110 protein-coding genes and 1 tRNA gene (1 of these 111 running past the window's edge) are annotated in these 113,526 nt (G+C 70.5%); 64 read left to right on the forward strand and 47 right to left on the reverse strand.

The genetic code is table 11. From position 1 onward, the window contains the following. A protein-coding gene (locus JOF40_RS10290) for a dTDP-4-dehydrorhamnose 3,5-epimerase family protein (RefSeq protein WP_129185330.1) crosses the window boundary here: on the reverse strand, positions 1-91 show its start. Its footprint begins 473 nt before the window's first position; the window shows 91 of its 564 coding nt (coding positions 1-91); its start codon is at positions 89-91; its stop codon lies off the left edge, out of view. Between the two features lie 14 nt (positions 92-105). On the opposite strand from JOF40_RS10290, the gene JOF40_RS10295 reads away from it, so the two are divergent. Next, on the forward strand, positions 106-1,212 hold the full coding sequence (locus JOF40_RS10295; RefSeq protein WP_129185329.1) for a class I SAM-dependent methyltransferase: 1,107 nt from the start codon (positions 106-108) through the stop codon (positions 1,210-1,212). Here JOF40_RS10295 and JOF40_RS10300 read toward each other — a convergent pair. Continuing rightward, the gene (locus tag JOF40_RS10300) at positions 1,187-2,164 is read right to left on the reverse strand and encodes a glycoside hydrolase family 6 protein (RefSeq protein ID WP_188111929.1); all 978 of its coding nucleotides are present in this window, start codon (positions 2,162-2,164) and stop codon (positions 1,187-1,189) included. The genes JOF40_RS10295 and JOF40_RS10300 overlap by 26 nt on opposite strands. Further along, positions 2,161-2,565 (reverse strand): hypothetical protein, encoded by a 405-nt coding sequence (locus tag JOF40_RS10305; RefSeq protein WP_188111930.1) that lies wholly within the window; start codon positions 2,563-2,565, stop codon positions 2,161-2,163. Before JOF40_RS10305 ends, JOF40_RS10300 begins: the two co-directional genes overlap by 4 nt. A gap of 41 nt (positions 2,566-2,606) precedes the next feature. On the opposite strand from JOF40_RS10305, the gene JOF40_RS10310 reads away from it, so the two are divergent. Then, the gene (locus JOF40_RS10310) at positions 2,607-3,722 is read left to right on the forward strand and encodes a glycosyltransferase family 4 protein (RefSeq protein WP_129185327.1); all 1,116 of its coding nucleotides are present in this window, start codon (positions 2,607-2,609) and stop codon (positions 3,720-3,722) included. On the opposite strand, the gene JOF40_RS10315 is transcribed toward JOF40_RS10310, so the two are convergent. The 3 genes from JOF40_RS10315 to JOF40_RS10325 are packed head-to-tail and all read right to left on the reverse strand — an operon-like array spanning position 3,667 to position 8,068. Beyond that, a complete protein-coding gene (locus JOF40_RS10315) occupies positions 3,667-4,710 on the reverse strand; it encodes a glycosyltransferase family 4 protein (RefSeq protein ID WP_209674507.1) in 1,044 nt (347 codons plus the stop codon). The two genes, JOF40_RS10310 and JOF40_RS10315, sit on opposite strands and share 56 nt — an antisense overlap. Beyond that, positions 4,707-6,614 carry a glycosyltransferase gene (locus JOF40_RS10320; protein ID WP_129185326.1) on the reverse strand — a complete coding sequence of 636 codons (1,908 nt, stop codon included), beginning with the start codon at positions 6,612-6,614 and terminating at the stop codon, positions 4,707-4,709. Before JOF40_RS10320 ends, JOF40_RS10315 begins: the two co-directional genes overlap by 4 nt. Continuing rightward, the gene (locus JOF40_RS10325) at positions 6,611-8,068 is read right to left on the reverse strand and encodes an oligosaccharide flippase family protein (protein ID WP_209674510.1); all 1,458 of its coding nucleotides are present in this window, start codon (positions 8,066-8,068) and stop codon (positions 6,611-6,613) included. Before JOF40_RS10325 ends, JOF40_RS10320 begins: the two co-directional genes overlap by 4 nt. 62 nt (positions 8,069-8,130) lie before the next feature. On the opposite strand from JOF40_RS10325, the gene JOF40_RS10330 reads away from it, so the two are divergent. Then, a complete protein-coding gene (locus tag JOF40_RS10330; protein WP_129185324.1) occupies positions 8,131-9,198 on the forward strand; it encodes a glycosyltransferase family 4 protein in 1,068 nt (355 codons plus the stop codon). 43 nt (positions 9,199-9,241) lie between these two features. Here the strand turns inward: JOF40_RS10330 and JOF40_RS10335 are convergent, their stop codons facing one another. Then, positions 9,242-9,880, reverse strand: a complete 639-nt coding sequence (locus tag JOF40_RS10335) for a GNAT family N-acetyltransferase (protein ID WP_129185323.1) — start codon at positions 9,878-9,880, stop codon at positions 9,242-9,244. A gap of 69 nt (positions 9,881-9,949) precedes the next feature. On the opposite strand from JOF40_RS10335, the gene JOF40_RS10340 reads away from it, so the two are divergent. From JOF40_RS10340 to JOF40_RS10350, 3 genes are read left to right on the forward strand one after another with little or no spacing between them, the layout of a single operon-like run. Further along, the gene (locus JOF40_RS10340; RefSeq protein WP_129185322.1) at positions 9,950-10,780 is read left to right on the forward strand and encodes a hypothetical protein; all 831 of its coding nucleotides are present in this window, start codon (positions 9,950-9,952) and stop codon (positions 10,778-10,780) included. Between the two features lie 10 nt (positions 10,781-10,790). Continuing rightward, on the forward strand, positions 10,791-12,143 hold the full coding sequence (locus JOF40_RS10345) for an O-antigen ligase family protein (protein WP_129185321.1): 1,353 nt from the start codon (positions 10,791-10,793) through the stop codon (positions 12,141-12,143). Next, entirely contained in the window at positions 12,136-13,464 is a 1,329-nt protein-coding gene (locus JOF40_RS10350; RefSeq protein WP_129185320.1) for a glutamate-1-semialdehyde 2,1-aminomutase, read from the forward strand. The genes JOF40_RS10345 and JOF40_RS10350 overlap by 8 nt, the downstream gene beginning before the upstream one ends. Positions 13,465-13,491: 27 nt before the next feature. Here JOF40_RS10350 and JOF40_RS10355 read toward each other — a convergent pair whose 3' ends face one another. The 5 genes from JOF40_RS10355 to JOF40_RS10375 form a co-directional block, all read right to left on the reverse strand. After that, on the reverse strand, positions 13,492-13,713 hold the full coding sequence (locus tag JOF40_RS10355) for a hypothetical protein (RefSeq protein ID WP_129185319.1): 222 nt from the start codon (positions 13,711-13,713) through the stop codon (positions 13,492-13,494). Positions 13,714-13,761: 48 nt separating this feature from the next. Then, entirely contained in the window at positions 13,762-14,352 is a 591-nt protein-coding gene (locus JOF40_RS10360; protein ID WP_129185318.1) for a Maf family protein, read from the reverse strand. A gap of 13 nt (positions 14,353-14,365) precedes the next feature. Next, positions 14,366-15,031: a hypothetical protein gene (locus JOF40_RS10365; RefSeq protein WP_129185317.1), complete on the reverse strand. Its 666-nt coding sequence runs from the start codon at positions 15,029-15,031 to the stop codon at positions 14,366-14,368. 85 nt (positions 15,032-15,116) lie between these two features. Beyond that, the gene (locus JOF40_RS10370; protein WP_129185316.1) at positions 15,117-15,389 is read right to left on the reverse strand and encodes an acyl-CoA carboxylase epsilon subunit; all 273 of its coding nucleotides are present in this window, start codon (positions 15,387-15,389) and stop codon (positions 15,117-15,119) included. Next, positions 15,386-16,978, reverse strand: a complete 1,593-nt coding sequence (locus JOF40_RS10375; RefSeq protein ID WP_246153001.1) for an acyl-CoA carboxylase subunit beta — start codon at positions 16,976-16,978, stop codon at positions 15,386-15,388. Before JOF40_RS10375 ends, JOF40_RS10370 begins: the two co-directional genes overlap by 4 nt. Before the next feature lie 51 nt (positions 16,979-17,029). Between JOF40_RS10375 and JOF40_RS10380 the strand changes: the two genes are divergently transcribed. The 5 genes from JOF40_RS10380 to purE all read left to right on the forward strand — a co-directional run bounded on the left by JOF40_RS10380 (position 17,030) and on the right by purE (position 21,181). Continuing rightward, a complete protein-coding gene (locus JOF40_RS10380) occupies positions 17,030-17,839 on the forward strand; it encodes a biotin--[acetyl-CoA-carboxylase] ligase (RefSeq protein ID WP_129185315.1) in 810 nt (269 codons plus the stop codon). 54 nt (positions 17,840-17,893) lie between these two features. Then, positions 17,894-18,406 carry a PH domain-containing protein gene (locus JOF40_RS10385; protein ID WP_129185314.1) on the forward strand — a complete coding sequence of 171 codons (513 nt, stop codon included), beginning with the start codon at positions 17,894-17,896 and terminating at the stop codon, positions 18,404-18,406. Next, positions 18,393-19,397: an adenylate/guanylate cyclase domain-containing protein gene (locus JOF40_RS10390; protein ID WP_129185313.1), complete on the forward strand. Its 1,005-nt coding sequence runs from the start codon at positions 18,393-18,395 to the stop codon at positions 19,395-19,397. The genes JOF40_RS10385 and JOF40_RS10390 overlap by 14 nt, the downstream gene beginning before the upstream one ends. Before the next feature lie 10 nt (positions 19,398-19,407). After that, entirely contained in the window at positions 19,408-20,523 is a 1,116-nt protein-coding gene (locus JOF40_RS10395; protein ID WP_129185312.1) for a 5-(carboxyamino)imidazole ribonucleotide synthase, read from the forward strand. Positions 20,524-20,662: 139 nt separating this feature from the next. Next, positions 20,663-21,181, forward strand: a complete 519-nt coding sequence (gene purE, locus JOF40_RS10400) for a 5-(carboxyamino)imidazole ribonucleotide mutase (protein ID WP_129185311.1) — start codon at positions 20,663-20,665, stop codon at positions 21,179-21,181. Between the two features lie 180 nt (positions 21,182-21,361). Here purE and mqo read toward each other — a convergent pair whose 3' ends face one another. The 4 genes from mqo to JOF40_RS10420 form a co-directional block, all read right to left on the reverse strand. Then, positions 21,362-22,894, reverse strand: a complete 1,533-nt coding sequence (gene mqo / locus JOF40_RS10405) for a malate dehydrogenase (quinone) (protein WP_209674519.1) — start codon at positions 22,892-22,894, stop codon at positions 21,362-21,364. A gap of 213 nt (positions 22,895-23,107) precedes the next feature. Next, positions 23,108-23,719 (reverse strand): hypothetical protein, encoded by a 612-nt coding sequence (locus tag JOF40_RS10410; RefSeq protein WP_129185310.1) that lies wholly within the window; start codon positions 23,717-23,719, stop codon positions 23,108-23,110. A 43-nt stretch (positions 23,720-23,762) separates the two neighbouring features. Next, a complete protein-coding gene (locus tag JOF40_RS10415) occupies positions 23,763-25,187 on the reverse strand; it encodes a flotillin family protein (protein ID WP_129185309.1) in 1,425 nt (474 codons plus the stop codon). 28 nt (positions 25,188-25,215) lie between these two features. Further along, positions 25,216-25,695, reverse strand: coding sequence for an NfeD C-terminal domain-containing protein (locus tag JOF40_RS10420; protein ID WP_129185308.1), 480 nt, complete (start codon positions 25,693-25,695; stop codon positions 25,216-25,218). Between the two features lie 116 nt (positions 25,696-25,811). On the opposite strand from JOF40_RS10420, the gene JOF40_RS10425 reads away from it, so the two are divergent. The 6 genes from JOF40_RS10425 (at position 25,812) to JOF40_RS10450 (ending at position 30,496) form a co-directional block, all read left to right on the forward strand. Continuing rightward, a complete protein-coding gene (locus JOF40_RS10425) occupies positions 25,812-26,711 on the forward strand; it encodes an aminoglycoside phosphotransferase family protein (RefSeq protein WP_246153003.1) in 900 nt (299 codons plus the stop codon). Between the two features lie 69 nt (positions 26,712-26,780). Next, positions 26,781-27,452, forward strand: coding sequence for a VOC family protein (locus JOF40_RS10430; protein WP_129185307.1), 672 nt, complete (start codon positions 26,781-26,783; stop codon positions 27,450-27,452). A 52-nt stretch (positions 27,453-27,504) separates the two neighbouring features. Continuing rightward, positions 27,505-28,566, forward strand: a complete 1,062-nt coding sequence (gene dapE, locus JOF40_RS10435) for a succinyl-diaminopimelate desuccinylase (RefSeq protein ID WP_129185306.1) — start codon at positions 27,505-27,507, stop codon at positions 28,564-28,566. After that, entirely contained in the window at positions 28,563-29,294 is a 732-nt protein-coding gene (locus JOF40_RS10440) for an LOG family protein (protein WP_129185305.1), read from the forward strand. Before dapE ends, JOF40_RS10440 begins: the two co-directional genes overlap by 4 nt. Positions 29,295-29,308: 14 nt before the next feature. Further along, positions 29,309-29,857, forward strand: coding sequence for a DNA-3-methyladenine glycosylase I (locus tag JOF40_RS10445; RefSeq protein WP_425458211.1), 549 nt, complete (start codon positions 29,309-29,311; stop codon positions 29,855-29,857). Positions 29,858-29,902: 45 nt separating this feature from the next. Continuing rightward, positions 29,903-30,496, forward strand: coding sequence for a hypothetical protein (locus tag JOF40_RS10450; RefSeq protein ID WP_129185303.1), 594 nt, complete (start codon positions 29,903-29,905; stop codon positions 30,494-30,496). Between the two features lie 85 nt (positions 30,497-30,581). Here JOF40_RS10450 and JOF40_RS10455 read toward each other — a convergent pair whose 3' ends face one another. Continuing rightward, the gene (locus JOF40_RS10455; RefSeq protein WP_129185302.1) at positions 30,582-31,376 is read right to left on the reverse strand and encodes an enoyl-CoA hydratase-related protein; all 795 of its coding nucleotides are present in this window, start codon (positions 31,374-31,376) and stop codon (positions 30,582-30,584) included. A 103-nt stretch (positions 31,377-31,479) separates the two neighbouring features. Between JOF40_RS10455 and JOF40_RS10460 the strand changes: the two genes are divergently transcribed. Then, positions 31,480-31,641 (forward strand): DUF3117 domain-containing protein, encoded by a 162-nt coding sequence (locus tag JOF40_RS10460; protein ID WP_019145023.1) that lies wholly within the window; start codon positions 31,480-31,482, stop codon positions 31,639-31,641. A 30-nt stretch (positions 31,642-31,671) separates the two neighbouring features. Then, the gene (locus tag JOF40_RS10465; RefSeq protein ID WP_246153004.1) at positions 31,672-32,001 is read left to right on the forward strand and encodes a hypothetical protein; all 330 of its coding nucleotides are present in this window, start codon (positions 31,672-31,674) and stop codon (positions 31,999-32,001) included. Here JOF40_RS10465 and JOF40_RS10470 read toward each other — a convergent pair. Next, positions 31,998-32,531 carry an O-methyltransferase gene (locus JOF40_RS10470; protein ID WP_307800766.1) on the reverse strand — a complete coding sequence of 178 codons (534 nt, stop codon included), beginning with the start codon at positions 32,529-32,531 and terminating at the stop codon, positions 31,998-32,000. The genes JOF40_RS10465 and JOF40_RS10470 overlap by 4 nt on opposite strands. A gap of 232 nt (positions 32,532-32,763) precedes the next feature. Between JOF40_RS10470 and sigE the strand changes: the two genes are divergently transcribed. Beyond that, on the forward strand, positions 32,764-33,345 hold the full coding sequence (sigE, locus tag JOF40_RS10475; protein ID WP_129185298.1) for an RNA polymerase sigma factor SigE: 582 nt from the start codon (positions 32,764-32,766) through the stop codon (positions 33,343-33,345). Then, positions 33,345-34,196, forward strand: a complete 852-nt coding sequence (locus JOF40_RS10480) for an anti-sigma factor family protein (RefSeq protein WP_129185297.1) — start codon at positions 33,345-33,347, stop codon at positions 34,194-34,196. The genes sigE and JOF40_RS10480 overlap by 1 nt, the downstream gene beginning before the upstream one ends. 18 nt (positions 34,197-34,214) lie before the next feature. Here JOF40_RS10480 and JOF40_RS10485 read toward each other — a convergent pair whose 3' ends face one another. Continuing rightward, positions 34,215-34,526, reverse strand: a complete 312-nt coding sequence (locus JOF40_RS10485) for a sec-independent translocase (RefSeq protein ID WP_245343569.1) — start codon at positions 34,524-34,526, stop codon at positions 34,215-34,217. 18 nt (positions 34,527-34,544) lie between these two features. Continuing rightward, positions 34,545-35,684 (reverse strand): Mrp/NBP35 family ATP-binding protein, encoded by a 1,140-nt coding sequence (locus JOF40_RS10490; protein WP_129185295.1) that lies wholly within the window; start codon positions 35,682-35,684, stop codon positions 34,545-34,547. A gap of 96 nt (positions 35,685-35,780) precedes the next feature. Here JOF40_RS10490 and JOF40_RS10495 point away from each other — a divergent pair, with 96 nt between their 5' ends. From JOF40_RS10495 to JOF40_RS10535, 9 genes are all read left to right on the forward strand, one after another. After that, positions 35,781-37,466 (forward strand): ABC-F family ATP-binding cassette domain-containing protein, encoded by a 1,686-nt coding sequence (locus JOF40_RS10495; protein WP_129185294.1) that lies wholly within the window; start codon positions 35,781-35,783, stop codon positions 37,464-37,466. Beyond that, positions 37,463-38,092 (forward strand): SAM-dependent methyltransferase, encoded by a 630-nt coding sequence (locus JOF40_RS10500; RefSeq protein WP_129185293.1) that lies wholly within the window; start codon positions 37,463-37,465, stop codon positions 38,090-38,092. Before JOF40_RS10495 ends, JOF40_RS10500 begins: the two co-directional genes overlap by 4 nt. A 119-nt stretch (positions 38,093-38,211) precedes the next feature. Next, on the forward strand, positions 38,212-38,508 hold the full coding sequence (locus JOF40_RS10505; protein ID WP_129182934.1) for a WXG100 family type VII secretion target: 297 nt from the start codon (positions 38,212-38,214) through the stop codon (positions 38,506-38,508). Positions 38,509-38,616: 108 nt separating this feature from the next. Continuing rightward, a complete protein-coding gene (locus JOF40_RS10510) occupies positions 38,617-38,919 on the forward strand; it encodes a hypothetical protein (RefSeq protein ID WP_129185292.1) in 303 nt (100 codons plus the stop codon). Next, positions 38,916-40,238 carry a putative T7SS-secreted protein gene (locus JOF40_RS10515; RefSeq protein ID WP_129185291.1) on the forward strand — a complete coding sequence of 441 codons (1,323 nt, stop codon included), beginning with the start codon at positions 38,916-38,918 and terminating at the stop codon, positions 40,236-40,238. Before JOF40_RS10510 ends, JOF40_RS10515 begins: the two co-directional genes overlap by 4 nt. A gap of 89 nt (positions 40,239-40,327) precedes the next feature. Next, positions 40,328-41,485, forward strand: a complete 1,158-nt coding sequence (locus JOF40_RS10520) for a hypothetical protein (RefSeq protein WP_129186001.1) — start codon at positions 40,328-40,330, stop codon at positions 41,483-41,485. 2 nt (positions 41,486-41,487) lie between these two features. After that, positions 41,488-42,072, forward strand: coding sequence for a hypothetical protein (locus tag JOF40_RS10525; RefSeq protein WP_129185289.1), 585 nt, complete (start codon positions 41,488-41,490; stop codon positions 42,070-42,072). Continuing rightward, positions 42,069-42,725: a hypothetical protein gene (locus tag JOF40_RS10530; protein WP_129185288.1), complete on the forward strand. Its 657-nt coding sequence runs from the start codon at positions 42,069-42,071 to the stop codon at positions 42,723-42,725. The genes JOF40_RS10525 and JOF40_RS10530 overlap by 4 nt, the downstream gene beginning before the upstream one ends. A 26-nt stretch (positions 42,726-42,751) precedes the next feature. After that, on the forward strand, positions 42,752-43,339 hold the full coding sequence (locus JOF40_RS10535; RefSeq protein WP_129185287.1) for a hypothetical protein: 588 nt from the start codon (positions 42,752-42,754) through the stop codon (positions 43,337-43,339). A gap of 41 nt (positions 43,340-43,380) precedes the next feature. Here JOF40_RS10535 and JOF40_RS10540 read toward each other — a convergent pair whose 3' ends face one another. The 6 genes from JOF40_RS10540 to JOF40_RS10565 form a co-directional block, all read right to left on the reverse strand. Continuing rightward, the gene (locus tag JOF40_RS10540) at positions 43,381-47,694 is read right to left on the reverse strand and encodes a type VII secretion EssC family protein (RefSeq protein WP_129185286.1); all 4,314 of its coding nucleotides are present in this window, start codon (positions 47,692-47,694) and stop codon (positions 43,381-43,383) included. Positions 47,695-47,706: 12 nt separating this feature from the next. Next, on the reverse strand, positions 47,707-49,734 hold the full coding sequence (locus JOF40_RS10545) for a serine/threonine-protein kinase (RefSeq protein WP_129185285.1): 2,028 nt from the start codon (positions 49,732-49,734) through the stop codon (positions 47,707-47,709). Positions 49,735-49,744: 10 nt separating this feature from the next. Continuing rightward, entirely contained in the window at positions 49,745-51,016 is a 1,272-nt protein-coding gene (locus JOF40_RS10550) for an ABC transporter substrate-binding protein (RefSeq protein WP_129185284.1), read from the reverse strand. Between the two features lie 5 nt (positions 51,017-51,021). Continuing rightward, a complete protein-coding gene (locus JOF40_RS10555; protein WP_129185283.1) occupies positions 51,022-53,817 on the reverse strand; it encodes a hypothetical protein in 2,796 nt (931 codons plus the stop codon). A gap of 170 nt (positions 53,818-53,987) precedes the next feature. Further along, positions 53,988-54,491, reverse strand: a complete 504-nt coding sequence (locus tag JOF40_RS10560; protein WP_129185282.1) for a DUF1003 domain-containing protein — start codon at positions 54,489-54,491, stop codon at positions 53,988-53,990. Further along, complete coding sequence (locus JOF40_RS10565; RefSeq protein ID WP_188111932.1) at positions 54,484-55,746, reverse strand: magnesium transporter MgtE N-terminal domain-containing protein; 1,263 nt, start codon at positions 55,744-55,746, stop codon at positions 54,484-54,486. Before JOF40_RS10565 ends, JOF40_RS10560 begins: the two co-directional genes overlap by 8 nt. Before the next feature lie 85 nt (positions 55,747-55,831). On the opposite strand from JOF40_RS10565, the gene JOF40_RS10570 reads away from it, so the two are divergent. After that, a complete protein-coding gene (locus JOF40_RS10570) occupies positions 55,832-57,349 on the forward strand; it encodes an OFA family MFS transporter (RefSeq protein WP_129185280.1) in 1,518 nt (505 codons plus the stop codon). A gap of 1,063 nt (positions 57,350-58,412) precedes the next feature. Here the strand turns inward: JOF40_RS10570 and JOF40_RS10575 are convergent. The 4 genes from JOF40_RS10575 to JOF40_RS10590 form a co-directional block, all read right to left on the reverse strand. Continuing rightward, complete coding sequence (locus JOF40_RS10575) at positions 58,413-58,835, reverse strand: DUF1810 domain-containing protein (protein ID WP_129185279.1); 423 nt, start codon at positions 58,833-58,835, stop codon at positions 58,413-58,415. Further along, positions 58,832-61,222: an FdhF/YdeP family oxidoreductase gene (locus tag JOF40_RS10580; protein WP_129185278.1), complete on the reverse strand. Its 2,391-nt coding sequence runs from the start codon at positions 61,220-61,222 to the stop codon at positions 58,832-58,834. Before JOF40_RS10580 ends, JOF40_RS10575 begins: the two co-directional genes overlap by 4 nt. 68 nt (positions 61,223-61,290) lie before the next feature. Beyond that, on the reverse strand, positions 61,291-61,728 hold the full coding sequence (locus tag JOF40_RS10585) for a hypothetical protein (protein WP_129185277.1): 438 nt from the start codon (positions 61,726-61,728) through the stop codon (positions 61,291-61,293). 19 nt (positions 61,729-61,747) lie between these two features. Further along, positions 61,748-62,809, reverse strand: a complete 1,062-nt coding sequence (locus JOF40_RS10590; protein WP_129185276.1) for an alpha/beta hydrolase — start codon at positions 62,807-62,809, stop codon at positions 61,748-61,750. A gap of 136 nt (positions 62,810-62,945) precedes the next feature. On the opposite strand from JOF40_RS10590, the gene JOF40_RS10595 reads away from it, so the two are divergent. Next, positions 62,946-64,322, forward strand: coding sequence for a WS/DGAT/MGAT family O-acyltransferase (locus tag JOF40_RS10595; protein WP_129185275.1), 1,377 nt, complete (start codon positions 62,946-62,948; stop codon positions 64,320-64,322). Positions 64,323-64,527: 205 nt separating this feature from the next. Here JOF40_RS10595 and JOF40_RS10600 read toward each other — a convergent pair whose 3' ends face one another. Further along, positions 64,528-64,899 carry a DUF3592 domain-containing protein gene (locus JOF40_RS10600; RefSeq protein WP_129185274.1) on the reverse strand — a complete coding sequence of 124 codons (372 nt, stop codon included), beginning with the start codon at positions 64,897-64,899 and terminating at the stop codon, positions 64,528-64,530. 117 nt (positions 64,900-65,016) lie between these two features. On the opposite strand from JOF40_RS10600, the gene JOF40_RS10605 reads away from it, so the two are divergent. The 8 genes from JOF40_RS10605 to JOF40_RS10640 all read left to right on the forward strand — a co-directional run bounded on the left by JOF40_RS10605 (position 65,017) and on the right by JOF40_RS10640 (position 71,720). Further along, positions 65,017-65,448 (forward strand): hypothetical protein, encoded by a 432-nt coding sequence (locus tag JOF40_RS10605; protein ID WP_188111933.1) that lies wholly within the window; start codon positions 65,017-65,019, stop codon positions 65,446-65,448. Beyond that, positions 65,445-66,371, forward strand: a complete 927-nt coding sequence (locus JOF40_RS10610) for a TIGR01777 family oxidoreductase (protein ID WP_129185273.1) — start codon at positions 65,445-65,447, stop codon at positions 66,369-66,371. Before JOF40_RS10605 ends, JOF40_RS10610 begins: the two co-directional genes overlap by 4 nt. Before the next feature lie 42 nt (positions 66,372-66,413). Further along, a complete protein-coding gene (locus JOF40_RS10615; RefSeq protein WP_129185272.1) occupies positions 66,414-67,286 on the forward strand; it encodes a DMT family transporter in 873 nt (290 codons plus the stop codon). 138 nt (positions 67,287-67,424) lie between these two features. After that, entirely contained in the window at positions 67,425-68,633 is a 1,209-nt protein-coding gene (locus JOF40_RS10620) for an acyl-CoA dehydrogenase family protein (RefSeq protein WP_129185271.1), read from the forward strand. 113 nt (positions 68,634-68,746) lie between these two features. Then, positions 68,747-69,250: a YflT domain-containing protein gene (locus JOF40_RS10625; protein ID WP_129185270.1), complete on the forward strand. Its 504-nt coding sequence runs from the start codon at positions 68,747-68,749 to the stop codon at positions 69,248-69,250. Continuing rightward, a complete protein-coding gene (locus JOF40_RS10630; RefSeq protein WP_129185269.1) occupies positions 69,247-70,299 on the forward strand; it encodes a MaoC family dehydratase in 1,053 nt (350 codons plus the stop codon). Before JOF40_RS10625 ends, JOF40_RS10630 begins: the two co-directional genes overlap by 4 nt. Next, complete coding sequence (locus tag JOF40_RS10635) at positions 70,296-70,883, forward strand: histidine phosphatase family protein (protein ID WP_129185268.1); 588 nt, start codon at positions 70,296-70,298, stop codon at positions 70,881-70,883. Before JOF40_RS10630 ends, JOF40_RS10635 begins: the two co-directional genes overlap by 4 nt. Before the next feature lie 9 nt (positions 70,884-70,892). Then, positions 70,893-71,720, forward strand: a complete 828-nt coding sequence (locus JOF40_RS10640; protein WP_129185267.1) for a PHP domain-containing protein — start codon at positions 70,893-70,895, stop codon at positions 71,718-71,720. A gap of 15 nt (positions 71,721-71,735) precedes the next feature. Here the strand turns inward: JOF40_RS10640 and JOF40_RS10645 are convergent, their stop codons facing one another. Genes JOF40_RS10645 through JOF40_RS10660 form a run of 4 tightly spaced genes read right to left on the reverse strand, consistent with a single transcriptional unit; the run spans position 71,736 to position 74,739 of the window. Next, positions 71,736-72,473 (reverse strand): FAD-binding oxidoreductase, encoded by a 738-nt coding sequence (locus tag JOF40_RS10645; RefSeq protein WP_129185266.1) that lies wholly within the window; start codon positions 72,471-72,473, stop codon positions 71,736-71,738. Beyond that, entirely contained in the window at positions 72,470-73,081 is a 612-nt protein-coding gene (locus JOF40_RS10650; RefSeq protein ID WP_188111934.1) for a sulfite oxidase-like oxidoreductase, read from the reverse strand. Before JOF40_RS10650 ends, JOF40_RS10645 begins: the two co-directional genes overlap by 4 nt. Further along, a complete protein-coding gene (locus JOF40_RS10655; RefSeq protein ID WP_129185265.1) occupies positions 73,081-73,956 on the reverse strand; it encodes an alpha/beta fold hydrolase in 876 nt (291 codons plus the stop codon). The genes JOF40_RS10650 and JOF40_RS10655 overlap by 1 nt, the downstream gene beginning before the upstream one ends. A 24-nt stretch (positions 73,957-73,980) precedes the next feature. Further along, positions 73,981-74,739, reverse strand: coding sequence for an SDR family NAD(P)-dependent oxidoreductase (locus JOF40_RS10660; protein WP_129185264.1), 759 nt, complete (start codon positions 74,737-74,739; stop codon positions 73,981-73,983). A 59-nt stretch (positions 74,740-74,798) separates the two neighbouring features. Here JOF40_RS10660 and JOF40_RS10665 point away from each other — a divergent pair, with 59 nt between their 5' ends. Both JOF40_RS10665 and JOF40_RS10670 read left to right on the forward strand, forming a co-directional pair. Then, positions 74,799-75,590, forward strand: coding sequence for a ParA family protein (locus JOF40_RS10665; protein WP_129185263.1), 792 nt, complete (start codon positions 74,799-74,801; stop codon positions 75,588-75,590). Between the two features lie 31 nt (positions 75,591-75,621). Beyond that, a complete protein-coding gene (locus JOF40_RS10670) occupies positions 75,622-76,347 on the forward strand; it encodes a L,D-transpeptidase (protein WP_188111935.1) in 726 nt (241 codons plus the stop codon). A 111-nt stretch (positions 76,348-76,458) separates the two neighbouring features. On the opposite strand, the gene JOF40_RS10675 is transcribed toward JOF40_RS10670, so the two are convergent. Continuing rightward, positions 76,459-77,892, reverse strand: coding sequence for a DEAD/DEAH box helicase (locus tag JOF40_RS10675; RefSeq protein WP_245343122.1), 1,434 nt, complete (start codon positions 77,890-77,892; stop codon positions 76,459-76,461). A gap of 198 nt (positions 77,893-78,090) precedes the next feature. Here JOF40_RS10675 and JOF40_RS10680 point away from each other — a divergent pair, with 198 nt between their 5' ends. Then, the gene (locus tag JOF40_RS10680) at positions 78,091-78,789 is read left to right on the forward strand and encodes a ferritin-like fold-containing protein (RefSeq protein ID WP_129185260.1); all 699 of its coding nucleotides are present in this window, start codon (positions 78,091-78,093) and stop codon (positions 78,787-78,789) included. A gap of 1 nt (position 78,790) precedes the next feature. Here the strand turns inward: JOF40_RS10680 and JOF40_RS10685 are convergent, their stop codons facing one another. Continuing rightward, a complete protein-coding gene (locus JOF40_RS10685) occupies positions 78,791-79,042 on the reverse strand; it encodes a DUF3107 domain-containing protein (protein ID WP_129185384.1) in 252 nt (83 codons plus the stop codon). Positions 79,043-79,044: 2 nt separating this feature from the next. After that, complete coding sequence (locus tag JOF40_RS10690) at positions 79,045-79,704, reverse strand: TetR/AcrR family transcriptional regulator (protein ID WP_246153017.1); 660 nt, start codon at positions 79,702-79,704, stop codon at positions 79,045-79,047. Positions 79,705-79,793: 89 nt separating this feature from the next. Here JOF40_RS10690 and moeZ point away from each other — a divergent pair, with 89 nt between their 5' ends. The 5 genes from moeZ to nudC all read left to right on the forward strand — a co-directional run bounded on the left by moeZ (position 79,794) and on the right by nudC (position 88,715). Next, positions 79,794-81,005 carry an adenylyltransferase/sulfurtransferase MoeZ gene (gene moeZ / locus JOF40_RS10695; protein WP_129185259.1) on the forward strand — a complete coding sequence of 404 codons (1,212 nt, stop codon included), beginning with the start codon at positions 79,794-79,796 and terminating at the stop codon, positions 81,003-81,005. A gap of 82 nt (positions 81,006-81,087) precedes the next feature. Then, a complete protein-coding gene (locus tag JOF40_RS10700) occupies positions 81,088-81,387 on the forward strand; it encodes an MGMT family protein (RefSeq protein ID WP_307800767.1) in 300 nt (99 codons plus the stop codon). A 29-nt stretch (positions 81,388-81,416) separates the two neighbouring features. Next, on the forward strand, positions 81,417-84,659 hold the full coding sequence (locus tag JOF40_RS10705) for an ATP-dependent helicase (protein WP_129185257.1): 3,243 nt from the start codon (positions 81,417-81,419) through the stop codon (positions 84,657-84,659). After that, positions 84,656-87,835 (forward strand): ATP-dependent helicase, encoded by a 3,180-nt coding sequence (locus JOF40_RS10710; protein WP_245343123.1) that lies wholly within the window; start codon positions 84,656-84,658, stop codon positions 87,833-87,835. The genes JOF40_RS10705 and JOF40_RS10710 overlap by 4 nt, the downstream gene beginning before the upstream one ends. A gap of 4 nt (positions 87,836-87,839) precedes the next feature. Then, entirely contained in the window at positions 87,840-88,715 is an 876-nt protein-coding gene (gene nudC, locus JOF40_RS10715; RefSeq protein WP_129185256.1) for an NAD(+) diphosphatase, read from the forward strand. 10 nt (positions 88,716-88,725) lie between these two features. Here nudC and JOF40_RS10720 read toward each other — a convergent pair whose 3' ends face one another. After that, entirely contained in the window at positions 88,726-88,968 is a 243-nt protein-coding gene (locus JOF40_RS10720) for a mycoredoxin (RefSeq protein ID WP_129185255.1), read from the reverse strand. Between the two features lie 132 nt (positions 88,969-89,100). Here JOF40_RS10720 and JOF40_RS10725 point away from each other — a divergent pair, with 132 nt between their 5' ends. Together JOF40_RS10725 and JOF40_RS10730 are read left to right on the forward strand one after the other, a co-directional pair. Then, positions 89,101-89,676 (forward strand): thermonuclease family protein, encoded by a 576-nt coding sequence (locus JOF40_RS10725; protein ID WP_129185254.1) that lies wholly within the window; start codon positions 89,101-89,103, stop codon positions 89,674-89,676. A gap of 93 nt (positions 89,677-89,769) precedes the next feature. Further along, a complete protein-coding gene (locus JOF40_RS10730; protein ID WP_129185253.1) occupies positions 89,770-91,824 on the forward strand; it encodes an ATP-dependent DNA helicase UvrD2 in 2,055 nt (684 codons plus the stop codon). A gap of 9 nt (positions 91,825-91,833) precedes the next feature. On the opposite strand, the gene JOF40_RS19725 is transcribed toward JOF40_RS10730, so the two are convergent. Beyond that, entirely contained in the window at positions 91,834-93,183 is a 1,350-nt protein-coding gene (locus JOF40_RS19725; RefSeq protein ID WP_129185252.1) for an ABC1 kinase family protein, read from the reverse strand. Positions 93,184-93,209: 26 nt separating this feature from the next. Then, the gene (locus JOF40_RS19730) at positions 93,210-94,028 is read right to left on the reverse strand and encodes a hypothetical protein (RefSeq protein ID WP_129185251.1); all 819 of its coding nucleotides are present in this window, start codon (positions 94,026-94,028) and stop codon (positions 93,210-93,212) included. Positions 94,029-94,209: 181 nt separating this feature from the next. Here JOF40_RS19730 and JOF40_RS10740 point away from each other — a divergent pair, with 181 nt between their 5' ends. Then, entirely contained in the window at positions 94,210-94,368 is a 159-nt protein-coding gene (locus JOF40_RS10740; RefSeq protein ID WP_188111937.1) for a DUF5679 domain-containing protein, read from the forward strand. A 304-nt stretch (positions 94,369-94,672) separates the two neighbouring features. Next, positions 94,673-95,164 carry a M48 family metallopeptidase gene (locus tag JOF40_RS10745; RefSeq protein WP_246153019.1) on the forward strand — a complete coding sequence of 164 codons (492 nt, stop codon included), beginning with the start codon at positions 94,673-94,675 and terminating at the stop codon, positions 95,162-95,164. Here the strand turns inward: JOF40_RS10745 and JOF40_RS10750 are convergent. Together JOF40_RS10750 and JOF40_RS10755 are read right to left on the reverse strand one after the other, a co-directional pair. Continuing rightward, positions 95,124-95,678: an NUDIX hydrolase gene (locus tag JOF40_RS10750; RefSeq protein ID WP_129185250.1), complete on the reverse strand. Its 555-nt coding sequence runs from the start codon at positions 95,676-95,678 to the stop codon at positions 95,124-95,126. The genes JOF40_RS10745 and JOF40_RS10750 overlap by 41 nt on opposite strands. Next, entirely contained in the window at positions 95,675-96,982 is a 1,308-nt protein-coding gene (locus JOF40_RS10755; protein ID WP_129185249.1) for a zinc-dependent metalloprotease, read from the reverse strand. The genes JOF40_RS10750 and JOF40_RS10755 overlap by 4 nt, the downstream gene beginning before the upstream one ends. 66 nt (positions 96,983-97,048) lie before the next feature. Between JOF40_RS10755 and JOF40_RS10760 the strand changes: the two genes are divergently transcribed. Genes JOF40_RS10760 through JOF40_RS10775 form a run of 4 tightly spaced genes read left to right on the forward strand, consistent with a single transcriptional unit; the run spans position 97,049 to position 102,055 of the window. Further along, positions 97,049-97,480 carry a molybdenum cofactor biosynthesis protein MoaE gene (locus JOF40_RS10760; RefSeq protein ID WP_129185248.1) on the forward strand — a complete coding sequence of 144 codons (432 nt, stop codon included), beginning with the start codon at positions 97,049-97,051 and terminating at the stop codon, positions 97,478-97,480. 34 nt (positions 97,481-97,514) lie between these two features. Then, a complete protein-coding gene (locus JOF40_RS10765; RefSeq protein WP_129185247.1) occupies positions 97,515-98,585 on the forward strand; it encodes a YlbL family protein in 1,071 nt (356 codons plus the stop codon). Next, complete coding sequence (locus JOF40_RS10770; protein ID WP_209674525.1) at positions 98,576-99,085, forward strand: PPA1309 family protein; 510 nt, start codon at positions 98,576-98,578, stop codon at positions 99,083-99,085. The genes JOF40_RS10765 and JOF40_RS10770 overlap by 10 nt, the downstream gene beginning before the upstream one ends. 30 nt (positions 99,086-99,115) lie before the next feature. After that, positions 99,116-102,055 carry a UPF0182 family membrane protein gene (locus JOF40_RS10775; RefSeq protein WP_129185246.1) on the forward strand — a complete coding sequence of 980 codons (2,940 nt, stop codon included), beginning with the start codon at positions 99,116-99,118 and terminating at the stop codon, positions 102,053-102,055. 80 nt (positions 102,056-102,135) lie between these two features. Here JOF40_RS10775 and ilvA read toward each other — a convergent pair whose 3' ends face one another. Then, positions 102,136-103,395 carry a threonine ammonia-lyase IlvA gene (ilvA, locus tag JOF40_RS10780; protein ID WP_246153021.1) on the reverse strand — a complete coding sequence of 420 codons (1,260 nt, stop codon included), beginning with the start codon at positions 103,393-103,395 and terminating at the stop codon, positions 102,136-102,138. A 91-nt stretch (positions 103,396-103,486) separates the two neighbouring features. On the opposite strand from ilvA, the gene JOF40_RS10785 reads away from it, so the two are divergent. Continuing rightward, positions 103,487-103,563, forward strand: a tRNA-Met gene (locus JOF40_RS10785). Between the two features lie 169 nt (positions 103,564-103,732). On the opposite strand, the gene JOF40_RS10790 is transcribed toward JOF40_RS10785, so the two are convergent. Both JOF40_RS10790 and JOF40_RS10795 read right to left on the reverse strand, forming a co-directional pair. Next, the gene (locus tag JOF40_RS10790; protein ID WP_129185245.1) at positions 103,733-104,389 is read right to left on the reverse strand and encodes a hypothetical protein; all 657 of its coding nucleotides are present in this window, start codon (positions 104,387-104,389) and stop codon (positions 103,733-103,735) included. After that, a complete protein-coding gene (locus tag JOF40_RS10795; RefSeq protein ID WP_149712880.1) occupies positions 104,389-104,976 on the reverse strand; it encodes a zinc metalloprotease in 588 nt (195 codons plus the stop codon). Before JOF40_RS10795 ends, JOF40_RS10790 begins: the two co-directional genes overlap by 1 nt. 512 nt (positions 104,977-105,488) lie before the next feature. Between JOF40_RS10795 and JOF40_RS10800 the strand changes: the two genes are divergently transcribed. Continuing rightward, on the forward strand, positions 105,489-106,946 hold the full coding sequence (locus JOF40_RS10800) for an MFS transporter (protein WP_245343124.1): 1,458 nt from the start codon (positions 105,489-105,491) through the stop codon (positions 106,944-106,946). Between the two features lie 10 nt (positions 106,947-106,956). Next, positions 106,957-107,514 (forward strand): TetR/AcrR family transcriptional regulator, encoded by a 558-nt coding sequence (locus tag JOF40_RS10805; protein WP_129185242.1) that lies wholly within the window; start codon positions 106,957-106,959, stop codon positions 107,512-107,514. A 6-nt stretch (positions 107,515-107,520) separates the two neighbouring features. Here JOF40_RS10805 and JOF40_RS10810 read toward each other — a convergent pair whose 3' ends face one another. Then, entirely contained in the window at positions 107,521-107,997 is a 477-nt protein-coding gene (locus tag JOF40_RS10810; RefSeq protein ID WP_129185241.1) for an Lrp/AsnC family transcriptional regulator, read from the reverse strand. Positions 107,998-108,158: 161 nt separating this feature from the next. Here JOF40_RS10810 and pdhA point away from each other — a divergent pair, with 161 nt between their 5' ends. Genes pdhA through hisC form a run of 5 tightly spaced genes read left to right on the forward strand, consistent with a single transcriptional unit; the run spans position 108,159 to position 113,509 of the window. Continuing rightward, positions 108,159-109,241: a pyruvate dehydrogenase (acetyl-transferring) E1 component subunit alpha gene (gene pdhA, locus JOF40_RS10815; RefSeq protein ID WP_129185240.1), complete on the forward strand. Its 1,083-nt coding sequence runs from the start codon at positions 108,159-108,161 to the stop codon at positions 109,239-109,241. Continuing rightward, positions 109,241-110,245 carry an alpha-ketoacid dehydrogenase subunit beta gene (locus tag JOF40_RS10820; protein ID WP_129185239.1) on the forward strand — a complete coding sequence of 335 codons (1,005 nt, stop codon included), beginning with the start codon at positions 109,241-109,243 and terminating at the stop codon, positions 110,243-110,245. The genes pdhA and JOF40_RS10820 overlap by 1 nt, the downstream gene beginning before the upstream one ends. After that, complete coding sequence (locus tag JOF40_RS10825; RefSeq protein WP_129185238.1) at positions 110,242-111,573, forward strand: dihydrolipoamide acetyltransferase family protein; 1,332 nt, start codon at positions 110,242-110,244, stop codon at positions 111,571-111,573. Before JOF40_RS10820 ends, JOF40_RS10825 begins: the two co-directional genes overlap by 4 nt. 15 nt (positions 111,574-111,588) lie before the next feature. After that, positions 111,589-112,377, forward strand: a complete 789-nt coding sequence (locus JOF40_RS10830; protein ID WP_129185237.1) for an enoyl-CoA hydratase/isomerase family protein — start codon at positions 111,589-111,591, stop codon at positions 112,375-112,377. Then, a complete protein-coding gene (gene hisC / locus JOF40_RS10835; RefSeq protein ID WP_246153024.1) occupies positions 112,325-113,509 on the forward strand; it encodes a histidinol-phosphate transaminase in 1,185 nt (394 codons plus the stop codon). Before JOF40_RS10830 ends, hisC begins: the two co-directional genes overlap by 53 nt. Positions 113,510-113,526: the final 17 nt, after the last annotated feature.

Genomic DNA, 113,526 nt, shown 5'->3' on the forward strand with positions numbered 1-113,526 from the left:
CGAACGTGCGGGTGAACCAGCCGCGGTCGTCGCGGAACGCCTCGGGCACCAGCAGCAGGACATCGGCCAGGGACGTGCTCTCGACGCGCATGGGCTCATGCTGCCATGACGACGCCTCCTGAGTGCTGCGCCTGCGGCTCGCACGACACGACGACGGTCCTCGACCTCGGTGACGTCCCGATCGCCGATGCGTTCCCGCCTGTCACCAGCGCACCCGAGGGAGATCCGGCGGGCGACGTGCGACACCCGTTGGCGATGGCGCTGTGCCGGCAGTGCGGGCTGGCGCAGATCGCGCAGGACGACACCGAGCCCGAGCAGCCTCTGGGCGTCGAGCCGCGGGCCCTGGTCGAGCAGGCCGAGCGCGCCGTCGCGATCGCGGACGCTCGCGGCTGGCTGCCCGGCCGCACCGTGCGGGAGTTCCCCAGCCCGCACGGCGGCACGTGGCTGCCGCTCGTCGTGCGTCGAGGGCACGTCGTGACCGACGGCCCGGCGTCCGTCGTGCTCGACAGCTTCGGCGTGATGCACGAGGCCGACCAGCGTGGCGCGTGGCGGGCGCGCGCCGATGCCACGGCACCCGACGGCGTCCTGCTGGTGCAGTTCCACTCGCTGGCCGCGATCCTGCGCCACGGCCAGTGGTCGTCGCTGCGGCACGGCCATGCCGCGTACTACTCCTTCACGTCGCTGAGTGGCCTGCTCGCGGCCGTCGGCATGTCGGTCGTCGGGGTCGAGACGTTCGACCTGTACGGAGGGACCGTGCTGGTCGCGGCCCGTCACGGTCGGTACCGGCCCGATGCGGCCGCCCGGGCGATGCTCGCCGAGGAGGCCGATCTCGGGGTCACCGACCCCGTCCGGCTCGGCCGGCTGCAGGCCGCGGTCGACGCCGACGTGGCGGGCCTGCGCGCCTGGCTCGATGCGCGCGCGGACGAGGACGTGCGCGTCATGGGCTACGGCGCGGCCTCCGTCGCCGTCGCGCGCCTGGGCCTGGCCGGCATCGACAGCCACGTGCTCGAGGCCGTCGCCGACGTGTCGCCGGCCAAGCAGGGACGACGGATGCCGGGCACCGACATCCCCATCATCTCGCCCGCCGCCCTGGTCGAGGCGTCACCCGACCGCGTGCTGCTGATGCTGCCCGACCTGCTGCCCGAGCTCGAGCAGGCGTACCCCGAGCTCGCGGGTCGCTGGATCGTCAGGACCGACCGTGACTCATCCTGATCGCCTCGTCGGGCATGAACTCGCCGCCGTAGGTGCCGCGTCCGACACCGCAGTCGCCGTCGGACGTCGCGGGAGCCTTGATCCACAGGTTGAGGTCGAGGCCGGCGTCGTCCCCGACCGGACCGGGCTCGTGCCCCAGCTGGCGCCCCGACGGGTTGCACCACTCGAAGTCCCAGTCGGGGTTGCCGTTGCGACCCGTGTCGACGACGTAGCGCGGGTCGCGCAGGCCGTGGGCGGCGACGAGACGCGCGCGGATCTCCTGCGCGTAGGCGTTGATCTCGGCGTCGGGCGCGTACGAGCTGACGTTGACCGCGAAGCCGACATCGTCGGACACTCCCACCTCGGCCAGCAGGTCGGCCATGCGATCGGTCTCGACCGAGCCGGACGACGTGCCCGCCTCGACGTAGACGCGGGTGCGCGGATTGCGCTCGCCCAGCGTGCGGACGGCGTAGCGCAGCGACTCGATGCGCTCCGTGCGCGCGGCCCCGTCGGGGGTCTGGCGGTCGACGAACCACAGCGCGTCGGGCTCGACCACCACGACGGCCCGAGTGTCGCCGATCGCCGCCGAGACCTGGTCGACCCAGGCCGCGTAGGCCTCGAGGTCGGCGGCGCCCTGCGCGCCCGACAGCCCGTCGTCCCGTCGCGGGACGTCGTAGAGCACGAGCTGCACGGTGCGGTCCTGCTGACGTGCGAGATCGATCAGCTCGAGCGCGCCGGCATCGCCGTCCGACCCCACGAGCCAGAAGGCGTCGGGCTGCTCGGCGATGCGACGGACGACGGCCGGGTCGGTGCCGCCGCCCTGCCGGTCGACCCACGCCTTGGCCTCGCTGGGCCCGCTCAGCAGGCCGTTGCCGAGAGCGACGTCACGCACCTGCGTCGTCTGCTGCCAGCCGTCGTGGGTCAGGCCGACGAGTCCCAGGACGACGACAGCCGTCGCGAGCGCGCGCCTCATGCATCGTCCGTCAACAGGGCCCACTGGCGGTGCTGGCGCGTGTCTCCGACAGGCGGGGCGGCCCATCCCTCGCAGACGAATCCGGCCGCGGTCAGCGCGCTCTCGAGCGCGACGTCGTCGACCGGAACGAACCAGGCGATGCGCCGCAGGTCGCGACCCACCGACGACACGACGTCGGCCACGAGCTGTGCCGCGCGCTCGTCGGGCACCGTGGACGAGCACTCGGCGGTCGACGTCCCTGCGTCGATGCGGCACGTCAGCCCGGGTGCGGTGGGGGCCGCCGACGCGGCGACGGCAGGCTGCCCGGTCCTCGCGCGCCGCGCTCTCCGCACGCCGATGCGGGCCACGGCCGGCAGCATCTCGACGGTGCGCCCCACCCGTCGTACAGCTGCCCGATGCATGTCCTCCATGGTAGGTCGGCAGGCGGAGAGGTGCCGTGTCGATGAGTGACGCCCGACCCCTGAGGGTCCTGACGATCGGGCCGGCACCGCTGTCGGCCGACAGCCGTGGCGGCATGGCCACGGTGCTGACCCTGATGGCGGCCCATCCCGATCCGCGGGTCAGCATCCGCGTGGTCCCGACCTACGCCGATCACGGCGTCGTGCGGCGCACGCTGCTGGGCGTGCGGGGCATGCTGCTGGCCTCGGCGCTGGTCATGGCCGGACGCGCCGACGTCCTGCACGTGCACCTCGCCCACGGCGGCAGCGTCGTCCGCAAGGCGCTGCCGCTGGCCGCGGCAAGGCTGCGCGGCGTCCCGACGGTCGTCCACGAGCACAGCTACGACTTCGCCGGCTGGTTCGACGGCCTGCCGCCGCGCGTGCAGACGCTGGTGCGCCGTGCCGTGGCCGCCGACGTGTGGCTCGTGCTCGCCGACCACCACGTCGCCGACTTCGGCGGACGCCTGGGCATGGACGAGCGTCGCGTCCACGTGCTCCACAACCCCGTCGAGCTCGCGCGAGGCGTCGAGGCACCGCGGGCACGTCCGCCCGGCCGGGTCGTGCAGGCCGTGTCGCTCGGCCGTCTGGGGCACCGCAAGGGCAGCTATGACGTCGTGGCGGCGGTCGCGTTGCTGCCGGCGGACATGCGCGCCCGGCTACGCGTGGTGCTGGCCGGTGACGGGGAGATCGACGAGGTGCGCCGCGCGGTCGACGACGCCGGCGTGGGCGACGTCGTGGAGGTGCGGGGCTGGCAGGATCCGGCCGAGCGCGACGCCCTGACCCGTGCGTCCCAGGTCTTCCTGCTGCCGTCGTACGAGGAGGGCTTGCCGATGGCGATGCTCGAGGCGATGGCACAGGGGCTGGCCCCCGTGGTCTCCCCGGTCGGCGGCATCCCCGACGTCGTCCGCGACGAGGTCGAGGGCCTGCTGGTCGAACCCGGCGACGTGACCGCGCTCAGCACCGCGATCCGCCGGCTCGTCGAGGACGACGAGCTGCGCGTGCGCGTCGCGTCGGCGGCCCTGTCGCGGTCGAAGCACTTCGACGTCGACGGCTGGTACGACGACCTCACCGACCTGTGGATCCGCCTCGTCGACCGGCGGCGCGACCGACCGCGACGCTGAGCGCCTCGGCGACCCGCGGCCGGCTGTGCCGCTCGACGTAGGCCTCGCGCGCCCGGCATCCCGCGCGGACGGCCTCGGCCGGGTCGGCCAGCACGTCGAGCGCGTCGGCCAGCCCGCGGACGTCGTCGACGCCCACGACGGGGCCGCCCGGCGGCTGCAGCTCGGGCAGGGCGCCCTCGGGCGACACGACCGGCATGACGCCGAGCTGCATCGCCAGCACCTGCACCCCGCTCTGCGTCGCGCGGCGGTAGTGCACCAACGACGCCTTCGCCCGGGCGAGGGTGTCGAGCTGGTCGGCGTAGCGGAACGGTCCGCGCTGCCACCGCACCCCGTCGGGCAGCTCGCCGGGTGCCTCGCCGTCGCCGATCAGCACGAGCTGGTCGCCGCGGTAGCGCGGACCGGAGCGATGGAGGGTCCACGCCTCGAGCGCCACGGGGATGTTCTTGTAGCCGTTGAGCCGGCCGCTGAGCACGAAGTCGCGGCGGTCCTCGGCCTCGACGAACCGTGGCACGGCCGCGTCGGCGACGTCGCTGCTGAGCGGCACGAGCGCCTGCGGCGTCCGGTCGACCCGCCCGGCGACGAACTCGCTGAAGAACAGCGTGAGGTCTGCTCCTGCGCCCCAGCGGTCGAACAGCGACCGTTCCCACCGCGGGCGCTGCTCGCCGGAGTCGTGGGGGCGGTCGTCGTGCACGACGTCGATGCGGGGCACCCCGCCGCCGAGGGTGAGCCAGCGAGGGTCGCGCACGAGCTCGGTCACGACGACGTCGGCGCCGAAGGCGAGCGCCTCGCGGCGCACGCGCAGGAACGGGCGGTACGTCGACGGCTGCTTGGGACGAGGGTCGAGCACCCACTCGTCGTCGCGCGCGGGGCCCGACTCGGGGTGCTGGTCGGACGTCACGAGCCGGACCTCGTGGCCCACCGAGCGCAGCGCGTCGGCGTGGATACGGGCGAGTGGTCGCATCCACGGCGAGAGCCACAGGACCTTCACGACAGCACCTCCGCGATCGCGTGCTCGTAGGCATCGGCCAACGACTCGATCGTGTAGTGGTCACGCATGCGCTCCAGACCGCGGTCGGCGATCCCGGGCAGGGGGCTCCGGTCGTCCAGCACCCCGGCCAGCGCCGCGCGCCATCCTGCGACCGTCACGTCGTCGACGACGATGCCGGCCCGCCCGTGGTCGAGCATGTCGGGCACCGCGCACGTCGCCGATGCCATGACGGGCAACCGGCGAGCCATGGCCTCGAGGATCGTCAGCGGGAACGCCTCGGACCGGCTGGGCAGGCACACGACGTCGGCCTCGGCGAAGGCGTGGTCCGGCCCGGGCGACCAGCCTCGCCAGCGGACGCGGTCGCGCAGGTCGTCGGGCGTCAGCGCCTCGAGCCGCTCGCGGTCGGGACCGTCACCGAAGATGTCGAGCGTCCAGGCGCGGTCGCGCAGGCCGTCGAGCGCCTCGACCAGCAGGTGCGGGTTCTTGAGCTCGACGATGCGCGACATCATGACGAGCCGCAGCGGGCCGTCGTGGTCCTCACGGGGCGGCACCTCGGCCAGCCCGTCACGGTGGGCGACGCCGTTGGGTGCGATGAACCACCGGCGGGCGACGTCCTGGTGGGCCGAGACCTCATCGCGGTGGCGAGGCGACAGGGCGATGAACCCGTCGGCGCGGCGCATGGCCCGGCCGAGCCCCGTCGAGTAGGTCGCCGCGTCGGGATCGGGTGGCACGTGCGCTCCCACGAGCCACCGACGGTCGGCGCGGTGTCGTCGCCACAGGGTGCCGAAGCCGGTCTCGGTGTTGGTGTCGCCGGTGACGACGACGGCCGGCCCGGGTGGGAGGTCGACGGCAGGCGCCCACCACGGCTGGCGGACGACTCGCACGGTGTGGGGGATCTCGGCGACCAGCGGGCCGAAGCGCTGCATCGCGACGATCGTGACGTCGTAGCCGCGGCGCACCAGCTCGGTCGCCAGCACGACGTGGTGCCGCTCGGCCCCGCCGTAGACCAGCTGGTTGATCGTGAGGACGACTGCCGGCCGGCCGCTGGCAGCGAGGCCGGCCCGCTGGCGCCGCTTCGAGCGCTGCACCCGGTCGAGCGCCGAGGTGCCCGCGAGGTAGAGGTCGCCGCGCAGCGACCCGCCGGTGCCGGCGTGCTCGATCTGCAGCGCGATGTTGGTGCGTAGCAGGTCGTGCGACCGCCGTGAAGCCACGGCGTCGGACGCCACGGTGCCGTTGGCCTCGTGCAGCACCCCGGTCTCGTCGGCGAGCACGAGCCGCCAGCCGGCCGAGCGGGCGCGCTGCTGCCACTGGGCCTCCTCGCCGTAGAGGAAGTACTCCTCGTCGAACGGGCCGATCTCGTCCCACGCCTGGCGCGAGACGGCCAGGCAGGCCCCGGTCAGGTAGCCGTCGACGTCATCCGGACGCTCGGCGTAGAGCTCGGACAGGGGCGTGCGCCGCAGCTGCTCGGCGTAGCCCGCGGCCGACACGAGGGCGCGGACGACGCCGCGGCGTCGGTGGGCGACGTCCCACGGTCGTCCGCCCGGACCCGTCGCGGGAGTGAGGGGTGCGGCAGCCGCCACCCCCGGAGTGCGGACGGCCGCGAGCGTCGCGGTGAGCGGTCCCTGCACCACGGCATCGGGGTTGACCAGCAGCAGGTCGTGACCCGGCACGGTCGCCGCGAGCGCGTTGACCGCCGCGGCGAAGCCGATGTTGGGGCCGCCACGGTGCCAGTGCACGTGCGGGTGGTCGGCGACGACCGTGTCGAGCTCGGCGGCATGCTCCGCCGAGTTGTCGTGCACGTGGACGGGGACGCCGGGCAGGTGCTGCGCGAGCGCCGCGAGACAGGTGCGCAGCAGGTCGGGCGTGCGGTACGCGACGCAGCAGATCGCGAGGGGACGGGTCATGGCACGGACACCTCGCGGTCGTCGGCCGCCCCAGCGTCGAGCATCGTCCTGACCGTGGCGATCTTCACCGGCCCGACGACGAGGTTGGCCAGGAGATAGGCGACGCCGGCACCCGCCAGGGCGAGCAGCACGGGTGCCCCGTGCAGCAGCAGGGCGGTGGCGGCGGCCGCTGCCAGCGAGACCGTCAGGCGTATCGCGAAGGCCCACGGGGTGCGGTAGGCGCAGCGCCGCGACAGCCTCCAGGACGCGACGACCTGGCCGATGAGCTCGGTCACGAGCAGCGCCAGCGCGGCCCCTGCGGCGCCCCAGAGGGGGATCAGCACCAGGTTGAGCACGATGTTGATGCCCAGGTTGACGACGTTGAGCCGCACCAGGAATGCCTGCTCGTGGGCGGCGAACAGGGCCTGGCTGACCGTGCCGTTGAGGAACGTGACGCCGACGGCCACGAACAGCAGCGCCAGCGTCGGCGTGCCGTCGCCCACGAACTCGTCCGAGCCGATGAGCCGCATGACCGGTCCGGCCAGCACGAGCCCCACGACGGCGATGGGGGCGCCGATGAACAACATGGTCTCGACGCTGCGGGACGTGAAGTGCGAGAACCGGTCGCGGTCGCTGCTCCACAGACCCGTCATCGACGACAGCGTCGACGTGGCGAAGAAGGTCGGGATGACCGAGAGCGTGAACGCCAGGGTCGAGGCCAGGTAGTAGGTGCCGACCTGCAGCGGGGAGTCGAGCAGGCTCAGCAGGACGCCGTCGATGCGCCAGTAGAGGACGCCGATGACCAGCACCGCTGTCTGGGGCAGGCTCTCGCGCAGGAGCTCCCAGCTCTCGCGGACGGCGAACACCGGCCGCCAGCTCAGGATGCGCGAGGCGGCCACGCCCTGCACGACCAGCACGACGAGCGGCGGGACGACCTGCACCACCGCGAACCACATCAGGCCGGCGTCGGTCTGCAGCAGCGCCAGCGTCAGGGCCAGCGACAGGGCGCGGCTCGCGAAGTCCGACCACGCGACGGCCGCGAACCGCACCGTCGCGAGGAACACGGGCTGGACGCACGTGCTGACGGTCGTCATGGCCAGGCCCGCCGCGACGATCGGCAGGACGGCGGTGACCTCGTCCTGGCCCGAATAGACCACCAGGCCGCTGACCGTCGTGATGATCGTGAGCGGGATGCCGTAGACCAGCGACAGGCCCGTGTTGACGCGCACGAGACGCTCGAGATCGCCCTGTCCTGACGTCACGCGGCGCACGACGACGGCGCCGATGCCGAGCTCGGTGAAGCTGGTCCACAGGCTCACGAAGACGATCGCCGTCGTGAGGTGGCCGTACGACTCGCCGCCCAGGTGTCGGACCGTCAGCGCCACCGTGACGATCGACGCGATCATGCCGAAGACGCGGAACACCAGCTGGTAGCCGAAGGCCGCCGCCATCCGCCGCACGGTGGGCGGAGACACCGACGGCGCGGCGCTGGAGCCGGTAGGGTCGGCTCCTGACGGCGACGAGGGGAGGTCTGGCGATGCGGTGCTTCGTGCCCCTTCCGGACGGGACGGTCGCTGCCGACTGGGCTCGTCGCTCGGAGCGTGGGGAGGTTCCGGACTCGTCGCCATACGGGCTCCACCACCTCCAGGATCACGGTCTCGACGTCACCTTCGGTGATCGTGCGCTGACGGGCCCCTGGGCCCGGGTCGCGCGGTCGCTGCGCTATCGGACGTCGGGGCTCGAACCGGTCGAGGCGTTGCGGGACCTCCGCCGGATGTCACGAAGTGAGAGTGACGTCGTGCTGGCTTATGACGAGAGAACCGGGGTTCCTGCGGCGTTGGCTGCGCCACACTCGCGCTTCGCCCCCGTCGTGACCGGGATCGGCTGGCTGACGACCCGCGACGAGACCGAGCCGCTGCAGCGTCGCCTCGCCTCGCGGGCCCTGCCGCGCGCCGCCGCCGTCTGGACCCAGTGCAGCGCGATGGTGCCGGTGCTGGCCCGGGAGTGGCGGCTCGACCCCCGCCGCGTCCACTACGTGCCGCTGGGCATCGACACCGACTTCTACGCCGAGCAGCCGTGGGAGCTCGCCACGCCGACCGTGTCGAGCGCGGGGGAGGACCGCTACCGCGACCACGACCTGCTGGTGCAGGCGGTTGCACGGGTGCGAGACGACCTCGGCTCGGTGCGACTCGAGCTCGCGACGGGCCTGCCGGTCGACCTGCCGGACGATCTCGGGACGCTCTACACGGGGCGCATGGGAGGTCGAATGCGCGATCTCTACGGACGCTCGACCGTCGTGGCGATCGCCCTCAAGCCCACCAGCACCGGATCGGGGCTGACGGTCGTCCTGGAGGCGATGGCCAGCGGCAGGCCGCTCGTGGTGACCGACAACCCCGGGGTCTCCGACTACGTCGAGCACGGCGTCACGGGCCTGCTCGTGCCGCCGGGCGACGTCGATGCCTTCGCGAGTGCGCTCCGTCAGGTGCTCGCCGACCCCGAACGGGCCCGCGCAATGGGCCGTGCCGCGGCCGAGCGAGCCCGCAGCGACTTCACCTCGGCGGGCATGAGCGCGGTCCTCGCCCGCATCCTGCGCGCCGCGGCCTGACCGGCGCTCCTTGAGCCCCTGGTGGGCTCGAGGGGCGAGGCGGTCACCCCGCGGCGAGGACGCGCAACCGTTCCCGCACGGCGGGCGTGTTCTCGAGCCGCCAGATGTCGTGATCCGTGGGCACCCCGTCGTAGAGCCTGAGCTGTCGGGCCATGGCCGCCTGTTCGAAGCCGCTGGCGGTGAGCATGCGCGCAGGGCCGGGATTGCTGACCGCGACGGGGGCGACGATCCATGGGATGGTCGGCCGACGCTCGAGCAACCACAGGGCTGCGCTGACGATGATCCACGTGGTCTGCCCGGGTGTGGTCGCGCTGACCGTCCACATCGAGCACTCGGCCAGTCCCGACCGGCGGTCCAACGAGAACGTGCACTCGCCGAGCACGTGCCCCTCGTCGTCGACGGCCAGCAGCGGCTCGAGCATGCCCTGTCCGGTCGCCTCGCGATCCTCCAGGACGTGCTCGACCCAGGCCGTCAGCGTGACGTCGTCGCCGAAGGCAGGCCGCAGCCGGTCGGCATCGCGCAGCCGGGCGGCACGCCAGGCCGGGCCGTCGGAGATCCTGGCGCGCCGCAGCAGGATCGTGGTGCCGTCGACCCGCTGGGGGCCGACCGTGTCGAGCGCCACACGACGAACCAGACGACTGCGGACGTCCCGGCCGTCATGGTTGCGCCCGACGATGCTCATGCAACTGGAGAGTAGTTGCCGGTGCCGAAACGTGCCGGACCAATCGGACGACGACGTGGAGGACGAGCTGTGAGGGTTGACGAGCTGGTGCGGTCGCTCACGAGGAGGCCCATCGCCCTGCTGCTCGTCGTGCTGATCGGCGCCCTCGGTGCCGCCTACGGATACAAGACCGCGTCGAGCACGTACGAGAGCCGGGCCGTCGTGCTGATCATCCCGCCCACGGCCACCGACGGCGGTCCGGGCACCAACCCCCTGGTCAACCTCGACTACAGCATCAGCCAGCTCGCGCTGACCGTCAGCACCCAGCTCGAGGGCGACGCGGTGCGCGACGCCGTCGTGGCGGCCGGCGGAGACGGCGTCTACTCCGCCGACACCCTGAGCAGCGACAACGCGGCCGTCGCGCAGCTGACGCCGCTGGTGTCGCTGACAGCCTCGGGTGGCAGCGCCGATGGTGCGCAGGCAGCCGCGACGGCCCTCGTCGAGCAGGCGTCGGTGCAGCTCGCCGCGATCCAGACCGCCGCGGGGGTGCCGGCCTCGTCACAGGCCAAGGCCGTCGTGTCGGCCGAGCCCACCACCGGCGTCACCGCCGGCAACGCCCAGCTGCGGGCCGCAGGCATGACCGGTCTGGCGGCCGGGTTCGCTGCGCTGGTGGCGCTCGTCGCCCTCACGCCGCTGCTCGGCGGACGTCAGGGGGGCGGCACCGGCTCGGGCGTCCCGCGGGCCGAGGTACGGGCACTGCTCCAGGACGAGTGGCAGCGCAGCGGGCGCAACGTCCCCTTGACCCGGGCGGAGGCCAAGCAGGCGTGGCGCAGCGCCGAGGGACGGCTCGCGGCGGCGCGGCGGTCGGGCACGGCGCAGATCGACGCGCCACGTCCGGTGGGCCGCGCGGGTCGTGGCTGACCCAGGGGCCGTGCGCGCCCCCCACACGTTGACGTCCCCCGTGGTCGTCGACGACCGCGTCGGGGCGGGCGCGACCGTCGTGGCCGTCATCTGCGGCTGGCTCCTCGCGACGCGTCAGTCGATCGTCGTCCCGTTCACGCTGGGCCTGACACCGGTCTCGATCGCCTGGTACGCCGGAGGTGTCCTGCTGCTGCTGTGCTGGCTCGGACGGCAGCCGGTCCGGCAGCTCCACCGGCCCGCGGCCCTGATCGCGATGGCGATGCTGCTCGCGACCCTCGTGTCGAGCGCGTCGCTGATGCTGCGCGGCCCCGTCGGCGACCAGGCCTCCCAGTCGACGCTGCTGGTGACCCGCGAGGTCGGCATGGTCGCGGCCGTCCTGCTCGTCATGGTCGCGATCGGCAGCCTCGCCGACCTCGCACGCGTCGTGCAGGGCATCGTGGTGGGTGCCGCGATCAGCGCGGCCCTGGCGCTCGTCCAGGCGGGCACGGGCATCGACCTCGCGGGATCGCTGGTCCTGCCGGGGCTGATCGACCAGGGCAGCACCGCGACGGTCGGCGAGCTGCTGCGGGCCGGGGCCGTGCGTCCCGCGGGCAGCGCAGGCCACCCGCTCGAGCTCAGCGCCGTCCTCACCGCGGTCTTCCCGCTCGCGCTCGGCCTCACGCTGTCGCGCCGTGCCCGCGACGACATCAGCTGGCCGTGGGCGGCGGCGTCGACCGTCATCGCGCTGGGTGCCGTGTCGACGATCTCGCGGTCCGCGTTCGTCGGCATCGCCGCGGCCCTGCTCGTGATGGCGTGGCGGTGGCCCGTCCGCCGGGTCGTCGTCGGCGGCTCCGCCCTCGCGCTCGCGGTGCTAGCAGCGGTCGTCGCCGGCGTGCCCCTCGTGTCACGGCTGGCCGACGTGCTCGTGAGCGGGACGTCCGACAACTCGGTCGGCTCGCGCTCGTCGGGCCTGTCGTACGCGCTGCAGCGATTGCCCCAGCACTGGCTCCTCGGGCAGGGGTCCGGCACGTACGACGTGTCCGAGCAGCCCGTCCTCGACAACTACTACCTGACCCGGCTCGTGGAGTCGGGCATCGTGGGCCTGCTCGCGCTGGTGCTGCTGCTCGGGGGTGCCCTCTGCATCGCCTTCCGGGCGTCGCGACGCGGTCTGGCGTCGCCCGATCCGGGCGCGTTCGAGCTGGTCAACGGCATCGTCGGCTCCATCACGGCGGTCGCGGTCGTGGCGTTGATCCTCGACATCGGCGGCTTCGCGCAGATCTCGACGCTCGTGTACGTCCTCGTGGGGCTCGCCGGGGCAGCCGCGCTCGCCACCTCGCCCGTCAGCACCGACATCACCTCGACCGCCGGGAGCATCCATGACTGAGCCCTTCCTGCCCGTCTCGACCGCCCGTCAGGCGCGGCTGCACGAGCTCGTCCCCGGCGGGGCGCACACGTACGCGCGTGGGTCCGACCAGTACCCCGACGGCATGGCGCCCGTGCTGACCCACGGCGCTGGGGCGCGGGTGTGGGACGTCGACGGGCGCGAGTACGTCGAGTACGGCATGGGGCTGCGGTCGGTGACGCTCGGCCACGGCTACGCGCCGGTCGTCGACGCCGTCACCGCGGCGATCGCCCGCGGCACGAGCTTCAGCCGTCCCTCCGAGCTCGAGCTCGTGGCTGCCGAGCGGTTCCTGGAGCTCGTCCCCACCGCCGACATGGTCAAGTTCGCCAAGAACGGCTCCGACGCCACGACCGCAGCCGTGCGGCTCGCACGAGCTGCCACGGGGCGCTCCAAGGTCGCGATCAGCGACCAGCCCTTCTTCTCGGTCGACGACTGGTTCATCGGCACGACCGACATGTCGGCCGGCACCGACCGCCAGGCGCGTGCGCTCACGGTGCGCTTCGCGTACAACGACCTCGACTCCCTCGAGCACGCGCTCGCCGGCGACGACGTCGCGTGCGTGTTCCTGGAGGCGGCCACCGGATCGGCCGAGCCCGATCCGGGCTTCCTGGAGGGCGTGCGCGCCGCCTGCGACCGGCACGGCACCCTGATGGTGCTCGACGAGATGATCACGGGGTTCCGGTGGTCGGCGCACGGTGCGCAGCACGTCTACGGCGTCACGCCCGACCTGTCGTGCTGGGGCAAGGCGATGGGCAACGGGTTCGCCGTCGCGGCGCTCGCCGGCCGGCGCGAGGTCATGGAGCTCGGCGGTCTCAACACCGACGCCGACCGGGTCTTCCTGCTGTCGACGACCCATGGCCCCGAGACGACAGGTCTCGCGGCGTTCCTGGCGGTCGCGGACGCCTACACGTCCGGTGATCCGGTCGGGCTGATGGAGCAGGCCGGCCGTGATCTGGCCGCTGGTGTTCGTGCCGCGGCGGAGGCCGCCGGTGTGGCCGAGCACGTGACGGTCTCGGGTCGGCCGTCGTGCCTCGTGTTCGGCACGCGCGGCCCCGACGGCGTCCCCAGCCAGGCGTGGCGCACGCTGTTCCTGCAGGAGCTGCTGCGGCGGGGCGTGCTGGGCCAGTCGTTCGTGACCTCGGCGGCCCACAGCGCGGACGACGTCGCCCACACCGTGTCGGCCGTGGCCGCGGCGTGCGCGGTCTACCGGCAGGCGCTCGACACGGGCTCGGTCGACGGATTCCTCGTCGGCCGACCCGTGGCCCCGGCCCTGCGTCGCTCCGCGGCTCCGCGGCGGCTCTGACGCCGGCGCGGGGCTACCCGGGCTGGCTCAGAGGGCGCTCATCTTGGAGCAGGGGAGCGGGATGTGCTTGGCACCCTCGCCGAAGTCGACCTGGGCCGACGTCGTGCCCTGCAGGCTGATGATGCGGCCCATGCCGTAGGTGTCGTGCGAGACGCGTGCACCGACCTCGTAGACCTCGTGCACCACCTCCGGTCCGGCCTGGAAGGGACTGGATGCGTGGTAGCGGCGCTTGCGGGGTGTGGTTGCCATCGTTCGTCCATCCTTGCACCTTCGGGCGGCACAGACCAAACAATCGGGTCAGTTGGTCTGCTCCCACAGGTCGGTCCAGGCGATGTCGAGGTCGGCGACGAGCACGCGCAGGAGCGGCAGCGACAGGCCGACGACATTGTGGTGGTCGCCCTCGATGCGCGTGACGAACGCCCCGCCCAGGCCGTCGATCGTGAACGCACCGGCGACGTGGAGCGGCTCGCCCGTCGCGACGTAGGCGTCGATCTCGGCATCGGTGAGCTCGGCGAAGTGCACGACCGTCGCCGCGGTCTCGACGACCTCCTCGTCGCCGCGCCGCACGCAGTGACCCGTGTGGAGCACCCCCGTGCGTCCCCGCATGCGTCGCCAGCGGTTCCGCGCCTCGGCGGCGTCGTGGGGTTTGCCGAAGATCTCGCCGCCGAAGGCCAGCACGGAGTCGCAGCCGATCACCAGGGCGTCGTCGTCGACCCGGGCGGCGACGGCACGGCACTTGAGCTGTGCCAGCGCGGCGGCGAGGTTGCCGGCGTCGGTCGAGGTGATGACGGTCTCGTCGACCCCCGACACGATGACCTCCGGCTCGATGCCGGCCGAGCGCAGCGTCGCGAGCCGTGCGGGCGACTGGGACGCGAGAACGATTCTCATGGCAGCACCAGTCTCATCGCAGCGCCCCCTCGTCGTAGCGCTGGCGGACGACCTCGAGCCGGTCGTCGGCCAGCAACGTCGCGATCAGCGCGGCCGAGCCGCCGACACCCGTCCAGGTGCCCTCGACGCTGGTCGTCACGAACCACGCGTGATCGGCCGGCCACATCAGGTTGGGGCTGTTGATGTCGCGGGGCACGCCGCCGCCGTAGCCCGCGGCACCCCACTGGCCCGCCTCGGCCACGGGACCCTCGAACAGCAGGTGCTCCTCGCCGTTGACGGTCAGCAGGGGCCCGGCCATGACGTGCGGCGGGAACGCCGGAGGCGGGGGAGCGACGGGCTTCTCGCGGGTGAAGATGCGACCGGGCCACTTCGGCGGCCCCGAGAACGCCGTCAGGAAGCCGGCGGCCTCGCCGCCGTGGATGTCGCCGTAGCCCTCCCAGAGCGCGAAGAAGCAGCGGCCCGGCGTCGTGGTGTGCGGGGCGAGGTCCGACACCAGCGCGGCGAGCAGGACGTCGTCGAGGTGGCCCTCGAAGCGCTCCCCGTCACCCGTCGTGGTGTGCAGCACGCGGACGTAGGCCTCGAACCCCGACGGCCCGACACGAGCCCGCAGGGACGTAGGAGCAGGGTCGTGCACGAACCAGTCGGCGACCGACAGATCAGGACGAGGGCGCAGGGTCACGGGTGCCCCCCGCTCGCGCGAGATGTCGGCACTTCTGGACGTGTTGTCACGCCAGAAGGGTCGATAAGTGCCGACATCTCGGGGGTCAGCGACCGAAGGACGAGCGACGCCACTGGTCGGGACCGAAGACGTGCGGGGGACGCACCTGGCGTGCGGGGTGGCCCCACTCCGAGCGGAGTGACGGCTTGGTGCCCGATGCGGCGTGCGCGGCGGCGGCGTTGCGGGCCGCGACGACCGCGACCAGCGCAGCGAGCTCCTCGGCCGTCAGGTCGCCCTTGACGACCCGCAGGACGGGCTTGTGGGACGCCTCGTCCGTCTCGCCCGTTGAGCCCGTCGAAACGTCCGATGACTCGCTCACAGCGGGATGTTCCCGTGCTTCTTGGGCGGCAGCGTCTCGCGCTTGGTGCGCAGCAGGCGCAGGCCCTTGACGATCTCGGCGCGGGTCTGCGACGGCTCGATGACCGCGTCGACGTAGCCACGCTCAGCCGCGAGGTACGGGTTGCACAGCGTGTCCTCGTACTCGGTCATGAGCTGCGCGCGCAGGGCATCCGGATCGTCGGAGGCCTTGAGCTCCTTGCGGTACAGGATGCCGACGGCACCCGAGGCACCCACGACCGCGATCTGGGCCGACGGCCACGCGATGTTGAGGTCGGCACCGAGGTGCTTGGAGCCCATGACGTCGTACGCACCGCCGTACGCCTTGCGCGTGATGACCGTGATGAGCGGGACAGTGGCCTCGGCGTAGGCGTAGATCAGCTTGGCACCGCGGCGGATGATGCCGTTCCACTCCTGGTCGGTGCCGGGCAGGAAGCCGGGCACGTCGACGAACGTCAGGACGGGGATGTTGAAGGCGTCGCAGGTGCGCACGAAGCGGGCGGCCTTCTCGGACGCGTCGATGTCGAGGCACCCGGCCAGCTGCATGGGCTGGTTGGCGACGATGCCGACGCTGCGGCCCTCGACCCGTCCGTAGCCGATCACCAGGTTCGGCGCGAACAGCGGCATGACCTCGAGGAAGTCGCCGTCGTCCAGCACCGACTCGATGACGGTCTTGATGTCGTACGGCTGGTTGGCCGAGTCGGGGATCAAGGTGTCGAGCGCATAGTCGACATCGTTGCGCTCCAGGTCCGCGACCTCGTCATAGGGGGCGGGCTCTTCCATGTTGTTCTGCGGGAGGAACGAGATGAGCGCCTTGGTGTACTCGATCGCATCTTCCTCGTCGGCACCCATGTAGTGGGCGTTGCCCGACTTGGTGTTGTGGGTGCGGGCGCCGCCGAGGTCCTCCATCGAGACCTCCTCGCCCGTGACGGTCTTGATGATGTCGGGGCCAGTGATGAACATGTTGGACGTCTTGTCGACCATGATCACGAAGTCGGTCACGGCGGGGGAGTAGACGTGGCCGCCGGCGTTGGCACCCATGATCAGCGAGATCTGGGGGATGACGCCCGAGGCGTGCACGTTGCGCTTGAAGATCTCGCCGTACAGGCCGAGCGAGACGACGCCCTCCTGGATGCGCGCGCCGGAGCCCTCGTTGATGCCGATGATGGGGCAGCCCGACTTGATCGCGAGATCCATGACCTTGGTGATCTTCTCGCCGTACACCTGACCGAGTGATCCGCCGAAGACGCTGAAGTCCTGGCTGAAGACGCACACCTGGCGGCCGTCGATCGTGCCGTAGCCGGTGATGACGCCGTCGCCGAGGGGACGGTTCTTGTCGAGGCCGAAGTCGGTCGCGCGGTGTCGGGCCAGCGCGTCGAGCTCGACGAACGAGCCCTCGTCGAGCAGCTGGTCGATGCGGTCGCGGGCGCTCTGGCGGCCTCGCGCGGACTGCTTCTCGTGCGCGCGGGCGGCCATCTCGACCAGCGCCGTGTCACGCCGCTCGATGAAGTCCGCGAGCTTGCCGGCGGTCGTGTGGAGCTCGGGCTTCTCGACGATCTCTTGTTCGGTCACGGGGGTCAGCGTAACGATCGTCACGCGGGATGGATATGTGAGTCTGTTCTCATGTCCTTCCGCGACCTCGACCGTCCGCCTCTCGACGCGGGGGCGCTGCGTGCCGCCCTGACGGGTCCGGGCCGGTTCTGGACCGAGGTCGTCGTGACGGCCGAGACAGGCAGCACGAATGCAGACGTCGCAGCCGCGGCGCGCCGGGGAGCACCCGAGGGGACGGTCCACACGGCGGACGTGCAGACGGCCGGCCGCGGGCGGCTCGACCGATCGTGGAGCTCGCCGCCCGGTTCCGGGGTCATCGTGTCGGTGCTGCTGCGCCCCGACGCCGTACCGGCGGCCCGCTGGGTCTGGCTGCCCCTGCTCGTGGGCCTGGCCGTCGACGCCACGGTGCACGAGTGCGGGGTCGAGTCCGGCCTCAAGTGGCCCAATGACGTCCTGGTCGACGGACGCAAGATCGCCGGCATCCTGCTGGAGCGGGTCGAGACCGATCTCGGGCCCGCCGCCGTCATCGGCGTGGGGTTGAACGTGTCGCTGCGTCGCGACGAGCTGCCGGTCGAGACCGCGACGTCGCTCGTGCTCGAGGGGGCCACCGAGACCGACCGCACGATCGTCCTGCGAGCGTTCCTGCGCAACCTCGAGGCGCTCTACCGGGCGTGGTCGGCCTCGGGCGGCGACCCTGCCGCCGGCATCCGCGACTCCTACGTCCGCCGGTGCGTGACGATCGGCGCGACCGTGCGAGTCACGCTGTCCGCCGACGAGGTCGTCGAGGGTCTGGCCACCGGGCTCGACGAGCACGGGCGCATCCTGGTCGACGGGCGGGCCATCAGCGCGGGAGATATCACCCACCTGCGTCTCGCAAGGTGACAGAATCATCAGCATGGGTGCCGAGCGGTGCCCACTTTCAACGGAGAAGATGACGTGAGCCTGCCCCGCAAGCTGATGATCGACGGCGAGCAGACCGTCGAGACGACCCGCACCCACGTCAAGAGGCTGTTCCTGCCCTTCCTGGTCCTGCTGGTGGTCTGCGTGGCCGCCGGGTTCCTGATCGCCCAGATCGGCGACAAGAGCGACGACAAGGTCGGCTGGGTCATCGTCGGCATCGCGGTCGTGCTGGTCGTGTGGGGATCGCTCATCCCGTTCCTGAGCTGGTACCTCTGGACCTACACGCTGACCAACAAGCGCATCGTCGAGCAGAAGGGCATCCTGACCCGCACGGGCCGGGTCATCCCGCTCAGCCGCATCAACGACGTCGCGTACGAGAAGAACCTCAACGACCGCATCCTCGGCTGCGGCACGCTGATCATCCACGACGCCAGCGAGCAGGCCGGGCTCGAGCTCGACGACATCCCGCGCGTCGAGGCGTTCCACCGCACCGTGACCAACCTGGTGTTCGAGCGACACGAGTCGCAGAAGAACGATGAGTCGGTCTGACGCCGACCGCGCCGACCTGCGCGACACCCTGGCGAGCCTGATCCTCGGGCACGAGCTCACGCTGACGAGCTCCGAGGTCACCGAGAAGGGCGGCATGGACCACTCGCGCGGGCTGCGCCTGTGGCGTGCCCTGGGGTTCCCCGAGACGGGGGACGGTCTGGCGTACGGGGAGCCCGACGTCAAGGCGCTGGTCGCCGTCGCCACGGCGCTCGACGGCGAGATGCTCGACGAGGCGACGGTGCTGCGCATGACGCGCGGGCTGGGGGCCACGATGGCCCGGCTCGCCGACTGGCAGGTCTCGGCGTTGATCGACCAGATCGAGCACGACGTCGAGGACGGCAAGTCGGTCACGCGCCTGCACGCCGCGGCCGAGCTGGCCCGTTCGGCGGCACCGGGCTTCGAGTACCTCATGATCTATGCCTGGCGGCGTCACCTGGCGGCCGCGGTCGCCAGGGTCGAGGCGCTGGGTGCCGCCGACGCCGAGCTGCTGTCGACGACCATGACGGTCGGATTCGCCGACCTGTCGCGGTTCACGTCGCTGTCCAACGGGCTCGACGACAACAGCCTGGGCGACCTGGTTGAGAACTTCGAGACCCGCTGCGCCGACATCATCACGGCCCACGGTGGCCGGGTCATCAAGACCCTCGGAGACGCCGTGCTGTTCGTGACGGAAGATCCTCGGCAGGGCACGCGGACGGCGCTCGACCTGGTCCGGCAGATCGCGTCGCGCACCGAGCTGCCCAACGTCTGCGTCGGCCTGGCCACCGGATCGGTCATCAACCGCCTCGGCGACGTCTACGGCCCGCCGGTCAACCTCGCGGCGCGGCTGTCGCACGTGGCCCGCAGCAACCGGGTGCTGGTCGACGCCGCGACGGCCGAGGCGCTCGGCGACGAGTTCGACACCCGCACCCTGCCGCCTCGACCGTTGCGTGGCTTCGGCAACCTGTCGCCGATCACGGTGAGCGAACGGCGCGGTTTCCGGTCCCGATAGGCTGCGTGCCGTGACGACCCCAGATCTCGCCGTCATCGGCGGTGGACAGCTCGCCCGCATGATGCAGCCACCAGCCATCGCCCTGGGCCTGCGCATCCGGCTCCTGGCCGAGGGTCCCGACGTGTCGGCGGCGCAGGTGATCCCCGACCACGTCGTCGGCGACCACACCGTGCTGGCCGACCTGCGCGCGGTCGTCGCCGACGCGCCCGTCGTGACGTTCGACCACGAGCACGTGCCGCCCGAGCACCTCCGGACGCTCGACGCCGAGGGGCACGCCTGCCGCCCGGGGCCGCACGCCCTGCTCTACGCGCAGGACAAGGCGGCCATGCGGTCGCGCCTCACCGAGCTCGGCGTGCCGTGCCCCCGCCACGCGCCGATCGCCACGCCCGCCGACCTCGAGGAGTTCGGCTACCCGGCCGTGCTCAAGACGACCCGCGGCGGCTACGACGGCAAGGGCGTCTGGGTCGTGCGCTCGGCCTCGGACGCCGACGAGGCGTTCGCCGCCGACCGGCCGCTGCTGGCCGAGGAGCTCGTCGACTTCCGCCGTGAGCTGTCGGCGCTCGTCGCCCGCAACCCGTCGGGCGAGGTGCGCTCGTACGCAGTCGTCGAGTCGCGGCAGGTCGACGGCGTGTGCGCCGAGGTCGTCGCCCCGGCCCCCGACCTCGATCCGTCTCTGGCGGCCGAGGCGCGCTCCCTCGCTGAGCGGATCGCGACCGAGCTCGACGTCACGGGCATCCTGGCCGTCGAGCTGTTCGAGACAGCCGACGGACGCCTACTCGTCAACGAGCTGGCGATGCGTCCGCACAACACGGGTCACTGGTCGATCGACGGGGCCGAGACCAGCCAGTTCGAGAACCACCTGCGCTCGGTCCTCGACCTGCCGCTCGGCTGCACCCACGCCCGCGCGCCCTGGACCGTCATGGTCAACGTGTTGGGCGGCAGGGTCACCGACCTCGAGGCGCAGCGGACGGTCGTGCTGGCTGCCGAGCCCGACGTCAAGGTGCACCTCTACGGCAAGTCGGTCAAGGCCGGTCGCAAGGTCGGGCACGTCACGGCCTTCGGCGACGACCTCGACGACGTCCTCGCACGGGCCCGCCACGCGGCCGAGCTGTTCACCACCGGCTGAGGCGCGCTGCTCGTTCCTCGCAGCTCCGACGACTCGTTCCTCGCCGTCGCCAGGCTTCGCCTGGGCGCCTGCCTTCTCTCGCTGCGCTCGCTCGGCCCGTGGTTGGGTTGGGGCCCTGGTCGCTCGGTAGGGTTTGGGCATGACTGATCAGCCGCGTGTCGGCATCGTGATGGGGTCCGACTCCGACTGGCCGACGATGGAGGCCGCCGCGACGGCCCTCGCGGAGTTCGGCATCGCGTACGAGGCCGATGTCGTCTCGGCCCACCGCATGCCCGACGAGATGCTGGCCTACGGTCGTGAGGCGCACGGCCGCGGCATCGAGGTCATCATCGCCGGCGCCGGGGGTGCAGCCCACCTGCCGGGCATGCTGGCCGCCGTGACGCCGCTGCCCGTCATCGGCGTCCCGGTGCCGCTGAAGTACCTCGACGGGATGGACTCGCTGCTGTCGATCGTCCAGATGCCGGCTGGGGTGCCCGTCGCGACGGTGTCGATCGGCAACGCGCGCAACGCCGGCCTGCTCGCGGTGCGCATCCTCGCGACCGGCGATGCCGAGCTCACCGACAAGATCGTGGCGTTCCAGGCCGACCTCGCCGACGTCGCCCGGGCGAAGGGCGAGAAGGTCCGCAACCCTGCCACGGGCGGTGCCGGCTTCCGCTGACCCGCACGCAGATTCCCAGGTTCACCTGGGTTTCTGCACCGTCCCGGAGCAGGATTCGGGGTGACGCCGGAAACTGTCACCTCACCTCGGTCGCAACCGGGGTCAGGCGACAGAAAACCAGGTGCACCCCGACAACTTCCGGGGTGCACCTGGGAAACCGCGGACGGGGGCGGGACGACGTCAGGCGTCGGTGTGGTCGTCGGGGACGAGGCGCAGCGTCTTGTCGGACCAGCGACGCAGATCGGCCAGCAGCGAGGTGTCCTGCATCAGGTCGGTGCCGTACGACGGCATCATGTCGACGAGGCGCGGTCGCCAGGCAGCCAGCCGGTCGGGGAAGCACGTCTCGAGCACGTCGACCATCGCGGCGACGGCGGTCGACGCGCCGGGCGATGCTCCCAGCAGCCCGGCGATCGTGCCGTCGCGGTGTCTGACCGCGCACGTCCCGAACTCGAGGGTGCCCGAGATGCCGTTGCGGCGGATCGTCTGCACGCGCTGGCCGGCGGTGATGAGCTCGAAGTCGTCGCCGTCGATGCTGGGGGCGAACTCGAGCAGGCCCTCGACCCGCTGGTCGCGCGACTTCAGCAGCTCCTTGACCAGGTAGACCGTCAGCGGCATCGAGTTGAGGCCGACGCCCAGCATCGAGAACAGGTTGTTGGGCTTGACCGATCGCACCAGGTCGGTGAGGTGGCCCTCTTTCAGGAACCGCGGCGAGAAGCCGGCGTAGGGGCCGAACATCAGGCTCGCCTGTCCGTCGACGACGCGGGTGTCGAGGTGGGGGACCGACATCGGCGGGGCCCCGACGGGCGGCTTGCCGTAGACCTTGGCGTGGTGGCCGGCAGCGAGGTCGGCGTTGGTCGTGCGGAGGAACTGTCCGCTGACCGGGAAGCCGCCGAAGCCGCGGATCTCGGGGATGCCCGACTTCTGCAGCAGGTGCAGGGCGCCGCCGCCGGCACCGACGAAGACGAAGCGCGCGTTGACGCGGGTCTTCTGACCGGTGCGGGTGTCCTTGACCGTGACGGTCCAGGTCGAGTCGGCGTTCTGCTTGAGGTTGCGCACCTCGTGCTCGTAGTTCAGCTCGGCACCGCCGTCGGCGAGGTGGCCGAGCAGCTGGCGGGTCAGCGAGCCGAAGTCGACGTCGGTGCCGCCGTCGCTCCAGTTGAGCGCGAGCGTCTCGTCGTCCGAGCGACCGGCCGACATCAGCGGCAGGCGGCGGGCGATCTCGTCGCGGTCGTCGAGGTACTCGATGCCCGCGAACAGTGGGTTGTCGACGAGCGCCTCGTGACGTGCCTTGAGGTACGCCGCATCGGCGTCGCCGCGCACGAAGCTCACGTGGGGGACGGCGTTGATGAACGACGCTGGATCGCCGAGGAAGCCCTGCGTGACCCCGTGGGCCCAGAACTGCCGGGAGAGCTGGAACTGCTGGTTGACCGTGATCGCCTTGGAGACGTCGACCGAGCCGTCGGTACGCTGCGGCGTGTAGTTGAGCTCGCAGAGCGCCGAGTGCCCGGTGCCGGCGTTGTTCCACGGGTCGGAGCTCTCGCGCGCGGGTCCGCTGAGCCGCTCGAACAGGCTGATGCTCCAGTCGGGCTCGAGGCTCTTGACGAGTGCACCGAGCGTGGCGCTCATGATGCCCGCCCCGACGAGGAGCACGTCGGTGTGGACGACCGCCGGGGTGCGGCGGTCAGTGGGGACGAGGGGGGAGCGTTCGGTCACGCGACGATCACCGTGATTCAGGTCGTAGGTCTGGTGCGAGGGGCTCTTGTGAAGCCATGCACAAGCCTCGCGCGCGAACCGGGGCGATGCCGCATCCAACGGGTGTGATCTTGTCCGATGAGCGTGTGACAAGCGTCTCGCGGCCCGCGGTGGCGCGGGTTCAGGACCGTCCGAGCAGGTCGCGCAGCTGCTGCTCGGTCGTGATCTCCGACGTCATGCCGAGGAGGCTACGCCGTCGAGGACGTAGGACGTGAGAGCCGTGAGCGTGGGCTGAGCGGGTGACGAGGCGAAGCCGAAGCGGACGGCGGGGGTGACGGGTGCCAGGTCGCCCAGCTCGGTGCCCTCCCACGTGGCCCGCGCGCACGTCAGCCGGCGGACGTGCCGGGCGGCGTACCACTCCGTGCGGCCGCCGCCTGCCGTGCCGTAGGTCTGCACGCCGGGCATGATCCGCCGCGCGAAGGGATTGCAGAAGCGGGCCCATGCCGGGGTGCGGCGCAGTGCGGCCGGCACGAGACCCAGCACGGGGGAGACCCACAACGATCTGCCGGGGGTGAAGCGCACCTGCAGCGAGCGGGTGTGCACCGACCACTCGTCGCCCCGGGTCACCGACACGGGCTCGATGCGCACCTCGTCGAAGGAGTACGTCGACGCCACGAAGTCGGCGACGTCCTGCCGGGGCGCGATGAGCGTGCGGTGACCCGACGGCTGCTCGATCATCGTGTCGGCGAACGCGCCGAACGGGCTGACGTCCCACACGCCGACCACGATCCGGGTGCCGGACGTCGTGCCGAGGCCGGCGATGTGACCCTCGAACGAGCTCGTCATGTCGGCCAGTCTGTCCGACCTCTCCAATCGGGCTGGCCGCTCGTCACGGTGCCGGTTCGGACCTCGACGACGCGGACTCGGCCATCATGGCCGCGAGGTCGAAGCCGGTCGTGCTCCTCACGAGCTCGACGACCTGCGCCATGTTGGTGGCCAGCGCCTTGGGCAACGCCGACGCGCCGTCGGTCGAGACGACCGTCAGCTGGTCGATGTTGCCCATGGGCGCCGCCAGCTCGCGGGCGACCTCGGGCAGGATCTTGACCAGCATCTCCAGGATGGCCGCCTCGCCGTACTCCTTGTACGCGTCGGAGCGAGCCTGCATCGCCTTGGCCTCGGCCTCGCCGACGGCCTGCTTGGCGGCAGCCTCGGCCTCGCCCTCGAGCCTGACGGCGTCGGCGATGAGCCCGCGGCGGGACTTCTCGGCCGATCCGAGTCGCTCGCCCTCGATCGCGGACGCCTCGGCGGCGGCGATGCGGGCGGCCTTCTCGGCCTCGGCGTTGGCGACCTTCGCGCTACGGGCACCCTCGGCCTGCGACACCGTGGCGTTGCGCTGGGCCTCGGCCTCCTGCTCGATGCGGTAGCGCTGGGCGTCGGCAGGCTTGCGGACATCGACCTCGAGCTGCTTCTCGGTGACGGCTGCGCGACGCTCGGCGACCTTGGCCTCCTCGGCCAGCACCTCCTGGTCGCGGGCCGCCTTGGCGAGCGGTCCGGCGGCGGTGGCCTGCGCGAGGGCGGTGTCGGTCTCGACCTTGATCTCGGCCCGCTTGAGGGCGAGGGTGCGCTCGGCGATCGCGACCTGCTCGTCGGCGGCCAGGCGGCTCTGCTCGCTGATCTTGTGCGACTCGGCCTCGGCGATGTCGGCGAGCTGCTTGATCTTGGCGGCCTCGGGACGGCCGAGGTCGCGCAGGTAGGTGCCCTCGGCGTCCGACACGTCCTTGATCGAGAACGAGTCGAGCGTCAGCCCCTGCACCGACAGCGACGCCTCGGCGGCCTCGGCGACCTTGGACGCGAACGCCCCGCGGTCCTGGATGATCTGCTCGACGGTCAGGGTGCCGACGATGGCCCGCAGCTCGCCCTCCAGGACCTCGGTCGTGAACACGTGGATGGACTCGGTCTGGCCCAGGAAGCGCTGTGCGGCGGACCGGATGTGCTCCTCGTCGCCGCCGATCTTGACGACCGCGACGGCCTGGACGTTGAGGCTGATGCCCTGGCTCGAGGGTGCCTTGTGCACCTGGAGCGTGATCTGCAGCGACGACAGCGGGATGCGCGCCATCGACTGCACGAAGGGGATGACGAACGTGCCACCGCCGACCACGACCTTCTGGCCGGTCATGTCGACGGCCCGCTTGTCGCGGCGGCCGGTGATGATGAACGCCTCGTTGGGGCCGGCCACCTTGTAGCGGGTGACGATCGTGCCGATGAGCAGGACGGCCAGGACGGCGAATCCGGAGATGGCGATGATGGTGGTCATCGAAGAACCCTTCTGGGTGGTGGTCGGTTCAGACGAGCGGGGCGACCTTGACGGCCGAGGGTGACAGCGACTGCACGACGGCGACCGACGAGCCGAGCGGCAGGTCGGTGTCGGCGAGCGCGTTGTACTTCATGCGGTGGCCGGCGACCGTCACGGCGACCTCGCCGTAGGCACCGACGCGGATGGGGCTGACGACGGTGCCGGTCGTCCCGACTACGTTCCACGCGGTCACGTTGGCGTCGGTCTGGGTGTTCTGCATCGCGCGCATGCCGAGACCGGCACCGCCGCCGACGACCAGCCCGGCCACCGCGGCCGCGGCCAGGACGCCGGGCGTGCCCCACTCGTCGGGGAGCAGCAGGCCCGTCAGGCCGAACGCCGACAGGAAGGCCGCGACGGCCGTGCCCGACAGGAACGGCGTGTCGAGGTCGAACACGTCGAGCAGACCGTCGAAGACGACCGACACCAGCAGCATGACCAGTCCGATGGCGGCCAGAACGAGAAACAGCATGGGGGAGTCCTTGCGGTGGGCCGGCGGCGATGGGGACATCAGTGCGGTGTGGAAGATCAATGTAGTGCGACAGGGCGTCAGCTCGCAGCCGACGGGGCGGATGGCACGCTGGAGGCGTGGCCCTCCTGCCGTTCGACCTGCCCGCGGGCCTCCTCGCGCCGAATGGTCGCGGCGACGACTGGGTCGCGTGGGTCGAGCGTCTTCCCCGCATCGTCGGCGGGCTGCTCGACGAGTGGGCGCTCACGGTCGACGGGATTCCCCTGCACGGGCGGACGGCGCTCGTCGTGCCGGTAGTCGCCGACGGCGTCCCCGCGATGCTCAAGGTCACCTGGCCGCATGACGAGGACCGGCACGAGATCCTGGCGCTCCAGACCTGGCACGGACGCGGCGCCGTGCGCCTCCTGCGAGCCGATCCGCGCCGCGACGCGATGCTGCTGGAGCGACTGCACCCGCGCGACCTCACGACCCTGCCGGTGCTGAGCGCGTGCGAGGTCGTCGCCGGCACGTACGCGACGCTCCACGTGCCGGCCCCGCCGCAGCTGGTGCCGTTGTCCCGTCACGTTCAGGCCTGGGTCGACGAGCTGGGCCGTCTGCCGCGTCACGCCCCCGTGCCTCGCCGCCTGGTCGAGCAGGCCGTCCACCTGGGGCGCTCTTTCGTCGACGACCCGCAGACCGTCGGCCGGCTCGTGCACACCGAGCTGCACTACGCCAACGTCCTGGCGGCCGACCGGGAGCCGTGGCTCGTGATCGGCCCGTCGCCGGTCTCGGGAGATCCGCACGCAGAGGTCGCTCCGCTGCTGTCCAACCGCTGGGACGAGGTCGTCGCGACCGGTGACGTGCGCACGGCCGTCCGCCGCAGGTTCCACACCGTCGTCGACACGGCCGAGCTCGACGAGCAGCGAGCGCGCGACTGGGTCGTGCTCCGCGAGGCGGTTCACGCGGCGTGGGCCGTCGACGAGCACGACCACGACCGGATCACAGCGGCGGTCGCGATCGCCAAGGCCGTGCAGGACTGAGCCGGCACCAAGCTCGACGGATGCGCCGGACGGATGCGCCTGTCGGTGAGCCCGGTTAGCGTGGCGGTCATGGCTCTCGTGACCTTCAAGAACCTCTGCCTCGACGCCAACGACGTCTCCTCGATGTCGGGCTTCTGGTCCCGGGCACTGCGCCTGCCCGTCGAACCGTTGGAGGGCGGCGAGGCCGTCCTGCGTGGCGACGTCGAGGCGCGGTCGGTGTGGATCAACCTCGTGCCGGAGGCGCGCGAGGTCAAGAACCGCGTCCACCTCGACCTCGTGGCCGAGTCGCTCGACGAGTTCGCCGGGCTCGACCAGCTGACCGAGCCGGGAGAGTTCGCCTGGGAGACGTACACCGACCCCGAGGGCAACCTGTTCTGCGTCTTCACGGGCTCCGAACGGGACCCCGGGCTCAAGGACGTCGTGGTCGACTCGGTCGACCCGCGGTCGATCGCGTCGTGGTGGGCCGATGTGCTCGGCGGGTCGATCGGGCACCCCGAGGGCTACAGCCACGTCGACGACATCCCGGGCGCGCCGGTCGAGTCGTTCGACTTCGTGCCGGTGCTCGAGCCCAAGACCGTCAAGAATCGCCTGCACTGGGACGTGACCCTCCTGCCGGGCGCGACCGTCGACGACCTGATCTCCCGCGGCGCGACGGTGCTCGCCCTGCCCGGCGACGGACACGCGTGGACCGTCATGTCCGATCCCGAGGGCAACGAGTTCTGCGTCTTCGAGCCACGGTGATGCCAGCGGGTGGCATCCGCAGCACGTGGCACCCGCATGACAGAGTGAGCCCGTGGCCACCATCGACCTGACCTCTGACGTCGTGACGCTCACCGCGGCCCTCGTCGACATCGCCTCCGAGAGCCTGTCCGAGCAGGAGATCGCCGACGCCGTCGAGGAGGCACTGGGGCGTCTCCACCACCTCGAGCTGGTGCGCGACGGTCACACGATCGTCGCGCGCACGTCACTCGGTCGCGGTGAACGGGTCGTGATCGCCGGGCATCTTGACACCGTGCCGGCCAACGCCAACTTCCCGTCGCGGCTCGAGGACGGGGTGCTCCACGGGCTCGGCTCCTGCGACATGAAGGGCGGTGTCGCGGTCGCGCTGCTGCTCGCCGCGACCGTGGCCGATCCCGTCCGCGACGTCACCTACGTCTTCTACGAGGCCGAGGAGATCGCCGCCGAGTTCAACGGCCTGGGCCGCCTGGCACGGGAGCGTCCCGAGCTGCTCGACGGCGACTTCGCGATCCTGATGGAGCCGTCTGACGCCGGTGTCGAGGCCGGCTGCCAGGGCACCATGCGCGTCGACGTCCGCACGACCGGCGAGCGCGCCCACGCCGCGCGCTCCTGGGCGGGGAGCAACGCGATCCACGCCCTGGCACCCGTGCTCGCCAGGCTCGACTCCTACGCGCCTCGCCAGGTCGAGATCGACGGCCTGACCTACCGCGAGGGGCTCAACGCCGTCGGCATCCGCGGCGGCGTCGCCGGCAACGTCGTGCCCGACGAGGCCGTCGTCACGGTCAACTACCGGTTCGCCCCCGACCGCTCCGAGGCAGAGGCGCACCAGCACCTGCAGGAGGTGTTCGAGGGCTTCGGCCTGACGATCACCGACTCGGCCCCCGGCGCGTTGCCGGGCCTGTCCCGACCGGCCGCCGCGGAGTTCGTGGCCGCCGTCGGCGCCGAGCCGCGACCCAAGTTCGGCTGGACGGACGTCGCCCAGTTCACCCAGCTCGGCATCCCGGCGGTCAACTACGGCCCCGGCGACCCCGTCTACGCCCACAAGGCCGACGAGCAGGTTCCCGTCGAGCACCTGCACCGCGTGCTCTCCACCCTCCAGAAATGGCTCACCACATGACCGGTCGTCCCACCCACCAGAAGGGTCCGGTGCGTCTCAAGGGCGGCCAGCTGCCCGACACCACCACCGACCAGCGGCTGCTCGACTCACGAGGCGACGCGGGCTGGGTGCACACCGACCCGTGGCGGGTGCTGCGCATCCAGGCCGAGTTCGTCGAGGGCTTCGGGGCGCTCGCCGAGCTGGGGCCGGCCGTGAGCGTGTTCGGCTCGGCCCGCACCCAGCCCGACGACCCCATGTACGCCGCGGGTGAGCAGATCGCCGCGCGCCTGTGCGAGGCGGGCTACGCCGTCATCACCGGAGGCGGACCCGGCGCGATGGAGGCCGCCAACAAGGGCGCGCACGAGTGCGGCGGCGTGTCGGTCGGGCTCGGCATCGAGCTGCCCCACGAGCAGGGCATGAACGAGTGGGTCGACCTCGGTGTCAACTTCCGCTACTTCTTCGTCCGCAAGACGATGTTCGTCAAGTACGCACAGGGCTTCATCGTGCTGCCCGGCGGCTTCGGCACGATGGACGAGCTGTTCGAGGCGCTGACGCTCGCCCAGACCGGCAAGGTCACGTCGTTCCCGATCGTCCTGTTCGGCAGCGCCTACTGGGGCGGCCTGGTCGACTGGCTGCGCGAGACGATGCTTGCTGACGGCAAGGTCGGCGCGGCCGACATCGACATGCTGCACGTCACCGACGACGTCGACGAGGCGGTCTCCTACTTCGTGGCCCGGGACGACACCTGACCGCCGTGCCAGCCGTGGTCCGTTGCCCGTGGGGCGACGACCCGGCGATGACCGACTACCACGACCTCGAGTGGGGCCGCGTGCTGCGCGGCGACCGCGAGCTGTTCGAGCGGATGTCGCTCGAGGCCTTCCAGTCGGGACTCTCGTGGCTCATCATCCTGCGCAAGCGCGACCGCTTCCGCGAGGCCTTCGCGGGCTTCGACCCCGAGGTCGTGGCGCGGTTCGGCGACGCCGAGGTGGCCGAGCTGCTCGACGACGCCGGCATCGTCCGCAACCGGCTCAAGATCGAGGCCACGATCAACAACGCCCGCACGCTGATCGGCCTCGAGGAGTCGTTCAGTGACCTGCTGTGGTCGTTCTCGCCCGGTCCGCGGCCGGCGCCGCAGACGTTCGCCGACGTCCCAGCCACGACGCCCGAGTCGATCGCGATGGCCAAGGCGCTCAAGAAGAAGGGCTTCCGCTTCGTCGGTCCGACCACGGCGTACGCCCTGATGCAGGCCACCGGCATGGTCAACGACCACCTCGCCGACTGCGTCGCCCGTGAGGACGTCCGCGGCCTCTAGGCGTGGCTCCGCAGGATCGGCTACGTCCCGTCCTACGATCCGATCATGTCGAACCGGAGAATTCCCCGCTCCCGCCGTGCCATGGGTGCCGTTGCGCTGCTGCTCACCGCCGTCGTCGTGGCCGTCGTGGGCATCGTCGTCGCCACCGTGCCCGTGCTGATCGCCGCCACGCTCTACGCCGTCGTGGCGGGCGTCGTCGCGGCCCGACTGCTCTCCGACGAGGTCGCCCAGCTGCGCCGCGACTGGGCCCGTGACCGCGCCGAGCTGGCCGACGGCAACCGCACCGCCGCCGTCGCCCGCTCGCGCGAGCACATCGCCTTCGCCGAGCAGATGGGCCAGCGCGTGAGCCTGCGCGACGCCCAGATCGCGACCCTGCGCGACGCCATCGTGACGGCGGAGATCGAGCTGGCGCAGGCGCGCGAGCGGGTCTCGGCCGAGCGTGCCCGCAGCGCGGCCCTCGAGTCCGATGCCAGCGCCGCCCAGTCCGATCTCGAGTCGGCGCGCGTCGACCTGCGCCGCGCGAGCGACGCCCTCGCGGCCAGCGAGAGCGCCGAGCTGCAGGTGCGGGCCGAGCTGCTCGCGTGGGAGGAAGCCGCGTCCGAGGAGGCGCGCCGCCAGCACGACCGCAAGCTCGCCTGACCTCCCATTGCGCTGGGCCTGACGTTCCTGCGGACACGCCGACGGCGTGTCGGTGAGAACGTCAGGCCCACCGGTGTGTCTGGGGTCAGCGGCCCGTGAAGACCGGCTCCTGCTTGGCCAGGAAGGCCTCGACGGCGACCTGGTGGTCGGACGACGCGCCGGTGATCGCCATCTTCTGGCCCTCGTGCTCCAGCGACGACGGCAGGTCGTGGGTCGCCGAGAACGCCACGGCCCGCTTGATCGCGCCGTAGGCCAGGGTCGGGCCCTGTGCCAGCTCGGAGGCCAGTGTCGCGACCGCGGCGTCGAACTCGTCATCGTCGACCACCGACGTCGCGAGACCCATCGCGAGCGCCTCGTCGGCCGACACCGTGCGCGGGCGCAGGAGCAGGTCCATGGCGCGTCCCTGTCCGACCAGGCGGGGGAGCGTCCACGAGGCGCCCGTGTCGCACGAGAAGGCGATGCCGGCGAACGCCGTGTTGAAGCCGGCCGAGCGCTTCAGCACGCGGAAGTCGGATGCGAAGGCGATCGAGGCACCGGCTCCGGCGGCGATGCCGTTGACCGCGGCGACGACGGGTTTGGGCATCGTCGCGATGGCCGTGGCGATGGGGTTGTAGTGCTCGACGACAGTCGTCGACCCGCCGAGGTCCTGCTCGCCGGTGAGGCCCGAGACGTGCTCCCTGAGGTCCTGACCCACGCAGAACGCCCGGCCCGTTCCCGTCAGGACGACGGCGCGCACGGCACCGTCGGCGGCCGCCTCGTGCAGCGAGTCGCGCAGGGCGACCTTCGTCGCGAGCGTCAGGCTGTTCATGCCGTCAGGCCTCTGGAGGGTGATCGTGGCGACCCCATCGGCGACGTCGTACGTGAGGGGAGCGGTGCTCATGGGGGTCTCCTGCGGGACTGAGGTCGAATCCGATCGAGGCATAGGCGATAATGGTAGACACGCTTGCACCGTCGGTCTGAGCGCCATGACGAGAGGGGAACTGATGGCCGCCATGAAGCCACGGACCGGAGACGGACCGATGGAGGTCACCAAGGAGGGTCGCTGCATCGTCATGCGCGTCCCGCTCGAGGGCGGAGGACGTCTCGTCGTCGAGCTGAACAACGAGGAAGCTGCCACGCTCGGCGACGCGCTCAAAGCGGTCTAGGTGTACGGGCTGACGGTCCGCTGGTCTCTGGTGGACGCGCCCAAGGGCACGCTCAAGGCCCTGCGGGCGTACGTCGAGGACGAGTCGCACGCGAAGTTCGCCGGACTCGACGGCCTGCGGTTCAAGACGTGGCGCGCCGTCAAGGGGCAGTGGTTCGAGGGCAGCTATGTGTTCGTGTCCGACGAGGCGCGTGCGGCGTTCCAGCACTCCTTCGAGAAGACCGCGAAGGAGTCAGCGGGGTCGAAGATCATCGGCTCCAAGCCGATCCTGATCGAGGCCTGCGAGATCGTCGCGGTCGTGCGTGGGCCTGCGGGCTTCCGCTCGTCGAGCCATTTCGAGCACGAGCGCAAGGACGACTAGGACTGCAGCTGGGCGACCAGCAGTCCGTCGCCGAGCGGCACCAGCACGCTACGCAGGCGGTCGTCGGTCGCGACGCGCCGGATGACGTCGCGGATCGCGGCGGTCTCGGGGTCGCGCTGCGACGGGTCTGCGACGCGGTCGTGCCACAGGGCGTTGTCGAACACGATGAGCCCGCCGGGGCGGACGAGACGCAGGGCCTGCTCGAGGTACTCGCCGTACTCGACCTTGTCGCCGTCGAGGAAGACGAGGTCGTAGCCGTCGTCGGTCAGCCGGGGCATGACGTCGAGGCCGGCTCCCGCGATGAGCCGGAAGCGCTGCGGGGCCTGCTCGGCGGCCGTGAACGTCTCGCGGGCCAGGCGCTGGTGCTCGGCCTCGAGGTCGACCGACGTCAGCACGCCACCGGGTTGCATGCCGCGCAGCAGCCAGAGTCCTGAGACACCCGTGCCGGTGCCGATCTCGGCGACCGCCTTGGCACCGATCGCCGATGCCAGGAACGAGAGTGCCGATCCGGCACCGGGGGAGACGGGCACGACGCCGACCTCGTCGGCGCGACGTCGCGCAGCGGCGAGGTGGTCGTCCTCGACCTGGTGGTCCTCGGCAAATGCCAGGCTTGCTGCGGTGGTGATGACGTTCTCCTCGGTCGGTGGTGTGGTCCCAGCCTATCGGCGGCAGGCCGCCAGACCCGGGAGGCCGCGACGAAACATCGGGGAACAGTCAGCCGGTTCTGTGCGTTCTCTCAGGTGAAGACACAACGATCGACCCATGAAGGCAGATGACGTGGCCACGACGACGCTCGATCCGGCTCCGGCCGACTGGGAGGCTGTCGTCGCCGAGCACTCCGCCCGGGTCTACCGCCTGGCCTACCGGCTGACGGGCAACCGACCCGATGCCGAGGACCTCACGCAGGACGTGTTCATCCGGGTGTTCCGCTCGCTCGACACCTACGAGCCGGGCAACTTCCCGGGCTGGCTGCACCGCATCACGACCAACCTGTTCCTCGACCGGGTGCGCCGCAAGTCGCGCCTGCGCATGGACGGCTTCGGGGAGGGCGCCGAGGAGCGTCTGCTGAGCCACGAGGTGCTGCCGGAGTCGGCCGTCCACGACGCCAACTTCGATCCCGACATCGAGGCCGCGCTCGCCTCGCTGTCCGACGAGTTCCGTGTCGCGGTCGTGCTGTGCGACATCGAGGGCCTGTCGTACGAGGAGATCTCCGACGTGCTGGGCATCAAGCTCGGCACGGTGCGCTCGCGCATCCACCGCGGTCGCACGCAGCTGCGCGAGACGCTGGCCCACCGCGCGCCCACCGAGGGACGCACCAGGTTCGTGGGTCCGGTCGGCGCCTGATGCCTCACCTGGGTGCCGACGTCGCTGCGTACGTGGACGGACAGCTGTCCGGGTCCGCTGCGCGCGAGGCGGTCGCCCACCTGGAGACGTGCGACGCGTGCGAGAAGGCGGTCCGGCAGCAGCGCCTGCTGAAGTCGCGCATGTCGACGGTCGCCACGCCCGAGCCCCCCGCGGCCCTGCTCGCGTCGCTGGCGGGGCTGGCCGCCGATCCTCCGGCCCGCGAGAGCTGGTGGGTTCGCCTGGGCCGTTCGCTGCCGCTGCGGGCCGGCGTGGTCGTGGTGACCGCGTCACTCGCGGTCGTCGCGACGGCCTACGCCGTGGGCGGCTCCGGTCGACCGGGTGATGAGGTGCAGCCCCCGTTCAACCAGTACACGGCCGACTTCGACGCCCCGGTGGCCTCGTTCGACACCGCGTCGGGCGACACCGTGATCACCGCTGCCGCGATGGACGACCTGTCCGAGTACGGCTGGGCCTGTCACGACACCCTGGCGGGCGACCTGCACCGGGTCTCGGGCGCCTACACGGGTGCCGACGAGGTCATCTCGCTGGTCTACACCGACGGCTCGTCCCGGCTCAACCTGTACGAGCAGACCGGGGTCCTCGCTCCGTCGACGCTCGACGGGTTCCGCTCCGAGACGATGGCCGGCTCGCGGGTGTGGGTGCGTCCGGGCTCTCCCATGGTCGTCACGTGGGACGACGACGGCACGGTGTTCACGATCGTCACAGACGTCGACCACCAGCGCGTCGAGCGGGCCGTCGCAGAGCTGCCGACCGACTCCGACGAGCAGGGACTCGGCGAGCGCGTCGGCGACGGCCTCACCCGCATGTCGTCATGGGTCGGAGCCGCCTGAGCGGCATCCGCCGAGGAGTCAGGTCGCCTCGGAGTCGAAGGGCGGCTTCTCGCCGGGCCGCAGGATGCGGGTCTCCTTCGTGGCGGCGGGCGTCGTGTCGTCCTCGTCCAGGAAGTTGCGGCGCACGATCTCGCGGGGGTCGAGGTCGCGCAGGTTGATGCCCGAGAAGTCCTCGCCCATCTCGCGGCCGAGATCGTTCTTGGCGTTGTCGGCCATGCGGCGCACCGTCCGCACGAAGCCACCGGCCTGCTTGGCCAGCTCGGGCAGCTTCTCAGGTCCGAACAGCAGCAGGGCGACCACGAGTATCAGGCCGATCTCGGGCCAACCCATGCCGAACACGGTGTGACCCTACAGGCGTCCGGCGGGTGCCAGTCCGAGCTGCATGCCCACGAGACCGCGCGAGCGTCCGCTGAGCTGGTCGGCGACGCCCTGCAGGATCTTGGCCGACTCGGAGTCGGGATCGGACTCGACGATCGGGTCGCCGGCGTCGCCGCCCTCGCGCAGCTTCTGGTCGAGGGGGATCTGGCCCAGCATCGGGACGTCGTAGCCGAAGCGGCCGCTGAGGGTCTCCGCGACCTTGGCGGCACCGCCGGAGCCGAAGATCTCCATGCGCTCACCACCGGGGACCTGCAGGTACGACATGTTCTCGATGACGCCCGCGACGCGCTGGTGCATCATCGAGGCCATCGTGCCGGCGCGCTCGGCGACGTCGGCGGCAGCGGGCTGAGGTGTCGTGACGACGACGATCTCGGCGTTGGGCAGGTGCTGGCCGAGGCTGATGGCCATGTCGCCCGTGCCCGGGGGCAGGTCGAGCAGCAGGGCGTCGAGATCGCCCCAGTAGACGTCGCTGAGCATCTGCACGAGGGCACGGTCGAGCATGGGGCCGCGCCACGCGACGACCTGGTCCTTGCGCGGCTTGAGCATGCCGATGCTGATGACCTTGAGGCCCTTGATCGGGACCGGCATGATCATGTCCTCGACCTGGGTCGGGCGGATGTCGCCGACGCCCAGCATGTCGGGGATCGAGTGGCCGTAGATGTCGGCGTCGACGATGCCGACCTTGAGGCCGCGCTTGACCATCGCGAGCGCGAGGTTGACCGTGACGGTCGACTTGCCGACTCCGCCCTTGCCCGACGCGATCGCGAAGACCTTGGTGAGCGAGCCCGGCTGGGCGAAGGGCACCTCGCGGTCGGCGCGTCCGCCGCGCAGCATCGTCTGCATGTCCTTGCGCTGCTCGTCGGACATGACGCCCATGTCGACGAGGACGGCGGCCGCCGGGGCGACGGTGCCGACCGCGGCGGTGACGTCGCGGGTCAGCGTGTCCTTGAGCGGGCAGCCGGAGACCGTCAGGAGGATGCGCACCGTGATCTGGTGGTCCTCGATCGTGATGGTGTCGACCATGCCGAGCTCGGTGATGGGCCGCTTGATCTCGGGGTCGTTGACGCCTTCGAGGGCCGTGCGGATCTGCTCTTCGGTCACTGCTGCCATGCGCCCATCGTACGTGGGGGCCCGTCACGACGGGCCTGAGTGTGACCTAACCCCGCACAGGGCGGCAGGGGAGTCGGTGGCTGAGAGGATGGACGAGTGGGCCACCTCGACCTGAACTCCGTCAGCTACACCCTCTCCGACGGACGTCCCCTGCTCGACGACGTCAGCCTGCGCGTCGGCGAGGGCGCGAAGGTCGCGCTCATCGGACCGAATGGCACGGGCAAGACCACCCTGACCCGCATCGCGACCGGCGACCTCGCCCCGCATGCGGGTGCCGTCACGGTCACCGGCGGGCTGGGCGTCATGCGCCAGTTCGTCGGGTCGGTGCGCGACGAGACGTCGGTGCGTGACCTGCTGGTCTCGGTGGCGCCCGCCGCGGTGCGCGATGCCGCGCTCGAGGTCGACCGCACCGAGCTGCTGATGATCGAGCGTGACGAGCAGGACGACCAGATGGCCTACGCCCAGGCGATCGCCGACTGGGGCGACGCCGGCGGCTACGAGCACGAGACCCTCTGGGACGTCTGCAGCATGGCGGCGCTCGGTGTCCCGTTCCAGCAGGCCCAGCACCGCCGGGTGTCGAGCCTGTCGGGCGGTGAGCAGAAGCGGCTCGTGCTCGAGGCGCTGCTGCGCGGCCCCGAGCAGGTGCTGCTGCTCGACGAGCCCGACAACTACCTCGACGTGCCCGCCAAGCGGTGGCTGGAGCAGCAGCTGGTCGAGTCGCCCAAGACCGTGCTGTTCGTCAGCCACGACCGCGAGCTGATCGAGCGCGTCGCCGAGCGCATCGCGACGCTCGAGCCGGGTCCCGACGGCAGCACGCTCTGGGTGCATCCGGGGCGCTTCTCGACATACCTCCAGGCGCGCATCGACCGCAACGCCAGGCTGGAGGAACGGCGGCTCCGGTGGGACGAGGAGCGGGCCAAGCTCAAGGCACTGGTCATCATGTACCGGCAGAAGTCGGCCTTCAACTCCGACATGGCCTCGCGTCTTCAGGCCGCCGAGACGCGGCTCGAACGGTTCGAGCGGCAGGGGCCGCCCGAGGCCGTCCCGATCGCGCAGAGCCTGCGGATGCGGCTCGAGGGCGGACGGACGGCCAAGCGTGCCGTCGTCGCCGAGCAGGTTGAGCTGACCGGGCTGATGAAGCCCTTCGACCTCGAGATCTGGTTCGGCGAGCGGGTCGCGGTGCTCGGCAGCAACGGATCGGGCAAATCGCACTTCCTGCGACTGCTGGCCGCCGGCGGCTCGCGGCCCGACATCGAGCACGAGCCGGTCGGCGACGTCGTCCCGCCGCCGGTCGAGCACACCGGCATGGCCCGGCTGGGCTCGCGGGTGCGTCCCGGCTGGTTCGCCCAGACGCACGAGCATCCCTCGCTGATGGGACGCACGCTGCTCGAGGTGCTGCACCACGGCGACGGCCACCGCAGGGGCATGGGCCACGAGGGATCGGCCAAGGCGCTCGACCGGTACGGCTTGGCCAAGGCCGGCGACCAGGTCTTCGAGCAGCTGTCGGGCGGCCAGCAGGCGCGCTTCCAGATTCTTCTGCTCGAGCTCGCGCACGCCACCGTGCTGCTGCTCGACGAGCCCACCGACAACCTCGACCTGGAGTCGGCCGAGGCGCTCGAGGCGGCACTGTCGACGTTCGAGGGCACGGTCGTGGCCGTGACCCACGACCGCTGGTTCGCCCGCGGGTTCGACCGGTTCGTGGTGTTCGGGTCGGACGGCAGGCTGTACGAGACGGACGAGCCGGTGTGGGACGAAGGACGAGTGGAGAGGGAGCGTTCATGAGCCAGGACGTGTTCAGCGAGGGTTTCTGGGACGAGCGTTACGGTGCGGACGAACGGGTGTGGAGCGGGCAGGTCAACCCGCAGCTCGTCGACCGGGTCACCGGGATGCGTCCCGGCCGTGCCCTCGAGGTCGGTGCCGGTGAAGGAGCCGACGCCATCTGGCTGGCGCGTCAGGGCTGGCAGGTCACGGCCTTCGACGTCTCGCAGGTCGCCCTCGACAAGGCCGCCGCCCATGCCGTCGAGGCGGGGGTCGCCGACCGCATCACGTGGCAGCGGGTCGACCTCAGCACGTGGACCGGCGAGCCGCCCACGTACGACCTGGTGTCGGCCCAGTTCATGTACCTCGACCAGCCGGCGCTGTCACGGCTCTACCGTCAGCTCGGCGCGGCTGTCGCTCCGGGCGGCACGTTGCTGCTGGTCGGGCACCACCCCGTCGACGAGCGACACGGTTCGCACGACTTCCCCGACGTCCGCTGGACGCCCGAGGAGGCGGCCGGGTGGCTCGATCCCGCCGACTGGACGACCATCGACGTCGCGACGGTCCAACGGCAGGGCCGCGCGGGCAGCTCTCACAGCAGCACGGTGCACGACGGCATCGTGCAGGCCGTCAAAGCCGCCGCGAAGTGAACGAAAAATTCATCTCGCCCCGACATGACGGCGTCGGAGTTGTCGGTTAAAGTCATGCTGTCATTCCGATTGTCATCCCGCCGTGGTTCGTCCGTGGCGCTGTAGAAGGGGTATGCAGCATGGCCAACGTTTCAGTTTCCTACCAGGAGATGCAGGACCAGGCGACCAAGCTCAACAACGGTCGCGTGGACATCGAGTCGCAGCTGTCGGCTCTCAAGACGCAGATCGAGGGCCTGGTCACGGGTGGCTTCGTCACCGACTCGGCATCCGACCAGTTCCGCACGTCGTACGAGGAGTTCAACTCCGGTGTCTCCAAGGCGCTCGAGGGTCTCGACGGCATGGCGACGTACCTCAACAAGGCCGCCGAGACGTTCGCCGACGTCGACACGCAGCTCGCGAGCGCCCTCAAGGGCTGATCGACCAGCATCACCGACTCGGCAAGGGGTGGCCGGGCCAACGTCCGGCCACCTCGTGCTGTGTCGACTCTTTCTGTTGACCACTCCCACGCGAGAGAGCACTGAACCATGGCTGCTGACCTGACCTACAACAGCGGTGACCTGGAGACCCTGGGCGACCAGCTCGGCGATCTCCACGGAAAGCTCAAGGACGACGGGCGTCTGAAAGAGCTCAACAAGGAAGAAGTCGGCCACAACAAGGTCGCCGAGGCGATCGACGACTTCGTCAACGACTGGGACGACAAGCGCAACAAGCTCAACGACAAGGTCGAGGCCCTCGCCAAGATGGCCAGCAAGTCGAGCGAAGAGTTCACCAAGGCCGATCTCGAGCTGGCCGAGGCCCTCAAGCAGAAGCCCGAGGACGAGTCGTGAGCGCGCGCAACTACCTGCAGTGGGAGCTCGTGGGCGAGGGCAAGGACCCGGTGCCGGCCTCCGAGTACGACGTCGAGCAGTCGGCCAAGATCTTCTCCGACCAGGGCAAGCAGATGAACGACGCAGCCTCGCTGCTGCGCCAGATCAGCGACATGACCGGTTGGACCGGCGAGGCCGCCAAGGAGCTCGCCGACAAGGCTGACGACGCCTACAGCGATCTCGACAAGGCCGCCGAGAAGTACGTCGACGCGGGCAAGGCGCTCTCGACCTTCGCGATCGCTGTCGGCACCGCGCGCGACGAGACCGCCGGTGCGGTCGCCGACGCCGTCGAGGCCGAGGCCCAGCGCAAGGCCAATGCCACGAGTGACCTCGAGGGTGTCGCCGAGCCGACCGAGGCGCAGAAGAGCGACGAGGAGCAGCGCGGCAAGGACCTCGAGAAGGCCAACTCGGCACTCAGCGCTGCCCGTACCCGTCTCGTCAACGCCCTCGAAGACCTCGACACCGCCGCCAACAAGGCGGCCAGCGACATCAAGAACGCGTCCGAGCAGTTCAAGGACAGCAAGATGGACGACATCAAGGGTGCTGTCAGCTCGGCTCTGGCGGTGATCGTCGACGCGCTGCAGGTGCTGGCCGTGATCCTGGCCATCGTGATCATCGTGCTGCTCATCATCGGCACCGGTGGTGCCTTTGCGGGCGTGCTCGCAGTCCTCGGCACCATCGCGTTCTACTTGGGGGCCACGATTCTTGCCCTGACGGTGGTGCAGTTCCTGATGGGCGACGCCACCTGGCAGGACGTCGCCTGGGCGACGCTCGGCGTGATCGGCGGCGGCGCTGTGCTCAAGGGTGCCAAGGGTGCCACCAAGGCGCTCGGTGCCGTGCGTGCCATGCAAGAGGCGAAGATCACGACCCAGGTCATCAAGAATCTGTCGCCCATGGTGAAGTTCGCCAAGATCGTCCCCATCAAGTTCATCCGCAACTGGGGGCTCGGCAAGCAGGCTGCTGCGGTTGACGACGCCCTGGGCTCGTTCCGCGGACAGCTGGACTCGTTGGTGATCGACAAGACGCTGCTGAGGGTCACAGGCTTCGACGGTGTCGTGTCGAACATCCGTCAGATCAATGCGCTGAAGGCGATGTCCCCGTCGCTCGACATGGTCAATTCGCTCAACACCGCCCTGCGCAACGTTGTCTACGAGGGCACGGGTGCCGTGCTGTCGATCCCTGCCACGGCCCACGACATCTTCACTGCCGACGGACCCCTGTTCAACACGATCGACAACATCGGTGATCTCGGCACGCACATCTCGAGCGCTGGTCGGTGACGCGACTCTCGCTGCGTCCTGGTCCTCTGAGTGGCTTGGAGATTGCGGACGCTCGTGGGTGGCGCATCGACGCAGACAGCGCAGGCGGGGTGGTTCTTCGACGTCCCGGTGCCGCCGACTCGGTGGTCGCCTCGCCTGGCCAGGTGGCGCGGGTCGTGCTGCTGCGCGGCGACCTGATCCCGCGCGGTCTGCGGACGCGGGCCCGGCGGGGCTATTTCGACGACTACGATCAGGTGCTCGCGCTGCTGTCCGACGATGCGGCGCTGCTGGTCGTCCCCCTGCGCCTGCTGTCGCACGGGCAGGTCTCGAGCGCGAGCGAGATGCGCGAGGTGTCGGGGGCCGACGAGTTCGCGCAGGCGTGCGGACTGGCGCTCGAGCCCGGCACGGCCAATGATGCAGCCATGGCCTCCGCGCCCGATTCTGCCCTGGTCCACCAGCCGGTGCGGGCGGAGCTGCGCACCGCCTTGTGGCGGCACATCGTGCTGCTGACCGTCACGGTGCTGTCTGTGCTCGCGATGCTGAGCACAGACGGTGTGGTCGGCCAGATCGCGTCGGTCCTGGGCACCGTTGCCGTCGCGGTGCTCGCCGCCGACCAGTGGCGATACCGTGCACGCTTTCTCGACCTGGTCCGGGGACGCCCGTCGAGTCCCGACCGCACCGATGTGCTGAACCTCCTCGATGAGCGTGTGCCGAGGCAACTGCGCGAGGCACGGCTCCAGATCGGTGCCGATGACGTGGTGCACGTGGTCGGGGCCACCGAGACCTGGGTGGCGGGCCCGCACCTCGGTGGCGCACAACGGTGCATCATCGGACCGGACGTCATCGCGTTCGTCGACCGTCGCGGCGTCCACCTCATGCTCCTCGAGGCGTCGTCCTGGACCACCGACTCCGACCGGTCGGCGCTGACCGACGCCTGCCGTCGCCATGGCATCGAGGTCACGACCGTGCGGGCGGCGCTGGCCTCACCCGAGTATCTGGTGTCGCACCGGTTGCAGGCGAGCGCCGGCACCTTGGACTCGCCGGCCTCGTCGGCTGCAGCCGACGGGGAGATCGTCCCCATGGGACCATTCGCGACGGCCCTCGTAGCGATGCTCATCGCGCTCGGGCACATCGCCCCGTTCGACGACCTCGACGCGTTCAGGGCCTCGGTCGCGCTCGTCGCCGGCCTCGCGGCGGCCGTTGCCGCCTCGGCACAGCTCAGACATCGACGGTGGAATCGCGAGCAGATCCGCTCGGAAGGGGAATGACCGTGGAACCAGCTCTTAGTGTCGGAGGCTTTCGCGAGTGGTTCCCGCTCGCGCTCGACACGGACCCCGACGAGTACGCAGACATGGTCGTCGAGCACTTCGCAGATGATCCGACGCCGCCGGAGACCTTGAGGATGGTGGCGGCCGGGCTGACCGGGCTGACCGAGCAGCTCACGGAGGCACTCGGCGACACGACGCTCCTGCTAGGGGCCTGGGTGCTGCTGCCGCCCGGCGGCAGGACGCTCGACATTCGCACCGTGGCCCGGCTCGAGGCGGTCCGGGTGAGGCCTGGGACGACGCCAGCGGAGATGGTCGCCGACCTCGTCTCGGAGTCCCAGCTCCACCAGCCTCCGAACGTCGAGCAGATCGAGACGGCTTCGGGGGTCGCGACGCTCCTGCGCAACCGCACCTACTCCACGACCGACCACGGCACGGAGCTGCAGGAGGTGGTGTGCATATTCTGGCTGCCCGCCGACGAGAACTACGCGATCGCGCTGACCAGCATCCCCATGACGGACCTGGTCATGGCGGCCGACGTCTCGGACGCCATGATCGAGCTGGCTCGATCGGTGAAGGGAGCACGATGACGTCCGAGACCCGCACCGTCAACGGGCCGGAGGGAGCCTGGCGATTGCTGGTCCCGTCGGGATGGGCCACGCTGTCGACGGATCCTGGCCTGCGCAACGGCCAGATCAAACGCCTGCTGGACCGCCAGTTCGAGGGCACGGCCCGTGACGAGCTGATCCAGGTGCGGATCGAGGCCGATCGCCGTCTCAAGGCCGATCTCGCCCGGGCCGCCGAGAACGGCGTGACTCAGCTCCACGCGTTGATGGAGCCGATCGCGGGCCTGCCGGTGTCGGCGACGCTGCTGGTAGCCCAGCTGTACATCGGGTCTGACCGCGAGGTCGCCAAGGACCTGAGGAGGCTGCTCGGAGACGCCACCGGGGTGCTGGAGGTCGATGAGCTGGTGCTCGCCGGCGTTCCCGCGACCCGCCGCCGTCGCAGAGTTCTCGAGCCCCTCGGTGAGGAGCCCGGCTCGCCTGAGATGTGGCACACCCACATCGACTACATGGTGCAGATCAGCCTCGACGACCTGCTGGTCCTGAGCTTCGTGACGTCGACGGACCCTCTGGCCGACGAGCTCACCTTCGTCTTCGACTCGATCGCCGCCACACTGCATCAGGGGGACGGCGACCTGCAGTGGCAGCCGAGCGTCTATCCGCCGTCCGAGGCAGACTAGGCGGGTCCCACAACCAGGAGGATCTCGTGACGGACGTGCACCTTCGCACCTTTGCGGCGAGGTCTGGTGCCGGCCCGCGGCCGTGGCGTCTCCTGCTGATCGCCATCCCGGCGCTGGTCGTGGCGATCTACCTGTTGGGATATCTCATCGTGGGGATCGTCGCGGTCATCACGACCGTCATCGCGGTCCCTCTGGCGATACGGCACCGACGCATCGAGTCGACCAGCGAGGTCGATGTCGGACCCGACGTGGTCGTGCACCGCCGCGGGGGTGTCGAGCTGACGCGGGTCCGACGTCGTGCCCCGGGCTACGAGGTCGTGGTCTTCGCGGACCAGTACGGCATCACACCGCAGATGTTGGTGACCGACGGCACCCACCACATCCGGCTGGTGCGCGGTCAGTGGCGCGGCGAGACGCTCGACGAGCTGGGGCGTGCCGCCGCCACCGGTGTGCCGCGTGTCAGCACCTGGAAACAGGTCAAGCAGTCGCACGCACCAGCCCTGACGTTCTGGGAACGTCACCAGACGCCGATCATCGTCGGCACCGTCATCGGCATCCCGTTGCTCGTCATCGTCGGTGGCGTGCTCGCGGTGCTGCTGTTCGACGTCGGCTGACGACCCGTAGGTCGCCGCCGACGTCAGTCAGCCAGAGCTGATCAGCGTGGGGGAGCGATCGTGGCGACCTGCACCGGCGTGCCGTCGCCGAGGTGCAACCAGCCTCGACCCACGGCGACCGGCAGACCGAGGACGTTGCGCGGCATTCGCGCGCCGATGAGCTCGCCGTCGGAGATGCCCTGAGGCGACAGCAGCAGGCCTTGGCGGGCCTTCTTCATCTCCGGCTGCCAGCCGCTGAGCCCCGCACCGACGCCGTCGGCGTGGCCGCCCAGCACGACGAACGTGTCGGCGACCTGGCCGCGGGCGACCCGCAGGAAGAAGTCGCCGCCCGCCGCGTCGCGCAGGCCCTCGCCGTCGTCGATCAGCACGAGCACGGGACGACCGGCGCCCTCGACGAGTTCGTCGAACGTGGCTGCAGGTGTCGTCGGGTCGGTGAAGACCGAGAGGACGCCCGGCCCCGTGAGGTCGCGCAGGGGGCTGGGGCGCGGGGCCATCGCGATGACGGCACCGCCGGTCGCCATGAACGTCTGCGCCATGCCGACCAGCACCGAGCTGCGCCCGGAGCGGCCGGGTCCGGCGACGATGAACGCGTTGCTGCGGGTCGTGTCGATCGCGAAGGCCTGCAGCTCGTCGCCGCCGATGCCCGCGACGATGTGCGGCGCGGGAGCACCGGCTGGCACCAGCTGCAGGGCGGCGTCGACCTCGATGCGGGGAGGCAGGGCGTCGACGCGGAAGGGAGGTATCGCCACCTCGCCGACGCGCTCAGCGGCACGGGCACCTATCTCGCGCAGGGCCGCGGCCTGGGCCTGACCGCCCAGGTCGCCGTCGAGCAGGTAGATCTGGGTCTCGTTGCCGTTGCGGGTGAAGCCGCGCCCCGGCAGCACGGTGTCGGGCATGTCCTTGGGGCGCAGGCCGACCAGCCCGTAGTCGTCGCGCTCGGCCAACCGCAGGGTCAGCTTGCTCTCGGTCATCGACGACACGCGCGAGTTGTAGGCCAACGAGCGGTCGCCCGTGATGATGGCGTGCACGCCGAGGCTGGCACCCTCGCGCAGCACCCGCATCACGACGTCGTTGAGGGCGTCGACCGCACCGAGCGTGGCCGTGAAGCCCTCCCAGCGGTCGAGCATGATGACGAGGTGGGGCAGCGGCTGCTCGCTGACGCGACGCTGCTCGGAGATGTCACCGAAGCCCTCGCTGGACAGGATCTGCTGGCGGCGGTCGAGCTCCTCGCCGATGCGGGCGAGCAGGCGACTGGCGCGCTGACCCTCGCTGCGGCTCACGACGGTGCCGGTGTGCGGCAGGCTCGTGAAGACGTTGAGCGCGCCGTTGCCGCAGTCGATGCCGTACAGGTGCACGTCAGATGGATCGGCGAGGCGGGTGATCGAGGCGGCGATGGTGCGCAGCAGCTGCGAGCGGCCGCTGCCGGCCGATCCCGTGACGAGCAGGTGCCCGTCGCGCTCGAGATCGAGGTCGGCGACGACCTGGCGCTGCTGGTCGGGCACGTCGCGGCGACCGTACGGGAATGCCGGGACGTGGCCGCGACGGGCCTCGCCCTGCACCTCGTCGGCCCACTGCATCTCGGTGGGGAGAGCCGGCAGCCACGGGCTGCGCTGCTCCTGGATCTGCTCGTCGCGGGCGGCCTCGACGATCGCCGACACCAGCTCGGACAGGTCGGTGCCGGCGACCTCGGTCTCCTTGCGGCGCGGCGGCTTGGCGGCCGCGTAGCCGAGGGTGCGCCACGACACGCGGGTCACGAACGGCGGCGGGACGTCGGCCGCGACGGTGCCCGGTCGGCGTCCGCCCACACGTCCCGACTGGAACGCCTGGAGAGCCCCGGCACCGAGTCGGGCGTAGGCGCGACCGGGCGTCGACTTGGCGATGCGGGAGGCGTCGGGCGTGTCGAGCACGTCGGTGCTGTCGGCGGCGTCGGCCACGCGCAGGGCGATGCGCATGTTGGTGTTGGCGCGGATCTCGGCCGACACGACGCCGCTGGGGCGCTGCGTCGCGAGCAGCAGGTGGATGCCGAGGCTTCGACCGAGCTGGGCGATGCTGACCAGCCCCGTCACGAAGTCGGGGAGGTCCTTGCTGAGCTGGGCGAACTCGTCGATCACGAGCAGCAGGCGCGGCAGGGGGGTGCGGTCGGGCTCCTTGGCCTGCAGGGCCTGGTAGTCCTCGATGTCCTTGGTGCCGGCCTCGGCCAGGAAGTGCTCGCGGTACTTGAGCTCGGCCTTGAGCGACTCGAGCGCCCGGACGACGAGGTGCGGGTCGAGGTCGTTGACCTTGCCGACGGTGTGCGGCAGCTTGACGCAGTCCTTGAACGCGCTGTCGCCCTTGTAGTCGACCAGCACGAAGTTGATGGCGTCGGGACGGTTGGCCACCGCGAGGGAGGCGATCATGGTCTGCAGCAGCTCGGTCTTGCCCGAGCCGGTCATGCCGGCGATGAGTCCGTGGGGGCCGTCGCTGCGCAGGTCGAGCGAGAACGGTCCGTCGAGGCCGGCACCCAGCACCATCTCGGTGCTCATGGGGCGCATGATCCATCCGGATCGCACCTTGTCGGCCGTCGGCGGGTCGAGCTCGAGGACGTCGAGCAGGCGGGCGCTGTCGGGCAGGCTCTCACCGTCCTCGGGGCCGCCGATGTCGCGCAGGCTGGCCAGCGACCGGGCGAGGTCGTCGGTCCAGGGCACCGAGACGCCGTCGAGCAGCAGGTCGGGCACGGCTCGGTGACCGCTGCGGCGCAGCGCGGCGCGGTTCTTGTCGACGGGATCGACCTGCACCGTGGCGTCGCAGCGCTCGGGCAAGGACCGCTGGTGGTCGTCGACGCACAGCGCGTAGACGCCGACCGCGGGACCGTCCTCGAGCACCTGGTTGAGGCCCGGGACGGCGCGCAGGCCGCGGTAGCCGTGCAGCACCACGACGTGCGCCGGGAAGCTCTCGGCACTGGCTCGGGACGCCTTGCCGGCGTCGACGCGCGCCTTGATCGTGGCGTTGAGCCACGTGACCTGGGCCGAGAGGGTGTCGGCGTCGTTGCCGACCATCGCGATGGGGCCCTCGGGGTCGTCGGAGCGGGCGTGCGGCAGCCAGCTGATCCACGACCACTCGTCGCCACCACGCGACGTCAGGAACGACAGCGAGAGGTCACGGGGTGCGTGGTAGGTGGCCATCTGCGCGATCGTCCAGCGCAGCACGGCGTCGGCCTGCTCGTCGGGTCCCGCGATGCCGACGATGCCGGACTCGGTGACCGAGAACCCCACGGGGACGGCGTGCAGCACCGGCATCGTCTCGGGCACCTCGCCGGTGATCGAGATCGTGGTGGGCTCGTCGCTGGTGCCGAGGCGCAGGCTCAGGAAGTCGTCGTCGTGGCGTCGACGCTCCCACAGCCGGTTGCCGGGCAGCACCGCCGTCACGAAGGTCTCGGCGGCGTCGGGCATCTCGGAGCGCAGCCGCGCCTGCTCGGACGTCGTCGACTCCGACAGGCGGGTCTGCGCGCTCTCGAGCTTCTGGTGGTACTCCTCGAGCTTCTCCTTGTAGTTACGGGCACCTCCGCGCCGTTCGGAGAAGAAGTTGGCCAGCAGCATGACCGGCGACATGAGGCAGAAGATCAGGAACGTCTTGCTGCCGGTGACGGCGACCATGACCATGCCGAGCACGAGGGGCGCGAGTGCCGCGATGATCGGGAAGCTGCGGCGGCTCTGCTCCGACGGTGCCTTGGGCACCTCGACCGAGGGCGTCAGGTGGTACGGCTTGATGCGGGGCGGACGCAGGAACGTGCGCCACCCCGGCTCGGCCGCCTCGACGACCGTCTCGTCGTGCCGGGCGGGGCGGACCATGATCGTCGAGTCGCCGACCTCGATCACCTGGCCGAGCGGCCACGGCGTCTCGACCTCGGGATCGAGCTTGACGCCCTCGAGGTACGTGCCGTTGGTCGAGCCGAGATCGGTGACCGTGATCTCGTCGGGCGTCACGGTGATGCGGGTGTTGCGGCGCGACAGCGAGCGGTCGTCCCACGCGATGGCGGCACCGCGCCCCAGCTCGTGCGTGCCCTGTGGGAGGGCCATGACGGTGCCGGCGTGGAGTCCGCCGACGACGTGCAGCTGCAGACCCGAGGGGGGCAGCTCGGTGGCGACGGCGTCGACCCCGAACCCGATGCGGGCACCGTGGCGCAGGCCCTCGGGTGCCGCGGTGACCACGGTGCCGTCGCCCGTGTCGGTGTCGACGCGCCGCAGGCTCCAGCCCCGGTCGCTGCCGATCTCCTGGGCGAGTGCTCGCTCGATCTCCTCGGCAGGCGTGGCGTCGTCGCAGTCGATGACGACATCGGTCTCGTCGGTGGGCTGTGCCAGGGTCACCGTGATCCGCATGCGCGTGATCTCCTATCCGTTGGGGCCGACGACGAGCAGACCGTTGCTCTCGACGTCGTCGAAGTTGCCGACGCGTCCCGTGAGCGTGCACCCACTGACCTTGCCGCGCACGACGATGGTGCCGTCGCTGTCGGCGATGACCGCCCCGTCGCAGCTCGACGACGGGGTGAAGGTCAGGGGGTCGGGACCTGCGAACGAGGTGAGCAGGGACGACGGTCGGCCGTTCGACTCGCTGTCGTAGAGCGGCTGGAGCTCGTCGGGCTTGCCGTCGGCGAACACCGGGAAGAGCCGTACGCGGACCGCGTCGTCCTTGCCCAGGGTGAGGGTGCTCGGGATGCGCAGGTCGAGCCCGACCAGGCGCTGCAGGGGGTACGACGCGACGCCCGCGACCTTGGGGTCGGTGACGGCGTCGCGGGTGATCTCCTGCTGGCGGTCGAGCCACGACTGCAGCGCTTCCTGCGGCTCGCTGCCCAGGTCGATGTCGGAGACGATCGCCTCGACCGTGCTGCCGCTGCCCGTCGCGAGCGACACGTCGATCGAGTAGCCGCCGCACTGCGGCAGGATGCCGGTGCTGCGGCCGATGTTGGGCGTCACGGGTCCGCCCCACTCCACGGCGGGACATCCGTCGGCCTCGCGGACGGGAGGGATGACGGCCAGGACCGCGCCGGCCAGCGGGGTGCGGGCGGCCGAGTACTTCATGCTGAGGTCGATCGTGCCCTGGTCGGCGTCGTACTCGGCGCTCGACTCGATCGTCAGGCCGGTCGGATAGACGTCCTCGTCGGTGACGGCCGTGATGGCCTCCGTGCCGCTCGAGCTGCTCTTGCCGCCCCCGGGCAGCCCCTTCGCGACGAGCAGGAACACCAGGCCGATGATGACCGCGGCCCCCAGCACGCCGCCGATCCACCACCAGCGGGTGCGGCGCTTGTCGGCCTCGGGTGTCGGCGCCGCGGGCTCCAGCATGGGCGGCGCGTACGTGGGCAGGTGGCGCCCGATGTTGGTCGCGTCGGTGCCGACCCCCTCGCCGGGGGACAGGGCCACGACGTCGCCCTGCTCGGCGACAGGCGCCGTCGGGGCGGAGAGACCTCGGATGTTGGTCGCGCCGACGTCGAGCTGCTCCTCCTGGCGCACCTGGACGACGTTGGACGACGGTGCTCCTGCTCCGAGCGTCGTCCAGGTCTCCGGATCGGCCTGGGGCAGCAGCGCGGTGCCGGACAGTGCCTCGTCGTCGAGGCCACGGAGCATCGCCGCGGCACCGGCCGCGGTGGGACGGGCTGTGGGGTCCTTCGCGAGCATCGACCGCACGACGTTCCAGAGCGCGGCGGGGACGGGCAGGGTCGGCGGGTCGGCCGTGACGTGCCGGAAGCCGATCGTGTGCGCGGTGCCGGGACCGGCGAAGGGCGTCCGTCCGGCCAGCAGCTCGTAGAGCATGATGCCGGCGGCGTAGACGTCGGACGCGCCGCTGAAGCGTCCCTCCGAGAACAGCTCGGGCGGCATGTAGCCCGGTGTGCCGAGCAGTCCCGTGGCCTGGACGGTCGACTCCTGCGCCAGGCGGGCGATGCCGAAGTCGGACAGCCTCACCCGATCGGCGAGGGGGGTCTCGCCGTCATCGACGAGCACGTTGTCGGGCTTGATGTCGCGGTGCAGGCACCCGCGCTCGTGGGCGGCGGCGATGGCGTCGAGCACCGAGCCCATCGCAGGGACGGCCTCAGCGGGGGCGCACGTGCCGACGCGGCGCAGGTGGGCCCGCAGGTCCTGGCCCGTCACGAGGTCCATCACGATGGCCAGGTCATCGCCCTCGACGACCAGGTCGCGCACACGGACGATGTGCGGGTGGTCGAGGCTCAGCAGGATCGCGCGCTCCTGGATGAAGCGCCCGACGATCTCGGGATCCTGCGTCAGGTCGCTGCGCAGCAGCTTGGCCGCCACGAACTCGTCGGCGACCCGGTCGTGGGTGCGCCAGACCTCGCCCATCGCTCCCGAGCCGAGCCGGTCGACCAGCTCGTAGCGGCTACCGAGCGCGCGGCGGCTGCCGACGTCCATGGTGCACTCCCTAAGCGTCGTCGTCGGTGAGCTCGAACCAGGTCAGCACGGGGGAGTCGCCGGCGGGCCGCACTCCCGGGTCCTGGGTCGTGGCGTAGAGCGGTGCCACGCTGTCGGCGGGCAGCGCGTACGACGACGTGAAGTCGAGGGCCGGGCCGGCCAGCGCGTCCTTGACGCCGAGCGTGAGCGTCGCGAGCGCCGAGGCGACCTTGGCGGGCTCGCCCGACCTGGCCTTCGCGGCGGCATGCACCAGCGCGAGGACCGCGTCGTGGCTCGGGAGGTCGGCATCGGCGGCGACGGTCGAGAACGGCGTCTCGTCGAGCGCCGAGGTGAACGACGTGTCACCGGCGGCCAGCCGGAGCGCGGCGAAGTAGGCGGCGGCGGAGTCGGCCGCCGTCGTCGAGCCGAGCGTCGTGGAGTCGGACGCCGGGGCCCCGACCGACACGAAGCGTCCCGACGTCGTGCCGGAGTTGTTGTCGAGCGCCGACGCGAAGGACGGGGTCAGCGCCTCGGGGGTCAGATAGATCGGGACGTCGGGCACAGCGCCCTGGAGCGCGGCGACGACGGCTCCCTCGCTGGCGGCCGACGCGCTGACCACGACGCTGTCGAGGGTCTTCTTCTCGACGCCCTTCGTCACGGTGTCGACGAGGTCGTCGAGGCCTGATCCCGTGAACGGCAGGGGCGCGCCGCCACCGACAGCCGGCACGGGGACGTCGTCCGCCGTGATGACAGCCGGCGCGGAGACCTCGTCGGTCTGCATGGCCCGCTTGATCGAGGCGGTGATCGCGTCCTCGCTCGGTCCCGTGACGTACACGCCGTCGGGCAGGGGCTGCTCGGTGCGCAGGTACGGGGCCACGACGGCCACCCCGGCCGCGGAGGCGGTCTCGAGGGCAGGCAGGACGTGCTCGCCGGACGTGGCCACGACGATGCCCGAGACGCCCTCGTCGATCAACGTCTGCACATCGGTCGTCGCCTCGTCGGCATCGCCCTGGTCGTCGGCGATCTTGATCTGCACCTTGGTGTCGCCGAGGCCAAGCCGGTACGTCGCCAGCTCGGCACCCGCGGAGGGGCCCGTGTAGTCGGAGCCCTCGCCGGCCGACGACGCCGACGAGACGAGCAGGCCGATCGAGATGTCCTTGACGCCCTTGACCGTCAGACCGACCTCGGCCGGCTCGCGGGGAGGCGGCGCGTCGTCACTGCCCGTGCAGGCGGACAGCGCCGTCGTCGCGACGAGGGCCAGACCGAGGACCGACAGAGTCGTGGTGCGGGTCGTGCGTGCCATCGCGATCAGTCCTGTCCGATGTGGAACGAGAACACCGTGCGGGTCGTCGACCCGGCCGGCACCGTGATGTCGAAGACCGGGAACGCGGCCTCCTTCTCGAGCGAAGCCGTGACCTGCGCCTGCTGGAGGTAGAGATCGTCGAGCGAGGCCCCCCGCACCTGGCTGAAGGCGTCGGCCAGCTTGGCGGCGTCGACCAGCTCGCCGTTGGAGGCACCCGTGCGACGTGCTCCGGTGTAGATGGCACCCAGCAACCCGCTGCCGTTCTGCTGCGGCTTGCCGATGTTGACCAAGATGGCCTGCAGGTCGCCGGTCAGCTCCTTCTCGGACGAGCTCAGGTCGCGGTTGGCCGCGTTGACCTGCGAGCCGATCGCCCGGATCGACTTGGCGACCGTGCCGTCGAGGCCGCGCGCGAACGTGCTGGCCTCGGCGTCGAGCTGGGCCCGCTGCTGGCGGACCGCCTGTGCGCCGTCCTGGACGATCGACGAGCCGACGCTGGCCAGCGACTTGCTGAACTCGGTGAACAGTCCGCTCGAGCCGGTCTCGGCCTTCTGGCGCGCCGCGTCGACGACGGTCTTGCTGCCGGCGATCTTGGAATCGGTGTCGGTGAGGGACTCGCCAGCGTCCGTGAAGGCGTCGCTCAGGACGCTGGACACGTCCTGCTGGTTCTTCTCGAAGTCGTCGAAGGCCGTCGTGAGCTGGGTGATCAGGGCGGGCTTGTCGGGCTGGGGCACGTCGTCGATCGGGTCGACCGGAATGGGCTGGTACAGCTGCTCGATGGTGTCGACGAGGGTCTGGACCCGCGTGGCGAAGTTGCCGCCCGCGCCACTGGTGATCGCGTTGAGCGTCTGCAGGAGGCCGCCGACGGTGTCGAGCAAGCCTTCGACGATGCCGCCCAGTGCGGGCGTGTCGGGACCAGTCGTTGTGACGGCCGATCGCGCCTGGATCTCCTGAGCCGCCTCGATCGACGCGTTGATCTTGCCTGTCAGCGACGTGGTCTCCTCGTCCGTCGAGTCTGTGTCGCACGTCGAACCGGCACCCTGAAGGAGCTCGATCGCCTCGGTGAGCGCGGTGGGGTCGGTGATCTGGGCGCACACGAGGTCAGCCAACCGGTCGGTGTCAGCCAGCGCGGCCGTGAGGCTCTCGATCTGGTCGCCAGCGCGCTGGTTGATCGTGCCGAGATCGAGCTTGACACCCTCGAGCTCGGTCTGCACGTCCTCGAGATCGTCCTTCAGCTCTTCGAGGTCATCGCCCACTGCTCCGGAGTTGAGCTCGCTCGCGCGGGAGCGGATCTCGGCGAGCCCGCCCTCGCGGGAAGGGATGCCGTTCCTGCCCGGAGTGCCGAGCAGGACGTTGTCGAGCGCGGTGCGGGCGTCGACGAGCAGCTGCTCGTCGAACGTCGCGTTGACATCGGCCTGGACCGCCGTCAGGTCTTCGGTGGCCGTGCCGATGGCGTCGGAGGCGCAGGTGAGCGAGCCGAGGGCCGTCGGGGTGGAGCCGGGCCGTGGTGCCTGGCACGTGTCTTCGAGGGTGCCGATCGTGGCCTTGAGGCCGACGGCGATCTCGTCCTTGCAGCCGGCGGTGGCACCGGAGAGCTGGTTGAGCTGGGCCTCGATGACCCGCAGCTGGCCGAGGACCGTCGAGGAGTCCTTCTCGGTGAGGGTCGGGACGACGCAGCCCGTCGCGGTGGGAGCGGGCAGCACCGGCACGATCTGGTCGGGGTCGCCGAGGACCTTGTCCTTGACCTGCTTGAAGCTGTTGGCGAGCTGCTGCACGGCCTTGTCGCGCGAGGTCTTGAGCTGGCTGTCCATCGATGTCTCGAGGCTGTCGAGGTCGCCCGAGAGCCCGCTGAGCGCCGAGGTGACGTACGACGAGCTCGACTGCAGGTCGGAGATCGTCTTGCTGCCGAGGTCGCTGGCCGATCCGTCGAGCTGCTCCTCGACCTTGGCGAGCACCGTCGTGGCGTCGGTGAGCACCGTGCCGACCGAGCCGAGCAGGGCGATCGTGCGGCTCGTCAGCTTCTGCGTGCCGTTGTCGTCGGTGAAGACCGAGTCGATCAGGCGGGAGACCGAGGTGTCGGTCACGAGTCCGGGCTGGACGCTGATGTCGAACGACGGCGGATCGAAGTCGTCGACGTCCTGCACGAGCGTGAACGTCGCGCTGGTGGCCAGGCGCGGCGGCGCGAGCATCGTGGCCCACTGCACCTGCGCGTCGCCACCCGAACCGCGGCTCACGACGCCGTTGGTGCCGGCGGTCTCGCCGTCGTTGGAGGCGGGGACGATCTGCGACAGGGGAGTGTCGCCGAGGTCGGCGGAGGCGACGACCGTCAGGGGCGTGCCGACGAGCGCGGGCGAGGTCTTGCTCTGCGCCTCGGAGTCGTAGGAGAGCAGCGTCGGACGGACCGTCGTGTTCTGGACGGTGACCTCGATGTGGACCCGGCCCTTGGCGCCCTTGAGGTCGTCGAGGTCGGTGCCCGTCTTCTTGCCGAGGCGGTAGGACGTCAGCACGCGGATGGGCAGGTCGCCGGCGACCTTGGACGGGTCGTGCGTCTTCTCGTCGTCGGACGGGTCGCTCTCGCCGTCGCTGCGGATCGCGGTGCTGGAGATCGACGAGACGGCACCGTCGGTGCCCAGGGTGACGTCGACGGACTGCAGCACCTTCTCGGGTGCGGCCTGGGCGGCGCTCTGCAGGCCGTAGGCGACGAGTCCTGCGGTGACGACGCCGACCCCCGCGATGCGCAGGCCTCCGGTCACGCGGCTGCGGCCCCGCTCGGTGGCCCTGGTTCCCCTGGAAGAGCTCTGCACGATTCCCCTGTCCGACCCGCGTCGCTCGTCGCGCGGGCAATCATCTCGTGTACCTGCTGTACAACAGCCGAGACGCGACAAAGTCACGTCTCGGTGCGCAGTCATCGTACCTGCAAATCGGCGACAAGACTGCCTGACGCGGATCGGGGCCGCGGGGCCCCCGGCAGCGGTCAGTCGCGGTCGTCGTCCTCGTCGTCGCGGCGCTCGAGGTCGCTGACGAGGTTGCGCAGCTCACCGCGGATGAAGTCACGCGTGGCGACCTCGCCGATGCCCATGCGCAGGCTCGCGACCTCGCGGGCGAGGAACTCCATGTCGGCGGTGGTCTGGGCCGCGGCGGCACGGTCCTGCTCCTGCGTGACACGGTCGCGGGCCTCCTGGCGATTCTGTGCCAGCAGGATCAGCGGAGCGGCGTACGACGCCTGGAGCGACAGGATCAGCGTCAGGAAGATGTAGGGGTACTCGTCCCAGCGGGGACGGTCGGGGCCGTACGGCATGTTCCAGCCGATCCACACCGCGACGAACACCGTCATCCACGCTATGAAGGTCGCCGTGCCGAGGAAGCGTGCCGTCGACTCGGCGAAGCGCCCGAACCGCTCGGGATCGGACTCTCCGCGGCGCGGCCGGAAGCTGCGGCGGACCTCGCGGGGCTGGTCGAGGCGGGCGCGCTCAGCCATGGGCGACCACCTCCGCCTGGTCGGGGTCGCTCTCGCGCCACCCCTCGGGCAGCAGGTGGTCGAGGACGTCGTCGATGGTCACCGCCCCGAGCAGGTGGGCGTTGTCGTCGACGACCGGCAGGGCGACCATGTTGTAGGCGGCCAGCAGGTTGGCGACGTGCTGCAGAGACGCCGTGGGGCGCGGCCAGTCGATGTCGTTGTCGACGATCGTGCCGACGAGGGTCGACGGCGGCTCCCGCAGCAGGGCCTGGAAGTGCACGATGCCGAGGAACTTGCCGGTGGGGGTCTCGAGCGGCGAGCGGCAGATGTAGACCATCGAGGCGAGTGCCGGGATGAGGTCGGAGTTGCGGATGCGCGCCAGCGCCTCGGCGATCGTCGCGTCGGCGGGCAGCACGACCGGCTCGGTCGTCATCATGCCGCCGGCCGTGCGCTCCTCGTACGACAGGAGGCGGCGGACGTCGTCGGCGTCGTCGGGCTCCATCTGCGCCAGCAGGCCCTCGGCCGTGGCCGGCGGCAGCTCGCCGAGCAGGTCGGCGGCGTCGTCGGGATCCATCTCGGTGAGGACGTCGACGGCGCGGTCGGGGTCGAGGACGCCCAGGATCTCGACCTGGTACTTCTCGGGCAGCTCCTCGAGCACGTCGGCGAGACGCTCGTCGTCGAGCTCAGAGACGACCTCCATGCGGCGCTTCGGTGGCAGGTCGCGCAGCGCGTTGGCGACGTCGGCGGCGCGCATCTCGTCCATCGTGGCGAGCAGGTGGGTGGCGCCCTGCGTGCTCTCGGCACCCGTGAGGCCCTTGACCTCGTCCCACTCCAGCACCTGGTGGGGCCCGCGGCGGCCGAAGCGCTTGCCGGCGGCCTGCACCGCGAGGGTCGAGATGTACCAGTCGCGTCGGGGGTCCTGCTCCATCGCGAGGTCGTAGACCGTGCCGGGCGTGCCGTCGGGCAGGGTCACGGTGCGGTCGAGCAGCTGGTGGATCGCGAGGGTCTCGGTGCTGCGCTGCTCGAAGCGGCGCACGTTGAGCACGCCCGTCGTGATGATCTGGCCGGAGCCCAGCGACGTGACCCGCGTGATGGGCAGGAAGACCCGGCGCCGTCCCAACACCTCGACGACGATGCCGAGCACGCGGGGACGCTGCGTGGCCGACCGCACCGCGACGACGATGTCGCGCAGCTTGCCCACCTGGTCGCCCGCGGGGTCGAAGACGGCCTGCCCGACGATGCGGGACAGGAAGATCCGTCCGGGGGTTGCGCTCACCCTGCGAACCCTACCGGGGCCGCCGACGTGCGCGGCCGGGGCGACCGGCATAGCGTGAGACGCGATTCACACCCTGGGGGGAACCATGCCACTCGCCATCCTCGATCGTCAGCGCACCGTCGCCGCACCCGGCTTCAACCGCTGGCTCATCCCGCCGGCCGCGCTGGCCGTCCACCTCTGCATCGGTCAGGCGTACGCCACGAGCGTCTACAAGGCGTCGCTGGTCCAGAACTTCGACGTGAGCCTGACGCAGATCGGCATCGTCTTCTCGATCGCGATCGTCATGCTGGGCGTCTCGGCGGCGGTGTTCGGCACCTGGGTCGACACCGGCGGGCCGCGGCGCGCGATGTTCACGGCAGCGCTGTTCTGGTCGGGCGGCTTCCTGATCGGCTCGGCGGGCATCGCGACCGACCAGTTGTGGCTGCTCTACCTGGGCTACGGGTTCATCGGCGGCATCGGGCTCGGCATCGGCTACATCTCGCCGGTGTCGACGCTGATCAAGTGGTTCCCCGACCGTCCGGGCCTGGCCACCGGCATGGCCATCATGGGCTTCGGCGGTGGCGCGATGATCGCGAGCCCGCTGTCGGCCAAGCTGCTTGGCATCTACGACGACTCGTTCGACACCGCGACCGGCATCGCATCGGGGTCGGCCGTGGCCAAGCTGTTCGTGACCCTCGGCGTCGTCTACCTCGTGCTGATGATGTTCGGTGCGTGGCTCATCCGCGTGCCGGCCGACGACTGGAAGCCCGCGGGCTTCGATCCGTCGACCGTCAAGAGCAAGGCGCTCGTGACGACCGACAACGTCTCGGCGGCCAACGCGATCCGCACGCCGCAGTTCTGGCTGCTGTGGATCGTGCTGTTCTGCAACGTGACGGCCGGCATCGGCATCCTCGAGCAGGCCGCGCCGATGATCCAGGACTTCTTCCGCGACGGCGAGACGTCGAGCGTCGCCGCCGCCTCGGCCGCGGGGTTCGTCGGCCTGCTGTCGTTGTTCAACCTGACGGGTCGCTTCGTGTGGTCGTCGACCTCGGACGTCGTGGGCCGCAAGAACATCTACGTCGGCTACCTCGGCATCGGCATCCTGCTCTACGCCTTCCTGGCCTTCCAGGGCTCGACCTCGACGATCCTGTTCGCACTGGTGGCAGGCGTCATCATCAGCTTCTACGGCGGCGGCTTCGCAACCGCCCCGGCCTACCTGCGCGACCTGTTCGGCACCTACCAGGTCGGCGCGATCCACGGCCGGCTGCTGACGGCGTGGGCCGCGGCCGGCGTCGTCGGCCCGCTCATCGTCAACGGGTTCCTCGACGCCAAGGGGGAGCCGGGCCAGCTCAACGCCGGCGACTACCGACCCGCGCTGCTCACGATGGTCGGCGTGCTGGCCGTCGGGTTCGTCGCCAACCTGCTGATCCGTCCGGTGGCCGCGAGGTTCCACGAGGAGAAGAAGGCCGTGACCGAGGCCGCCGCGCAGACATCCACGGGTGCGGGCCACGACGTCGCGATCGACAAGGCCGGCCCGTTGCTGGTCGTCGCGTGGGTCGTCGTGCTGGTGCCGCTGGCCTACGGCATCTACGAGACCGTCGTGAAAGCGGCCGACCTGTTCTGACCCGGTCGTGGCCCGGGAGGTGGATCCACCCGGTGAGAAGGTTGCGGATCCACCGTCTCGCGCCGATCCGGGGTGCATGCGGTGGAGCATCCATCTCTGCGACGGCGGCCACGGTCGCGAGCATCGTCCGACGCCGGTCGGACGTCGGGGCATCCCGCCTTTGACGCCACGCGGTCGCCGCCGTGCACACCGACGTGATGACCATGGTGCCCGCGACTGCCGACAGGACGAGGTGGTAGATCCGCACCTCGTGCACGAGGCGCTGCACCGGCGGGGACCAGCCGGCTGTACCCGCTCCCGCCGTCACCTGACGGTGCAGCTCGGCGAGCGCCGTGCCGAGCGCCCCGTCGGCATGGCCGGGCAGCAGCTGCAGGAGGGCGACCGAGGGGGGCTGCCGTCGACTGGATGTTGGCTGCCAGGGCGACCGCCGCCAACGGGACGAGGATCGTCACGCCGGTGGCGGCCCACCGCAGGGACGTCGTCGCAGCGGCACGCTCGTGCTGCCTCCATAGGTCGCGGGCGAGTGCCACGAGCACCAGGAGGGCGAGAGCGCAGATGACGACCTTGGTCGCGTGCCAGGCTCGCCAGTATCCCACCAGGTCGCCCAGGTCGTCGCCGAATGACGAGCGACCGGCGCGGATGTACGTGACCAGGTCGTCGCTGAGCGCCGTCGTCAGGGATCCGACGTCCCGCGAGCCGTGGAGAGCTCCCGCGACGAGGGCGGGAAGGGTCGTGAACGCGAGCACCAGGCCCACGAGAACCGCCACGAGCACCACGGGCCGCCGTCGAGGGATCGGGTCGACAGGTCGTGGGCTGCCGTGACTGGCCACGGGTGACGTCCTTCCTTCGGGCCGGCCACGGTGTCGGGCGCACGGAAGATCGTCGCGTGTCCGGCCGGTGCGCGTCATCGGGGGGATCACCCTTCCGACCCCGACCCCGATCCCACCTCAGCCGGCTGGCCACGTGAGCGCGACGCGCGACGAGCCGGCGGCCGAGCACGAACGCCGTCGCGCCTTCGTGCGATCCACGGTCGAACGCGCCTTCACGCCCCGCGGGCTGAGTCTCAGATCAGGGCTGTCGTCGCCTGGTCGGGCTCGCCGTCGAAGTGTCGGGCGAGCAGCAGCTCGAACGTCGCCGTGGCGGGAGCGGCGGTGCTGAACAGGGTCAGCGACGAGTGCAGCTTCTGGGCGTCGACGGCACCCAGCACCTCGGACATCGGGACGTCGCCGAGGTCGACCAGCGCGCGGCAGCACTCCTCGTAACGGGGGCCGAGCACGTCGTGCGCCCAGTAGGCCGCCGCCTCGTCGACGCTCGAGAGCGCGTAGCGCACCGACATCTCGCTGCGTCCGAGTCCTGCGACCTGTGGGAACACGAACCACATCCAGTGGCTGCGCTTGGCCCCGACCGTCAGCTCGCCGAGCGCCTGCTCGTACGTGCCACCGTCCTGGGCCTCGACGAACCGGTCGAGGTCCCACGCGTCGGTCACGACAGGTGCACGGGCTGTGGGTGGTGCTTGTGCCCGTCGTCCGAGCCCGTGGCGTCCTGCCCGCGCTTCCAGGCCTCCGGCTGCTCCGAGTCGTACGACCCGTGACGCGTGCGGTGCGCATCGGCCGGGGTGAGGCTGATGATGACGGCCTTCGACGTCGGCGTGTTGCTGTGCTCGGCGGTCGAGTCGAGGGGCACCAGCGGATTGGTCTCGGGGTAGTACGCCGCCGCCGTGCCGCGGGGCGTGTCGTACGAGACGATGCGGAAGTCGGGAGCCACGCGGTCGATGTCGTCGTCGTCCCAGCGGGCCGTGAGGTCGACGAGGTCGCCGTCGGCGAAGCCCAGGTGCGCGATGTCGTCGGGGTGGATGAACACGACCCGTCGGCCGCCCTCGATGCCGCGGTAGCGGTCGCTCATGCCGTAGATCGTGGTGTTGTACTGGTCGTGGCTGCGCAGCGTCTGCAGCAGCAGGTGCCCCTCGGGCACCTCGAGCACGTTGATCGGCGATGCGACGAACTCCGCGAGGCCCGACGTCGTCTGGAACGTGCGGTTGTCACGGGGCGGGTGGGGGAGCACGAACCCGCCGGGGCGGTCGACCTTGGCCGTGTAGTCCTCGCAGCCGACGACGACCCTCGAGATGTGGTCGCGGATGACGTCGTAGTCGTCGCGCATCGCGGCCCAGCGGATGCCGTGGCGGTCGCCCAGCGTCGCCTCGGCGAAGCCGCAGATGATCGCGGTCTCCGAGCGCAGGTGCGGGCTGGCCGGGTCGAGCACCCCGCGCGACGCGTGGACGGAGCACACCGAATCCTCGACGCTGACGAACTGCTCCTTGCCGCCGCGGACGTCCTTCTCGGTGCGGCCGAGGGTCGGCAGGATCAGGGCCGTGTCGCCGCAGCGCAGGTGCGAGCGGTTGAGCTTGGTCGAGATCTGCACCGTCAGCCGGGTCTTGGTCATCGCCTCGGCCGTGACGGCGGTGTCGGGGGAGGCGTGCACGAAGTTGCCTCCCAGGCCGATGAAGACGTGGGCCTTGCCGTCGCGCATCGCGCGGATCGAGTCGACGGTGTCGAGCCCGTGCTCGCGCGGCGGGTCGAAGCCGAACTCGGCCTGCATTGCGTCGAGGAACGACTGGGGCGGACGCTCCCAGATGCCCATCGTGCGGTCGCCCTGCACGTTGGAGTGACCGCGGACGGGGAACAGCCCGGCACCGGGCTTGCCGATGTCGCCGCGGGCGAACGCGACGTTGCAGACCTCCTTGATCGTGGCGACGGCGTTGCGGTGCTGCGTGAGACCCATGGCCCAGCAGTAGATCGTCTTGTCGGAGCCGCGGATCATCTCGGCGGCCTGCGTGATCTGCTGCCGCGAGAGTCCCGTGGCGTGCTCGACCGTCGTCCAGTCGACCGCCCGCACGTGCTCGGCCCACTGCTTGAAGCCCGTCGTGTGGCGCTCGATGAAGTCGTGGTCGAGGGCGTCCCACTCGACGAGCAGCGAGCCGATCGCCTGGAACAGGGCCAGATCACCGTTGATCCTGATCGGCAGGTGCAGATCGGCGATGTCGGTGCCCTTGCCGACGATGCCGCGCGGCACCTGCGGGTTGCGGAAGTTGTGCAGACCGGCCTCGCGCAGGGGGTTGACCGCGATGATCTTGGCACCGCGGCGTTTGGCGATCTCGAGTGCCGACAGCATGCGCGGGTGGTTGGTGCCCGGGTTCTGACCCGCGATGAGGATGACGTCGGCCTGGTAGACGTCGTTCATCGAGACGCTGGCCTTGCCGATGCCGATCGACTCGGCCAGCGCGATGCTGGTCGACTCGTGGCACATGTTCGAGCAGTCGGGCATGTTGTTGGTGCCCAGCGCCCGGGCGAACAGCTGGTAGGCGAACGCGGCCTCGTTGGACGCGCGACCGGACGTGTAGAAGATCGCCTCGTCGGGGGAGTCGAGCGCCGAGATCTCGCGCGCGATGATCGCGTTGGCCTCGTCCCACTCGATGGGCTCGTAGTGCGTGCCACCGGGGCGCTTGACCATGGGGTGCGTGATGCGGCCCTGCTGGCCGAGCCAGTACTCGTCGTGCGAGTCGAGCTCGGCGATGCTGTGCCGGGCGAAGAAGGCTGGCGTCGCGCGGTCCTTGGTCGCCTCCTCGGCGACGGCCTTGGCACCGTTCTCGCAGAACTCGGCGGCGTGACGGTTCTCGGGGTCAGGATCGGGCCACGCGCAGCTCATGCAGTCGAAGCCGTCGGCCTGGTTGAGCTTGAGCAGGGTCTTGGCGGTGTTCTTGACCCCCATGTGCCCCACGGCGCGCTTCATCGAGACGGCCACCGCCTTGACGCCGGCGGCGTGGTCCTCCGGTCCGTGAACCCTGAGGTTCGCCTCGTCGATGCTGTCCTTGCCCATGCCAGCCTCCAGATCGCGGTCGTCCCCCCATTGTCGCGCGCGACCGCGACGCCTGCACGGCGCCCTGCTCAGGGCGACAGGCGCGGAGAGGTGTGGCCGATGTCGACCGACATGGCCCCCGGTACGACGGCCTCGCCCGTCGGCACGAGGCGGACGACGACCGACTCCGCCGCCCACCGCTCGATCGCGCCGTCGCTGTCGGCGAGGTTGAGGCGCCCGGTCTTGAGGGCCGTCGTGACGGCGTCCCAGTGCTCCGAGCCCGGGACGACGACGTCGACCTGCGCCTCGACCCTGGCGGCGAGGGCGCGGGTCGACTTGCTGCGCAGGCTCACCGTGACGACGTCCTGGTCGGCGATGCCCGGCAGGCGCTGCTCGGTGCCGCCGGAGACGACGCAGATGGCGTCACCGACCCACTCGTGCCACACGGCGTGGTCGCGGCCGCCGTACGAGACCCAGACGAGTCCGGACTTCTTGGCCAGCTCGGCGACCAGATCAGCGGTGCTCACCGGGCCAGCACATCACAGGTCAGAGCTGCGCCACACGTGCGGTGGGGCGCTCGACGTCTGCAGCGACGGGTGGGGTGGCGGGGGTCGAGAAGGTCTCGACGACCTCGCGCTCGGCGAGCCCGCGCACGAACGCCCCGATCTCGTCGATCGCGACCCGCGCCTCCGGCACCCAGGACGCGGCGGCCTGGAACACGTGCACCTGCTTCTCCCAGACCTGCAGGTCGCACGGGACTCCCGCCGAGACGAGTCGGTTGGCCATCAGCTCGGCATCGGCCATCAGCACCTCGCGCGAGCCGACGTGGATCAGCGCGGGCGGCATGTCGGCGAGCGGCATGTTGACGGGATCGACACGCCTGCTGGTGACGCCCCGTCGGGTGTCGAGGCGCAGCGTGACGTCGGTGAGTCGCGCGACCGCCGCGAGGGGGAACGTCTGGCAGCGGTGGGCGTTGCGGTGTGCCTTCTTGCCGGTGGGGTCGAAGTCGAGCAGCGGCGACAGGGCGACGACGCCGGCGGGCCGTCCCCATCCCCGGTCGAGCACCTGCCGGGCGACGCTGAAGGCCAGGTAGCCGCCGGCGGAGTCTCCGGCGATCGTGATGTCCTCGGCCCGGTAGCCCTGGTCGAGCAGCCACCGGAACCCGTCGACGCCGTCGGCCACCGACTCGTTGATCGGTTCGTACGGCATCTGCCGGTAGCCCACGTTGAGCACGGGCTGCTTCGCGGCGTACGAGATGCGCGAGACGAGCCGGCGGTGGGTGTTGAGCCCGCAGGTCAGGAACGCCCCGCCGTGGAAGTACAGGATCGCGCGCCCGTTGCCGCCGCTGATGTCGGTGACGCCCTTGGCCTGGAGCCACTCGCTACGGGTCGTGGGCAGGTCTACCTGGCGCCACATCGTGCCCTCGTGCACCGGCAGCAGCTTGGCCGCGTGCTCCACGAGATTGGGCGGGAAGATGTCGAACGGCAGGTGCGTCCACAGTCCGAGGACGGGCCGGACCGTGTGGCGCAACGTGAGGCCGAGGGCCCGGGAGCGCAGGCTCGCACCGGGGAAGTACTGCGGCTCGGCGGCGAGTGCCAGGTGCGCCATGGTGTTCCCCCGTCTGAGGCCGTGACCGCACGGCGTGCTCGATCGTTCGTTCATCAATATGTCACATAGAGTGACCTGCGCCACATGTGGTCGCCAGCGTACGGCCGGTACGTCACTCCTGCAGAAAGACCGCTGAATGTCCTTCATGCCTCCCACCGACTCGATGTTCCTGCTGGCCGAGTCGCGAGAGCACCCCATGCACGTCGGCGGCCTGCAACTGTTCACGCCACCCGACGGCGCGGGGCCCGACTTCGTCCGCGAGGTGCTCGACTCGTTCAGGAGCCACGATGTCTCGCCGCTGTTCCGCAAGCGTCCGGCCGAGCCCGTGGGGTCGCTGGGCAACACGTGGTGGAAGGTCGACGACGCGATCGACCTGGAGTACCACGTGCGTCACTCCGCGGTGCCGCAGCCGGGACGCATCCGCGAGTTGCTGCAGCTGACGTCGCGCTGGCACGGCTCGCTGCTCGACCGTCACCGTCCGCTCTGGGAGGCGCACGTCGTCGAGGGTCTGGCTGACGGGCGCTTCGCGGTCTACAGCAAGGTTCACCACTCGATGGTCGACGGTGTCGGGGCGCTGGGTCTCATGAAGCGGTCGCTGAGCGTCGATCCCGAGGCCCGCGACTGCGTCCCGCCGTGGTCGCTGCCGAGCCGCGGCGGACCGGGGCCGCGCGAGCGCAAGGGGTTCGACCCGATGGGCCTGCTGCGCGCGGGGGCCGACGTGGCCGGCGACGTCGCAGGGCTCCTGCCGGCCACGCTGCGCATCGCCAACCAGGTCATCCGCGACGGCGACGTGACGCTGCCGCGGGCGCCCAAGACGATCCTCAACGGTCCGGTGGGCGGCGCTCGTCGATTCGCGGCGCAGTCGTGGGAGATCGAGCGCATCCAGCGGGTCGCCAAGTCGTCCGCGACGACATTGAACGACGTCGTGCTGGCGATGGTGTCGGGCGCGCTGCGTCAGTACCTGCTCGACCAGCACGCACTGCCCGACGACCCGATGACGGCGATGGTGCCGATCTCGCTGGCGATGCGAGCCGACTCCGCCGGTGGGGCGGACGGAGGCAACGCGGTCGGCGCGATCGTCGTGAACCTGGCGACCGATCGCGAGCAGGGGGCGACCAGGCTGGAGGAGATCGCCTACTCGTCGCGTCAGGCCAAGAAGATCATGGGCGATCTCACCCCGACGCAGATCCTGGCCTTCTCGGCGATCCAGATGCTGCCGCTCGCGATGACGCCGGTGCCGGGATTCGTGCGCTACACCCACCCGCCGTTCAACGTCATCATCTCCAACGTTCCCGGACCGAAGGAGCCGCGCTACTTCAACGGCGCGCGCCTCGAGGGGATGTATCCCGTGTCGATCGTGCTCGACGGCCAGGCACTCAACATCACGCTGACGAGTCGCGACAAGTACCTCGACTTCGGCCTGATCGGCTGTCGCCGCAGCGTCCCTCACCTGCAGCGACTGCTCACGCACCTCGAGTCGTCACTGGCGGAGCTGGAGGAGAGCTGGGGCTGAATCGCTGCAGCTCGCTGCAGCGACTGCTCACGCACCTCGAGTCGTCACTGGCGGAGCTGGAGGAGAGCTGGGGCTGACGCAGGGACGTCATCACTGCTGTACCTGAGTCAGCACGATCGTGATGACGTCCGTGATGAAACGCAGGGACGTCATCACTTCAGTACCTGGAACAGCACGATCGTGATGACGTCCGCGCTGGAGTTCCTCAGAGGACGAGCAGGAGGATGCCGACGACCGCGATGGCGTCTGCGGCGGCGATCAGGACGAAGACCTGTGCCAGCGGCGTCGCTGCTCGCGCATGGGCGGGCGCGTCGGCGTCGTAGCGCACCTGCACCGTGCCGCCGACGCCCTGACCGGCCGTCGTCGCGTCGGGTGCCCACACGGTGTGCTCGGTGCCGTCGCCCGACGTGAACCTGAACGACGCTCCGCGGTGCGGGGCCCACGACGGCGCGGCGGGCGACAGGCCGATGATCTCGCCCGTCGTGCGGGCCCACCCCATCGGCCGGACGATCAGGGACGTCGCGAACAGGCTGAGCGCTGCACCGATGACGATGAGGGCGATGGCTACGAGGGTCATGCCCTCATCGTTCCACGCCCCTTCGACGATCGAGCACGGCGAACACCCCTCGTGTATTGAACATGTTCAAGTCTTTCTCTACCTTGAAGATGAACACGTTCAAAAAAAGGAGGAAGCATGACATCCAGCCAGCTGGCCAGGGCTCTCGTGTCGACGGCCTGGGGCGGCGTCCTGTGCGGTTTCGTTGCAGGAGCGCTGTACATGACCCAAGGCACCGAGGACACGTTCGACGCTGACACGATCCTGGGGCTGATGGTCGCCGGCACCGTCGGCTCTGTCGTGGGAGCCGTCGCGGGCATGGTGCTCGGACTGCCCGTGGTGGTGTCCGTGGCGGTCCTGCGGCAGCGACAGGAGGAGTGGCGGACGATCGGCACCATCGCGGCCGTGACGGTCGGCGTGGTCGCGCTGCTCGGCACCGTGGGCGGCTCGCTGCTGGTCGCGGCGGGGTTCACCTCCTGCCTGGCGTGGCGGGCGTGGTGCGGGCTGGGCTGGATCTTCGAGGAGCCGTCGCCCGTGCCGTCCGCCGCGGTCGACGGGTCGTCGTCATGAGCATCCCGTTGGCCGTCGTCGCCGGCGCGAGCGGCTTCGTCGGACAGCACGTCGTCGAGGCCCTGCGGAGGCAGGGCAGCGAGGTGCGCACGATCGGCCGCGGATCGGTTGCCGATGCCACCTGGGACGACCCGGGCGCCATCGAGCAGGTGCTGGCCGGCGCCGACCTGCTGGTCAACCTGGCCGGACGCTCCGTCAGCTGCCGCTACGGCAGGCGCAACGCCGACGAGATCCTGCGGTCGCGGATCGGGACGACGGCCGCGCTGGGGCGGGCCCTGGCGAACGTCGGGTCGCCGGACCTCCTCTGGATCAACGCCAGCACCGGCACGATCTACCGCGACGCGCGCGACCGTCCGATGGGCGAGGTCGACGGCGACATCGGATCGGGGTTCTCGGTCGAGGTGGCTCGCGCGTGGGAGCGCGAGCTCTGGGACGCCCCGGCCGACGTCCGCAGGATCGCGCTGCGGATGACCATCGTGCTGGGCGCGGGCGGTGGGGCGATGAGCCCCCTGATCAACCTGGCCCGGATCGGATTCGGTGGCGCCATGGGAGACGGAGGTCAGAAGGTCAGCTGGGTGCACGTGGACGACGTCGTCGGAGCGATCCTCCACCTGCACCGGCACCCCGAGATCTCGGGACCGGTCAACGTCGTGGCACCCGACGTCGTGACCAACGCCGAGCTCATGGCCCAGGTGCGCGGGTCGATGGGACGCCGGGTCGGTCTCCCGGAGCCGCGGTGGCTGCTCGAGGCGGGGGCCAGGATCATCCGCACGGAGGCGGAGCTCGTGCTCAAGAGCAGGTGGGTCGCCGCGGACGTCCTGCACGAATCCGGGTACGAGTTCTCGCACCCGACGCTGGCGTCCGCGCTGGCCGAGATCGCCGGTCGGGCGCCGCGCGGGCTGCTCCCCGTGGCGCTCGGCTGACGCTCCTCGAGCGGCCCGCCGGGCAGGCGGCAGACTGTCCTCGTGAACGCCCTGCTCGTCGTCGTCGCGATCCTCGGCGTCTCCGCCTCCGGCCCGCTGATGGCGGGGGCGTCCGCTCCTGCGCTGGCGATCGCGTTCTGGCGCAACGCGCTCGGCACCGTGGCGATCGCGCCCGTCGTCGCTCCCCGCGCACGGCGAGAGCTGGCGACGCTCGGTCGCGACGGCTGGCGACTGACGGTCTTCGCGGCCGTCATGCTGGCGCTGCACTTCGGCACGTGGGTCACGGCGCTCAAGATGACGTCGGTCGCGGCTGCCACCGCGATGGTCAGCATGCAGGTCGTGTTCGTCGTCGTCATCGACCACCTCAGGGGTGAGCGCGCGACGAGAGTCGTCGTCGCGGGCATCGCGCTGGCGATTGCCGGGGTGCTGGTGATCACGGGCGTCGACTTCTCCCTGAGGCCGCGGGCCATGATCGGCGATCTGCTGGCGCTGGTCGGCGGCCTGACGGCTGCTCTCTACATGATCGCCGGCAGCCAGGTGCGCGAGCGCGTCTCGACCGGGGCCTACACCGTCGCGTGCTACGGCATCTGCGCCGCGACGCTCCTGCTGGCGTGCGTCGTCGCCCAGGTCGAGATGGTCGACTTCAGCGGACGCACGTGGCTCGCGATCATCGGCGTCACGATCTGCGCCCAGCTGCTGGGGCACTCGGTGCTCAACCACCTGCTCGCGGTCATGAGCCCCGGACTGATCTCGCTGCTCCTGCTGCTGGAGGTGCCCGGTGCGGCGATCCTGGCCGGCATCTTCCTCGACCAGGTGCCGCCGGTCGGCGTCTACGTGGGGCTCGGCCTGATCCTCGCCGGGCTGGTCGTGGTGGTCGCGCGCCGTCCGCCTCCCGCGCCCGCTCTCGCAGACTGAGGACGCTCGCAGGTTAACGGCTTGTAACGCAGGTCACCTCGGCGTCGAGGGGACGGGGTCGTTACTTGTCGGTATGGTCGGCAGGTCGTCGAAGGCCAGTGTCGAGGGCCAGTAGGTCAACCGTTGGAGGAGCACACGATGGGTCGTCTTGTCAGCACTGAAGGTCTCACCGAGGATCAGGTCGAGATCCTGAAGTTGGTGCGCCAGTTCGTCGAGAAGGAGATCATCCCGGTCGCGACCGAGCTGGAGCACAAGGACGAGTACCCGACCGACATCGTCGAGGGCCTGAAAGAGCTCGGCATCTTCGGCCTGATGATCCCCGAGGAGTTCGGCGGTCTGGGCGAGTCCCTGCTGACGTACGCGCTGGTCGTCGAGGAGATCGCCCGCGGCTGGATGAGCGTGTCGGGCGTCATCAACACGCACTTCATCGTGGCCTACCTGCTGATGCACCACGGCACCGACGAGCAGAAGGCCAAGTACCTGCCGAAGATGGCCACGGGCGAGGTCCGTGGCGCGTTCAGCATGTCCGAGCCCAGCCTGGGTTCGGACGTCGCGGCCATCAGCACCAAGGCCACACGGATCTCATCTGATGGGGCAGACGACGGCGGTTACGAGATCACGGGCCAGAAGATGTGGCTGACCAACGGCGGCTCGTCCACGCTGGTCGCGGTGCTGGTCAAGACCGACGAGGGCGCCGAGAGCGTCTACAAGAACATGACGACGTTCTTGGTCGAGAAGGAGCCCGGCTTCGGCGAGACGGCCCAGGGCGTCACGGTGCCCGGCAAGATCGACAAGATGGGCTACAAGGGCATCGACACGACCGAGATGATCTTCGAGAAGCACCAGATCTCGGCCGACCAGATCCTCGGCGGCGAGCCCGGCAAGGGCTTCTACCAGATGATGGACGGCGTCGAGGTCGGCCGCGTCAACGTCGGCGCCCGTGCCGTCGGCATCGCCAACCGTGCCTTCGAGCTCGGCATCGCCTACGCGCAGCAGCGCGAGACGTTCGGCAAGCCCATCGCCCAGCACCAGGCGATCTTGTTCCGCCTGGCCGAGATGGCCACCAAGGTCGAGACCGCGCACGCCCTGGTCGTCAAGGCCGCCCGCCTCAAGGATGCCGGCAAGCGCAACGACGTCGAGGCCGGCATGGCCAAGTACGTCGCCAGTGAGTACTGCAACGAGGTCGTGCAGGACTCCTTCCGCATCCACGGAGGCTACGGCTACTCCAAGGAGTACGAGATCGAGCGCCTCTACCGCGAGGCCGCGTTCATGCTCATCGGCGAGGGAACCTCCGACATCCAGAAGATGATCATCGGACGCGCCCTGCTCAAGGAATACAAGCTCTGACCGAGCCTCACACCCCGGTCGCACCCAAGCACGACGACGGCTCCGGACGCCCGCGTCCGGGGCCGTCGTCGTTCTCCGACCCCGAACCAGGCTCTTCTCACCCGAACTAGGATATGACCATGCCTCCAGTCCAGAACGGCCTCTTCGAGCTCGACTTCCCCCAGTCGCTCGGCGTGTACGACAAGTACGCCGACGCCCAGAAGGCCGTCGACTTCCTGTCCGACCACGAGTTCCCGGTGCAGAACGTCCTCATCGTGGGCACCGACCTCAAGCAGGTCGAGCGGGTGACCGGCCGGCTCACGTGGGGCAAGGTCATCTCGGCCGGTGCCGCGTCGGGAGCGTGGCTCGGTCTGCTGATCGGCGCGGTCCTCAGCATCTTCTCGGAGGGCAGCTCCGCGATCGTCACGATCCTCGGCGGTATCGCGCTCGGCATCGCGTTCGGCGTCATCTCCGGAGCGCTCGGCTACGGGGCGACGCGCGGACAGCGCGACTTCAGCTCGGTGCAGAGGGTCGTCGCGACGAAGTACGAGGTGCTGGTCGAGCACAAGTTCCTGGCCGACGGCACCGCCCTGCTCGCGACGATGCCCGGCAGCGCCGCCGCCAACCCGTTCGCATGAGCGCCACCACTGCGGGCTCGAAGACCAACAGCGGCAACTTCTTCGAGGACTTCTCGATCGGCCAGGTGCTCGAGCACGCGACGCCGCGCACCGTCACCGAGGGCGACCGAGCCCTCTACAACGCGCTCTACCCGACCCGGTTCGCGGTGCCGTCGTCGGCGGAGTTCGCCGCCTCGGTGGGCCTGTCGCCGGCACCTGTCGAAGAGCTCGTCGCATTCCACATCGCCTTCGGCAAGACCGTCCCCGATGTCTCGCTCAACGCCGTCGCCAACCTCGGCTACGCCGAGTGCCGGTTCCACCGGCCGGTCGTGCCCGGCGACACGCTGCGGACGACGTCGGAGGTCATCGGCCTCAAGCAGAACTCCAACGGCAGGACGGGCGTCGTCTACGTCCGGTCGACCGCGACCAACCAGCGCGGCGAGATCGCGATCGACTGGGCGCGCTGGGTCATGGTCCACAAGCGCGATGCGGATGCGCCCGCCCCCGAGACGGTGGTCCCCGACCTGGCCGATGCGGTCGCCGCGGACCAGCTGGTGCTGCCCGAGGGTCTCGACTTCACGGGCTACGACTTCGCCGCCGCCGGCGAGCCGCACCGCCTCGACGACTACGAGGTCGGCGAGACGATCGACCACGTCGACGGCGTCACGCTGACCGATCCCGAGCACATGCTCGCGACCCGGCTGTGGCAGAACACCGCCAAGGTGCACTTCAACACCGAGGCCCGTCCCGACGGCACCCGGCTGATCTACGGCGGGCACGTCATCTCGATGGCCCGCGCGCTGTCGTTCAACGGCCTCGCCAATGCGCAGCTGATCGCGGCGATCAACGCCGGTGCCCACGTGGCTCCGGCCTTCGCCGGCGACACCGTCTACGCGTGGTCGGAGGTGCTCGACAAGGCTGAGACGTCCGCGCCCGGCGTGGGTGCCCTGCGGCTGCGGCTCGTGGCGACCAAGGGCCGCGACGAGACGACGACCCTGCGCGGTGACGACGGGAAGTACCGCGACGGCGTGCTGCTCGACCTCGACTACTGGGCGTTCGTGCCTCGATGAGCTCGGCAGATGGTGTGCCGACGGAGCTCTGGCTCGTGCGGCACGGCGAGACCGAGTGGAGCCGCACGGGCCAGCACACGTCCGTCACGGACCTCGAGCTGACGGCCGACGGCGAGGCGATCGCCGCACGATTGCAGCACCCGCTGGCCGACCAGCCGTTCGCTCGGGTATTGGCGAGCCCGCGTCGGCGTGCGCGCCGCACGGCCGAGCTCGCCGGCTTCGCCGCAGCGGACGTCGACGACGACCTCGCCGAGTGGGCCTACGGCGACTACGAGGGCCTGACGACGCCGCAGATCCACGAGTCCGACCCGGCGTGGTCGGTCTGGACGGGCGTGACCCCGGGTGGCGAGACGGCGCAGCAGGTCGCCGCGCGCCTCGACCGGGTCGTCGCCGCTGCCCGTGACATCGAGGGACGCACCCTGGTCTTCGCCCACGGTCACTCGCTGCGGGCGCTGGCGGCCCGGTGGCTGGGCCTCGACGTGGCGCAGGGACGCATCTTCGACCTCGACACCGCGACGATCTCGGTGCTGGGCGACGACCGCGGCATCCCGGTCGTCCGCCGCTGGAACGTCGCTCCTCGATAGCCTGATGCCGTGCGCATCGACCTCCACACCCACTCGAACCGCTCCGACGGCACCGACACGCCCACCGAGCTGATCGACCACGCCGCTGCGGCAGGTCTCGACGTCGTCGCGATCACCGACCACGACTCGACCGCCGGGTGGGACGAGGCGCAGGTCGCGGCCGACCGGGCGGGCATCCGGCTGGTCCGCGGCATCGAGATCTCCACGATGCTCGACGGTGTCAGCGTCCACCTGCTCGGCTACGGCTTCGACCCGGCCGACGAGCCGCTGCTCGCCGAGCTGCGGCGCATCCTCGACGGACGCGACGACCGCCTGCCGACGCTGCTGGCGCAGCTCGCCGAGCACGACATGCCGCTGACGGTCGACGACGTCGTGGCGCAGTCGGGCGCGGCGGCGGCGTCGGGACGACCTCATGTGGCCGATGCCATGATCGCCGCCGGATACGTCGCCGACCGCGACGAGGCCTTCCGTGACTGGCTCTACGACGACGGCCCGGCCTACGTGGCCCGCTACGGAGCGCCGCTGTTCGAGGCGGTCGACCTCGTGGCGGCGGCCGGCGGCGTCACGGTCGTGGCCCACCCGTGGGCCCGCAAGGGTCGTCGGGTGCTGACGCCCGAGGTGCTCGGCGATCTCGCGGCCCGCGGACTGAGCGGCATCGAGGTCGACCACGTCAACCACGCGCCCGAGGTGCGGGACGAGCTGCGGGCGCTGGCCACCGACCTCGACCTCGTCGTGACGGGCTCGAGCGACTACCACGGCACCGGCAAGGGGCCGGAGTTCCACCTCGGGGCCAACACGACGGCCCCCGACCAGCTCGAACGACTGCTGCGACGCTGATCCGCTCGAGGAGCGTCAGCCGGTGGGCCCGAACTGCTCGACCCTGACGGCGTCGCTGCGGACGCCTGCCTCACCGAGGATGCGTCCGACGAAGCTGACGAAGCCGACCGATCCGCACACGTAGGCCCGCTCGATGCCGTCGGCCAGCGGCACGAGCTCGTCGGGGTAGAGGTGCGCTGCCACGCGCTCCGAGCCGTCGGCCAGCGGCTGGTTCTCGCGGGTCAGCGCGATGAACGCGCCGTACTCCTCCAGCTCGTCGGCGTAGGGCAGTCGGTCGCGGGTCTGCGCCGACGCCGCGATGCGCATCAGGGGCTCGGTGCCCGTGCGGCGGGCGTAGCGAGCCATCGAGACGAACGGGACGACGCCCGAGCCGCCGGCCACGCACAGCGACGGCGTGGTGCCGCCCCAGACGAACCAGCGTCCGATGGGGCCGCGCACCTCGAGCTCGTCGCCGACCTCGACGACGTCGTGCAGGAAGCCCGAGACCTCACCGCGGGGCAGGCACTCGATCATGACCTCGACGAGCGGGTCGGTCGGGTCGGACGCGATCGAGTACGAGCGCTGCGCGGTGTAGCCGTCGGGTGCCCGCAGCCGGATGACGTAGTGCTGGCCCGGCACGTGGTCGTGACGGTCGGCGACCTCCATGCGCAGCTTCACGAAGGTCGCGCCGACGTGCTCGACCTCGCGCACCGTCGCGGTCGTCCACGAGCTCGCGACGGGCTCGGGCAGCACCTCGCCCGGAGCGTCCGTCATGCGTCGCCCTGGTAGCGCTGCTCGAGCCACGGGTCGCCGCGGTCGTGGTAGCCGTTGCGCTCCCAGAAGCCCTGCTCGTCGTGGTCGCGCAGCTCGAGGCGCGTGATCCACTTGGCCGACTTCCAGAAGTACAGGTGCGGCACGAGCAGCCGGACGGGGCCGCCGTGCTCGGGCGTCAGCGGCTTGCCATCGAACTCCCACACGATCCAGGCCTTGCCGTCCGTGATGTCGGCCAGTGGCAGATTGGTCGTGTAGCCCGTCGTGGACGTCGCGAAGACGTGGGTCGCCTCGGGCTTGACGCCGGTGATCTCGAGCAGGGTGTCGACGCTGACGCCCGTGAACGTCGTGTCGAACTTGGTCCACGTCGTGACGCAGTGGATGTCGCCGAAGTAGGTCGAGCCGGGCAGCGCGTGGACGCCGCGCCAGTCCCACGTCGTCGGGGTGTCGACCAGCCCGTCGACCGTCATGGTCCACGTGTCGACGTCGACCTGCGGCGTCAGCTCGGCCGTGAGCGTCGGCCAGCCGGCACCGGTGTCGTACTGGCCGGGTGGCAGCCGGTCGTCGCCGCCGCGGCGGTCGCGACCGGTGAATCCTCGGGTGATGGCCATCAGTCGGTCTCCTGGTCCTTGTCGACGACGGTGGGGCTGGGTTCGGGCAGGTGCTCGCGCAGGAAGGGCAGCCAGTCGGCCACGAGCGCCGTGGGGTTCTCGACGGCGGGGGAGTGCGCCGAGTCGGGGACGACGTGCACCTCGGTGCCCAGGCGCTCGGCCATGAGCTGCTGCACGTCGTGCGGCCACGCGTCGTCGTCGACCCCGCGCCCGACCCACACCGGCACGCCGAGGCGGGCGACGTCGTCGACGATGTCGGGGGCGTCGATCAGCAGCTGGGTCATGGCGCGCAGCGACCTGGGGTCGTTGGACGTGAACCGCCTGGCCAGGAACGCCGTGATCTGCGCGGGCCGGCGCACGCCCTGCTCGCGCAGCTCGTGCACCTGCAGCAGCGGCACCTTGCCGATCGCGCTCGCCAGGCGGCGCAGCGGTCGGGTGGGCGAGTCGCCGAGGGCACCCGGACCGGTGCAGAGCAGGCTGAGGCCCAGCCACGGCGACGGATCGGCGACGACCGCGTGCTGCGACACGAGCCCGCCGAAGGAGTGGCCCAGCAGGTGGGATCGCTCGTGCCCCGAGGTGGCCCGCACGGCGGCGGCATCGGCGGCGAAGGCCTCGAGGGTGAACTCGTCGTCGGGCCCGGCCGACGTCTCGAACTGGCCGCGCTGGTCGTACGTCGTGGCGTCGAGACCGGCCGCAGCCAGCAGCGGCAGGACGGGGGTGAGGTCTTCCTTGCTCCCCGTCCAGCCGGGCACCAGGAGGACGTGTCCCCGTGGCTGCTCGACCCTGATGACGTGGGCCGCGAACCGGCCACGGGACGTCTCGATCGTGATGGCCTCGACGCCCGGAGGCAGCTCGAGCGTGCGCGGGACGCTCATGCGTCCCGCCCGGGCAGACGGGACTCAGCGCCCACGCTTGGCCATCCGGGTCACGAACGATGCCGGCAGGTGCCGGGCGAGCGAGGCGAGCACCTTGTAGCGCAGCGACGGGACGGACAGCGGCTTGTCGCGGGCGAGGTCGGCCAGCGATGCCGCGACGACCTTGTCGGCCTTGAGCCACATCCAGCGCGGCACCCCGCTGACGTCCATCTCCCCGCGCTGGTGGAACTCCGTGCGGACGAAGCCCGGGCACAGCGCCTGCACCGAGATGTTGACGTCGTCGTAGTGGACGTCGGCCCAGCGCGACAGGTTGACCAGCCACGCCTTGTGCGCGGAGTAGACGCCGCGAGGGGTGAAGGCCGCGACGCTCGCGACGTTGATGATCTGGCCGCCCCCGCGACCGGCCATCGACTTGATCGCCGCGTCCATCAGGTGCATCGGCGCGCGCACCAGCAGGTCGAGCTGCCGATCCTCGTCGGCGATGTCGGTCGTGCCGAACCAACCCGCCAGCGACGCGCCCGCGTTGTTGACCAGCAGGTCGACCGGACTGGTCGAGTCGGTCAGCGCGTTGGCGGCCAGCTGCATGCCGGCGTCGGTCGACAGATCGGCCGTGACGACGTCGACCTCCACCCCGCTGGCGGTGCGGATCTCAGCTGCGACGGCCTCGAGCCGGTCGGTCGTGCGGGCCACGATGACGAGGTCGTGACCCCGCCGGGCGAGCTCGTCGGCGAAGGCCCGGCCGATGCCAGATGTCGCCCCGGTCACCAGCGCACGACGTGTCATGGACCAAGCATGCCAAATGATCGCGCGTGCGGCCGCCCGCGGTGGTCATCGGTGACACAATGACGATCGTGACGACGACGATCGCAGTGGCCAACCAGAAGGGCGGGGTCGCCAAGACGACCACCGTGGTGTCCCTCGGGGCAGCGCTCGCCGAGCTCGGGCAGCGCGTCCTGCTGGTCGACATCGACCCGCAGGGCAGCCTGACGTTCTCGCTCGGCATCGACCCCGAAGACCTCGAGGTCACGGTCGCCGAGGTGCTGCTGGGCACGCGCCAGGCCGATGACGCGATCGTCATCACCGACGACGGCATGCACCTGCTGCCCGCCAACATCACCCTGACCCAGGCCGAGGAGAGCCTCGTCGGGCGCACGGGCCGCGAGCAACGGCTGCGGGTCGCCCTCGACAAGGTCGCCGACGACTACGACTGGATCCTGATCGACTGCCCGCCGACGCTCGGCGTGCTGACGGTCGGTGCGCTGTCGGCGGCGCAGCGGGTGCTGATCCCGCTGCAGGCCGAGACGCTCTCGCACCGCGGCGTCGGCCAGCTGCTCGACACGATCCACGACGTCCGGCAGTTCATCAACCCCAAGCTCGAGATCATGGGCGTCCTGCCGACGATGTACGACGGACGCACGACGCACGCGCGCAACGTCCTGCAGGCGATCGAGGAGACGTACGACCTTCCGGTCGTGCTGCCGCCGATCCCCAAGACGATCCGGTTCGCCGAGGCACCTGCGATCGGACGCAGCGTGCTGTCGACCGCCAAGAACCACAAGGGGGCCGACGCCTACCGTGCCGTCGCGGCGTCGATGCTCGCGGCCGACAAGAAGCCGTCCCGCAAGAAGAAGTGACGCCCGCGGGCCCGCGGCTACGATGGGACGCGTGTCGAAGCATCGCGCCAGTCGCCGAGAGGTCCGCCCGCCCCGCCGGATGAGCATCCTCGCGCTGGCGCTGGGCGTCACGATCGTCGTCGGCGGCACCGCGGTGGGCGTGCTGCCCCAGCTGCGCAGCGACACCGCGGCCGCGGGGCAGTCGTCCTTGAGTGACGCCGCCCGTGTCGCGTCCTCCGAGACGTCGTCGTTCGTGCAGGTCGACCCGCCCGCGCCCGACCCGGCGTCCGACACCGATCTCGACGCAGACGCGGTCGACGTCGAGGCGCTCCAGGACGAGGTCGATCGGGCCGCCGATCCCGCTGTCGACCCGGGGCTGCCGGCCGACTCCGGTGACGGGCGGCGCATCGTGTTCTCCGAGAGCGACCAGCGGGTGTGGCTCGTCGGCGACGACGGCTCCGTCGAGCGCAGCTACCTCGTGTCGGGCAGCCGGTTCGACAACCTCGACCCCGGCACGTACGCGGTGCAGTCGAAGACGCGTCAGGCCACGGCCTTCGACTACAGCGGGACGATGGAGTACTTCGTGCGGTTCGCGACGGGCTTCAGCGAGCCGATCGGGTTCCACTCGGTCCCGCGCGACAACAGCGGCGTCCTCGAGCAGACCAAGGCCCAGCTCGGCACGCCCCTGTCGGCCGGCTGCGTGCGGCAGTGGGAGCCCGACGCGATAGCCCTGTGGGAGTTCGCGCCGGTCGGCACCACGGTCGTCGTCACCGCCTGACCCGTCCGACCGGACAGACCGATCTCTCGACGTTCGCGTCGTCCCTGCGCCCTGAACGCCGAAGGATCCGTCCCCGGGGAGACGGATCCTTCGGCGTTGCGGGTCTGGCCGCTACTCGGGGGTGGTGCCGGACTGGTTGGTGCGCGTACGGGTGCGGGTGCGCCTGCGGATGCGGGGCGCGTCCTCGCCGGTCGGCAGAGGTGCCGGAGCGTCCTGCGCCGCCGGAGCCTTCTCGCGGGCGGGACGATCGCCGCCGCGCCCGCCGCCGTTGCCGCCACCGCGGTTGCTCGCGCCCCGGTTGCCGCCGCCCTCGCCGCCGCGTCCGCCCTCACGCTTGCCGCCGTCACGTCCGCCGCGGCTGCCACCGTCACGCCCGCCACGTCCACCGCGGTCATCGTCCTTCTTGGGCTCGCGCGGTGACGCGGCCTTGAGGCGACCCTTGACGTTGGGGTCGATGCCGAGGTCGTGGAACAGGTGCTCGGACGTCGAGTAGGTCTCCTGCGGCTCGTCGAACGGCAGGCCCAAGGCCTTGTTGATGAGCTTCCAGCGCACGAGGTCGGCCCAGTCGACGAACGTCACCGCGATGCCCGAGGCTCCCGCGCGACCCGTGCGGCCGATGCGGTGCACGTAGGTCTTGTCGTCCTCGGGGCAGTTGTAGTTGATGACGTGCGTGATGCCGGCGACGTCGATGCCACGGGCCGCGACGTCGGTGGCCACGAGGATGTCGATCTTGCCCTCGCGGAACCGGGTCAGCGCCTTCTCGCGGGCGGGCTGCGCCATGTCGCCGTGCAGGGGCGAGGCGGGGAAGCCCCGGTCGATCAGCTCGTCGGCGACCCGCTGGGCCGTGCGCTTGGTGCGCGTGAAGATGATGACGCGTCCGACGTCCTCGGCCTGCAGGATGCGCCCGACGATCTCAGGCTTGTCCATGTCGTGGGCCTGCCAGACGAACTGCGCCGTCGCCGGCACCATCTGGCTGTCGTCGTCACCGGACTCGGCGCGGATGTTCATGGGGTGGCGCATGTGCTTGCGCGCCAGGCCCACGATCGCGCCCGGCATGGTCGCCGAGAACAGCATCGTCTGGCGCGACTCGGGCGTCTTGGCCAGCAGCGACTCGACATCGGGCAGGAAGCCCAGGTCGAGCATCTCGTCGGCCTCGTCGAGCACCAGCGTGCGGATGTGCGACAGGTCGAGCGCACCACGGTTGGCCAGGTCGAGCAGGCGTCCGGGCGTGCCGACCACGATGTCGACGCCGGCGGTCAGCGCATCGAGCTGCGACTCGTAGGGGACGCCGCCGTAGATCGTCAGGTTGCGGGTGCCGCGTCCCTTCGAGGCGACGGCCACGTCGCTGGCGACCTGGATCGCGAGCTCGCGGGTCGGCGCGACGATGAGGGCCTGCGGCTTGCCGGCGAGCTCCTCGTCGTAGTCGGCGTCGGCGGGCAGCGAGATGCGCTGGATGACCGGGATGCTGAACGCCAGCGTCTTGCCGGTGCCGGTGCGCGCCTGGCCGATGAGATCGGTGCCCTGGAGAGCGACGCCGAGCGTCATCTCCTGGATCGGGAAAGCTTCTTCGATGCCGACGGCGATGAGCGCATCGGCGATCTCGGGCGTGACGCCCAGATCTTTGAACGTAGTCAGGGTCTTCTCGAATTCTTCAGATTCGTGGGATTTCCGCTGCCAGTCTAACGTCTTGGAGCCCCGTGGTCGTCGAGCCCGCCGCCGGGGCGCACGCTACGCTCCACAGTCATGGCCACCCAGGACGCCCCGCCCCCCTCGACGACCGACGACCCGGTCTACCGCACGGGGGTGCTGGAGCTGCTCGGGCTGCTCGCGTACGGCGAGATCAGCGCGTGCGAACGGCTCGCCGAGGACGCCAAGATGGCCCCCGACCTGCGCAACAAGGTCGAGATCGCCGCGATGGCCACCGCGGAGTTCGGGCACTTCGAGAAGCTGCGCGACCACCTCGTCGCGATGGGGGAGGACCCCTTCGAGGTCATGATGCCGTTCGCGGACACGTTCGAGCGCTTCCACCGCCAGACCAAGCCCTCCGACTGGCTCGAGGGCCTGGTGAAGGCCTATGTCGGCGACGGGCTCGCGGCCGACTTCTACCGCGAGATCGCGGCCTATCTCGACCCCGAGACGCGCGAGCTCGTCCTCGACACGCTCAGTGGGACGGGGCACTCCGACTTCGTGATCGACGCGATCCGCGGCGCGATCGAGCAGGACCACCGCGTCGGCGGTCGCCTGGCCCTGTGGGGTCGGCGGCTCATGGGCGAGGCGCTCAGCCAAGCCCAGATGGTCGTGGCCGAGCGCGACGCCCTCAGCACCGTGCTCGTCGGCGGCGTCGACCACCCGGGCATGGACCTCGCGGGCATCGGCCGGATGTTCACCCGTCTCACCGAGGCCCACGCCGCCCGCATGGAGAAGCTGGGGCTGGCTGCCTGACTCAGGCCTGGGTCGTGACGGCTTCGCTCGCGGCGAGGCCGAAACCGACCTTGCGGCCGACGTCCGACGTGAAGTCGAGGTAGGCCACCTTCGCGGCGGGCACCGCGACGGTGCGTCCCTTGTCGTCGGTCAGGGTGAAGACCGAGTCGTTCTTGAGGGCCTCGTCGAGGGCCGCGAGCACGGCCTTCGGCTCGTCCTCGGTCGACACGGACAGCTCACGAGGCGCGTACTGCACGCCGATCTTGACCTCCACGGTCACTCAACTCCTTGGATCGGTTTATCTTGGACGGTGTCGTCCTCGTTGCGGGGAAAGCCGCCGATGCCGCGCCAGGCGAGGCTCGACACGAGCTGGACGGCCTCGGAGCGGCTCAGGCTCGAGTCGTGCGAGAGCCAGTTGCGGGCACCGACGTGGCCCATGCCCACCAGGCTCACGGCGAGCAGGTGCGACGCCGCCGGCGGCAGACCCGTGTCCTCGCTGATGACCTCGGCGACCAGCGCCGCCGACTCCTCGACGACGCGGTCGACCTGCTCGCGCACGGCGGGGTCGCTCGTGAGGTCGGACTCGAACACGAGCCGGAAGGCCGCACCCTGGTCGGCGACGTAGTCGTACCAGAGCCCCATCGTCGCCTCGACGCGCTTGCGGTTGTCGTGGGTCGAGGCGAGGGCGTCCTTGACCCCCTCGATGACGGTGTCGCACGACGTCTCGAGCAGGGCGAGGTAGAGATCGAGCTTGCCGGGGAAGTGCTGGTAGAGCACGGGCTTGGACACACCGGCGCGGTCGGCGATCTCGTCCATCGACGCCGAGTGGTACCCCTGCTCGACGAAGACCTCGAGCGCGACCTCGAGCAGCTGCGCCCGGCGCGCGGTGCGCGGCAGGCGGCTGGTGCGCTGACGCACGGGGCTGGCTTCGGTCACCGGCCCAGCCTACTGGGGTCGCCCACGATCCGGACGGGCGGAGCAGGGGTCCGGTCCGCTCGGGAACAATGGACGACGGACGTGGCGTTATGCCTGTCAACCTCGCACGTGCATCGAAGGAGAACCCCGTGGTCGCCCCACTCGTGGAACCCGCAGACGAGCTCACGATCGACGAGGTGCGCCGCTACAGCCGCCACCTCATCATCCCCGACGTCGGCATGACCGGTCAGAAGCGCCTCAAGAACGCCAAGGTGCTCGTCATCGGCGCCGGCGGTCTCGGCAGCCCCGCGCTGCTCTACCTGGCGGCGGCGGGCGTCGGCACGCTCGGCATCATCGACGACGATGTCGTCGACGAGTCCAACCTGCAGCGCCAGATCATCCACGGCCAGTCCGACATCGACAAGCCGAAGGCCGAGTCGGCCGCGGCGTCGGTCGCCGAGACCAACCCGTACGTCAAGACCATCGTGCACAACGAGCGTCTCGACAACGACAACGTCCTGGAGATCTTCAGCCAGTACGACCTGATCGTGGACGGCACCGACAACTTCGCGACCCGCTACCTCGTCAACGACGCCGCGGTCATCCTCGGCAAGCCGTACGTGTGGGGCTCGATCTACCGCTTCGAGGGCCAGGTCAGCGTGTTCTGGGCCCAGGAGGGTCCGCAGTACCGCGACCTCTACCCCGAGCCGCCGCCGCCGGGCATGGTCCCGTCGTGCGCCGAGGGCGGCGTGCTCGGCGTCCTGTGCGCGTCGATCGGCTCGATCATGGTCACCGAGGCGATCAAGCTCATCACCGGCATCGGCGATCCGCTGATCGGCCGCCTGATGGTCTACGACGCGCTCGAGATGCGCTACTCGACCCTCAACATCCGACGTGACCCCAACGGCGTCCTGCCGACCGAGCTCATGAGCGACTACGAGGCGTTCTGCGGTGCGATCAGCGAGGAGGCCGCCGATGCGGCCGCCGACTCGACGATCTCGGTCGCGACGCTCGACGGCTGGCTCAAGGAGCGCGCCGACGGTGGCCGTGACTTCGTGCTGGTCGACGTGCGGGAGCCGAACGAGTACGAGATCAACAAGATCCCGGGCTCGATCCTGATCCCCAAGGGCGAGTTCCTCAACGGCAAGGCCCTCGAGCAGCTGCCCGGCGACAAGCAGATCGTCCTGCACTGCAAGTCGGGCGTGCGCTCGGCCGAGGCGCTGGCCGTCCTCAAGGGTGCCGGCTACGACAACTCGGTGCACGTGGGCGGCGGCGTCGTGGCATGGGTCAACCAGATCGACCCCAGCCAGCCGACGTACTGAGCCGCTCGACGATGGGCCTGACGTTTTCGCAGACACGCCGACGGCGTGTTCGCAGAAACGTCAGGCCCATGGGGGAGTGGGAGTGAGCCCTGACTACACCGATCGCGTCCTGGACCTGGTCGAGCGGATCCCGCCCGGCCAGGTCCTGTCGTACGGTGCCGTCGCAGAGATCCTGGGCGAGGGCGGCCCGCGGCAGGTGGGCCGGGTCATGGCGATGGACGGCGGTGCTGTCGCCTGGTGGCGCGTCGTCCGCGCCGACGGGAGCCTCACGGCGGCCCACGGGATGGGTGCCCAGGAGCACTACGCCGACGAGGGCACGCCGATGCGGGCCAACGGGTCGGCGGTCGACATCCGGCGGGCTCTCTGGCAGTTCGACGACTGACTGTCGGTCGCGTCTGGTGGGATGGGCACATGCCGATCGAGTACGTGCTGCAGACGCCTGAGGTCGAGCCGTCGCACGTGCCGGTGCTCGACGACGAGCAGCGACGCGTCGTCGAGCACACCGGGGGGCCGCTGCTGGTGCTGGCCGGCCCCGGGGCGGGCAAGACGTCGACCCTCGTCGAGGTCGTCGCCCGCCGGGTCGACGAGGGCATCGCCCCCGACGAGATCCTCGTCCTCACGTTCAGCCGCAAGGCCGCCGACGAGCTCAAGTCGCGCATCGCCCGCAGGCTTGCACGCACCACGGCGACCACGCCGGCCATGACGTTCCACTCGTTCTGCTACGCCTTGGTGCGCCAGTTCCAGACCGAGAGCGAGTTCTCCAACCCGCTGCGGCTGCTCAGCGCGCCGGAGCAGGACGCGATCATCCAGCGGCTGCTCAGCGAGGGCGACGCCGAGCAGTGGCCGGCGGTGCTCCGCCCGTCGCTGCGCACCCGCGGCCTGGCCGACGAGATGCAGCGCTTCATGGCCACGGCCCGATCGCTCGACCTCGACGACGTCGACGTCCTCCAGCTCGGGCACGCCGCCGATCGACCCGAGTGGAAGGCCGCGGCCAGGTTCTTCGACGAGTACACGGCCGTCGCCGGCCTGCAGAACACGATCGACTACTCCGACCTGGTGTTCCAGGCGGTGCAGCTGCTGCGCGACCCGGCCCGGCGCGACCGCGTCCGGTCGGCCTACCGGTTGGTGGTCGTCGACGAGTACCAGGACACCGACCCGCTCCAGGTCGAGCTGCTGCAGGCGCTGGCCGGCGAGGGGAGCGACTTGATCGTGGTCGGCGACCCCTACCAGTCGATCTACGGCTTCCGGGGGGCCGACGTGCGCGGCATCCTCGACTTCCGCACGCAGTTCCCGCAGAAGGACGGATCACCGGCCCCGCAGGTCGTGCTCACCCGCACGAGCCGCTACGGCAGCGCCATCTCGGCCGCCGCGGGGTCGATCATCTCCAACCGGGGCGTGCTGGGTGCCGTCGACGGGCGCGAGTTCGACCAGCTCCGTCATCTGACGCCGCGCCGCCACCGCGACGACGACGTGCACGTCGAGACGTTCGCGACCCCCACGGCCGAAGCCGAGCACATCGCGCTGATCCTGCGCGAGCAGCACCTGTCGCGCGACGTGCCGTGGGGCCAGATGGCAGTCCTGGTGAGGTCGTCGGCCGACATCGCCCGCTACCAGCGCTCGCTGGGCGCCGCTGGCGTCCCGGTCGTCGTGGCCGGCGACGAGCTGCCGCTGGCATCCGAGCCGTCCGTCCGGTCGCTGCTCGCGGCGCTGCGGGCCGCCGACGACCTCGCCCACGATCGAGTGCTCGACCCCGCTGCCGCCGATGCCCTGCTGGCTGGCCCGCTGTGCGGTCTCGACGCCCCCGCGCTGCGACGGGTCGGCCGGGCTCTGCGCGACGCCGACCGCACCGACGAGCGCGGTCCCCGGGCGTCACGCCTGCTGCTGGCCGAGGCCCTGGGCCAGCCCGCGGTGCTGCTGACCGTCGCCCGTCCGGGCACGCCCCTGGGGGAGTCGGCGGCCCGGGCGTCGCGGCTCGCATCGCTGCTGCGCCGGGCCGCCGACCAGATCGTCGCCGGCGAGTCGGCGGAGCGGGTGCTGTGGACGCTGTGGTCGGGCACCTCGTGGCCCGCCCGGTTGCGCACCGAGGCCCTCGGTGACGGCGAGGGCGCGGCGCGCGCCGATCACGACCTCGACGTCTTGTGCGCCCTGTTCGACCAGGCGGCCAAGGCCGAGGAGCAGCAGCAGCGCCGCGGGCTGACGACGTTCGTCGCCGAACTCGAGGCCCAGCAGATCCCGGCCGACACGCTCTCGCAGGGTGCCATCGACGCCGACGCCGTGCAGCTCATGACGGCCCACCGGTCCAAGGGGCTCGAGTGGTGCACCGTGGTCGTCGCCGGCGTGCAGGAGGGCACATGGCCCGATGTGCGTCACCGCGGCAGCTTCCTGCGCACCGAACGGCTGTCGCGCGACGGCGAGATCGCGCCGCCGACGGCGCGCGAGGCGCTGCGCGAGGAGCGTCGCCTGTTCTACGTCGCGTGCACCCGCGCCCAGCAGCACCTGGTGGTCACGGCGGTCGAGAGCGGCCGTGAGGACGGCGACCAGCCCTCGATGTTCGTCACCGAGCTGTGGGACCACGTGCACCGTCACTCCGAGACGCGGGTCGAGCGCCAGCCGAGACGCCGACCTGACCGGCCCCTGTCGCTGCGCGGCTCGATCGCGGCGCTGCGCCGCCTCGGTGAGACCACCCAGAGCGATGTCGTCCGCGACCGGGTGGCCCGCCAGCTCGCGATGCTCGCCGAGCGTCCCGGCAACGCCACCCGTCCGGCCCGGCCCGAGCGCTGGTGGGGCATGAGCGCGATCACGCACAACGACACGCCGATGCGCCCTGTCGATGCGACGATCCGGCTGTCCGGCAGCTCGGTCAGCTCGATCGTGGAGTGTCCGCTCAAGTGGTTCTACGACCACGAGGTCAAGGCCTCGACCGGCACCACGACAGCGCAGGGTTTCGGCTCGGTGGTCCACGCCGTCGCGGCCGAGGTCGCCGAGCAGCGGCTGCCCGCCGACGCCGAGGTGCTCGGCGACTACATCGACGGCGTCTGGGACCAGCTGGCGTTCGCGGCCGACTGGATCGGCGGACGCGAGCGTGCCGAGGCCCGCGACGCGCTCGTGCGGTTCGTCCAGTGGCACCTGCAGGAGCGAGGGCGCACGACGCTGGCGGCCGAGCACGAGTTCTCGGTGACGACCACGATCGAGGGCCGCGAGGTGACCCTCGGCGGGTCGATGGACCGGGTCGAGCTGGGTGCCGACGGCGTCCACGTCGTCGACCTCAAGACCAGCAAGTCGGTGGCCGACAAGAAGGACCTCGCCGAGCACCCCCAGCTCGGCTTCTACCAGCTGGCGGTCGACCTCGGTGCCACCGCCGAGCTCGCCGCCCGGGCCGGGGCCGACGGTGCCCGCGCGGCGGGAGCCGAGCTGGTCCAGCTGCGCAACGGCGAGAAGAAGGTGCCCGACTTCCCGGTCGTGCAGCCCCAGGACGCGCCGCCCGCCGACCTGCCGTTCTTCGCCCTCGACCAGCTGACCCGCTCGGTGCACGTCATCGCCGAGGAGCAGTTCGTCGCGACGCCGAGCGAGAAGTCGTGCCGCTACTGCGAGTTCCAGCGGGCCTGCCCGGCCCAGCCCGAGGGCGCGACGATCCTCGACGGAGGCACCGCATGACGTCCCTACGCTCGACTGACGACCTCGACCGGGTGTTCCAGGGCATGTTCCCGGCACCGGCCGGTCGCGACCCGTTCCGGTTCTCCGATCCGCAGCTGGCGGCCATCACGGCCCCCGTCGACCGCCCCAGCGTCATCATCGCCGGTGCCGGCTCCGGCAAGACCACCGTCATGGCGGCGCGCGTCGTGTGGCTCGTCGGACACCACGGCATCGCGCCTGAGCGCATCCTCGGGCTCACGTTCACCAACAAGGCCGCCGCTGAGCTCGGTGTGCGCATCCGCCGCTCGCTCGTGGCGCTCGACGTCGAGTCCGACGGCGAGCCCACGACGTCGACCTACCACGCCTTCGCCGGCACGCTGATCGCCGAGCACGGGCTGCGCCTCGGCATCGAGCCCGATCTGCGCATCCTGTCCGACGCCTCGCGGTTCCAGCGCGTCGCGCAGGCCATCGAGTCGTACGACGGCGAGCTGCTCGAGGTCTCCACCAACGTCCCGCGCCTGGTCGGCGACGTCATGGCCCTCGACGGGCAGCTGTCCGAGCACCTCGTCACGACCGACGAGCTGCGCGACTTCGACGCGGCGCTGATCGCGACGCTGTCGGCCGCCGACAAGCACTATGCGGTGCACGACACCGGCATCGCGGCCGCCCGCAAGCGCACCGAGCTCAGTCGCCTGGTCGACCGCTACCGCCTGGCCAAGGCGGCCGCGGGCGTCATGGACTTCTCCGACCAGATGGCCTGGGGGGCCGAGCTGTCGGCCGTCCCGGAGGTCGCCGAGTCGCTGCGCGAACGCTTCGACGTCGTCCTGCTCGACGAGTACCAGGACACCTCGGTGGCCCAGCGCGACCTGCTCAAGAACCTGTTCTCGGGCACCGACGCCGAGCACGGTCTCGGGCACCCGGTCATGGCCGTGGGCGATCCTGCGCAGGGCATCTACGGCTGGCGGGGCGCGGCCGCGGGCAACCTGGTCGAGTTCCTCGACCAGTTCCCGGCGTCCGACGGAGGGCGCGGTGCGCAGTTCTCGCTCGTCGAGACCCGGCGCTGCGGCACGAGCATCATCGGTGCAGCCAACGAGCTCGCCGCCGAGTTCTACGCGACGTCCGACGTCGTCCAGCCCCTCCAGGCGCACCCCGACAACGCCGACGGCGAGGTGACCGTGTCGCTGCACGCGACGGTCGCTGACGAGGTCGCAGCGGTCGTCGAGGGCGTCCGGTCCGCCATCGCGGCGGGCCAGCCGATGTCCGAGATCGCGATCCTGGTGCGGGTCGGGGGCGAGAACGGCGAGATCGTGGCCGGTCTGCGCCAGGCCGGCATCCCGTTCGAGGTCGTCGGCCTGACGGGGCTGCTGTCGCAGCCCGAGGTGCAAGACCTCGTCTCGGTGCTCGAGATCATCGACGACGTCACCGCCAACCCCGCGATGCTGCGGCTGCTCACGGGGCCGCGGTGGCACATCGGACCGCGCGACCTCGCCCTGCTGGGTCGCCGGGCCGGTGCCCTCAGCGGGCGGGTCTTCGGACGCGAGGGCGACCTGTCGCTCGACGAGCAGCTGGCCAAGGCCGTCGAGGGTGCCGATCCCACCGAGATCGTGTCGCTGGCCGACGCCGTCGAAGACCCCGGCGACCTGCCGTACTCGCCCGAGGCGCGCGTCCGCTTCCAGTCGCTGGCGGCGCTGCTCTCAGGTCTGCGCTCGCACGTCGGCGAGCCGCTCTACGACTTCGCCCGCCGGGCCATGCATGCCCTCGACCTCGACGTCGAGCTCGAGGCATCGGGTGCTCCCTCGGGACTCGACAACATCGCCCTGCTGCTCGAGGCGATCGCGGCCTACTCGTCCGACGACTCCCACGCGTCCCTGTCGGGGCTGCTGGCCTACCTCGAGGCCGAGGAACGGTTCAACGACGGCATGGAGGTCTCCACCCCGTCCGAGGCCGACTCGGTCAAGCTGCTGACGGCGCACAAGGCCAAGGGGCTTGAGTGGCGGGTCGTCTTCGTCCCGTTCATGGCCAAGGGGGTGTTCCCGCACTCGCGCGGACGGTCGCGGTGGGTCGGCAGTGCGACGACCCTGCCCGTCGCACTGCGCGGCGACGCCGACCAGCTGCCCGACATCGCCGAGTGGACCTATGCGGGCGACAAGGACTATCGCGCGCTCAACTCGGCCGACGCCCTGCAGGAGGAGCGTCGCCTCGGCTACGTCGCCTTCACCCGGGCCAAGCTCGAGCTGCACGTGTCGGGCCACTGGTGGGGGCGCACCGCCACCCGGCCGCGCGGCCCGTCCCCGTTCCTGGTCACGACCCGCGACTGGTTGGCCGCGCGTGGCGTCGAGCCCCAGGTGTGGACCGATGAGCCCGCCGCCGACGACTCCAACCCGCTCGCCGAGCAGCGGCTCGCGGTGGCGTGGCCGGCGTCCGCGTCCGACCTGGCCGCCCGGCACCGCCTCGCCGCACTCGTCGACGCGCACATCGACGACCCCTCGGCACCTGAGCTCCCCGAGTTCGGCTCGCCCGACGAGCAGGCCGAGCTCGCGGTCGTCCGGCAGATCGAGCAGGAGCTGACGTTGCTCGTCGCCGAGGCCGACCGGGCGGCCGAGCCGACCCGCACCATCAGCCTGCCCGCCACGCTCTCGGCCACGACCGCGCTTCGTCTGGCCGGCGAGCGCGACGAGCTGCTCGCCGAGCTGGCCAGGCCGATGCCGCGTGAGCCCGTCGCCGGTGCCCGCTTCGGCACGCGGTTCCACGCCTGGGTCGAGACACAGCTCGAGGGCGGTCAGCAGTCGCTGCTCGATCCGTCCGACCTGCCGGGCCGCGGCGACACCCACATCGGCTCCGACGCCGAGCTCGACGAGATGACGGCGCGGTTCACGGCGGGACCCTACGGCGGCACGACGCCGTACGCCGTCGAGGCACCGTTCTCGATCATGCTGGGCGGCCAGCAGGTCATCGGCCGCATCGACGCGGTCTACCAGACCGACAAGGGCTTCGACGTCGTCGACTGGAAGACCAACCGCCGGGCGACCTCCGACCCGCTGCAGCTCGCGATCTACCGGCTGGCGTGGGCCGAGCTGCAGGGCATCGACCCCGAGACCGTCGACGGGGTCTTCTACTACGTGCGGCTCGACGAGGTCAGGCGCTACTCCGACCTCCCCGGCCGAGCCGACCTGGAGCAGCAGCTCGGGCTAACGTGAGGGGGTGGACTTCGCCTTCGATCACGCCCAGCACGACCGAGCAGGACACCTCCGCAAGGACGACGCGTGGCGCTCGGTTCCGGCGGGGGCTCCGGCGATCCAGGTGCTCGTCATCGGAGGCGAGCACGTCCCCACGACGGACGGTTCGGGCCTGCGCTGGGTCTCGGCCGACGAGGCCCCCGAGGGCGAGTGGCTCTTCCTCGGCGTCAAGGGCGACCAGCGCTACGCCGCTGTCATGGTCGATCGCGTGCCCGACGAGCTGGAGCCCGCCAGCCTGCGGATGATCGGGCCGAGCATCGATCCCGGACAGGCATCGCTGGCCGTGCACGCCGTCGGCATCGCCCGCTGGCACCAGACGCACCGCTTCTGCGCTCGCTGCGGAGCAGCGACCGACGTCGCCGACGCCGGACACGTCCGCATCTGCCCCGTGTGCAGGGCCCATCACTTCCCGCGCACCGACCCAGCCGTCATCATGCTGATCACCGACGACCAGGACCGCGCCCTGCTGGGGCGTCAGCCGGTCTGGCCCGAGGGACGCTTCTCGACCCTCGCGGGCTTCGTCGAGCCGGGGGAGACCCTCGGCGACGCGGTGCGACGCGAGGTCATGGAGGAGGTCGGCGTGCCGGTCGGCGACGTGACCTATGCGGCCAGCCAGCCGTGGCCGTTCCCGTCGAGCCTGATGCTGGGCTTCTTCGGTCGGGCCCTGTCGTACGACATCAGGGTCGACGAGAACGAGATCGCCGAGGCACGCTGGTTCACCCGCGAGGAGGTCACCGAGATGACGGCGTCGAGCGAGCTGCTGCTGCCGCCGAACGTCTCGATCTCCCGCTGGCTGCTGCAGACCTGGCACGGCGGCGAGATCCACGGCAAATGGGCCTGACCCGCCGGGGTCAGGAGGCGAGCTGGGCCTTGATCTGGGCGAGGCTGGGGTTGGTCAGGGCAGTGCCGTCGGCGAAGACCAGCGTCGGGACGGTCTGGTTGCCGTTGTTGGCCTTCTCGACGATCAGCGCGGCGTCGGGCTGCTGCTCGATGTCGACCTCGTCGAAGGCGATGCCCTCGCGCTTGAGCTGACCCTTGAGGCGGTGGCAGTAGCCACACCACGGGGTGGAGTACATCGTGAACGTGCCCGACATGGGAGCCCTCTCTGACGACGGTTGCAGTGGAGTCAACCGATCGTCCGGATCGTACATTCCCCGACCACGCGCGACGGATGTCCGCCGGGCGAGACACTCGTGTCCGGCTGTCACCTCTGACATAGTGCTGCCATGGAACAGCTCAAGGGGAAGAGCTCAGCTCTCATGATCGTGGTCGTCGTCGTGGCGGCCGGCATCTTCTACTTCATCAACGGGGGGCCTGGCAGCAGCGGCACGAACGGATCGACCAACCGGCCCAGTGGCGCGATCGAGATGAACGTCGGCCGGGTGTCGTACGACGGCACGTTCAGCGGCCAGGTCGTGTCGACCGGTCGCAACGCCCGGAAGGGCTTGCAGGAGTTCGGCACCGACCAGAAGGTGAGGCTGCGGCTGCTCGACATCGAGCCGCCGCCGAGGTTCGGCGAGAAGTGCTGGAGGGACGAGAGCCAGAAGGCCATCGAGGACCTCGTCGGCTCCCGCATCTGGGTCGCCCCGAACAACGTCCGCGAGCAGGGGAGCGGCACGTTCACGGTGTACGCCTGGAACCGGTCGAAGATCTTCGTGCAGGAGCAGCTGCTGCGCGACGGCAACGGCAAGATCATCGGCGACGGCGTGTCCTACCCCAGGTACGAGGACGCCCTCGTCGCCGCCGAGGACGAGGCGGACAAGGCTGATCGTGGCCTGTGGAAGGCCTGCGGGGTCTCCTAGCCCCTGTGGCTCCGCGGCGTCAGGTGTCGGACCGGACGACTACAGTTCAACCCGTCCGTGCACGACCTGACGTGATCTTCTCGAGGAGCCTGTGTGCCGTCTGCCGACGACCTGCTGACCGGACTCGACCCCGAGCAGCGCGAGGTGGCCCTGGCACTCCGGGGGCCCGTCAGCGTCGTGGCGGGTGCCGGCACCGGCAAGACCCGGGCCATCACCCACCGCATGGCCTACGGGGTCGCGACGGGCGTCTACAAGCCCACCGAGGTGCTCGCGGTCACGTTCACGACCAAGGCCGCCAACGAGATGCGCGTGCGCCTGCGTGACCTCGGTGCCGAAGGTGTCCAGGCCCGCACGTTCCACTCCGCGGCGCTCCGGCAGGCGCGTTACTTCTGGCCGCACGTCTACGGCGGCGAGTTCCCCGAGGTCACGCAGTCCAAGTTCTCCCTCGTCGCCGAGGCCGTCCGGCGGCTCGGCCGGCGCGCCGACACCCCGCTGCTGCGCGACCTGTCGTCCGAGATCGAGTGGGCCAAGGTGTCCAACATCGTCCCCACGGCCTACGCCGCCGCGGCCGGTCCCGCCCGTCGCGAGGTCGCCGATCTCGATCCGGGCGAGGTCGCCAACGTGCTGGCCGCGTACGAGGAGGTCAAGCGCGAGCGGGGCCGCATCGACATGGAGGACATCCTGCTCGTCACCGCCGCGATCCTGGCCGACGACGAGCGCATCGCCGCGACCGTCCGCCAGCAGTACCGCTGGTTCGTGGTCGACGAGTTCCAGGACGTCAACCCGCTGCAGTCGACCCTGCTCGACCTGTGGCTGGGCGGCCGCGACGACATCTGCGTCGTCGGCGACCCGCGTCAGACGATCTACTCCTTCGCGGGGGCGTCGCCGCGCATCCTGACGTCGTTCGCCCGCAAGCACGAGGGTGCCCAGCGCATCGAGCTCGTGCGCAACTACCGGTCGACGCCGCAGATCGTGGCGGCGGCCAACGCCGTCTTCGCGCGCACCGCCGCCGCAGGCGACATCCGGCTGCAGTCGCAGCAGGAGCCCGGCGACCCCGTCAGCTACATCGGCTACTCCGACGAGCTGGCCGAGGCCAACGCCGTGGCCAGCGAGATCTCGCTGCTGCACCGCCGCGGCGTGCCCTACCGCGAGATGGCGATCCTGTTCCGCATCAACGCGCAGTCCGAGGCCTTCGAGGAGGCGCTCGGCGAGCACGGCATCCCCTACGTCATGCGGGGCGCGACGGGCTTCTTCAACCGCGCCGAGGTGCGCCAGGCCGTGACGCTGCTGCGGGGGTCTGCGCGCGGCGGAGAGGCCGAGGGCCAGCACCTCGTCGACGACGTCCGGGCGATCTTCTCGGCCATGGGCCACACCGACGAGCCGCCCAGCGGTGCCGGGGCCGTGCGCGACCGGTGGGAGTCGCTGCACGCGATCGTGTCGATGGCCACCGATCTCGCCGAGAGCAATCCGTCGGCCGGCATGACCGAGCTCGTCGCCGACCTCGACCGCCGCATCGAGCAGGCCCACGCACCCGCGGCCGACGGTGTCACGCTCGCGACGCTGCACTCGGCCAAGGGACTGGAGTGGGACGCCGTGTTCTGCGTCGGCATGCACGAGGGCATGATGCCGAGCGTCCACGCCGACACCCCCGAGATGGTCGAGGAGGAGCGCCGGCTGTTCTACGTCGGCGTCACCCGCGCCCGGCACGACCTCATGATCTCGTGGGCGTCCACGCGCAAGGCCGGTGGCCGCGGCAACCGTCAGCCCACCCGCTTCCTCGACTCGCTCCTGCCGTCCAACCACGCCGCCCGTCAGGTCTCGTCGCAGGCCCGTCAGCGCAAGGTCGCCAAGTGCCGGGTCTGCAACACGGTGCTGGCGGTGGCCGACCGCAAGCTCGGCCGGTGCGCCGACTGCCCGGCCACCTACGACGAGACGCTGTACGAGTCATTGCGCGCGTGGCGCAGGGAGCAGTCCACCGAGCAGGGCAAGCCGGCCTACGTCGTGTTCACCGACGCGACGCTGCAGGCGATCGCGGAGTCCAAGCCGTCCGACGTCACGGCGCTGGCCAAGGTGCCGGGAGTGGGCCCCGCCAAGATCGACGCGTACGCCGACGACGTCCTGGGCCTCGTCGAGGCGTCGAACAGCTGAGGCGCGTGCTCACCCCTCCGCGAACCCCGGGAGGGACTCCTCGAGGATCGCGCGGAACGGGGCCGTCGCACCCAGCTGGCTCAGCACCCCGATGCCGCCGATCCACACCCGGTGGATCAGTAGGTACTGCGGCGGCAGGTTGATCTTCATGGCGGTGCCCATGCCCTCGGCGGTGGGCGCGCTGACCCGCAGCGTCTGCGCGCGCATCCATTCTCGGCTGAATGTGAACCGTTCGACCTGCGCGGGCTCCACGAACGGTCCGATGTATCGGGCGATCGTCTCGGCATCGAGGTCGCTGCGAGACTTCAGGAAGCCCTCGTCGCGCAGCCCCTCGAGGACGCTGTCGTAGTCGCCGTCGACGGCATGCCGCAGCAGGCGTCCCATCGAGACCGGCAGGCCCTCGGGCAGTCGGGCGACGGCACCGAAGTCGACGACGCCGAGCTTGCCGTCGGGCATGATGCGGAAGTTGCCGGGGTGAGGGTCGGCGTGCAGCATGCCGGCGCGACTCGGCCCGGCGAACAGGAAGCGGACGTACGCCTCGCCGTAGCGGTCGCGCTCGTCCTGCGTGCCCGACGTGATGATCTGGGCCAACGACGAGTCGCTCTCGAGCCAGGTCGACACCAGGGCCCGCGGTGTGTGCGCCAGCGGCTCGGGGACGACGATGTCGGCGTCACCGTTGAACTCGGCGGCGAACACCCCCTGCGCGCCGGCCTCGAGGCTGTAGTCGAGCTCCTCGGCCACGCGGTCCTGCAGCTCCTTGATGAGCGGCTTGACGTCGAGGCCGGGCGCGACGACGCCGAAGAGCCGGGCCAGCCGGGAGATCTGCTTGAGGTCGGAGATCAGTGCCTTGGCCGCGCCCGGGTACTGCAGCTTGACGGCGACCTCCTGGCCGTCCTTCCACGTGGCCCGGTGCACCTGGCCGATCGACGCCGAGGCGGCGGGCTTGTCGGCGAACGTCGGGAACTTGTCGCGCCACTCCGAGCCGAACTCGGTGGCCATGACGCGGTGGACCGTCGCGGGCGGCATGGGCGGTGCGGAGTCCTGCAGCTTGACGAGCGTCTCGCGGTAGGGGCCGATGAACTCCTCGGGCAGGGCGGCCTCGAAGATGCTCATGGCCTGGCCGAACTTCATGGCCCCGCCCTTGAGCTGCCCGAGCACGCTGAAGATCTGATCGGCCGTGCGGCGCTGCACCTCGTCGAGCACGAGGTTGGCGGGCGTGCCGACGATCCGCTTGCCGAGGCCGAGCGTCGTCCGTCCCGCGAACCCGACCGGCAACGACGCCAGACGGGCGGTGCGAGCGAAGGTGCTGCCGCTGATGGGGCGGCTCCTGTCGGGGTCCTTCTCGGGGTTGTCGGGCACGTCGTCAGGATAGTCCGGCCAGCGCACTATGCCGCGTTGAGCAGATCGCACGAGCACCGGTGGTGGAACGCGACGTTCCACACGGCGCGCTGGTCGTGCCCGGGGCCGACGACCAGGCACCGGCCGACCGTACGGGGCAGGTCGCCGTCGAGCACGGCCATGATCTCGGCGGCGACCTCGACCGCGGCGGCATGCGCGGTGAGGCCAGCGAGGGCGGTGGGTCGCGCGTGCGGCGGGCGCTGGCCGAGCTGGTGGACGAGCGCCGGCCAGGCCGGGTCCCAGTCGGCCCTGTGCAGGTCGTGGCACGAGACGCACGGCGTGCGACCGGGACGGACGAACGGCCCGATGCGCACCCTGTCCTCGTCGATGACGACGGGCAGGTGGTCGAGGCCCAGCACCGAGGCCTGCTCGTAGACCGACCGGGAGGCCTCGCCGTACGAGATGACGACCAGCAGCTCGGGCTCGCCGGGGGACAGGTCGACGAGCCCGGACGAGGCGAGCGCCGCGCGCGTCGCGGCGACGAGGTCGGACGCGCCGGCCGATGCCACGAAGCCGACGGCCCGTGCGGCGGGTCGGCGCGGCTCGACCTCGGCCGCGTCGACGACGGCTCCGGCGGCGCGCAGGCTCGCGAGCACCTCGCGGACGTCGTCGGTGAGCTCGGGGATGTCGTGAGCGGCCATCACGGCGAGGCGGTCGACGTCCCGCACTCCGTCGAGCAGCCGCAGCAGCGCCACGAGCCCGGGTCGGTCGTCGACCACGATGCCGGGCGACGTGCCGACCTGCAGGTGCGTCGCGTCGCGCCGCAGCAACGGGGCACCGGGGCGCAGGGCGGGTCGGAAGATCATGCCGACAGCGTCGTCCCGGCTGCTCCCCGTGGCGAACGGGTCGTCCACAGCGCGGTCGAAACCGCTGCGATCGCGGCACGGGTACGGCGCGACGCGCCGGGTGCGAGCGGCGCAGGTTCCGCGCGATACTGCCCGTCACGCGTAGTCTGACAGTGACCTGCATCACATCAAGGAGACTGTCATGGCTGAAACATGGAGCGGCGAGTTCTACTGCGTCAAGTGCAAGGACAAGCGCGAGACGTCCGGCGAGGTCCACGTCAGCGACAAGGGCACGCGGATGGCCAAGGGCGTCTGCCCGGTGTGCGGCACCAAGCTCAACCGGATCCTGGGCAAGGCCTGAACAGACACGACGACGGCTCCCGGCCGCGTTCGTCTTCCCCAAGCGAGCGCGGCCGAGGGCCTCGATGGAGCATGACCGTAGGGCGTCGCGTGCGCTCCCGTCAACCGACTTCACCGAACTGTTGTCCACGCTTGTGGATAACCATGGGGACAACGTGTGGGGCGCGCCGTGGGACGTGTGGACGAGGACGTGCACAACCTGTGGACGAACTGGGGACCACGGCAGCGGCAAGCCCCTGACCTGCGGTTCAGCATGCATCCTCCTGTGCACAACTATTGCTGACGGGGCCCGGTAGATTGGTCCCGTGAGCGAGGTCGAGATCCGTCGCAGCGCCCGGCGCAAGCGCACCGTGCGGGCCTATCGGGAGGGCGACAAGACCATCGTCCTGATGCCGGCCAACCTGTCGAAGAAGGTCGAGGACGAGCACGTCCGATCGCTCGTGGCACGGCTCGACCAGCGCGAGCAGCGGGTGCGGCCGAGCGATGACGAGCTGCTGTCCCGCGCGTCCCACCTCTCGCGCACGTGGCTCGACGGCGAGGCCGTCCCGTCGTCGGTGCGGTGGGTGACGAACATGGATCAGCGGTGGGGCTCGTGCTCGAGCGACGACCGCAGCATCCGCATCTCGCACCGGCTCAAGGGCGTGCCCACGTACGTGCTCGACTACGTGCTGGTGCACGAGCTGGCGCACCTGATCGAGCCCAACCACGGCAGGGGCTTCTGGACGCTCGTCGCCGCCTACCCCGACGTCGAGCGCGCTAAGGCCTTCCTCGAAGGCGTGTCGTGGCAGCAGCGATGAGGTCGCGCACCGACTGATCGGTCCCCTCGGGCAGGTCGTCGGCCGCGAACCAGGCAAGGTCGTCCGACTCGTCGCTGATGACCTCCTGCGCGCCCGCAGGTGCCACGGCGACGTACTGGACGTCGAGGTGGTGCGAGGGTCGGATCGGTCCGCACGAGGGAACCTCGTGAAGCGACAGCAGCACGGGCTCGCGGTCGATGGCGAGGTCGGCGATGCCGCTCTCCTCGCGCCCCTCGCGCAGCGCGGCCTGCGCGAGTGTCTCGTCGACGGGCTCGCAGTGCCCGCCCGTCTGCAGCCACCGGCCGAGCCGCCGGTGCAGCGTCAGCAGCACGCGGGAGTGATCGGCCGAGACGATCAGCGCACTCGCCGTGAGGTGATCGGGATGGCAGTCGCGGCTCATGGCGTCGGCGTGGCGCTCGAGGTGGTCGAGGTAGACCTGCCGAAGCCGTCGCTGCTCGGGATCGGACGACGACCAGCTGGTCAGGACGTCGTGCGCGTCGTCACGCAGCGTCACGCGGTCGGGCCTGCGCCGTCGCCCTTGCCATCGTCGTCCTGGCCACCGTCGAGCAGCTCGCCGAGCTCGGCGTCGAAGTCGTCGTCGCCCTGCGACCGCTTCTCGCCCTGCGCGAAGCCGAGCGGGTCGTCGAGGTCGGACGCGGCGGGCATCAGGTCGGGGTGGCCCCACACGGCGTCGCGCGCCTCGGCGCCCTGGCGATCGCGCAGCGCGGCCCAGAGCGTCGTGGCCTCGCGCAGCTTGCGGGGGCGCAGCTCGAGCCCCACCAGGGCGGCGAACGTCTGCTCGGCCGGTCCGCCGGTCGCCCGACGGCGACGCATCGCCTCGGCGAGCGGGGTCGCAGCCGGCATGCGTCCAGCGGTCGCCTGGGCGACGACCTCGTCGACCCAGCCCTCGATGAACGCGAGCAGCGTCTCGAGCCGGTCGACGGCCCGCTGCTGCTCGGGGGTGCGCTCGGGCTCGAACATCCCGCCAGCGAGGGCCTCCTGGATGTCCTCGGGGCGGGACGGGTCGAGGCCCCTCATCTGCGACTCGATCGCCGCGACGTCGATGCGGGTGCCCCGGCCGTACTCCTCGATGGCCCCGACCAGCGCCGAGCGCAGCCAGGGGGAGTGCTGGAAGAGCCGGTGGTGCGCGCACTCGCGCAGGACGACGTAGAGGAGCACGTCGGACGCAGGGTGCTCGAGCCCCTCGCCGAACGCCTCGACCCCGGCAGGGATGACCGCTGCGACGCGATCGCGTCCGAGCGGGAGGCCGATGTCGGTGGACGAGACGACCTCACCGGCGAGCCCGCCGAGCGCCTGACCGACCTGCTGGCCGAACATCGCGCCGCCGGCCTGCGACAGCATGCCCATGAGCGGGCCGGCCATCGCCTTGGCCTCCTCCGGCAGGGCTTCGCCCATGGCCTTGACGACGTGCTGGGCGATGGGCTCGACGAGCTGCTGCCACGTGTCGGCCGTCTCCTCGATCCAGTGCGCCTTGCTCCAGGCCGTCGCCGAGGTGGCTCCGGCGGGGAACGAGGTGGCGGTGTCGAGCCACATCTCGGCGAGCCGGGCGGCGTCGTCGACGGCGCGCTGCTGGGCCGAGGTGGGCGACGGGTCGGGACCGGCCGCCGCGAGGGTCTGGCGTGCGACGTCCTTGGCGAGCTCGAAGTTGACGCTGCCCTCGTGCGGGGCGAACATCTTCTGCATCTGGCCCATGATCTGGTTCATGTCGATCTGGCCGCTCGAGAACGCGCCGAAGATCTGCTCCATCGGCGTGCCCTTGAAGGGGTTCTGGGCGTCGTCCTTGTCGTCATCGGCCATGCGTCAACACTACCGAGTGCGGCCAGCGGCTCCACGCAGATCGTGTTCGCCCTACGATGAATCTCCATGACCGTTGTTCGCCTCGTCGACATCCGCGAGAGCCCCCTGAGCCTCGACGAGGTCTACGCCGCGGTGACCGATCCGGCGGCGGGTGGCATCTGCCTGTTCGTCGGCACGGTGCGCGACCACGACGGAGGGCAGGCCGTCTCTGCCCTGGGCTACTCGTCGCACCCCACCGCCGTCGCTCGGCTGCGCGACGTGGCCGAGCGCATCGCGGGGGAGTGCGACGTCGTGGCGCTCGCGGGCGTCCACCGCGTCGGTGACCTGGCGATCGGCGATCTCGCGGTCGTCGTCGGTGCGTCGGCGGCCCACCGTGCGGACGCCTTCGAGGCCTGCCGGCGGCTCATCGACGAGCTCAAGGCAGACGTGCCGGTGTGGAAGCACCAGACATTCGTCTCGGGCGAGGCGGAGTGGGTCCATCCCGATCAGCCCGCGTAGCGCGGAGGTTGGCATCGTTCACTAGGATTCACCCGTGTCCGACCCCACACGGCTGAGCCGTCGCTACTCGACGATGGTCGTGGCGACGATCTCGCTCATCGTGCTGACGTGCGTGGCCTACCTGATCCCGGTGCCCTACGTCACGATGCGACCGGGCCCGGCGTTCGACACGCTCGGGAAGTTCGACGACCAGCAGATGTTCACCTTCGGCGACGGGGTCAAGACCTACCCCACCTCGGGATCGCTCGACTTCACGACGGTGTCGGTGACGCGCGCCGACAGCAAGGTGTCGCTCGTCGACGCCGTCACGTCGTGGTTCGACCGCGACGTCGCGGTCGTGCCCAAGTCGCTGGTCTACCCCGACAACCAGACGGCCCAGCAGTCGACCGCGGCCTCGGCCGCGCAGCTCGATGGGTCCAAGGACGCCTCGCGCGTCGCGGCCCTGCGTGCCGCCGGCTACACGGTCGCCGAGCGGCCGCAGGTCGCGGGGCTCACCGAAGGCGGTGCCGCGACCGACTTGCTCGAGGTCGGCGACGTCATCACGCAGGTCGACGGCACCGCCGTCGCCACGTCGGAGCAGGCCGTCGGCATCATCGGGGCCAAGAAGCCCGGCGACGTCGTCTCGATCACGGTCGAGCGCAAGGGTGCGACCAAGACCGTCGACATCACGACCCGTCCAGCCGACGACGACCCCGCCGTGCCCCGCATCGGCGTCTCGCTCGGCACCAAGTACACGTATCCCGTCAAGATCGACAACAACGTCGGCCGCGAGATCGGCGGCCCCAGCGCCGGCACGATGTTCGCGCTGGCGATCTACGACAAGCTCACCCCCGGCGAGCTGACCGGCGGCAAGAAGATCGCCGGCACCGGTGAGATCACCGCCGACGGAGTCGTCGGTCCGATCGGTGGCGTCCGGCAGAAGATGCGCGGAGCCGCCAACGCCGGGGCGTCGATCTTCTTGGTGCCGCAGGCCAACTGCGACGAGGCCACCGACGGCGACGACGACGGCCTCAAGCTCGTCAAGATCACGAAGCTCGCCGATGCGATCTCCTCGCTCGAGGCGCTCGCCACGAACCCCGACGCGAAGGTGCCCGCATGCAGCTGATGCCCGACTCGCCGCTGCGGCGCGCCGCGCTCGAGGTCGAGTCCCACGTCGCCGCCGAGGGCTGGGACCAGTCGCCCCGCCTGTTCGCGCTCGTGGCGACGGCCGACCTCATCGCCCACGAGCCGGCCCTCGCCGACCAGCTGCCGGCCGAGCCGGGCAGCATCACGCCCGTCGAGCAGGAGCTCGACCACTCCCGTGAGCTCGAGGACCTGCTCACCGAGATCGAGTGGCCCGACGCCGTGATCGGCTGCGCCGCCGTCATCGAACGCATCATGCTCCCGCCCGAGGCCGAGGAGTCGCTGCCCGACGACCCGGAGGCGATCGTCGCCGCTGCGGCCGCGCATCCCGACCGACAGGAGGTGCGCCTCGTGGCAGCCGTCACCCGTGCCGGCCTGTCGCACAGCGCCGTCCGCGCCCGTGAGCCCGAGGAGGCCGCCCTCCTCGAGGGCCCCGATCTCGTCCCCGGACTGATCGAGCACCTCCGCGGCACCCTGACATAGAGTCTTGATCCACCCCTACCCAGGAGACCCGTGAGCGACATCTTCGGAACACCCCGACCTCGACAGCCGCGTCCTCCTGCCGGCCGCCGTCAGAAGGTCCTGGTCCCGACCCTGATCACGCTGGCCGTGCTGCTGTTCCTGGGCTCGATCTTCACGAGCGTCTGGACCGACCGGCTGTGGTTCAAGTCCGTCGGCTACAGCGATGTGTTCCGCAGCATCCTGTTCACCCGCATCTCGATGTTCGTGTCGATGGGGCTGATCTTCGGACTCTTCGTCATGGTCAACCTGTACCTGGCGTTCCGCACCCGCCCCGAGTCGGTGCCGGTGCGCCGCGACGACCCCGCCTACCGCTACCGCCTCGCCCTGACGCCGATCATCCGTCCGATCGGCATCGGCGTCTTCGTCGTGCTGACGGCGTTCAGCGGATCGGTCGGCGCCAGCCACTGGGACACGTTCAAGACGTGGCGCAATGCCACGCCGTTCGGCATCAAGGACCCGCAGTTCGGCAAGGACGTCGGGTTCTACACGTTCGACTACCCGTGGTGGCGCTTCATCACCTCGTTCTCGTTCGCGATGATTATCGTGACGGTGCTCGCGGTCGTGTTCGTCAACTACGTCTACGGCGGCATCCGCATCGCGGGCCGTGGCCCGAAGCTCACGCGCTCCGCGCAGATCCACCTGTCGGTGCTGGTGGGCCTCGGCATCCTGACCCGCGCCGTGTCGTACTACCTCGACCGCTTCGGGCTGCTGGTCGCCAACGGCGGGCTCGTCGACGGCGGCACGTTCACCGACATCAACGCACGCATCCCCGCCAAGAACATCCTGATCTGGGTGGCGATCGCCTGTGCCCTGCTGTTCTTCGCCTCGATCTTCATCCGCTCGTGGGCGCTGCCGGCGATCGGTCTCGGGCTGCTCGCGGTCTCCTCCATCCTCCTGGGCGCGATCTGGCCCGCGATCATGCAGGGCTTCCAGGTCAAGCCGTCCGAGCCCGACAAGGAAGCGCCCTACATCGCGCGCAACATCGAGGCGACCAGGCAGGCCTATGACGTCGCCGACACCCAGGTCGAGTCGTACAGCGCGACGACCGACCTGACGCCCGAGGCGCTCGCGGCGTCCGCCGAGTCGCGCGTCAGCACCCGCCTGCTCGACCCGACGCTCATCTCGGACGCCTTCGAGCAGTTGCAGCAGGTGCGCGGCTACTACTCGGTGCCCAAGACGCTCGACGTCGACCGTTACACGCTGCCCGGCGAGACCCGTCCCCAGGACACCATCATCGCGGCGCGCGAGCTCAACCTCAGCGGTCTGCAGGCCAACCAGCGCAACTGGGCCAACGACCACACGGTCTACACGCACGGCTACGGCATCATCGCCGCACGAGGCAACCAGCGCGGACCCAACGGCGAGCCGGTCTTCACGGCCAGCGACATCCCGCAGTCGGGTGAGATCGAGACCTCGATCCCGCCGCGCATCTACTTCGGCGAGCAGTCGCCGTCGTACTCGATCGTCGGACGACCCAAGGGTTCCGCGCCGATCGAGGTCGACATCCCGCGTGGTGGCTCGGCCTCCAGCGACAGCGACAGCGACACGTCCAACGTCACGCAGAACACGTACGACGGCAAGGGTGGCGTGCCGGTCGGCAACCTGTTCCACAAGGTGCTGTACGCCTTCAAGTTCGCCGAGCCCAACATCGTCCTGTCGGGCCGCGTGAACGCCGACTCCAAGATCCTGTACGACCGGGAGCCCCGCGACCGGGTCAAGAAGGTCGCGCCGTGGCTGACGGTCGACGGCGACACCTACCCGGCCGTCGTCGACGGTCGCGTCGTGTGGATCGTCGACGGCTACACCACGAGCAACTCCTACCCGTACTCCGAGCACCGCTCGCTGCGCGAGGCCACGGCCGACACGCTGACCGATGGCAACGCGCAGGCGGCACTGCCAACCGACCAGGTCAACTACATGCGCAACTCCGTCAAGGCCGTCGTCGACGCCTACGACGGCACGGTCAAGCTCTACGAGTGGGACACCAAGGACCCCGTGCTCAAGACCTGGAAGAAGGTCTTCCCGGGCGTCATCGAGTCCAAGAGCTCGATCAGCACCGCGCTGCTCGAGCACCTGCGCTACCCGGTCGACCTGTTCAAGGTGCAGCGCGACGTGCTCCAGCGCTACCACGTGACCGACGCGCAGACGTTCTACGAGGACGGCGAGCGCTGGAAGGTGCCCGAGGACCCGACGGCCCCCGCCAGCTCGCGTGCCCTGCAGCCGCCGTACTACCTGTCGACGGCGCGTCCGGGCGAGACCGATCCCAAGTTCTCGGTCACCAGCGTCTACCTGCCCAACAGCCGGCAGAACCTCGCGGCGTTCGTGTCGGTCAACTCCGAGGCGACCGACACCGAGAACTTCGGCAAGATGCAGATCCTGCAGCTGCCGAGCGAGACCCAGATCCCGGGTCCGAGCCAGATCGCCAACTCGTTCCAGACCGACCGTGGTGTCACCCAGGCGCTGTTGCAGTTCGAGCAGTCGCGGGAGGCGCGCATCCTGCGCGGCAACCTGCTGACCCTGCCGGTCGGCGGCTCGCTGCTGTACGTCCAGCCGGTCTACATCCAGCGCAGTGCGTCCGAGGGGTCGTTCCCGGTGCTCCAGTTCGTCGCGGCGACGTTCGGCGAGTCGGTCGGCTTCGGCACGACGCTCGACGAGGCGCTGAAGGTGGCGCTGGGCATCGAGCAGGGCACGACGCCCCCCGCGGAGGACGGCGAGGGCGACACGCCCGACCAGCCCACCGACGGCGGGGGTGGCGGAGGCGCTGACACGCCTGCCAAGACGACGGCGCAGTGGCTCGCGGAGGCGTCGGCCGCCTACAACGATGCGCAGGCTGCGCTCGAGAAGGGCGACCTGGCCGGCTACCAGAGCAAGATCAACGCGATGAACACCGCGATCGAGGGGGCCCAGGACAGCCTGGGAACCGCCAAGTAGCACGTTCGTAGACAGCAGGAGCCCGGGACCGATGAGGTCCCGGGCTCCTGCTGTCTACGGCCGGTTGGTTCCGCCGTCCGTCAGACGAGGTAGTGAAACATCGGGCTGCCGGGCGGCACCTGCTCGACGCCGAGCTGGCTGTCGTCGAGGCGCGCGAGCAGGCCGGGCAGGTCGTTGCGGTCGGCGAGCTCGATGCCGATCAGGGCCGGACCGTTCTCACGGTTGTTGCGCTTGACGTAGTCGAACAGGGTGATGTCGTCGTCGGGGCCGAGGACGTCGTCGAGGAACCGGCGCAGCGCTCCCGGCTCCTGCGGGAAGCTGACCAGGAAGTAGTGCTTGAGGCCGCGGTGGATCAGCGAGCGCTCGAGGATCTCGCCGTAGCGGCTGACGTCGTTGTTGCCGCCGGAGACGACGCACACGACGGTCGACCCCGGCTCGATCTCCAGGCCGTCGAGGGCGGCGGTCGCCAAGGCCCCGGCGGGCTCGGCGATGATGCCGTCGGACTGGTACAGCCGCAGCATCTCGGTGCACAGGTGCCCCTCGTCGACCGTCACGATGCCGGCACCGGCGTCCCGCACCAGCGGATACGTGTGCTGCCCGACCGTGCCGACCGCGGCACCGTCGACGAAGGGGTCGACCGACTCGAGCGGCACAGGCCGGCCCGCGTCCATCGCTGCTGTCATCGATGCCGCGCCCATCGGTTCGGCCCCGACGGTGCGCGTCGCCGGGTGCCGATCGGCCAACCAGGTGCCGATGCCGGCGATCAGTCCGCCGCCGCCGACGGGCAGCACCACGACATCGGGTGCTGACCCCAGCTGCTCGACGATCTCGGGGGCGACGGTGCCCTGCCCGCTGATCGTGCGCGGGTCGTCGAAGGCCGGCACCATGACGGCTCCTGACGCGTCCGAATCGAGCTGTGCCGCCCACAGGGCGTCCTCGTAGGAGTCGCCGACCACGATGACCTCGACGTCGGTGCCTCCCAGCGTGACGATGCGCTCACGCTTCTGGCGCGGCGTCGTGCCGGGGACGAAGATGCGGCCGTGCACCCCGAGCCGCTGGCACGCCAGCGCGACGCCCTGCGCGTGGTTGCCGGCGCTCGCGCACACGACACCCCGCGCCCGGGCGTCGTGGTCGAGCTGCACGATGAGGTTGTAGGCACCGCGGATCTTGTACGAGCGGACGGGCTGGAGGTCCTCGCGCTTGAGCCACACCTGCGCGCCCGTCGCTTGGGATAGACGCGCGTTGAGCTCGAGCGGGGTGCGGCTGACGACCTCGGCGACGCGGGCGGCCGCGGCGTCGATCGTGGCGGCGGTGACGGGGGAGGGGACGGCGTTGCTCACGTCGACCCACGCTAGACCTGCCCGTTCCATCACCCCGTGGAGGACCCGATTTGGCCTGCCGGACACGCACCTGTAATGTTGTCTTCAGCGACGCGGGGTGGAGCAGCTCGGTAGCTCGCTGGGCTCATAACCCAGAGGTCACAGGTTCAAATCCTGTCCCCGCTACCAATCGAAATTGTCCGGAACTTGAGGCGAAGATTAGTCTCTCGTTTCGGACTTTTTCGTTTCATGGCCTGTACCTGACCCTCGCGCTCGTGCAGATGTACGTCTGCGGCTCTGCGACCCACACGGGACGCCAAGCTGATTGCGCCTTGAGCTGAAGGAGCGGGCGGCTCCGCTAGTCGGTGAGTTCGACGCCAGCGAAGGCGCGGACAACGGCGGCCTCGGTCAGACCGACGAGCGTCTTGCTGAGGGGTGACGTGTTGCCGGGAGTCGCTTCGATCTTGCTGTCGCGGAAGATCTGGATGCCCGCGGCGCTCATGAACCCGTACTCGCCGGGTTCTGCGGGGTCGTCGACTGCCAGCAGCACCCGGTCGCCGACTTGCAGCCAGGGCCATCCTTCGTACGTGAACGGGATCTTCTTGCCGTCGCGGATGATCCAGCCGGGAGTGACGACCTGGAACTTCTTGAGGTCTTTCTTGCCGGCGAGGTTCTTGCTGACCGTGACGGTGATCGTGCGCCGAAGTTCCTCGGTGCTGTGTTCGCCGTCGCCTTGTGGAGCTGACGGGCCGTCCTCCTCGGCCGTGATCTGGCCGAGAACGACGTTGACCGCGGACATGGATCGAAGATCCTTGAACTGAGTGCCGAAGTCAGCGGATGCGTACTCGACTTCTGCCACTGGGGCCGTGGGGGTCGGGATGGATGACTGGACGGCAGCTGTTCGGTCAGCGTCACTAGGGCTAGTGGCCCCGCCGCAGGCACCGAGAAGTGTTGCCACCACGAGCGCCGGTGTGATCTTGAGGAACAGATTCTTCATCGTCTTCTCCTTGGTCATCAGTACGGTCCGCTGTTCTGCATGTGGTAGGCGTTGTGGGAATTGAGGTGTCCCGTGTAGTTCCCTTCGACCTTGCCGCTGATGAGGCAGCCGTAGGTCGCAATCGAGTAGTTGTATGGGTCGCGGTGATGCAGGCCGACGCTGTGACCGGTCTCGTGACACGCGACCTTCTTTCGCAAGCTCTGCCACATGCTGGGAAACGCGTGATTGAAACGGACGTGAGCGTGGGAGCAGTAGCCTCCGCCAGCAAGCGTCGAGCAGAAGTACGAGCCCATGACGTCGGCACCGATTCCGTCATCACGCAGGTAGTGCACGTCAGCGTCCGCGTGGGAGCCGTAGTACGTCTGCCACTCAGACAGCGGGTCGTACTCCTCCGTGCGCGCAGCGCGGACACCGTCTTTCCACACCTCAGGCAGGTTCGCGTCGTAGTAGGTGTAGATGTTCTTGTTCGTCTGCCAGCACACTTCCTGGTTCGACGCGCAGCCGTCGTAGTCGAAGTTGTCGGCCTGGGCGGGTGTGGGTGCCCCCAGCGAGGCCGTCAAGGCGATGAGCCCAGCGCCGACAAACGTCCGGATCTTCGTGCCCATCATCCTCATACCGTTCCCCTTCGCGACGACGTGTCGCCACCATGGCCTACCACCAACCCGCTGTCTCGCTTTCGAAGCAGTCAGATCTTCCGAGGCAGGAAAGTTGTGACCGAGCTGATAACTGTTGATGTCAGTTACACGCGCTTGGTCTTGATTGTGGGCAGCGGACAAGCGTTCGGACGAGGAACTGCCGCCCGAATAATCATCGGCGTCGAGGGCGGCAGGTGGGACTGCTGCACGATCAGGTGACGCAGGACCTTCCGGGTGGCCTGTATGTCGTGCGCCGAGTTGAGGACGTTCAGCACGGTCGCTTTGGATACTCCAACTTTTGATGGCACTGCGCGACTGCTCTCTCCGCGCTGGCACAGCCCGACCAGTGACGCCTGCTCGATCGTCGTCGATGGACCGTCCGACGCACAGGCCATGGACTGACCGACTGGTACAGTTCTGGCATGTCGCCGGCTGAGGGGTCTCTCGCAGTGCGTCGGCGCTGGTTGGCCTTGGTCGTCCTGATGCTTGCCACCCTCTTGCTGGCCATCGACGCCACGGTGCTGGCTCTCGCGGTGCCGTCGCTGACGGCGAGCCTGGCGCCGACCGCCGAGCAGGTGCTCTGGATCGGGGACATCTACTCCGTGGCGCTGGTCGGCCTGCTCGTGCTGATGGGCAACTTGTCCGACCGGTTCGGACGCAAGAGGGTGCTGCTGCTGGGAAGTGCCGCATTCGGCGCGGCCTCGGTGCTTGCGGCGTTGTCGACCTCCGCGGAGATGCTGATCGTCGCTCGACTGCTGCTCGGGGTCGCTGGCGCCACGCTCATGCCGTCGACGTTGTCGTTGATCCGCAACATCTTCGACGATGACGCCGAGCGAACCCGCGCGATCGCCCTGTGGTCCGTCGCGATCGGCGCCGGCTCTGCTGTCGGTCCGCTGGTCGGCGGCGTCCTGCTCGAGCACTTCTGGTGGGGATCAGTCTTCCTGATCAACGTCCCGATCATGGTCGTGGTCATCGTGAGCGGCGTGCTGCTGCTGCCGGAGTCGAAGAACCCCGATCCCGGACGCTTCGACGCGTCCTCGGCCGTGCTGTCCGTCGTCACCATCGTCTGCGGGGTCTATGCCGTCAAGCATGTGGTCGATCACGGTGTCGACGCCCGGCTGCTGGTGACTGTCGTCCTGGCGGTCCTGGCCGGTGTCGTCTTCATCCGCCGGCAACGACGGCTGGCCCATCCGCTGGTCGATCTCGACCTGTTCGGCTACCGGCCCTTCGCGGGCGCGGTCTTCGCCAATCTCATCGCCATCTTCGCGCTGGTCGGGCTGTTGTTCTTCTTCTCGCAGTACCTGCAGCTCGCCCGTGGCATGAGCCCCCTCGAGGCCGGGCTCGCGGAGCTGCCGGTGACGCTCGCATCCATCGTCGTGGTGCTGATCATCGCGGCGATGGTCAGGCGCATCGGGCGTGGACGGTCGATCGCGACAGGGTTGGGCTGTGCGTCACTGGGACTGACCGCGACAGCGTTCACGGTCGGCAACGCGCACTTCGTGTGGCTGGCGCTGGCGCTCGTGCCGATCGGGCTCGGGATCGGGGTCGCGATGACGCTGGCCGCCGACGTCATGCTGTCCGCTGTGCCTCCCGCCAAAGCCGGCGCCGCGTCGGCCATCACCGAGATGGCCAACGAGCTCGGTGTGGTGCTGGGCATCGCGGTGCTCGGGTCGTTCCTCTCGCTGATGTACCGCAGCGGTCTCTCGGTGAGTGATGCGACGGACGCCGGGACCCGCGCCCGAGTCGAGGACTCCTTCGCCTCGGCCACGGCGGTGCTCGATCCGGGCTCGCCTGCCTATGCCGCGGCCCGTACGGCCTTCGTCGACGCGGTGCAGACGACGTCCCTCGTCGCCGCCGTGATGACGCTGGCGGCGGCAGCGGTGGCGTGGCGACTCATCCCGGTCGGACGGGACGCCGCCGTCCCGGTCGCGGACGCGTAGGGTCGGCCGCATGGGTCGCACGACGGGTCGTTCGCCGGCCGACACACGCCGCGACATCCTGGCCGCTGCGGCCGCAGCGTTGGTGCAGAAGGGGCGCTCGGCGAGCCTGAGCGACATCGCCAACGGGGCAGGAGTCACCAAGGGCGGCCTGTTGTATCACTTCGGCTCCAAGGACGAGCTTCTCGCTGCGCTGGCTCGCGACCTGTTCGCGTCCTACGACCGCCTGCTGCAGTCGATGCTCGATCCGGACGACGACGAGCCCGGACGGCTCTGCAGGGCCTACATCCGGTCGAGCTTCGTCCCGTGGTCGCCCAGCGAACCAGGTTTCATGGACCACATCGTGCTCTCGGCCCTGATGATCGAGCCGCACGTCGCCGAGATCACGAACGAGTTCACCGTCCGGCTGGACGAACAGCTGCTCGACGACGGACTTCCGGCGGACGTCGTCGACCTGATCGTCGCCGCTGCTGACGGTGCCTCGATGCAGCCCCTGTGGTGGACGGAGGCGCCGGTCGAACGCCGTGCCGAGCTCGAGCAGAGGCTTCTGGCCATGACCGTCGTCCACTGACTCCGGTCAGGCGGACGATCCCGGCAGCTGCGCACCGTGGCGTGTCGGCGACGACTCCTCGAACAGCAGCAGCGTCCGTGTGCTGATGACGCCGTGGATGCCCTGGATCTGGTCGAGCACGAGTCGCCGCAGATCTGCGTTGTCCCGCGCCCGCACCAGAAGGACGACGTCGAACTCTCCTCCGACGAGGGCGATGTGCTCGACTCCCTCGAGCGTCCGCAGCTCGGCATGGATGTCGCGCCAGTCCGGTTGGTTGACGTGCATCGTCACGTAGGCGGACGTCTTGAGGCCGCGTGCGACGGGGTCGACGACCGCGGAGAAGCCCGTGATGACGCCCGACTCGGTGAGCCGTTCGACGCGTGCGTAGGCGTTGGCGCGGGAGATGTGCACCTGTTCGGCGAGCTGGCGCATGGACAGTCGGCCGTCACGTTCGAGAGCACCGAGGATCCGCTGGTCGATCGCATCGAGTGTGGTGTCGGCCATACGTCTCGAACTCCTGGGGTCGGTCGTCCTGGGGTGGACGATTGGCGTGCGGACAGTCTATTCGACGAGACGACTTCTCGGCTTCGCGGCACTGCTGGCGTCCAGACGGTTCGAGAAGCCACGATGGAGCCATAAACCGACCGATCGTAAAGGAATGGCCGATGTCGCACGCTGACCTGCTACCGGCGGACGTCCCCGTCCAGCTGATCGATCCCGACGGTCGAGTCACGGCCTCAGCCGACGCCCTGCCGTCCCCTGAAGCGCTGCTCCGCGCGCACGAAGCACTCGTCATCGGACGACGCATCAACGACCAGGCGTACGCGCTGGTCCGGCAGGGCCGCTTGGCCGTCTACCCGTCGTCCCACGGCCAGGAGGCCTGCGAGGTGGCGGCGACGCTGGTGCTCGAGCAGCAGGACTGGCTGTTCCCCACCTACCGCGACACCGTGTCGATCGTCTCGCGCGGCGTCGACCCGGTCGAGGTGCTCGTGCTGCTGAAGGGCGACTGGCACTCCGGCTACGACCCCGTCGCCACCAAGGTCGCCCCTCAGGCCACTCCGCTCGCGACCCAGCTCCTGCACGCCGTGGGCGTCGCCCACGCGGCGACACTGCGTGGGGAGGACACGGTGGTCATGGCCATGTGCGGCGACGGTGCCACGAGCGAGGGTGACTTCCACGAGGCGCTCAACTTCGCAGCCGTCTTCAAGGCACCCGTCGTCTTCTTCGTGCAGAACAACGAGTTCGCGATCTCAGTGCCGCTGGCGCGGCAGAGCGTCGCGCCGTCGCTGGCCCACAAGGGGGTGGGCTACGGCGTGCGCGGCCAGCGCGTCGACGGCAACGACGTCGCCGCGCTGCTCTCGGTGCTCGGTGCAGCAGTAGAGGCCGCCCGGTCGGGCGAGGGTCCGCAGCTGGTCGAGGCGCACACCTACCGCATGCAGGCGCACACCAACGCAGACGACGCGACCCGCTACCGCACCGACGACGACGTCGAGGCGTGGCGCTCCCGCGACCCGCTGCTGCGCAGCGCCGCCTACCTCACGGCGCAAGGACTGCTGACCGACGATCGCGTGGCCGAGATGGACGAGAAGGCCGAGCAGGTCGCGGCCGCCATGCGCGCGGGCCTCATGGCCGATGTCCAACCGGACCCGCAGGAGCTGTTCCAGCACGTGTACGCCGAGCCCACGCCGCAGCTGCGGGAGCAGGCGGCCTTCCTCGCCGAGGAACTGAGTCGAGAGGACGCTGTCTGATGGCCGAGAACCCAGCAGGTCAGCACGAGAAGATCACGATGGCCCAGGCGCTCAACCGCGCGCTGCGCGACGCGATGACCGAGGACGACTCCGTCCTGATGTTCGGCGAGGACGTCGGACCACTCGGCGGCGTCTTCCGCATCACCGACGGCCTCACCGCGGAGTTCGGCGAGAACCGTTGCTTCGACACCCCGTTGGCCGAGTCCGGCATCGTCGGCATGGCCGTCGGCCTCGCGATGAACGGCATGCGCCCGGTCGTGGAGATGCAGTTCGACGCCTTCGCCTACCCGGCGTTCGAGCAGGTCGTCAGCCATGTCGCCAAGCTGCGCAACCGCACCAAGGGCAAGCTGGCGATGCCCATCACGATCCGCATCCCCTACGCCGGAGGCATCGGCGGGGTCGAGCACCACTGCGACTCGTCCGAGGCCTACTACGTGCACACGCCCGGACTGACCGTCCTGGCACCTGCCACCGTGGCCGACGGGTACGCGATGCTGCGAGCCGCGATCGCCTCGCCCGATCCGGTGGTGGTGCTCGAGCCCAAGAAGCTCTACTTCAGCAAGGACGAGGTCGACCTCGAGGTGCCCCAGCCGGGCATCGGCCGAGCCGTGGTCCGCCGGGAGGGCACGGACGCGACGCTGATCGCCTACGGCACGTCGGTGCCGCTGGCCCTGGAAGCAGCCGACGTCGCGGCAGCCGAGGGCCGCAGCCTCCAGGTGGTCGACGTGCGATCCCTGGTGCCGTTCGACGACGAGACGGTCTGCGCGGCCGTGCGCTCGACCGGCCGCGCCGTCGTCGTCGCCGAGTCGGCGGGTTTCGCGAGCGTCGCATCGGAGATCACCGCCCGGGTGACGGAGCGGTGCTTCCACCACCTCGCGGCACCCGTGCGACGAGTCACCGGCTTCGACATCCCGTACCCGCCTCCGAAGCTCGAGAGGTACCACCTGCCGAGCGTCGACCGGATCCTCGACGCCGTCGACTCCCTCCAGTGGGACGACGCATGAGCGCCCAGACCTTCACGTTGCCCGACCTCGGCGAGGGTCTCACCGAGGCCGAGATCGTCCGCTGGCTCGTCTCTGTGGGCGACGAGATCGTCGTGGACCAGGTGGTGGTCGAGGTCGAGACGGCCAAGTCGATCGTCGAGGTGCCCTCGCCGTACGCCGGTGCCGTGAGCATCCTGCACGCGGAGGAGGGCAAGACCCTCGACGTCGGCAGGCCGCTCATCTCGGTCGATGCCGGGGGCGCGCCGACCGCCGACGATGCCACTGCTGCTGAGGAGCAGTACCGCGAGGAGGAGCAGGCCGGCTCGGGCAACGTCCTGATCGGCTACGGGACGTCCGAGGCCCCGACGGGTCGGCGACGCCGTGCTCCGAGGTCGGCGGTCAGTCCCGTGTTCGAGCCCCAGGGGAGCCCGACCACGGGACCGCAGCGCGTGCCGCGGGTGACGTCGCCGCTCGTGCGCCGCATGGCTCGGGAGGCGGGCCTGTCGGTGGCCACCATCGTCGGCACAGGGCCGGACGGCCTCATCACCCGGCGTGACGTGCAGGCCGCCATCGCGGGCTCGCAGCCCGTCGCCGTCGTCGCTCCTGACGCGGCGCCTGCCGCGCCCGCCGCGCAGCCGAGCGTGCGCACCGGGCTCGAGATCGCCGAGCGGGTGCCGATGAGCGGCTTCCGCAAGGCTGTCTCGGCCGCACTGAGCCGTAGCCGCAGCGAGATCCCCGAGGCGACGGTGTGGGTCGACGTCGACTTCACCGAGCTCTTCGCCATGCGTGAGCTGTCGAAGGCCCGCGGTGCGGCGGTCCCGGGGCTGCTGGCCTACCTGGCGCGGTTCACCGTGGCGGCGCTGAAGACCTACCCCGAGCTCAACGGCGAGGTGGACGCCGAGCGCAACGAGCTGATCCGCTACGAGGGCATCAACCTCGGCATCGCGGTGCAGAGCGACCGGGGGCTCGTCGTGCCGGCCGTGCAGCGCGCAGACCGGCTCACGACCCTCGAGCTCGACGCCGCCCTGCGCGGCCTCACCGAGTCGGCACGGCAGGGCAAGTCGTCACAGACCGAGCTGACATCGGGGACCTTCACGCTCAACAACTACGGTGCCTTCAACGTCGACGGCAGTGCCGCGATCGTCAACCATCCGCAGGTCGCGATCCTCGGTTTCGGACGCATCATCGACCGTCCGTGGGTCGTGGACGGCCAGATCGTCGTCCGCAAGATCGGCCAGATGTCGTTCGTCTTCGACCACCGCGTGTGCGACGGAGGTGTCGCCTCCGGCTTCATGCGGCAGGTCGCGGACGCGATCGAGAGCCCCGCCCAGGCGATCAACCACCTCTGAGTCAGGAGCGCCACCATGACCGAACCCGTCGTGATCGACCGTGATGCTGCGGTTGCGACCGTCACGATCGACCGTGCCGACCGCCGCAACGCGCTCGACCGCCCGACGAAGATCGCGCTGCGCCGGGCCCTCGACGAGGTGGCGGCCGACCCGGCTGTGCGGGCGGTGGTGCTGACCGGGGCCGGGTCGGCGTTCTGCGTCGGTCAGGATCTCGGCGAGCACGCCGCGGCGCTCGAGGACGACGCAGGCACCGCCTTCGCGACGGTCGACGAGCACTACAACCCGATCGTCATGGCGCTGGCGACGATGCCGAAGCCCGTCATCGCGGCCGTCAACGGTATGTGTGTGGGGGCGGGCCTCGGCTTCGCGCTCGCGTGCGACCTGCGCGTGCTGGCTGCCGGTGCCAGCCTCGGCACGGCCTTCAGTGCGATCGGGCTGACGTGCGACTCGGGACTCTCGTCGACCTTGTCCCGGGCGGTGGGGGAGTCGCGGGCGAAGGAGTTGGTGCTGCTGGCCCGTCCGTTCTCGAGCGAGGACGCCGTCGCATGGGGCATCTCCGGTGAGGTGGTGCCCGGTGAGGACGTCCTGTCGTCCGCTCAGGCGCTGGCCACGCGGCTGGCAGCCGGCCCCACGGCTGCCTACGCCGCCTCGAAGAGGGCCATCGCCGACGCGTGGACGATGACCCTGCCCGAGGTGCTTCGCGCCGAACGTGCCGCCCAGCAGGCACTGGGCCTGACGGCCGACCACCAGGGTGCCGTCGCAGCGTTCCTGGCCAAGCAGAAGCCAGCGTTCACCGGACGGTGAACGCACACCACTCACCTGCGATGGAGAAGACCAGATGACCCACGCCCGTCCTCAGATCCGTGCCGAGGTGGCAGCGCTTCCGGCCTACAAGCCGGGCAAGAAGCCGGCCACATCGGGCCGGCCAGTCAAGCTGTCCAGCAACGAGAATCCGTTTCCGCCCCTCGACGGCGTCCTCGCCGAGGCGACCGCATGTCTGGAGGGCCTCAACCGGTATCCGGACATCGCAGCCGTCGAGCTCAGGACGGCGCTGGCCGAGTCGGTCGGGCTCGGTGCCGGCAACGTCGCGCTCGGCGCGGGTTCGGTGGCCGTGCTGTATCACCTGCTGTCTGCGGTGTGCGAGCCCGGCTCTGAAGTCGTCTACGCGTGGCGATCCTTCGAGGCGTACCCCATCGCCGCGGGTATCGCGGGCGCGAGGAGCGTCCAGGTGCCTCTTCGTCCCGACGCAACGCACGACCTGGATGCCATGCTCGCCGCCGTCAACGAGAAGACGCGCGTCGTCATCGTGTGCTCGCCGAACAATCCCACCGGAACGGTCGCGGATCGCCGCGAGTTCGAGCTGTTCCTGGCTGCCCTGCCCCGCGACGTGGTGTGCGTGCTCGACGAGGCGTACGTGGAGTTCGTGCGTGGCTCTGACATTCCCGAACCCGTGCACCTCCTGGCCCAGCACGAGAATCTCGTCGTCCTCAGGACGTTCTCCAAGGCCTACGGACTGGCCGGTCTGCGGGTGGGCTATTCCCTCGCGAGCGAAGAGCTGACCGAGGCCATGGCGAAGACCGCGATTCCCTTCGGCGTGACGCAGCTGGCGCAGACCGCGGCACTCGTCTCGCTGGGTCGGACGGACGACCTGCGCGACCGGGTCGACGCCATCGTCGAGGAGCGGGATCGGGTCGCCGCTGCGCTTCGCGGGCTCGGGTTGGCGGTGCCTGACGCCCAAGGCAACTTCGTCTGGCTCGCCCTGGGCGACGCCGCGTCCGACTTCGCCGGGACGTGCGAGCTCCAGGGGGTGGCTGTCCGGCCGTTCGACGGCGAAGGCGTGCGCGTCACGGTCGGCACCGTCGATGAAAACGACCGCCTGATCGCGCTGGCCGAGCAGTGGGCGGGGGCACCCGTCGGGGCGACGGCTCGCTCCTGACCGGAGGCAGAAGGCCC

The organism is Aeromicrobium fastidiosum (genome assembly GCF_017876595.1).
Lineage (GTDB): Bacteria > Actinomycetota > Actinomycetes > Propionibacteriales > Nocardioidaceae > Aeromicrobium > Aeromicrobium fastidiosum.

Coding starts and splice junctions, on each gene's coding strand:
- JOF40_RS10295 (WP_129185329.1), top strand. CDS start 106: ATGACGACGCCTCCTGAGTGCTGCGCCTGCGGCTCGCACGACACGACG.
- JOF40_RS10300 (WP_188111929.1), bottom strand. CDS start 2,164: ATGAGGCGCGCGCTCGCGACGGCTGTCGTCGTCCTGGGACTCGTCGGC.
- JOF40_RS10305 (WP_188111930.1), bottom strand. CDS start 2,565: ATGCATCGGGCAGCTGTACGACGGGTGGGGCGCACCGTCGAGATGCTG.
- JOF40_RS10310 (WP_129185327.1), top strand. CDS start 2,607: ATGAGTGACGCCCGACCCCTGAGGGTCCTGACGATCGGGCCGGCACCG.
- JOF40_RS10320 (WP_129185326.1), bottom strand. CDS start 6,614: ATGACCCGTCCCCTCGCGATCTGCTGCGTCGCGTACCGCACGCCCGAC.
- JOF40_RS10330 (WP_129185324.1), top strand. CDS start 8,131: ATGCGGTGCTTCGTGCCCCTTCCGGACGGGACGGTCGCTGCCGACTGG.
- JOF40_RS10335 (WP_129185323.1), bottom strand. CDS start 9,880: ATGAGCATCGTCGGGCGCAACCATGACGGCCGGGACGTCCGCAGTCGT.
- JOF40_RS10350 (WP_129185320.1), top strand. CDS start 12,136: ATGACTGAGCCCTTCCTGCCCGTCTCGACCGCCCGTCAGGCGCGGCTG.
- JOF40_RS10355 (WP_129185319.1), bottom strand. CDS start 13,713: ATGGCAACCACACCCCGCAAGCGCCGCTACCACGCATCCAGTCCCTTC.
- JOF40_RS10360 (WP_129185318.1), bottom strand. CDS start 14,352: ATGAGAATCGTTCTCGCGTCCCAGTCGCCCGCACGGCTCGCGACGCTG.
- JOF40_RS10380 (WP_129185315.1), top strand. CDS start 17,030: ATGTCCTTCCGCGACCTCGACCGTCCGCCTCTCGACGCGGGGGCGCTG.
- JOF40_RS10390 (WP_129185313.1), top strand. CDS start 18,393: ATGAGTCGGTCTGACGCCGACCGCGCCGACCTGCGCGACACCCTGGCG.
- purE (WP_129185311.1), top strand. CDS start 20,663: ATGACTGATCAGCCGCGTGTCGGCATCGTGATGGGGTCCGACTCCGAC.
- JOF40_RS10410 (WP_129185310.1), bottom strand. CDS start 23,719: ATGACGAGCTCGTTCGAGGGTCACATCGCCGGCCTCGGCACGACGTCC.
- JOF40_RS10415 (WP_129185309.1), bottom strand. CDS start 25,187: ATGACCACCATCATCGCCATCTCCGGATTCGCCGTCCTGGCCGTCCTG.
- JOF40_RS10420 (WP_129185308.1), bottom strand. CDS start 25,695: ATGCTGTTTCTCGTTCTGGCCGCCATCGGACTGGTCATGCTGCTGGTG.
- JOF40_RS10430 (WP_129185307.1), top strand. CDS start 26,781: ATGGCTCTCGTGACCTTCAAGAACCTCTGCCTCGACGCCAACGACGTC.
- JOF40_RS10440 (WP_129185305.1), top strand. CDS start 28,563: ATGACCGGTCGTCCCACCCACCAGAAGGGTCCGGTGCGTCTCAAGGGC.
- JOF40_RS10450 (WP_129185303.1), top strand. CDS start 29,903: ATGTCGAACCGGAGAATTCCCCGCTCCCGCCGTGCCATGGGTGCCGTT.
- JOF40_RS10455 (WP_129185302.1), bottom strand. CDS start 31,376: ATGAGCACCGCTCCCCTCACGTACGACGTCGCCGATGGGGTCGCCACG.
- JOF40_RS10460 (WP_019145023.1), top strand. CDS start 31,480: ATGGCCGCCATGAAGCCACGGACCGGAGACGGACCGATGGAGGTCACC.
- sigE (WP_129185298.1), top strand. CDS start 32,764: ATGAAGGCAGATGACGTGGCCACGACGACGCTCGATCCGGCTCCGGCC.
- JOF40_RS10480 (WP_129185297.1), top strand. CDS start 33,345: ATGCCTCACCTGGGTGCCGACGTCGCTGCGTACGTGGACGGACAGCTG.
- JOF40_RS10485 (WP_245343569.1), bottom strand. CDS start 34,526: ATGGGTTGGCCCGAGATCGGCCTGATACTCGTGGTCGCCCTGCTGCTG.
- JOF40_RS10490 (WP_129185295.1), bottom strand. CDS start 35,684: ATGGCAGCAGTGACCGAAGAGCAGATCCGCACGGCCCTCGAAGGCGTC.
- JOF40_RS10500 (WP_129185293.1), top strand. CDS start 37,463: ATGAGCCAGGACGTGTTCAGCGAGGGTTTCTGGGACGAGCGTTACGGT.
- JOF40_RS10505 (WP_129182934.1), top strand. CDS start 38,212: ATGGCCAACGTTTCAGTTTCCTACCAGGAGATGCAGGACCAGGCGACC.
- JOF40_RS10510 (WP_129185292.1), top strand. CDS start 38,617: ATGGCTGCTGACCTGACCTACAACAGCGGTGACCTGGAGACCCTGGGC.
- JOF40_RS10530 (WP_129185288.1), top strand. CDS start 42,069: ATGACGTCCGAGACCCGCACCGTCAACGGGCCGGAGGGAGCCTGGCGA.
- JOF40_RS10540 (WP_129185286.1), bottom strand. CDS start 47,694: ATGCGGATCACGGTGACCCTGGCACAGCCCACCGACGAGACCGATGTC.
- JOF40_RS10545 (WP_129185285.1), bottom strand. CDS start 49,734: ATGGACGTCGGCAGCCGCCGCGCGCTCGGTAGCCGCTACGAGCTGGTC.
- JOF40_RS10550 (WP_129185284.1), bottom strand. CDS start 51,016: ATGGCACGCACGACCCGCACCACGACTCTGTCGGTCCTCGGTCTGGCC.
- JOF40_RS10560 (WP_129185282.1), bottom strand. CDS start 54,491: ATGGCTGAGCGCGCCCGCCTCGACCAGCCCCGCGAGGTCCGCCGCAGC.
- JOF40_RS10570 (WP_129185280.1), top strand. CDS start 55,832: ATGCCACTCGCCATCCTCGATCGTCAGCGCACCGTCGCCGCACCCGGC.
- JOF40_RS10580 (WP_129185278.1), bottom strand. CDS start 61,222: ATGGGCAAGGACAGCATCGACGAGGCGAACCTCAGGGTTCACGGACCG.
- JOF40_RS10590 (WP_129185276.1), bottom strand. CDS start 62,809: ATGGCGCACCTGGCACTCGCCGCCGAGCCGCAGTACTTCCCCGGTGCG.
- JOF40_RS10595 (WP_129185275.1), top strand. CDS start 62,946: ATGTCCTTCATGCCTCCCACCGACTCGATGTTCCTGCTGGCCGAGTCG.
- JOF40_RS10600 (WP_129185274.1), bottom strand. CDS start 64,899: ATGACCCTCGTAGCCATCGCCCTCATCGTCATCGGTGCAGCGCTCAGC.
- JOF40_RS10605 (WP_188111933.1), top strand. CDS start 65,017: ATGACATCCAGCCAGCTGGCCAGGGCTCTCGTGTCGACGGCCTGGGGC.
- JOF40_RS10610 (WP_129185273.1), top strand. CDS start 65,445: ATGAGCATCCCGTTGGCCGTCGTCGCCGGCGCGAGCGGCTTCGTCGGA.
- JOF40_RS10620 (WP_129185271.1), top strand. CDS start 67,425: ATGGGTCGTCTTGTCAGCACTGAAGGTCTCACCGAGGATCAGGTCGAG.
- JOF40_RS10625 (WP_129185270.1), top strand. CDS start 68,747: ATGACCATGCCTCCAGTCCAGAACGGCCTCTTCGAGCTCGACTTCCCC.
- JOF40_RS10630 (WP_129185269.1), top strand. CDS start 69,247: ATGAGCGCCACCACTGCGGGCTCGAAGACCAACAGCGGCAACTTCTTC.
- JOF40_RS10635 (WP_129185268.1), top strand. CDS start 70,296: ATGAGCTCGGCAGATGGTGTGCCGACGGAGCTCTGGCTCGTGCGGCAC.
- JOF40_RS10645 (WP_129185266.1), bottom strand. CDS start 72,473: ATGACGGACGCTCCGGGCGAGGTGCTGCCCGAGCCCGTCGCGAGCTCG.
- JOF40_RS10650 (WP_188111934.1), bottom strand. CDS start 73,081: ATGGCCATCACCCGAGGATTCACCGGTCGCGACCGCCGCGGCGGCGAC.
- JOF40_RS10655 (WP_129185265.1), bottom strand. CDS start 73,956: ATGAGCGTCCCGCGCACGCTCGAGCTGCCTCCGGGCGTCGAGGCCATC.
- JOF40_RS10660 (WP_129185264.1), bottom strand. CDS start 74,739: ATGACACGTCGTGCGCTGGTGACCGGGGCGACATCTGGCATCGGCCGG.
- JOF40_RS10665 (WP_129185263.1), top strand. CDS start 74,799: ATGACGATCGTGACGACGACGATCGCAGTGGCCAACCAGAAGGGCGGG.
- JOF40_RS10675 (WP_245343122.1), bottom strand. CDS start 77,892: ATGACGCTCGGCGTCGCTCTCCAGGGCACCGATCTCATCGGCCAGGCG.
- JOF40_RS10680 (WP_129185260.1), top strand. CDS start 78,091: ATGGCCACCCAGGACGCCCCGCCCCCCTCGACGACCGACGACCCGGTC.
- moeZ (WP_129185259.1), top strand. CDS start 79,794: ATGCCTGTCAACCTCGCACGTGCATCGAAGGAGAACCCCGTGGTCGCC.
- JOF40_RS10705 (WP_129185257.1), top strand. CDS start 81,417: ATGCCGATCGAGTACGTGCTGCAGACGCCTGAGGTCGAGCCGTCGCAC.
- JOF40_RS10710 (WP_245343123.1), top strand. CDS start 84,656: ATGACGTCCCTACGCTCGACTGACGACCTCGACCGGGTGTTCCAGGGC.
- JOF40_RS10720 (WP_129185255.1), bottom strand. CDS start 88,968: ATGTCGGGCACGTTCACGATGTACTCCACCCCGTGGTGTGGCTACTGC.
- JOF40_RS10725 (WP_129185254.1), top strand. CDS start 89,101: ATGGAACAGCTCAAGGGGAAGAGCTCAGCTCTCATGATCGTGGTCGTC.
- JOF40_RS19730 (WP_129185251.1), bottom strand. CDS start 94,028: ATGATCTTCCGACCCGCCCTGCGCCCCGGTGCCCCGTTGCTGCGGCGC.
- JOF40_RS10740 (WP_188111937.1), top strand. CDS start 94,210: ATGGCTGAAACATGGAGCGGCGAGTTCTACTGCGTCAAGTGCAAGGAC.
- JOF40_RS10755 (WP_129185249.1), bottom strand. CDS start 96,982: ATGGCCGATGACGACAAGGACGACGCCCAGAACCCCTTCAAGGGCACG.
- JOF40_RS10760 (WP_129185248.1), top strand. CDS start 97,049: ATGACCGTTGTTCGCCTCGTCGACATCCGCGAGAGCCCCCTGAGCCTC.
- JOF40_RS10770 (WP_209674525.1), top strand. CDS start 98,576: ATGCAGCTGATGCCCGACTCGCCGCTGCGGCGCGCCGCGCTCGAGGTC.
- JOF40_RS10790 (WP_129185245.1), bottom strand. CDS start 104,389: ATGACCAAGGAGAAGACGATGAAGAATCTGTTCCTCAAGATCACACCG.
- JOF40_RS10795 (WP_149712880.1), bottom strand. CDS start 104,976: ATGGGCACGAAGATCCGGACGTTTGTCGGCGCTGGGCTCATCGCCTTG.
- JOF40_RS10800 (WP_245343124.1), top strand. CDS start 105,489: ATGCTTGCCACCCTCTTGCTGGCCATCGACGCCACGGTGCTGGCTCTC.
- JOF40_RS10805 (WP_129185242.1), top strand. CDS start 106,957: ATGGGTCGCACGACGGGTCGTTCGCCGGCCGACACACGCCGCGACATC.
- JOF40_RS10810 (WP_129185241.1), bottom strand. CDS start 107,997: ATGGCCGACACCACACTCGATGCGATCGACCAGCGGATCCTCGGTGCT.
- pdhA (WP_129185240.1), top strand. CDS start 108,159: ATGTCGCACGCTGACCTGCTACCGGCGGACGTCCCCGTCCAGCTGATC.
- JOF40_RS10820 (WP_129185239.1), top strand. CDS start 109,241: ATGGCCGAGAACCCAGCAGGTCAGCACGAGAAGATCACGATGGCCCAG.
- JOF40_RS10825 (WP_129185238.1), top strand. CDS start 110,242: ATGAGCGCCCAGACCTTCACGTTGCCCGACCTCGGCGAGGGTCTCACC.
- JOF40_RS10830 (WP_129185237.1), top strand. CDS start 111,589: ATGACCGAACCCGTCGTGATCGACCGTGATGCTGCGGTTGCGACCGTC.